This is a genomic window from Paenibacillus sp. SC116 (assembly GCF_024733555.1).
Classification (GTDB): domain Bacteria; phylum Bacillota; class Bacilli; order Paenibacillales; family Paenibacillaceae; genus Paenibacillus_B.
Genome location: NZ_JANIOF010000005.1, coordinates 115,344 through 230,686, shown reverse-complemented (window position 1 = coordinate 230,686; position 115,343 = coordinate 115,344). Strand labels below are relative to the sequence as shown.

The window sequence follows — 115,343 nt, the reverse complement described above, 5'->3', positions numbered from 1 at the left end:
GACAAGAGATTTGTTTGGACTATTCATGCAAGAAGGGCGTTTTCTAGAGAAGCAAGAGATTCACGTGCTTCCGCAAACGATAACGATAGCATCTTGGCCAGCTTCTCCTTACTGGCGCAATATGCATCATCATGATCAAGTAAAATCAATTCATCGCAGAGAATCAACTCAAATGAGTGGTATACGAGAATATGTCCCAGGAGATCGCTTGTCAAGAATTCATTGGAATGCTACCGCTAGAACAGGAGAATTAAAATCAAAGCAGTATGAGTTTGAAGGCATTCCACGTCTTATCATCGCGTTGGATTGTGCTGCTGAGGCTTATGCGTCTGAGGAACAATTCGAATTAGCTGTTTCGGTTGCTGCCTCTCTTGCTGAGTATGGTCGGAAAAATAAACGCCAAGTGAATGTCGTCGGTATTCATTCCGGTTTGACGATATGGTCATCGGATGCCGTGCGTGCAGAAACTCGACCATACCGTAAGTGGCTGGCTTCGGTACATCTTTATTCTACGCAGAGAAATAAGTCTGATGAGTCTGCTTGGATAAGCAGTTGGATGAGCCATTCCGAGCTTCAACGAGGCGGTATTGTAGCTTGGGTAGGTGGGGAAGAAAACCTCCGTCAGCTATCAGCAGCCACGTTGCTTAGTCAATACGGCTTTTTCGGCAACTGCTTTGGAGTAAGCGACCAGACATCTGGTCCAACAACAAATAACCAGGCCCAGTTGGCACGTAAAGGCTTCGATTATATCTTTGTTCCAGAGCTGAATCAGCTCCCGGTTCGATTGGGGGGACAGAAGTAATGGGACTTGCTCGTTCAAAGGAAAGTCGCGAGAGCTACGATCGTTCGCAACAACAGGCACAACAGGAAATGCATAAGATGAAACACGAATTGAATCCTGAGGAAATCCGGAATTACGGGCAGGCGACCGATCATAACGCTGAACGTACAATGAGATGGAGACATGCGTTTTTTGGTCTTCATTGGGAGAAGCGTCTTATTGCCGTATGTGTATACATGATTATGTCTCAATGGACGATAGCTCTTATTCCTTATTGGTATGAAGAGACGATTGCAATGACAAGAAAGATGCTGGACGGGGTTCTCATTCTGACCCTTTTGTTCCCAGCTGTGCCCTGGGTGCGATTATTAGCAGGCATATTCGTTGTAATATGGTCCGTTAGAGCAGGTGGACACGCCTATGAAATATGGGGTTCTGCGGCAAGTTACGAAGGAATCAGGATTTCTTTTAACGACTATCATCCTTATATTTGGCTAGTTGGCCTTATTTGGTGCACCTATGAAATATTTAATCAAACGGTACGCTGGACATGGCATGTCATGATATTGCTCGTTATTCAGTTTATCGTGTTTGGTGCACTCGATTCTTTTACAGCAGACGACTTATGGGATCAGGTTGCGTGGCTGACAGGAGCTTCGTTAGTATGGTTGATTGCCGTTCACTTTAGCTCGATCAGTGCTCGGTTCCCTCATATGTGGCGAGGTTCTGTTCGATATCCGATTCAGATGCTGATCAGTGCTGTTGTATTAATCTCCTTAATTGTTACTTCAGGCGTCAGTATGCCGAGAGTGCAGCCTATATTACAGGATCCTTATACCACTTGGGTAAATGGTGGGTATGGTGCTGGTATTGGAGACGGAACATCACAAGTTAACGCTACTTCCGGGTACAGTCGCACGGATCAAAATCTAGGTGGGGGCTTTAATCTTGATTTCTCTCCTGTCATGGACGTAACTTCAGAGGTGCGTGGCTATTGGCGAGGAGAGGCGAAGTACACATATGAAGACAATGGTTGGACAGATACCGAGTCCCAACTAGAAGAGTTAGGACCGAATGAAAAACTTCCTTCTTCCATGAGTCCAGATGAGCTATTACCAAAACGTAAAATAGAGCAAAAAGTTGAAATGCTGACGGATGAGACGTACCATGTATTGTTCGGTATGGGGACGATATCATCCTATGAAATCATTTCGACTGAACAGGAAGGCACAGTACGATGGGGGCCTAGGGATGCGGAGTTATGGTATGATTCCAATCCAGAATCGTATCCAAAGGCTTATAATGTCGTATCCGAAGTCGTCATTTTAGAGCCTCAATTGGCTATACAAGCTACACAGGATGGCAGAACTCCAGAGTATGGTTTAGATCAATATTGGGACCCTTATTTGCAACTGCCTGATACTTTGCCTGCTAGAGTGAAAAATTTAGCCTATGATCTTACTCGTGATGTAGATAATGATTATGAGCGTGCAGTACTCATCGAGAAGTATTTGCGAGAGGAATTTTACTATACGACGAAGCCGGACTTAAGTAAGAAGATAAGTGAGGATTTCGTCGATTCCTTCCTATTTGAAATGCGGGAAGGATATTGTGATTATTACTCTTCCTCTATGGCGGTTATGCTTCGTTCATTAGGGGTGCCAACACGTTGGGTTAAAGGATATGCCCCTGGCACGAACACGTATATGATGGACGGAGGACGTCCTGATCAGATGAACAGTCCTACTAATGATCTTGACAGTGCAACGTATCGTGTGACCAATGCTGACGCTCATTCTTGGGTAGAAGTGTGGTTGGACGAGTACGGATGGGTTGCATTCGAGCCGACACCAGGGTTCAATTTGCCGATTGTCTCTGAAGATACAGATACGGAGACAGAAAAGGCTCAAGAGCCTGAAATGAAACCAGAGGAAAACAAACCTGTAGAGGAGAAGAAAGAAGAATCCGAGGCGTCATTGCCAGCATGGGTAGAAAAAGCAGCACAAATCATTCTCATGTTAAGCGCAGTAGCAGCACTTGCCTATGTGCTGTTTCGTTGGTCTCAGGTTGGATTCTCCCTGCGCTGGTTCCGTCTACTTAGTAAGAATCTATCAATGCGCGAGCGCATTATTCTTGAAACCGAAATGTGGCTTAGTTATTGCCGTATGAAAGGGTGGCGGCGTGCAGAAGGCGAGACTGTTCGTGAAATGGTCGCGCGTTCATTTACGCAAGATGATGATCGTAAACTTGCTGCGGAGCAGATTGTGGCCGCCTTTGAAGAGGCGAAATACAGCGGACGTGAACTTAAAGAAGAGGATTGGCAACAATTGAAAAATGCGGTTCGCCGATTTAAACACCCTCGTCCGACGGTTTTATGATAAGATGAACAAAGATAGCCGTATTCGGTACGTGAGCTAAGCGACGAATACGGCATTTTTTTGCACGAAAAACGAACAATATGGTATAGTTTTTCGTATGAAAATGAGGTGACAGCGTTGTTAGAGGGGCTTATTCCACGTTTACGTGTAAGTACGGTTTATGATATCGACTTGGACTTGCTTCAAGATAAAGGATATAAGGGCATTATTACAGATTTGGACAATACGCTAGTCGGGGCCAAAGACCCTCTCGCGAACCCAAAGCTGGAAGCTTGGTTGGAAGAAGTGAAACGCAGAGGTTTCAAGTTGGTCATCGTGTCGAACAATAACCAACAGCGCGTGGCGCATTTTGCGACTCCATTGGATATTCAGTATGTGCATGCGGCACGTAAACCAGCGCTAAAGGCGTTTCATAAGGCACTCCGACTTATGGAATTGAAGCCAGAGGAAACGATTGTTGTCGGTGATCAGATGCTGACTGACGTATTAGGCGGCAATCGAATGGGAATGTTTACGATTCTCGTGCAGCCGATTGCGATTCATGATGAAGGCTGGACGACACGGATTAATCGAAGAATAGAACGGATTGTCACTGCTCGCTTACGGAGAACAGGCAAGTGGCATGAGGAGGACTAACATCAATGGGTAACGAAACGATACAGCAGTGCAGCGGCTGTGGGATTAAGCTGCAAACGGACAAGCCAGAGGAGCTCGGCTATTTGCCGCAGCAAGCATTGGAGCGGACACCAGTTATTTGCCAGCGCTGTTTCCGTATCAAAAACTACAATGAAGCAATGAGCGTAACGATTAATAATGATGATTTCCTTCGTATGCTGGGCCGCATTGGGCAAGAGGATGCAGTTGTCATCCATATCGTCGATCTGTTCGATTTCGACGGAAGCTTAATTTCGGGTTTGCAGCGTTTTGTAGGGAACAATCCTGTTTTGCTCGTTGTTAACAAGATTGATTTGTTGCCGAAGTCTACGAACTGGAACCGTTTGACGAACTGGGTACAGCGTCAGGCAAAAGAGCACGGTATTCGCATCGTGGATATCATTTTAGTAAGTGCGAAACGTGATCTAGGTTTCGAACGTTTATTGGACCAGGTAGGAAACTACCGTGGCAATCGCGACGTTTATGTGGTTGGTGCAACGAATGTGGGTAAGTCTACACTTATTAACCGCCTTATTCGTGATTACAGCGATATGGAGCGAGAATTGACCACTTCCCGTTATCCAGGAACGACATTGGATATGGTGAATATCCCATTGGATGATGGCAAGTATATCGTGGATACGCCTGGTATCGTTTATACGAGTCGTTTGACAGAGCTAGTAGCAAGAGAAGACCTTGGAACTTTGCTGCCAGATAAGGAGCTTAAGCCGAAAGTATATCAACTGAATGATGGCCAGACCTTATTCTTCGGTGCTTTTGCTCGTATGGACTTTGTGGAAGGGGAACGCCAATCCTTCACGTGCTATGTATCCAATGCGATGCCAATTCATCGTACAAAGTTGGATCGCGCGGATGAATTGTATGAGCAGCACGCGGGTGACATGCTTGCTCCGCCAACGAAGGAACGACTTGCTGATATTCCGGCATGGACCAAGCATCAGCTTCGTATAAATCGTGGCAGCGCGACAGACGTATTTGTATCTGGCTTAGGCTGGATTCGCTGTAACGGTAAAGAAGGTGCGATTATTAACATTCACGTGCCTAAAGGAGTTAAGGTCATTACAAGACCTGCATTAATCTAAAAATAGTACTCCCGATATCGCAACCAGACACACGATTCAATTCGGGTGAAGGAGTTGGAGATAAAGATGGTAACGCCGACAGTGGTGGACGCTGCTAGCAAATCCCATATATCCAGCAGCACGCAGCTGCTTGCCGTTATAGGAGATCCGATAAGACAGTCCAAATCCCCGCTTATGCACAATGCTGCTTTGCAGGCTTGCCATTTGGATGGTGTATATACCGCTTTTCAAGTGCCTTCGGAGCAATTGGAGCAAGCCATTGCTGGCATGCGTGCTTTGGGAATTAAGGGAATGAACGTTACGATTCCTCACAAAGAGCAAGTGATACACTATCTGGACCAACTGGATGAGAGTGCAAGTGCCAGCGGAGCGGTTAATACGATTGTGAATGACAACGGCACATTAATCGGTTACAATACGGACGGACTTGGATATGTACGCTCCTTAAAGGAAGAGTCTGGCGTCGATGTATCTTCTGCCTCGATCATCATAATCGGTGCAGGAGGCGCGGCCCGCGGAATCGCCTATGCGTTGTTGAGAGAAGGCTGCCGCAAGTTGTATGTTGCAAACCGTACGAAGGAGCGAGCGTTTCAACTTGCTGAGGACTTAAAGGAGTTTGGGGCAGTAATTCCAATTGGCATCGATGAAGGGATTCCAGATTTGAATCCAGACGAAGTAAACGTGCTCATTCAGACAACTTCTGTTGGGATGCATCCACAGGTGGATGATTCCCCCGTTGCGACCGCATGGCTGAGACGACATATGGTTGTGAGTGATATTATTTACAATCCGCTTCGTACAAAGTTGCTTCAATCAGCAGAACAGCTTGGAGCGACGGTTCACGAAGGTTTGGGTATGTTTGTGTATCAGGGGGCTATTGCATTTGAGCTGTGGAATCAGCAACCAGCTCCGACGGTATTGATGAGACAAACCGTCTATGATACGCTGGGCAAATGATTTAACTCGTATCTAAATATGGTTTAAAGATGAAGGTTGTCCCATTCAGGACAGCCTTCTTACGGTGAGTATATGGAATATGGCTTGCTGTTCAGCGTCTTAATCAATAGATAATCACGTACCGAATCTAGGTGCAGTTTATCCTAGTTTGTAGGACAAGAAGTATATTAGGCAGTGACAACAGGAAGGATGAATAACATTCATGTTAACAGGTAAACAAAAACGCTACTTGCGTTCTCTAGCTCATAATCTTCAACCAATTTTCCAAGTGGGTAAAGGCGGCGTAAACGATCAGCTTATTCGCCACATTGAAGAAGCGATTGAAACGCGTGAACTTATTAAAATTTCAATCTTGAACAACTGTTTGGAAGACCGTTATGAGATCGGCGACGAGCTGTCCAAACAATCTGGCGCAGAGCTTGTACAAGTTATCGGCAAGACGATTGTGTTGTACAAGGAATCTAAGGACAAGAAGCAAATTGAATTGCCTAAGTCCAAATAAATAGACGAAACACGTTAATCGTGCGAAATATACTGGGAATGGCTAGGGGGCTCGGCGATGCAGGTTGCCGCAAAGCGTATTGGAATCATGGGAGGAACATTTGATCCGATTCATCTCGGTCATTTGCTGGCAGCGGAAGCAGCCTATGAGGCAGCAGGGCTGGATGAAGTATGGTTTATGCCTACGCATGTTCCTCCTCACAAGACGAGGCAGCCTGAGGCGAGCCAAGAGTATCGCTTGCAGATGGTCGAGCTCGCCGTCGCCCCTGTAGAACATTTTCATGCTAGTAAATGGGAATTAGAACAAGGCGGCGTTTCGTATACATGGGATACGGTGCAAGGGCTGCAGGTCCAATATCCAAATGTGAACTGGTACTGGATTATTGGCGGCGATATGGTATCGTATTTGCCCAACTGGCATGCCATTGAAGAATTGATGAGCACGATTCACTTCATTGGCTTGCAACGTCCTGGATCGTCGTGGACGGTTGAAGCTCTGCCACCAGCTTGGCAGCAGCGAATTATTGAAGTGGCTATGCCGCAGCTTGATATTTCCTCCACGAATATTCGTAAGCGTTGTAAAGAAGGAAGGTCCATTCGCTTCCTCGTACCGGATACGGTGGAGCAATACGTGAAGAGGTGGGAATTGTATGAAACTGACTCGCGATGAGCTAATGGAAGCGGTTCGTTCCCAGATGCCGGCTTCCAGATGGAATCATACAGCTGGAGTTATGACAACCGCTGTACAGCTTGCTGAGCAATACGGAGTAGATCCAGTTAAGGCGGATTTGGCAGCGCTTTTGCATGATGTAGTTAAATACTGGCCGACGTCCAAAATGGAACAGATTATTCGTGAACAGCAGCTGCCGTGCGATCTCCTTCTCCACGATAAAGTGTTGTGGCATGCCCCAGTTGGAGCAGTTGTTGCAGAACGTGATTACGGCGTGAATGATGTGGAAATATTGGATGCGATCCGATACCATACTTCTGGGCGTGTGCAAATGACGATGCTGGACAAAGTAATTTGTCTAGCTGACTACATGGAGCCAGGACGTGATTTCCCAGGTGTGAATCAGATTCGTGAGCTATCGAAGCATAACTTGGAGAAAGCGCTGCTTGCTGGATTGGACAGCACGATTTCGTTCCTAATCGAGAAAGGCGCACGCATTTATCCGCTTACTATAGATGCACGTAATGCCTTGATAGAAGAAATTAAAGCAGGCGCTACCGTGAATGAATGATGCTCGAGGTGTGTAGGCGCAGCGGGTATGCTTAAAAGCGTTTGTACGGAAAATATTAAATGATAGTGACTACCAGGAGGCTAACTAATGAAATTAACAATTGAACAATTGCTTGAGAAAACAGTACATGCTGCAGAAGATAAGAAAGCATCGGATATCGTCGCACTTGATTTGCAAGGTATTTCTTTGATCGCGGATTATTTCGTGATTTGTCATGGTAACTCGGATACGCAAGTACAAGCGATTGCGAACGAAATTCGTAAAACAGCACATGAAGCAGGTGTAGCTGTACGTGGTACAGAAGGACTTAACTCTGCTCGCTGGGTGCTCGTTGACCTTGGGGACATCGTTATACACGTATTCCACCGCGAGGAGCGCGAATTCTACAACTTGGAAAAGTTGTGGTCTGACGCGAAAGTTGTGAACTTGGCATGACATTAACAGCAGGTACGATTCAACGATTGCGAGTGGCACGAGAAGTGTCGCCGTTCGGTTATTTTTTAACGGATGAAGAGCATGACGTTATTTTGCATTATACCGAATTAACACGCGAGATCCATATTGAAGAAGAGCTGGACGTGTTTTTGTTCTTTGATACCGAAGATCGTCTTGCATCAACGATGAAACGCCCTATGTTGACTTTGAACGAAGTTGGCTTAGTGAAAGTGGCTGATCATACTCGCTATGGATATTTCCTTGAAATCGGCATCGGCAGACAATTGTTGCTGCCAAAGTTCGAGCTGCCTGATTTTGAGCCGTTGTATCCAGAGGTGGGCGATTCGGTTTATGTGAAAATGGTTCACGATAAATATGGTCGCTTAATGGCTAAGCTTGCAACAGAGGAAGATCTAGCACCATTGGTGTTCCATGCGCCTACAACATGGATGAATACTTGGCAGGATGCGATTGTGTACCGTGCTTTGAAAATGGGAACATTTTTCGTCATTCAAGGTGGTTTGCTTGGATTCGGTGCGATTGGACTTCTCCATCAATCACAGCGTCCGACAGCGCTTCGAATTGGCGAACGTGTTCGCGTCCGTATTTCTCATGTGCGTGAGGACGGTCGTGTCAATGTAACGTTGGCAGAGCGCAAAGAAGTTGGCATGGATCAAGACGCGGAGAAGTTGTTCAAGCTGATCAAAGAACGCTCGAATGGGGCAATGCCATATTCTGATGAGACACCAGCAGATGTGGTCAAGCAGCGTTTCAATACGAGTAAGTCATCATTCAAGCGCGCAATGGGCCGTTTGATGAAAGCTGGCCTTATCGTACAAGAAGGCAGCTGGACGAAGCTGACAGAGAGCGGAGAAGCTGCAAGCATTGAAGATGCGATGCATATGCTGAGTATGATGCCATCGCAGCCTAAGCGCCCTGATGCTGCGCAAGCTCCTCGTGGCAAGGCTGGTCAAAGCGGCGCTGCACGTAAGCCGTTTGCTTCTGATCGAGGGCAGCAAGGCGAGCGCGGCAACCGTGGAGCGAAGCCGGGCGACAGACAGCATCGTGAAGGCGCTCGGACTGGCTCTGGTTCTGGAACTGGAGCGAAATCTTCCTTTGGTCAACAGCGCTCTGCATCTAGACCTTCTCCATCTACCAATCGTCCGGCATGGTCGGATCAAAATAAGCCTAAGTCTGATCGTTAAGGGCGAGGCTAGGGCTAACCGCTAACGATTGGAGGGAAAGCAGCATGAACGCTTACGAATCATTTGCACTCGTCTATGACAGGCTGATGGCCGATATGCCATATGACGAGTGGCAGCGAATGGCGAAGGAAGCACTTGAGCGCTATCAGATACACCCAGCGCGGATCGTGGATCTCGGATGTGGGACAGGCTCGCTTACCCTGCCGCTTGCTAAGGATGCAGCTGAGGTCATCGGGATCGATCTTTCGGAGACGATGTTAACGATGGCCCGTGAAAAGGCGAATGCGTACGGACGTGTGGGGGATAAGGTTCAATGGGTATGCCAAGATATGCGTTCGTGGTCCATCCCTGATCCTGCTGATGCTGTTTTTTCATTTTGCGACTGCATTAACTATATAACAGAGCTCGACGATGTAAGGGCGGTGTTTGAACACACTGCAAGGAATTTGCGTTCTGGCGGATTGTTCATGTTCGATATGCACCATGCACGTCAATTTGAACAATATGAGCAGGAGCAGCCGTTTACACTCGATGAGCAGGATATTGCTTATATGTGGCACTGTGATTATGACCGAGAGCAGCAGCAGATCGAACATGACTTGGTTATTTTCGTTCAGGACAATGAGAGTGAACGCTATCATCGCATCGATGAGGTTCACGTTCAGCGTGCTTATGAAACGGAGACGGTCATTGAGATGTTGAAGGAAGCGGGTTTCGAGCAAATCGAAGTGTTTGCAGACTTTGCATGGCAATCGGCTGATGAAGAGAGCATGAGGTTGTTCGTTACAGCTGTGCGTCAATAATAGGGTCTATGATGTTGGAGTGCTCAGATGCATCTAACGAGTAATAGATAAAAGCGAAACCATGTCATACATTGACAATGTTCGCTTTTTTTCATATGATAAATTTAATTATCGAACAACGGCTGAACAATGGAATACATGGATGACGGTGAAGAGGAATAGTAGCTAGCTGAGAGTACTTCAGAGAGCCGGCGGAAGGTGCGAGCCGGTGTGCACAGTAGGGAACTCACCTCGGAGTCATGCGACTGATTGATTGACAGTGTTTTGCATGTGCAGAGCTGGCAGCTAGGTCGCAGCGTGATGCTCGCGTTAAGAGCATACAAGTGAGCAGAAGACAAAGCATGTCTGACGCTAACTAGGGTGGTACCGCGGGAATATATAACCTCTCGTCCCTAGCGATTTACGCTAGGGATGGGAGGTTTTTTTGCTGGTCTGAACCATGTTCCAGCCGATTCATTCATGTGAAACCTTACAAGACCGTTGGAGGAGGCAAAGTATCAATGAGTACAGAACAACAGAAGGTTGGCTATCAACCGCAGCAACTTGAGCCGAAGTGGCAGAAATACTGGGACGAGCATAAGACTTTCGCAACATTGGATAACGATGAATTGCCGAAGTTCTATGCACTAGATATGTTCCCTTACCCTTCTGGCTCGGGCCTCCATGTAGGTCACCCAGAAGGCTACACAGCTACAGATATTATTTCCCGCTTTAAGCGTATGCGTGGTTACAATGTCCTTCACCCGATGGGATGGGATGCGTTTGGCCTTCCTGCTGAGCAGCATGCTTTGGACACAGGTGAGCATCCACGTGATATTACAGTAAAGAACATTAACAACTTCCGTCGCCAGATCAAGTCCCTTGGTTTCTCTTACGATTGGGATCGTGAGATCAGCACGACAGATCCGGAATACTACAAGTGGACGCAGTGGATTTTCATCCAGCTGTACAACAAAGGTCTAGCTTACGTAGATGAAGTGGCAGTTAACTGGTGTCCTGCATTAGGCACGGTACTTGCGAATGAGGAAGTCATTGATGGCTTGTCCGAGCGTGGTAATCACCCAGTTGTCCGTAAACCAATGCGTCAATGGGTATTGAAAATTACCGAATATGCAGAGCGTTTGCTTGAAGATTTGGAAGAGTTGGATTGGCCGGAAAGCATCAAGGACATGCAGCGTCACTGGGTAGGCAAGTCAACAGGGGCAGAAGTTCGTTTTGCGATTGAAGGACACCAGGACGAAGCACTTGTTGTGTTTACAACTCGTCCAGATACACTGTTCGGTGCGACATACTGCGTATTGGCTCCTGAACATGCATTGGTGGAGAAGATTACAACAGATGCACAGCGTGAAGCTGTGAAAGCTTATCAAGAACAAGCTGCTCGCAAGAGTGATCTTGAGCGTACAGACTTGGCAAAAGAAAAGTCCGGCGTATTTACAGGAGCTTATGCTATTAACCCTGTAAACGGAGCTCAAGCACCTATTTGGATTGCTGACTATGTATTGGCTGGCTACGGTACAGGAGCGATTATGGCTGTTCCAGGCCACGATGAGCGTGACTGGGAATTTGCGAAGCAGTTCGATTTGCCAATCATCGAAGTTGTATCCGGCGGCGATGTGACGAAGGAAGCATACGCAGGTGATGGAGCGCACGTGAACTCTGATTTCTTGAACGGTCTTGAGAACGAAGCGGCAATCGCACGCATGATCGAATGGCTGCAAGAAAAAGGCGTAGGTCAAAGTAAAGTAACGTACCGTCTGCGTGATTGGTTGTTCAGCCGTCAACGTTATTGGGGAGAGCCAATTCCGATCATTCATTTGGAAGATGGCACAATGAAGACGATTCCTGAATCCGAACTTCCACTTATGCTGCCTGATGTGGATCAAATCCGTCCTTCTGGCACAGGTGAGTCTCCGCTTGCGAATGTAACGGACTGGGTAGAGACGATCGATCCTGAGACAGGTATGAAAGCGCGTCGTGAGACGAATACGATGCCACAATGGGCAGGAAGCTGCTGGTACTACTTGCGCTTTATCGATCCGAAGAACAATGATGAGATTTGTTCCAAAGAAAAACAAAGCAAATGGTTGCCTGTAGACTTGTACATTGGTGGAGCTGAGCATGCGGTACTTCACTTGCTCTATGCTCGCTTCTGGCACAAAGTATTGTACGATATCGGTGTAGTTGATACGAAAGAGCCATTCTACAAGCTCGTTAACCAAGGTATGATTCTTGGTACGAATGGTGAGAAGATGTCTAAGTCTCGCGGCAATGTCATCAATCCTGATGAAATTGTGAACGAATATGGCGCGGATACACTTCGCATGTATGAAATGTTCATGGGTCCTTTGGAAGCAACAAAGCCTTGGAATACAAATGGTGTTGAAGGTATGTACCGCTTCTTGAGCCGCATTTGGCGTTTGTTCATTACAGAGGACAATCAACTGAATCCGAAATTTGTAGATGAGCAAGGTGACGATGCATTCGTTCGCATGTGGCACAAAACAGTTAAAAAAGTAACGGAAGATACAGAGGCGTTGCGTTTCAATACAGCAATTAGCCAAATGATGATCTTCATCAATGATGCATATAAGCAAGAAACATTGCCACGCAAAGCAATGGAAAACTTTATTCAATTGTTGTCTCCTTTGGCGCCGCATATTGCGGAAGAGCTATGGGAGCGTATGGGCTTCAACGGTACGATCTCGTACGTGGCATGGCCAACGTATGATGAGCGTCTAACGGTTGATGCAGAAGTTGAGATCGTTGTGCAAGTGAACGGCAAGATCGTTGAGCGTCTAAAAGTAGCTGCAGACGCGGATGAAGCCGCTACACAAGAAACAGCGATGCAGTCTGCGAATGTCCAAGCCGCAATTGCGGGCAAGGCAGTGCGCAAAGTGATCGCTGTCAAAGGTCGCCTAGTTAATATCGTAGTTGGCTAGTATTAGGTCTCTGACCATAACTTCTTTACTTTTTCCAAGTCTTCTTGGAATTTGCCATGCGTAACATCAATAAGTTGATGGAATACACCATCTAACTTATGCTGTAGCAAGTGCAGTGCTTCGGCGGTTATCCCGCCGGGTACTGCAACTCGCTGCTGCAGCTGCTCAGGCGTCAATTTCCCTTCGGTTAAAAGCTTGCCGGTACCAAGTACCATTTCGCAAGCCAACCTCGTAGCCTCAGAATAATCAATTCCTGTACGTTCTACCGCTGCATCAATCCATTTTTGTACAAATAATGCTAAAAATGCGGGTCCACAACTGCAAATATCACTTGTAATTCGTGTATGCTGCTCCGATATGACAATCGGTTGGCTAATTGATATCATCAATTGCTCCAGCAGCAACCGATCTTCGGTTCCGATACGGGAACCGTACATACATATGGAAGCACCACTCTGTACATAATTTGCAATACTCGGAATAATTTTTGCTACTTTACAAGGCAGACTGTTCTCTAACTGCTCGATAAGAATCGGGCTAGTGATGGAAACAACCAGTTGATCCGGTGTTACGACATGGGCAATCTCGTTCACTACGCGCTTGAATTCAAGCGGCTTCACACAAATGAATACGATATGACTGAGTTTAGTCGTTTCTGCTATAGAGGCAGCGGCATATAAACCAGGATATTTATCAGCTAATCGCTGCGCCTTCACGATTGTGCGATTCGTTACGACAACTTGCTTTGACTCTAATACGCCCGATTGAATAAAGGCTTCGATTAATATAGAGCCCATGCTGCCCGTTCCTATGAATCCGACCTTCACGTGGACGTCCTCCTTTCTTTCGACCGTACACGGGCCGTTATGCAACGCTTTAAATCACTATATGTTCGAAGAGTTGACCAGTATACCGTATCAATAATATTGGGGGAATGTTTATGTTTGCTAATCGCAAGCAGGCTCCGCTTTTATCTTGGATCGTTGTCGTAATGGTTGCTGTTACTGGTATCATTTTATTTGCTGTAATGTGGCTTCGTCCTCGGCTTGGAGATGCGACAGAGGGGTGGAAGCCAATGAATGACCAAGTGTCTCAGCTGCTGGAGACTGAGAGCAGAACTTCGGTTAACAGTGAACCTAACAAAAAGGAACTTGAAGCTCCTACTAGCGATCAGACTAAAGCTGCGCAAGCAAATAAAATCAGCAGCTCTAAAGAAAAAATGAGCGGTGAATCACAACAAGGTGAAAAACAAAAACAGCCAGACTCGAATAATCAACCTAAAGTATCGAGTATGCCAACAACGAACCAACAGCACGATCAGCATGGAGCAAGTAAAAGCCTTAGTAATGAGAATAAAGAAACAATTACAGCAGCCACGAATGGCAATAATGCTCCTTCTAATGCGACTGATATGGCTCAAGGACAGCAGAGCCAGCTTATTTCGTTAAACCATGCAGATGAGCAGCAGCTTGATGAGCTGCCAGGTGTTGGTCCGTCAAAAGCCAAAGCAATTGTCGCTTATCGAGAGAAGCATGGAAAGTTCAGCGCGATTGATGAGGTGATGAAGGTAAAAGGAATTGGTCCTAAAATGTTTAAGAAAATGAAAGACAGGATCACGGTGGACTAAGGGGCATGTATGGGTATGAACGTTAACGTTTCAAATCGATTCCTCGTATATGACGGAAGAGGTTGCATCTCTTAATTGGCCATTTTAAAATAGGATGAAAGATAGAGTGGGTAGAGAGAGGGTAAACATCATGACAGCAACGATACGCAAAGATTGGGATACGTATTTTATGGACATCGCATATATGGTTTCTACAAGATCTCGCTGCCCGCGCAGACATGTTGGCGCTGTGCTCGTTCAAGGCAAGAAGCTGCTTGGGACAGCATATAATGGGGCGCCTATGGGCGTGCCGGATTGCAGTGAAGAAGGGTGTATGATCGTAGAGCAGTATGAGGTTGTGCATCAAGCGGATGGTAGTGAGGAAATGGTGAAGAAGCAGCGCTGTATTCGCACGATCCACGCGGAGCAAAATTTGCTATTGTTTACTGACCGGATCGACCGTGAAGGCTCTACTGTCTATGTAACGGATCAACCATGCTGGACATGTGCAAATATGCTAACCAACAGCGGTGTGACGGAAATTGTGTTCCATCGTCCTTATTTAAAAGATACGGAGAAAGTGACTCGGATGATGGAACAAAGAGGAATTGTATTCCGTCAGCTGCTGAAGTATGATCCTCCGCAGCAAGCGGTTGAGGAAATACAAAAAGAACATATGTAGCTTGGGATAAGGAAGAACCTTGATGCCATTCGTAAATCATTGCATTTACGAGATTGGCAGCAAGGTTTTTTGTTTTTTACTAATTATTTTACCAATCGTGTTGGAGTTGTAATGTATGGAAGGGAGAGATGGCTATCGAAAGGCGACCTATCGTTACAGCAGCTTGCTGTTGGATGTTTGGCATATACTTTGCAATTACGATGGCTTTTGTAGATATTGTATGGAGTTTAATTGGATTAGGTCTGCTGCTGCCGCTCCTGGACCGTTTGAAGTGGTTGTACTGGAAAGTTGGCTGCTTATGTCTTTTGGTTATGTTTGTATCAGCTAGTTATTATTATTGGTACGACAGTAAACAAGTGTCGGAATTTCCGATGCTAGTGGATAGCCTGCAAGATGATACGCAGGAGACGGAAGAAGCATGGAGCGGGAAGATGGAAGGTACAATTGCTTCAGGGGTTGAGAGAGACGGAGATCGTGTACAATTTCGACTTAAGGTAAGCTCCTTTGACCTTAATCACAATCGGATAGAGCCGACTTCAGAGCTTGTGTTCGTGCAAGTAAAGCTTCTAGAAGAAGTAGAATTGCAAAGTGCTGCCCAATGGAAGCGGGGTGCAAATATAAGCTTGGAAGGCGAGCTGAAGCTTCCTTCAGATGCGGACAACTTTGGGGTGTTTGACTATCGGAGTTATTTGAAGCACCAGCATATTTACGGCGTTTTTCAAGTAAAAGGAGCGCAGTCTGTACAAATGCATGGATTAGCAAGTACGCTGGATTGGCAGCGGTGGATGGGGGTTATTGAACAACTGCGACTGCACAGCGCTTCCCAGTTTGACGCATTGTTTCCTGTAGAACAGAGCAGTTATTTGCAAGGGTTAATATTAGGACTACGCAGTGATCTGGACCTAGAGTTGGAGCGTTCATTTTCCCAACTAGGCTTGACTCACGTGCTGGCAATCTCAGGGCTGCATGTCGCTGTATTCGTTGGAGGCTGCTTGTATTTACTTCGCTTGTTTAGACTTTCTAAAGAGTCGGCATTAACGGCGGTCATTGTTCTCGTGCCTCTTTATGTTTTGTTTACAGGAGCTTCTCCATCTATTCTCCGTGCAGGATTCATGTCAATTCTTGTCCTCATTGGACTTCGTCAAGGTTGGCTGCGTGATGGACTTCATATTTTGTCTGCGGTGCTGTTGATGATGCTGCTGTGGAATCCTTATTATGCGGTGGATGTTAGTTTCCAGCTATCCTTTGCTGTAACAGGAGGTCTTATTATCGGTGTACCTTTATTTACGAGGCTTCTTCCTGTTAGTTGGCCACTATGGCTGACCTCTTCTTTAGCTGTGTCCATTGTAGCTCAAGCTGTATCTTTCCCCTTAACTATTTATTATTTCAACCAAGTATCATTTCTGTCGCTAGGAGTGAATTTGCTGTTGGTTCCTTTTATCAGCTTAGTAATTCTTCCGCTTGGCACGATTGTTCTACTGCTGAGTTATTTGTATATGCCGTTAGCTGAGGGGCTTGCAGTAATGGTGCGAATCGGAAATGAATGGACATTTGCGATTGTACATCATTTGGCACAATGGGAGGGGACTAGCGTCATTTGGCCGAAGCTATCTGCAGCTTGGATACTCGGATATTATATTTTATTATTTGTGGTGCTAAAGCTAGTTGCAAGTCTAAGACAAAACCATACATACAGTAACTATCCTGCCCCGAATCGGTTGGTCGAAAATGAAGCTCTAATACCCGACACGATGCCTCTACCTCACTTTGTTGTTCTGCAGCCCATTTCTCGTCGTCCAACCTATGTTGGGCTTGTATGCAGTGTATGTTTGCTCTCCTATTTGCTTTATGCAGGATATCACGCAGGCAGGCCCGAGGAGACCGTTGTATCTTTTTTGAATGTGGGACAAGGGGATAGTATTTTAGTGCGCACAGCTTCTGGTCGCAATATTCTCATTGATGGTGGTGGAGAAATAAAGTTCGGCAAGGCAAAGGAAGCTTGGAAGCAACGGCGTGATCCTTATGAAGTAGGCGAGAAGCGGATTGTCCCTCTGTTGAAGCAGCGAGGAGTTCGGCATTTGGACGCCGTTGTTGTAACACACGGTGATGCTGACCATGCAGGTGGCTTGCGAGCGGTACTCAAGCATATACCGACAGATCGGCTTGTCATGAATGGAACATGGAAATCTTCTTCCGTTATGCGTGAATTGTATAGTATTGCTCTTGACCGTCATATATCTATTATTGGATGGAATACAGGAACAAGCTGGCAAGTTGATCAGAAAACACGTATTGATGTATGGCATCCTTCGTCCTCAACTGCGGCATCCAATCTGCAACTTATGGCTGAAGATGAACAAAATGAATTCTCGCTAGTGCTACTGTTAACGTTAGGGGAAGGGATGAGCAAGAGTACTTTTTTGCTTACTGGTGATATCGGAGCTGATGAAGAGATGATTTTATTAATGAGTGAAAAGGAAAGGGAACAGAAGGGGAATCCATATCCTGATCGAATCGATGTGTTGAAGGTTGCGCATCATGGTAGTCGTTCATCTACAATTCCAGAATGGGTAGACCGATGGAAGCCTAGCGCATCTGTCATATCCGCGGGTAAGAACAATCGATACGGTCATCCTCATCCGCAAGTGTTGCGAGAACTAGCGCGTGTGCACAGTGCTATATTTCGTACGGATCTCAACGGTGAGGTGCAATATAAGTCTACGAATGTAGGTTTGAAGATGAGAATGAAACGTGATAGGATTGCACAGTAGAGACATTCATTTACAATAGAAGCTAGGCGGACTCATACATATTTCAACTGTTATTTTCTGTTTATAAGTGCTGCTTCTATTCAACACCAGTTTTTGGGTGGGGAAAAATAAAATCTAACTGCAACCATTTACGCTTACGCTGCGTCAATGGATATGCAAGAGAGGGGGGGCAAAGTGATAGAGCAAGGTCTCATACGAGCCGCTCAATCCGGTGATCGCGAGGCTCTAATCACCCTTTTGCGAGAAATAGAACCGTATGTGTATCGAACGGCTTATTACTTACTGAATCACAACGAGCAAGATGCCATGGACGCGTCCCAAGAGGCATTGATTCGTATCTACTCCAAGATTAACTCTTATGAAGAGAAAGCTCAATTTAAGACATGGGTACAACGAATTGTAACGAATATTTGTATTGATAAATTCCGACGTGCCCGTCCCACCGTCTCCATTGATGAGCATGATTTGGTGTTTCTCGGGGATCAAAGTGTGGAGAAAGAAGTGTTATCCGCCTATGCGGCTCAAGATATACGTGAGGCCATCGACCGCTTACCTGAGCATCATAGAACAGTCGTCGTTTTGCGGTACCTCCAAGACTTCTCTTACAACGAAATTGCGGATAGTTTAGACATTCCACTGAATACAGTGAAGTCTTATCTATTCCGTGCGCGTCAACAATTGCAAACGATGCTACAAGATTATGAGAAAGGTGGTGTGCGAGGGTGAACTGTACAGAGGTGATGGAATTGATGCAACTAAAGCTGGATGATATGGAATATGACCATAACCTGCTGACAGAACATATGCGCCGTTGTCCCGCCTGTGCCGAGATGTTTGACCGCTTGTCACGTCTACATCAACAATTAGTGGAGCTCCCTAAAGTGCAACCAGCTTATAGCTTGGTTGATGCCATATTGCCTCAACTAGATGAACTTGATCGAGAAAAAGCACCTCAAGCAGAAGAAAATACGATAGTAGCAGCACCTGTGCCCTTGATACAATCGAATTCGCAAGAGGAAACATTAAGCAGGCCTAAGAACATGCAAGGAAGCACAAGTCCATCCGTACGTATGAACAAGTGGTTCAAATGGAAAGCGGTTAGCGGCGTTATAGCAGCAGGGTTAGTAGTAGGATTGTTTGTTATTAATTATCAGCCAGTTTCGCAAGAGAGTGCAGATTTTAGAGAACTTTCTTTCAATAAGAGTGAAGAAAAGGTTGCGAAGTCTACCGATCCTTCCTCGGAGCAACAATCCACAGAGGATGGTGGTAAAGCTGTTGCTAGTGGATCCACTCAAACCGATCCAAATCATAATGGGAATGGAGATAATCCAGGCCAACACGATGCACGAGATGCCGTTGATGCAGAACAGGAGAGCAGTGGATCTAGTCGTAAACAGCCAGCAGCAGAAGAAGATACATCTAAGCCGCTGACAACGAGTAAGATAACTCCTGTTAAGCCGCAAGACAGCGGAAGTGAACAGTCTTCTGGTAAGCGCAGTGGAAATAAAGGGGATGAGCCAAAGTCAAACCCTGAAACGGTAAAACCTGCAAGCCATCAGACGCCGGACACCAAGCCTAAAGGTGATAAAGATAAACAACAACCTCCAGTAGGAGGGCAAGGAATTACAGATGGTGCTGGTGAATCCACAGGAAGGGATAAAAAAGGCATTCTTCCTGATGAAAAAGAAGCGTCTTTGTTTACTGCATCTATTGATTCTCATTCGCCAGACAAAAGTTATACTGTACGTTGGATCAACGGACAGCTTATGCTGTATCGATATGAGAACAACAGTCCCTTAATCGTTCAGATATTAGATTTCTCTGATGCGCCAGAGCAGATAAAGTGGAGTGAGGATAACAAGCAGATCACGGTCATGGTTCGGGCGCAAGGTGGAGATGCTAAAGACTATGTTTATCAGGTGGATAACAAAGGTCTTCACAAAGTTGATGCACCAGCTAAGCCAAGTGATGAGAATGCTAAATCTCCTGCTGTGCCTCCAACGGAATCAGACTCAGAGGCTTCTACTCCTGAGAGTTCTTCACCAGTGAATGGAGGCACTCCAGCGACGGAACCAGGTGGAGATCCGACAGTGAATCCTGCTCCTGATGCAGGTGCGGTTTCCAACCCGTAACTAGCTTCATTCATTTGAATTTATTGCTAAGAAGCAGCCTATCTTATTACAGTAGGCTGCTTTTTTTTAGTAGCCACAAGTAATGGTATTTGATTCATTTGGGGTAGAAACTGAAACGTATATATCGCTGCGCCGTATGAAATGATAAATCAACCGATGAGGGGGCGATAATATGTTAATCGTAACAACCGAGCGTGTTCCGAATTATCAGGTGAAAGAAGTGATTGGTCCTGTGTTCGGGTTAACCGTACGCGCGCGAGGACTCGGTAAAGATATTATGGCGGCGTTTAAGGGGCTTGTTGGCGGCGAGATCACACAATACACAGAAATGTTGGAGGACGCTCGTAAGCAGGCGATGGACCGCATGGTTCGAAACGCACAAGCAATGGGAGCGAATGCAATTATTATGGTTCGTTTTGATTCCGGAGAAGCAGGCAACAATATGACGGAAATTGTGGCTTATGGCACAGCCGTTGTTATCGAGAAAGAAAATGCGTGATGACTAAATTTCTATGGATTTATTTTGGTGCGCAGGCATTACTTCTTATTGTTTTGCTTATTGTTGCACGATTCAAAGATCGCAGATATCGAAACGTATCAGAAACGGATGTGCCCGATGGCTTTGAGCGCACAACTGAAGTAAGTATTGATCCGAGGACAGGGCAACAGGTAAGAGTGTATTATAACCCGCGTACAGGAGAGCGGCGTTATAAACCAGAATAAGTTCATACGGAAAGTTCAAAATAAAATTGCACGGGATGCTGCACACTTGAAGCACGACTAGCGTATAGTATTAGCAGAAAGAAACAACACATAACTAGTAACGGACCCGTCGTCGTGTAACCGTCTGCGAGAAGGACCTAGGCCTTCTCCGAACAGACGTTTATCATAGATGTTGGGGACAAAGGGATTGATCGGGTTGCCGTTCAATCCCTTTGTTTTTCTTCTTAAGTCTGCTATGATCGGTACAGATGTTAAGGAGGAATGGTACGTGGATTTGAAGACGGCTGCGAAGCATATTAAGAAGGGCCAAGCACAACCGTTCTATGTGTTATATGGTTCAGAAAAATATCGAATGGATGAGTTTGTTCAGTTTATGTTGGAGCAGCTCGTACCGGAAGATAATCGCGAACTGGCGATTATGAAGATGGATACATCGGAAATGCCGGTTGAGCTAGTTGTGGAAGAAGCAGAAACACCACCGTTTCTTGTTGAGCGTAAAGTGATTCTTGTGAAGGATCAGTCTATTTTTGGTACTGGCAAGGATGGTAAGATTGAGCATCGTACCGATCGTTTGCTGCAGTATATGACGGAACCGATGGACACCACCATCATTATATTTATGGTACAGGCTGACAAGCTTGACGAGCGCAAGAAGACGACGAAGGCGGCCAAATCAGCTGATGCTGTATTAGCGTTTAATCCATTCAGTGCGGAAGAGCTGGTGCAATGGGTAATCAAGCAGGCTGAGCAGCGCCAGTGCATCATAGAAGAGCAAGCCGTAGATGTGCTTATTAAAAGCGCAGGAACGAAGCTGCAAGCTTTATCGAGTGAAATCGAAAAGTTGTCTCTATTTGTAGGCCAGAGTCAGCGTATCGATGTTAACGCAGTTGAAAGCCTTGTTCCTAAAAATACAGAACAAAATGTGTTTCAACTTGTTGAAGATATTATAGGGAAACGCACGGATCGGGCATTATCAACGCTGCATGAGTTGTTGAAGCAGAAGGAAGAGCCAATTAAGATCGTAGCACTTATCGTTCGTCAACTGCGCATTATGCTGCAAGTGAAGGAACTGACAGGACAGAGCTTTAGTCAGCAGCAGGCAGCATCGCAGCTAGGATTGCATCCTTATGCGGTTAAGATGGCAGCAGAACAGGCGCGTTCACATCCTGCCAGTGCGCTAGCAGCATGGCTCACAGAAGCAGCTGAGTTGGATTATGAAATGAAGAGCGGGCGAGTGGAGAAGACGTTAGGGCTTGAGTTGTTCATTATGAGGCTTAGCAGCGGCGTTCCACGTCATAAGCTAAAATAGATCGATATTTTAATCAATTACAGTTATGAAAAGTAATACATGAAGATTTATGAGCGGATGGAGAGTAAGTCTACTAGAGAAGCTTGCTCCAATCCATAACTTATCGTAGTAATAGGAAATTTCATAGTAAAGCATGCAAATAAAAAAGCTGTCCTGGAGGACAGCTTTTTTTGCGCTTTAAGCTAAGTATGAAAGGCTTTGATTATGCTTGTGCAGTCAAAGCGTTCAATTTTTGTGCTAAGCGAGATTTTTTGCGGGCAGCCGCATTTTTGTGGATCAAACCTTTAGTCACAGCTTTGTCCAATTTCTTGGAAGCCAAAGCTACAGCTGCTTTAGCTGTTTCCACTTCAGTAGTTGTCAAAGAGACATCAGCAGCTTTAACAGCTGTACGAAGTGCGGATTTTTGGGAAGCGTTCAACATACGACGTTTGTCGTTTGTTTTTACGCGTTTAACAGCGGATTTAATGTTTGGCATTGCTTTCACCTCCGTTGCATCGTAGTGCGACAATAGAATCAATTCACAGAAAAAGATCTGAATGAAATGATTCACAACTTAAAGTATTCTATCATGATGTATAGTAAAAAGCAACACACAACCCATACTGGGAGCACCTCCCATTACGTGGAAATCCCGCGATTTGACGCGAGTTTATCGAAGAATTTACGTAAGTATACGCATAATGGAACGAACAACTTGCGCATAATAGCGAGAGCACGCGATGATTTGACGGGAGGAAGACGATGACGGCAGATTTGAACAAGTATTCGGTACGAACGGACTTAGCACTTGAAGCGCGTGAAATGGCGCAGCCTGATATCCATGTGCCGCTGCCTGGTGTGGAGGAGCATGTAGAGAATGCAGCGGGAATTAAAGTAACGAACTTGAACGTATATAATGAAGAAGGTTCCCATGCAATGGGGCGCGTACAAGGGCGATATTTAACACTAGAGGTGCCCGGATTGCGTAAAAAAGACTCAGACCTACAAGATCGGGTAGCGACGAAGTTTGCTCAACTATTTGAAAAATATTTAGTAGAAACAGGAGTAAAGCCAACTGATAAGGTATTGATCGTTGGTTTGGGCAACTTGAATGTAACGCCAGATGCGCTCGGCCCGATGGTCGTAGAAAATATATTGGTAACAAGGCATTATTTTGAACTCGTGCCTGAGCAAGTAAGTCCGGGTTATAGGCAAGTTAGTGCTGTGGCTCCCGGTGTACTGGGAACAACGGGCATCGAATCTAGCGAAATCGTACACGCCATTGTGGAGAAAACACGTCCTGATGTAATTATAGCAATCGATGCGTTGGCGTCCAAGGCTTTGGAAAGAGTCAATACTACGATTCAAGTTGCAGATATCGGTATTCATCCAGGCTCCGGGATTGGAAATAAGCGCAAAGGGTTGACGAAAGAAATACTTGGAATACCTTGTATTGCAATAGGTGTGCCGACCGTATGCTATGCCTCAACGATTGTAAATAATGCGATTGAGTTGATGAAAGAACATTTTAGTCATGAAAATGTAAAGTCACGAGACGTTATAGGTCTATTAGACGAAGTGTCGGAGCAAGAACGATTACAACTTGTTAAAGAAGTGCTGGAACCGCTTGGACATGATGTCATTGTAACGCCTAAAGAGGTCGATGAATTTATTGAAGATATGGCGAACATTATTGCCAGCGGCTTAAATGCTGCTCTTCATGAAGCTGTAGATACGAATAATGTAGCGGCGTATACGCATTAACAACAAAAAAGCCTTTCCTAGCGAGTAGAGAAACATTAGAACTCTCTCACTTACAGGAAAGGCTTTTTCGTGCAGCATTATTTGTTTGTTGAGGATTGTCCTTTCAACGTCTGACCCTGTACAGGGAAAATTCCTTTTTCGTAACGAGGAGGCAACGAACGACCATGTTCAAAGCTTGGTTTGTCGCTTACTTGATAGTGGATGTGTGCCTCGCTTGAATTACCCGAATTGCCGCAGTCTCCCAGATAGTCGCCAGTCTTGATCTTATCACCCTTCTTCACTTTGATAGAATGCTGCTTGAAATGTGCTAGTAAACTATATTCATTGTTGCCATGATCGATAATGACATAGTTGCCAGCTGTCTGTTCTGGGTTCATCTCTCCTGGTACGTTATCTGGAATGTCGGTGACAATTTCAACAACGGTTCCATCCGCAGGCGATAATACTTTTTTGCCAAATGCATAATAGTCTTCGTTATTCTTTCCACTACCCTTAAAGCTTTTCCCTTTCTTCGTCACAACGAGGTCAAGCGCATAGCGCTGTGTTTCATAAGCATAGTGATAATTTTCGATTACATTATGACCGCCCCACCCCACGAACCATTCGCCATCAAATGGAAGTTGGAAAGTCGTTTTTGTTTGATAGGAATCAGTCTCTGGGAATTTTGGAGGAGTCAGCAAGAGTAAATATGAGATTTTGCCGTTCTCAAATTCCGCTAAAATCAGTTTACTTTTATCTTTATTTGTCCAGGATTCAGCAATGATACCATCAGGTGAAAATCGTTGCCCCACATAACGTGGCTGCTCCCCTTTCGTCCAGAAGGCTGCTAACAGCTTCTGGACATCATTTTGGCTTACTTTTTTCTGAAAACTTGCTTCCATTGCTGCGTGTATGGAGCGGCCATCATGTGCTGCTATCCATTTTTCTAAGTGTTTCTTTGATACAACGACTGTCTTCTTCTTCTCCACTTTTACATTCTCCTTGTTTTCTTTCGTTATATGTTTCGGAGCTGCGGCTGCTTCTTTGTCTATGCATCCGCTCAGTAGAAGAGAAGAAAGGAGAAGTGTTGAAACAATAGCAGCTGTTGAACGTGATAGCGTGTTTCTGTTTTTACTTTTTCCATATGTATGGTTGGTGACATCCAAGTTATTTTTCATGACATAGTCTCCTTTGTGGTTGCGTTTGTTATCGCTTCTAATTTGTATAATAAAGGTTCACTTTTAAGTGCAGTGTAACGGAATATAAATAATATATGTAATATTTTGGTTTATAAAAGGATTTGTTAAGGTTCTGTTAAGAAACCGTTAGAGGAAAGGTAAGCCTGCCGTGGTATGGTGTAGCCTACAGCGTGTCTAATTAACAGATTGGGCTGTATGATATGATGATTTATACTTATCTAGAACATGTTAATAATTAGAAAATCTTTTTGATCGCAAAGAGTAGTCATGGAGCAATGGGAGAGAAGCGAATACGATTATATAAGGGGAGATACATATGAATGACTTGCAGCAAGCACATATCCTTATCGTGGAAGATGAAGCAGCTTTGCAGAAGCTCGTCGTAACCGTACTTAATAAGGAAGGTTTTATAAATATACATACGGCTTCGAATGCGGAAGAAGCTCTACAAATGAATGAACAATTTCAACTGGATTGCATCATATTAGATGTGATGCTGCCAGGGAAGAGTGGGTTCGAGATTGCTCCTCTATTACGTCTAAAAACAGAAGCTCCCATTTTATTCGTAACCGCTCGCACGACTGATTTGGATAAGCTAACTGGCTTTGCCCTCGGTGGAGACGATTATATGACGAAGCCGTTTAACCCGCTGGAGTTGGCTGCGAGAGTAAAGGTACAGTTGAAGCGGCACTTATCTTATAAGCAAGCCATTCATCATGCTCAAGGTGAACGAGTTTCGGCTTCCAAACAACAAGAATCGATGCGAACAACTACGAATTATCATTCAAGCTCTTTGACACCTCAATCTAATAGAGGTATTTATGATTTTGGTAGATTCCAAGTCGACGAGCAAGCTGGCGAATTAATTGTAGATGATCAATCTGTTGATTGTCCTGCTATGGTGTTCCAACTGCTGCTTTATTTGTGCAAGCACCCGAATCGAATTTTTTCCAAAGGTGAACTGTACGAACAAGTATGGGGCTTAGATGCTGTCAAAGACGATAATACAGTCATGGTGCATATTCATCGAATTAGGGAGCGTATTGAGGAAACTCCGAGTGAACCAACCTATCTTGTTACGATACGAGGAATGGGTTATAAGCTGCTGTCTCGTCCAAAACGCAAGGAGGGATAAAGGTGAAAGCGACTCGAAGACTGGCGTGGCACTACATACGACAGTGGTTGTTTATTGCGATCGCTTTGCTTATAAGTGTTGTCATCGCATTTACATGGATTGTGGATCGCATGATGGCTTTGGATATGAACCGGAATTTTGCTAATCATGGAATTAATAATTTGGTAGATTCCATATCGATTACAAATGGTCAAATTCAATGGGACGAGCAGTTGATGATGGAAGTGAAGGCTAGCGGGGGTTGGCTTCAAATTGCAGATTCAAATGGACAGGTGTTGCATGAATTTTTTGTTCCGGAAGATGTGCCTAAAAAGTATAAGGTAGGAGAACTTGTCTCTTATATGCATCGAAAGATTCCTTTTCCTTATGACGTATATGCTTATTTGAGAGCTATAGGTGATTATGAAATAATGCTCGTTTATGGTGTGAAGCCAGATGATGAACAGTTTCTGGATGCATGGTTAGAAGATCCTGAACAGGCAAAGCCGATGTTAAAACAAGCCAGCGCTTGGGTGCAACTGCTGAATGCGGAAGGAGATGAATTGGAGAGTTGGAATAAGCCGAAAGGTATAAAAATTAACATAAGTTCGTATGAGTTGGTTCTGCGTGCTACATACGAGGATCAATATGGCGAGCGAGTTGCTTTTCAATACAATTCGCACTCCGGGAATACATGGATTCTTCGTATGCCTTATTCAGCGATAGATGCAGAGCCTTATGTGATGATGGCAGGCTTGCACTTATATAGCGAATCGGAAATATGGATGGTCGGTACCGGGGCTGTGGTGCTTTCTATGCTGATTCTGTTTGTCATCATGGCATGGTGGGAAAGCGATAGAATTGGCCGTCCGCTTGCTCATTTTATGAGATGGGCTGAAGCGATGTCCAATCATGAATACGAGGAGCCGAGGAATATACTTGGAAAGTATCCTTCGCTTAACCGCAAGGGGAAGTTGAAACGCAATTATCGGATATATAGCGACGTCTGGCAGTCTCTACGTACGCTATCTGAGAGACTGCAAGAATCTGAAAGTGAGCGAGAAAAGCATGAACGGCTGCGGGAGCAATGGTTGACTGGCTTAACTCATGATCTCAAGACCCCGTTATCCTCGATTATTGGCTATGCTCATTTGCTGAATGCTAGCGAATATAAGTGGAGCGAAGCAGAGCGGTTGGAATTTACAACGTTTATTCAGCAGAAGGCGGAACGAATGGATGAGCTTATTCAAGATTTGAATTTAACCTATCAATTAAAAAGTAATGCTTTGCCAATGGATCGAGTGGAGACTGAAATGAATGATTGGCTTTCTAGCATTCTACATGAACTGCTGCCTGTACCAGCGGATGCAGAAAATACAGATGCAAAGATCGTTTTCAATCCTCACCCACAACCTATTATGCTGAACATTGATGTTCGATATTTTGTTAGGGCAGTTGAAAATGTGTGTATGAATGCTTGGATTCACAACGAACCAGGAACGACTGTGACAGTATCTATCGAACAAGATGAAACAGGCACGACTATATTATTTAAGGACGATGGTCGGGGAATGGATGAACAGGCGCAGCAAAATTTGTTTCAAAGATATTACCGCGGCACATCTACAGATACGACGGATCAAGGCAGCGGTCTTGGTATGGCTATTACGAAGCAATTAATAGAAGCGCACGAAGGTGAGGCTTCTGTACAGAGCCAGATAGGGACAGGTACGACCATTCGCTTTTATTTCCCGAGAAATTAGTTCTAGTATTTTGTTTGTCCTCATAGAGTCTACTAATAGCAATCTTTCATTTTGAGCATGCTTGCAACCCTATGAAATATTGAGAGATTACGAGAATGCAAATGGTATACGAGACGACGCTCTAACCACTTCGTCCTATATTTCCGTAGTTACTCAACATTTCTGGTTTCTTGCAAGGTTGTCTTGAGTGAATGAAAGACGGTGACAGCAGGCAAGGAGGCGGACAAATCGATGCAATGGAATGACGAGACTAGCAAAAATCGTTGGAATAAACAGGTTGTTAAGAAGTGGGAGCCTGTCCTTTTATCCGGTCGGATGTTTATGCTGATGGCGGTGGCTTCAGCTGCTTTTTTTATCGTAATAGGCATAGGGGTTATGGCAGAGCAGAAATCGCAGTCGACGCCCTTGTCTGGTATGAAAGGGATAGCGGCTCAAATGCCAACACAGCTTTTTATGAACGCGATTGCGATGGAAATGCCAGGCGTACCAGCCTCTGCACAGCAATTGCAATGGAATAGCAAGGATGCAGCAAGACTGTTCGTTCGTCTGATGACAAATATGAATCCGCTTGATCCGAAGACATTGCTGGCAGGAGAATTGCCGCGCGCCAACCGTGAACAGACCGTTCCACTTCGGCTTCCAGAGGGAAATCAGTATGCTAAAGGGCCTGCTGATTATATGCCTTCGCCTGATCAACTGACGAAAGGTGAAGATGACCCTCGTTCATCGCAGAGTGATAAGTTCAAGCCATTGCCGGGCAGCTCGGGAAAAGATGATTCTGGTACGAAACGACCTTCTTCACAGTTGAGCAATAAAGTCGTGTTCATTTATCACTCGCATAATCGGGAATCGTGGAATCCAGTACTGAAAAGTAAAAGTTCCAATCCAAACGATGATGAGTTGAACATTACACTTGTTGGCAAACGACTTCAGGATCAATTAGAGAAGCGAGGAGTAGGGGCTGCGCATTCCGATAAAGATTATGCCTCCAGTGTGGAAGGATACAAGTGGAATCAGTCCTATAAATACTCGCATAGCACGATCAAAGAAGCGATGTCGCAGCATCAAGATTTACAGTTCTTTTTTGATATTCATCGTGATGCGCTTGGTCGTGAAGATTCAACGGTAACGATTAATAATAAATCATATGCCCAAGTATACTTTATTATTGGACATCGCAATCCGAACTGGAAGAAGAACGAGAAATTCGCTTCAGAAATTCATAGTAGGTTGGAAAAAGATTATCCAGGCATATCCCGTGGCATCTGGGGCAAGTCTGCTGCACAGGGGAACGGTGAGTATAATCAATCTATATCTCCAAACAGTGTCATTGTAGAAATAGGCGGTATCGACAATACGTTGGAGGAAAGCTACCGGACCGTAGATTTGCTAGCAGATTTAATTGCTGATATCGTGCATAAGCAGCAAGGAGATAAGCCAGTAACGAAACCAGTGAATGCGGACAGTAACAAAGGCAAGAAGGCGTATTCAGCCTACTTCCCAGAACAATTGCATGGTGATACGAATGCCGCTACCTCTATTGGCTAGGTTAAGACAGAACATTTTGGGAGACACCTTCTATTGTGCTTCGGTACCTATTGAAACGGAGGTTTCGGGATGAAACGTATTGTGCCGCGCATTACGGTTTTGATTCTGTTTACGATTATCGGGGTCATGGTAGGTATGGAATGGACGCGCCTAGGTATCGAAAGGGTGTATGGTCCTATGCCGCAAACTGCTGCCGCTGAGAATTCAGTCAAGCTGCCTGACAGTGGGCAGCAGCCATTAGAGAAGCAGCAATGGAATGCCCAAGTAGATTCTTCGGAATCGGCTTCACGTTGGGAATCGGAGTGGAATCAACGAATGCAGCCTTTGTCTGATGCGAATCATCGTAACGAGGAGCAGGCAACTGAAGAATGGGAGAAGCAAATGCCTGAGCATCTGGGATTGCCTCCAATTGAAGAGCCTCCGGTCAACCAATTAGCGGATAAAACAGCTGGTTTCTTATCTAGATTGTCTGAGGCAGGAATCCAAGCTGTTGTGGGCATATTTGATAGATTGTTCTAAATATTACGGCGCCATTGATGCCGACGGCGTTATTCGGTATAATAAAACAATTGAAACTTGGCACAGTGGTGGGGGTATTAGATCGAATGACGGAATTGCTGTCACGACAGAAGAAAATTCGCAATTTTTGTATTATTGCACATATTGACCACGGAAAGTCCACGCTTGCCGATCGCATTCTGGAGTATACGGGAGCATTGACTTCCCGCGAAATGCAAGCACAGGTGCTTGACCAGATGGATCTGGAGCGTGAACGTGGTATTACAATTAAATTGCAAGCGGTTCGTCTTACTTACAAGGCGGACGATGGTGAAGAATACATTTTGAACCTGATCGATACGCCAGGACATGTCGACTTCACGTATGAAGTTTCCCGTAGTTTGGCAGCTTGTGAAGGGGCATTGCTAGTTGTCGATGCTGCTCAAGGCATCGAGGCACAGACGTTGGCTAATGTATATTTGGCGCTTGATAACAACTTGGAGATTATTCCGGTTATTAACAAGATCGATTTGCCAAGTGCAGATCCAGAGCGAGTGAAGAAAGAAGTAGAAGACGTAATCGGCTTGGATTGCTCGGATGCTGTTCATGCATCTGCGAAGGCAGGTATCGGTATTCGTGAGATCTTGGAGCAAGTCGTTACGAAGATTCCGGCTCCAACTGGTGATCCAGAAGAGCCGTTGAAGGCGCTTATTTTTGATTCCCACTATGACCCGTACAAAGGCGTAATTGTCTATGTTCGTGTTGTGAACGGAGCGATTCGCGCAGGCAGCAAGATCAAAATGATGGCAACAGGCAAGACGTTTGAAGTTATAGAAGTAGGCGCATTCAAGCCGCGTATGACGAGTGTGGATGAGTTGAACGTAGGTGACGTAGGATTCGTTGTTGCTGGTATCAAAAATGTTGGCGACACGCGTGTCGGTGATACGATTACGGATATGAAAAATCCTACAGCAGAAGCATTGCCTGGTTACCGTAGAATTAACCCAATGGTATTCTGTGGATTGTACCCGATCGAGACTACGGACTATAACGATCTGCGTGAGGCTCTGGAGAAGTTGCAGTTGAATGATGCATCTTTGACGTTTGAGCCAGAAACATCTACAGCGCTAGGGTTTGGTTTCCGTTGCGGATTCTTGGGACTATTGCACATGGAAATTATCCAAGAGCGTATCGAGCGTGAGTTCAACATTCCATTGATTACAACAGCACCAAGCGTTATTTATAGTGTTACGCTGACAGATGGAGAAGTACTTCGTATTGATAATCCATCCAATTATCCGGAACAACAAAAGATCGACTTTGTTGAAGAACCATTCGTCAAAGCTTCGATTATTGTTCCTAACGATTATGTTGGAGCTATTATGGAACTTTGCCAAGGCAAGCGTGGTGAGTTCGTTGATATGCAATATCTAGATACGACTCGCGTAACAATTACGTATCACATCCCATTGTCTGAGGTTGTGTACGACTTCTTCGATCAGTTGAAATCCAACACAAGAGGTTATGCATCGTTCGATTATGAGCTATCCGGCTACCGTCGTTCGAACCTCGTGAAGATGGATATTATGCTTAATGGTGAGCAAGTCGATGCCTTGTCCATCATAGTACACAAAGACCGCGCTTATTCACGTGGTAAAGTGGTATGTGAGAAGATGCGCGAATTGATTCCTCGTCAAATGTTCGAGGTACCGATTCAAGCTTCGATCGGGACAAAGGTTATTGCTCGTGAGACGGTTAAAGCGATGCGTAAAAACGTATTGGCTAAATGTTACGGTGGTGACATCTCCCGTAAGCGTAAATTGCTTGAGAAGCAAAAGGAAGGTAAGAAGCGCATGAAGCAGGTCGGTTCCGTAGAGGTTCCGCAAGAAGCATTCATGGCGGTTCTTAAGATTGACGACAGCAAGTAAGCAGAACGCATACTTGTGTAGACATAAGTATGTTGTACAGAGAACCGTGCCTAATAGGGGCACGGTTCTTTTTTGTGTTTGCTCTCAGAAATTTTTTGTATGTGTGGGTGTAAGATGAGATACTGCCTGAGTGTGAAGTGTAAAGATATTTTTGAAATTGATTTGGTTGTCCAAGCCAAACTCCCTGGCAAGCCATATTTTATATAATAAGGGAAGGAGGGAGTACGATGGACGAAGTTGTTCATATCTCACAAGTGGTATATCCGAGGTTGACACTTTATTCCGAGGAAAATTATCGAGGCAGGGCACGTATTCTTAACGGGAATTTAGGATTAACGAACACGGACGAAGTAGAAAGTTTGCGTTTCTTTTCTACGAGCGCGAATGCAACCTTAGTATTGTTTACTCGGATTAATTTCAAAGGAAATTTCCGTATATATAGAGGGAGCCGAAACATTCCTGATCTAGATGACCTGATCGCTGGCAATGATGTTGAATCTCTTATATCATCGAATATTCGATTAACCGAAGCTCAAGTAAGGGAAATTCGCCGAACAGGTACGCTGCCGGCAGGCTTTAGAAAAATATGATTGAGCTGCACAAGAGAGATGCTCTGTATTGGAGTTTAGATATATCAACAAAAGAGTATGTCTCTTATATTTTAATATGACTAATCATTCTTACATAGCACGCAAGGGTTGTATAGCATAGAGGTTTTGGGTTTGTAAAAGCGAGTGAGGATATGCAGGGTTAAGGTCGAAGAAGATTGAGAAGCGTATAGGAGTGTGCTATTCTGTACTAAATAAAAGAAAGCAACGAGGAGGAAGTTATGACGGCTTCAGCGGAGTCATCCATTCAACAGCAAGTACAGGCAAGCCACTCGCCGCGGGCTGTCTATATTCATATACCGTTTTGTACAAATAAGTGCTTTTATTGCGATTTCAACTCTTACGTTCTGAAAGACCAGCCTGTGATGGAGCATTTGCAGGCAATGGATCGTGAGATGGCATATACGGTGCAGCAACAACCTGCTGGAACGATCGATACGATTTTTGTAGGTGGAGGAACGCCTACTGTATTGAATCCAGTAGAGATGGAATTTTTCCTCAAGTCTGTGCGTACTCATTTCCCAAGCTGGAATAACAATATTGAGTTCAGTATGGAGGCTAACCCGGGTACGACGGATGAGGAAAAGCTTCGTGTCATGATGGCTGGCGGTGTGAACCGTATTAGCTTTGGTGTGCAGTCATTTAACAACACATTGCTGAAAGATATCGGACGTATCCATCATACAGATGACGTATACCGCAGTATTGAGGCTGCGAGACGAGTTGGTTATGAGAACATGTCGATCGACTTGATGTTCGGCTTGCCGAATCAGACATTGGAAATGATGTCTCACAGCTTGGATCGTGCGCTTGAGCTAGATCTGCCGCATTTGTCGATTTACAGCTTAAAGGTAGAGGAGAATACGTTGTTCCATACGATGTTCCGCCGCAACGAGCTGCCGCTGCCAAGTGAAGAGGCGGAGTTAGCTATGTATTTGCTTATTATGGAGCGAATGAAAGCTGCGGGATATGTTCAGTATGAGATCAGTAATTTTGCCAAGCCAGGGTATGAAAGTCGACACAATCAGACGTATTGGCGCAATGAAGACTATTACGGTATTGGTGCTGGTGCACACGGGTATGTACAAGGGCAGCGCCATATCAACATAAAGGGTGTTAATCCTTATAATGAGGCTTGCAAGAGCGGTCTGCCTCGTCTAGATTCATTTGAAGTAGATGAGCAGGAAGCGATGGAAGACTTTATGATGGTTGGTCTGCGCATGCATGAAGGAGTCAACCGTGCTCGCTTCCAGACTCAATTTGGCGGACGCGACTTTGATGATATATTTGGAGCTCAATTGAAAAAATTGCTTGCTTCGGAGTTAATAGAGGTTACAGAGATCGGATATCGATTGACAGATCGCGGAGTGCTGTTTGGCAACGATGTGTTTGGTACATTTGTTGGTGCGCTTACTGAGGAATAATTCGTTTCTTGAGAAAGCACCTTATGGCAACAAACATGCAACTTATGATGGGGTTTATACAGCGAAAAGAATTTATCCACATTTGTATATAGAGAGGCGCCATTATGGTGCCTCTTTTTGTTTGTTTCATAGTAGGCTCGGATAAGGCCTTGCGCAGCTTCAAAAAAAAGGCCATAGCTGGATATATTTTTTCCTATACAGGATTGAAATATTATGCATATTGATGTATATTAATTCGTATTCATATTTGCAATCACGATCCAGAGGTGAAGTTGCGATGACCACGACATTGGTTTGCCGCTTGGCGACACAGAGCGATATAGAGGCGCTCTTTCAATTAATACAAGGGTATGCGGTTCAAGGGATTATGCTACCGCGTACACGTGAGATGCTAGCAACTTTGATTCCAGATTTCGTTGTTGTTGAAGCGGAAGGGGAGCTAGTTGGATGCGGATCGTTATGTCAGCTTGGTCAAGATCTCGTTGAAGTTCGATCATTAGGAATATCTCCTGGCTATCAAGGAAAAGGAATTGGCAGTATGATCATGGATACTTTGATGCAGATGGCTAAGGAAAGAAACTTGTCCAAGGTAATGGCATTAACCTATGAAGTTCGCTTTTTCGAGAAAAATGGTTTCTCGGTTGTGGAGAAAGAAATTTTTCCTGAAAAAGTATGGAAGGATTGTATCCATTGCAGCAAACAACATTGTTGTGATGAAATAGCAGTGCTTAAAGTACTGAACTGACTTGACAATCGTCTTGTCCGTTTGGTATTTTTGTTATATCGGTTAGCACTCGACGGTGATGAGTGCTAACGAAGAGGAAGTTCGGATGGGCATAAACCTGCCTATACTTAATATTTGGAGGGATGCGTATGTTGACGGAACGCCAGCGACTTATATTAACAGCGATAGTAGATGATTACATTAGCTCGGCAGAACCGGTCGGTTCGCGCAGCATTTCGAAACGTGGCGACGTTGGATACAGTCCGGCGACGATACGAAACGAGATGGCGGATCTTGAGGAGCTTGGTTTTCTAGAGCAGCCTCATACGTCGGCAGGGCGCATCCCTTCTCACAAAGGGTATCGTTATTATGTCGATCATCTTGTTCGCTTGGACGATTTGTCCAAAGAAGAAGTGCATCGATTGAAATCGATGTTTGCGGAAAAAATAACAGCGATGGAACAAGTTGTTCAGCATACAGCTTCTACATTAGCTCAGCTAACGAACTACACGTCGATTGCACTTGGTCCGGGCATGTTCGATACGACATTAAGACATTTTCAACTGCTGCCCCTGAATGAAGATACGGCAGTTGCGATCATTGTGACGAATACAGGTCATGTTGAAAATAAAACAGTAGCTATTCCACCAGGTATCTCGACATCGGAGTTAGAGAAGGTTGTGAATTTGCTTAATACGAAGTTGACTGGTGTTCCACTCATTACGTTGAGATCGCAGTTGTACAAAGAAATTGGTGATGAGATGAGCAAATATGTATCTCATGCCCAAGAGATGATTTCGATGATAGAGACTGTCCTTAGCGGTGGTGAGGCTCATCGAGAAGTATACTTGAGCGGAACGACGAACATGCTGAACCAACCAGAGTTCCAAGACGTGGATCGGATTAAGACAATCTGGGAGCTGCTGGAGGAAACGCCTGCTTTGATTAAAGTGATTGGCTCGCCAGGTGCAGTGGATCAAGGTTCTGGCATTCAAGTGCGGATTGGTCAGGAAAATTCACATGCCGCTATATCCAATTGCAGTCTAATTACCGCAACATATTCGGTTCACGGTCAGAATCTAGGAACGATTGGACTTCTTGGTCCGACTCGAATGGAATATGCAAAAGTAATTAATCTGATGCAGCAGGTATCTCAACAGTTAGCGGTATTTATGGAACGATATCATAAGTAATGATTAAGAAGTAAGCGTGAGTAATCAGAATGAGGCAGAGAGGAGGGGTTCGATGGCGCAGCATCCATCTTCAAGGCAGGATAGTGATGAGCGTTATGCGACGCTCCTCAACAATGCCCAAGCTGTACGCACCCTGTGCTCAGCGGTAGAAGGAACATTAGGTCCGAAAGGGCTGGATGTCATGCTGGTTGGGGCACAGGGAGACATCATATTAACGAATGATGGAGTAACTATCCTGGATCGAATGGATGTGACTCATCCCGTTGCTAAGCTTGTTATTCAAGTAGCTCGGGCCCAGCAGCAGGAAGTTGGAGACGGAACGACGACAGCGACTGTGCTTGCTGGAGCGTTGGTTGAAGCGGGAGTGCAGCAAGTGATGCGCGGCGTTCCTGCAGCGAAGGTTGTAGCTGGCATTCAGCAGGGGATTGCATATGCTTCGCAGTTATTAGCGGAGCGATCCATTGCTTTGCAAGGTTGGGACGACTCTCTGCTGCGACAGGCTGTATATATAGCGGGACGTGAACAAGAAGACATCGTACAGCTAGTATTGGACGCTGGCAAGCTGATTGGTTGGGACACGCTAAAGAGCAAAACCTTCCGATTGGCGGACACAGTTGAAGCTCATGAGCTGGCTGAAAATGAATGCTTCGAAGGGTTACTGCTAAAACAGAAGCCGCTTCATTATGAATGGCTCTCTGAGCAAAGCGATTGCCGTGTGCTCGTCTTGCAGGACGGGCTCGTGCCAGAGGAGCTCGATGAGCAGTTGCTCTCCACGGAGGCTGGCTTCCAGCAGTATATGCAGCTGCAGCGTGCTTTTATGCTACAGCTGGAGCAGCTGAAGCAGCTTGGGGTAGGCCTCATCGTGCTGGAGCGCAGTATTCACCCAGAGGCCGAGCAGTTCTGCTTCGACCATGAGATTATGGTCGTGCAGCGTGTAAGCCGCGAGCAGGTGAAGCGTGTGGCGCAGCTCACGGGAGCGAAGCCACTCAAGCGAACGGCCTTGAGCAAAGCTGGCAATGAGCTCGAAGCTATGCTCGGGCAAACGCCAGCCGTTCGCTATGACGAACGGCTGGAGCGCGTGCGGCTGTATGCACCGCCACAGCCGACGCCATCCGCATGGTCACCAGCGGCAGGAGCCGCGAAGCAGGTGACCATGCTCGTCGGAGCGAGCACGCGCGAGATTGTCGGCGAGCGGGCACGCATCGCCGCCGACGCAGCCTCCGCGCTGCAGGCCGCCATTCAAGGCGGCATCCTGCCGGGCGGAGGCACCGCCGAATTGGCGGTGTCCTACGCGCTGGAGCGCTATCGCGAGACGGTGCGCGGCATGGAGGCGTTCGGCATTGCCGCAGTCGCTGAAGCGCTGCGCAAGCCAATGGCCCAAGTGGTGCTCAATGCCGGCTACAATCCACTGGAGAAGCTCGAAGAAGCTCGCGCGGCGCAGACGGCCGCAGGCAACGATGCGATTGGCATCGACTGCGATACAGGCGCCTTGCTGCCAGTCATGGAGGCAGGGATCGTCGATCCAGCGCGCGTGAAGCTATACGCATTGCGCGCGGCGGGTGAAGTGGCTGCTGCCGTCCTTCGCATTCATACAGTAATCAAGATGCGCGATGGTGCTTCAAGAGCAGAACAAGAACAATGAGATCAATGACGTAAGTCATGATGATAGAGAAGTTTACTACATAGGGGAGGTGAAGGAGTTGAAACAAGAACAAGATGCGAACCTGCAGCATGATGAGCAGGAGGCAACTGCTTTCGAGCAAGAGCAAACAGAAACTGCTGCTGAGGTTGGTGGCGAAGAGTCAAACGACCTTCAAGGAGCAGTCGAGCAAGCGAAAGCAGAAGCGGAAGAGAACTATCAACGTATGCTGCGCGTACAAGCAGATTACGATAATTTCCGCCGCCGTACGCTGAAGGAGAAGGAAGACTTAGCGAAATACGCATCTTCCAAGCTCGTTACGGACCTCGTTCCGATTTTGGATAACTTTGAGCGCGCACTTTCTACGAATCCATCTAGCGATAGCGATTCGTTCTCGAAAGGTGTCGATATGATATTCCGTCAGTTCCAGCAAGTGTTGGAGCAAGAGGGTGTAACTGCAATTAAAGCGGTAGGCGAGCCGTTCAATCCGGAGTACCATCAAGCGATTATGCAAGTGGAGTCGGATGAATACGAAGAAGGCATCGTCGTAGAAGAGCTGCAAAAAGGCTACATGCTGAAAGATCGCGTTGTGCGTCCGGCAATGGTCAAAGTAAGCTCCTAATCTCGTACAACACAACAAAGTCAGGTTAACTGATATGAAATACAAAACATTCCACGCAGTGGTAGCGAAGCCAATTTGCGAAACTGCAAAACGTTGAAGGAGGACATTTTTCATGAGTAAAGTAATCGGTATTGACTTGGGAACAACAAACTCTTGTGTGGCAGTAATGGAAGGCGGCGAGGCTGTCGTTATTCCAAATCCAGAAGGCGCACGCACGACGCCATCCGTTGTAGGCTTCAAAAAAGACGGTGAGCGCGTTGTTGGTGAAACAGCTAAGCGTCAAGCGATCACAAATCCGGATCGTACAGTAATGTCTATTAAGCGTCATATGGGTACAAACTTCCCAACGAAAATTGACGACAAGAGCTATTCTCCACAAGAAGTTTCTGCAATGATTCTTCAAAAGTTGAAATCAGATGCAGAAGCTTACTTGGGCCAACCTGTAACACAAGCAGTTATTACGGTTCCAGCTTATTTCAACGATTCCCAACGTCAAGCGACGAAGGATGCAGGTAAAATTGCAGGTCTAGAAGTATTGCGTATCGTCAACGAGCCAACAGCGGCTGCATTGGCATACGGTGCAGATAAAGAAAATGATCAAACGATCCTTGTTTATGACTTGGGCGGCGGTACATTTGACGTATCGATCCTTGAGCTTGGTGACGGCTTCTTCGAAGTTAAAGCAACAAGCGGTGACAACAGCTTGGGTGGCGACGACTTCGACCAAGTAATCATCGACCATTTGGTTGCAGAATTCAAGAAAGAGAATGGCATTGACCTAGGTAAGGACAAAGCAGCTGTTCAACGTCTTAAGGATGCTGCTGAGAAAGCGAAAAAGGAATTGTCTGGTGTGATGACGACAACAATCAGCTTGCCGTTCATTACGGTTGCTGATGGCGTTCCTCAGCATTTGGAGCTTAACTTGACTCGTGCGAAGTTCGAAGAGTTGTCTGAGAACTTGGTAGAGCGTACGCTTGCTCCTACGCGTCAAGCGATGCAAGATGCTGGCTTGACTCCAGCTGACATCCACAAGATCGTACTTGTTGGTGGTTCTACTCGTATTCCAGCTGTTCAAGAAGCAATTAAGAAATTGACAGGTAAAGATCCATATAAAGGCGTTAACCCAGACGAAGTTGTTGCACTTGGTGCGGCTGTTCAAGCAGGTGTCTTGACTGGTGACGTTAAAGACGTTGTATTGCTAGATGTAACTCCATTGTCTCTAGGTATCGAGACAGCTGGCGGCGTATTTACGAAGATGATCGAGCGCAACACAACGATTCCTACGCAGAAGGCTCAAGTATACTCCACGTATGCTGACAACCAAACAAGCGTAGAAATCCACGTGCTTCAAGGTGAGCGCTCTATGGCAGGAGATAACAAAACACTTGGTCGCTTCATCTTGTCTGACATTCCACCAGCACCACGTGGCGTTCCACAGATCGAAGTTACCTTCGATATTGATGCGAATGGTATCGTAAAAGTGTCTGCGCAAGATAAAGGTACAGGCAAAATCCAAAACATCACAATCACGTCTTCCAGCGGTTTGTCTGATGATGAAATCGACCGCATGATGAAAGAAGCAGAGCTTCATGCTGAAGAAGACAAGAATCGTAAAGAGATGGTTGAAGTAAGAAACAATGCTGACCAACTCGTTTACTCAACGGAGAAAACAATCAAAGATCTTGGCGACAAAGCAGATCAAGCTGATGTTGACAAGGCTAATGAAGCTAAAGAAAAAGTGAAAAAAGCGCTAGAAGGCGACAACCTGGATGAGATCAAAGCAGCGACAGAAGAACTTACAGAAGTAGTTCAACAGTTGTCTGTGAAGCTTTACGAACAAGCTCAAGCTCAACAGGGAGCTGAAGGCCAAGGCGCTCAAGATAGCGGTGCGGCACAAAGAGACAATGTCGTAGATGCGGATTATGAAGTTGTTGACGAAGACAAGAAGTAATCGTCTTCGACTAGGAAGTCAAAGCTGAGCTGTGCTCGGCTTTGACTTTCCTTTTGTCAGCGGTGATCGACTTGAATGGGAGGACCAACGCTGATAAGATTAAATTTTGTAAGGCAATGGGGGTGGAACAGTGGCAAATAAACGCGATTATTATGAGGTGCTTGGAGTCGACAAAGGCACCGGTGATGATGAGATCAAGAAAGCATACCGCAAGCTGGCACGTCAGTATCACCCTGACGTGAACAAGGCTGCTGATGCAGAAGATAAGTTCAAGGAAGTAAAAGAAGCTTATGACGTGTTAAGCGACACGCAGAAGCGCGCGATGTATGACCAGTATGGTCACGTTGATCCGAACCAAGGTATGGGTGGTGGAGGCTTCTCAGGCGACTTTGGTGGCTTTGGCGATATTTTCGACATGTTCTTCGGTGGCGGAGGCAATCGTCGTGATCCAAACGGACCGCAGCGCGGTGGCGACCTTCAATATACGATGCAAGTGGAATTCAAAGAAGCGGCATTCGGCGTAGAGAAGGAAATTACGATTCCTCGTACCGAGCAATGTGACCCTTGCTTCGGCACAGGTGCGAAGCCAGGTACGAAGCCAGAAAAATGTTCTACTTGTGGTGGAACAGGTCAGCAGGAAGTCGTACAGAACACGCCGTTCGGCCGTATGGTAAACCGTCGTGCTTGTTCCACTTGCCAAGGAAAAGGCAAAGTGATCAAGGAGAAGTGCAACAGCTGTCATGGCAACGGAACGGTGAAGAAGCAGCGTAAGATTAACGTACGCATTCCAGCTGGTGCCTATGACGGAGCACAGCTTCGCATGACTGGTGAAGGTGAGAGCGGTCTTCGCGGCGGTCCGGCAGGCGACTTGTATATCGTTATCCGCGTGAAGCAGCATGAATTCTTCCAACGTGAAGATGATGATGTCTACTGCGAAGTGCCATTGACGTTCGCGCAAGCAGCACTAGGTGACGAGATTGAGATTCCGACGCTTCATGATAAAGTGAAGTTGAAGATTCCTGCAGGTACGCAAACAGGCACGTATTTCCGTTTGCGCGGCAAAGGTGTTCCTCATCTGCGCGGCAACGGCAATGGTGATCAGCATGTGAAAGTTATTGTTGTAACGCCAACGAAGATGAATGACGAGCAGAAAGACTTGCTTCGTCAGCTCGCTTCTATAAGCGGAGAGCATCCTAAGGGCAGTCATGAAGAGACGTTCTTTGACCGTATGAAGCGTGCATTCCGTGGTGAATAACGAATCATACTTACTTTATAAGTATGCAAATGTTTATTGAGTTTAGTCATATGAAAACTAGGCCAATGAAACTGCAAACCTTAGCTGAGTGCTGCTCGGCTAAGGTTTTTTAGTTTATGATTTGATTTTTAAGCGATAGAAACAAACAAATGCAAATAGTAGCGATACGATAGGGATTCCCGCGAGCATAAGTCGTATACCAAATACCGCTAACTCAGGCTGCTGCGCAGCATCGCGTACGTATCCAGTGTGCTCAAGGAGAAAGCTCATAATTAACGCTTGAAGAGAAACACCCCAACGGATAATGAAGCCATTCATGCCAAAGTACATCCCTTCACGTCGAGCCCCACTTTTCACCTCATCTTGATCAATAACTTCCGCAAGCAGTATTTCCAACAGCACCATCAATCCAGCAAGGCTGAATCCGATAAACAGACTGGTCACATAAGTTGCTGCACTTGTTGAAATAAAGAGGAGTGGCAGCAAAGAGGCCATATAGAGTGCAATCGCTCCTAGAATGGATCGCCTTGGACCGTACTTCGTTGTCCAATGTGCCCATACATAAACGCTCGGAATAGCTGTTAGGAAGACGAGGCCCAACATATACGTATTTGCTTGCTCAGGAGCGTTCAGCACATATTTGTTGAAGAAAGGGATAGCAGCAGGTACGAGGGCGAATGTAAATTGAACAAGAAATCCGCCAATGACGTAAATAACAAACATGCGATTGCGCAGCGTGATGCGAAGGGCCTTAGCTAGATGGATTGGTTTGGTTGCGTTTACATTTTTGCGTTCTTTGGCGCCAGCAGCTGTAACGAGAAGAAAGACAGCAGAACAAAGGCCAAACGCTAAGCCCATCGACTCCCAGCCGTATTTACTATAAATAAGTGGAGGAAGCGCAACACCGACGAGCATGCCGACAATGCCGAACATTTGCTTCCAAGATGCCGCAGCCGCACGTTCACGTATCGTAATAAACATTTCAGGAAACAGCGCGGAATAATTCAATATAACGAGCACATACAAAATATCAAACAAAATGACGACACCAAAAAAATAATAGATAATGCTGCTCTGAGGCGCTAGGGGAAACCATACAAGGGTGAACACAGCAGCTAATGGAATGGAGCCGAATGCAATATACGGGATACGTCTTCCCCAACGCGTTCGATATCGATCTGAGACATAACCGAATAAAGGATTAAGAATAGCACCGATAATCCCGTGTACGACCATAACAATGCCGACATGGGACGGTCGAGCGCCTAAAATGTCTACATAGTAGTACACGATATAGGCAGCGAACATTTGCGCCATCACATTAGCTGAAAAGTTGCCGGAAGCATAGAAAATCATTCGTTTCCTTGCTAATGGCTGTTCACCCATTCGTGATCTCCTCCTCCATCAATTTATGGAATAGAGCGGCGTTGAGCATTGCGAACTTCCGACCATTTTATAAGTTGAATACCTTCTTCACGAATGACCTGCTGCACGTCAGGATCACGGAACAGTTCGAATTCCATGCCGCGCCTCTCCCAATGCGGGGTAATGGACTTGAGCTCATCTGTGACGATAGCAGGATGGAGAATCATTTCGGTTAATCCAGCAGTAATACTGCGCAGCAGGGCCGTCATTTGAGCTTTGACCCCGTCATACGTATCTCCAGGCTGGCCTGTGTAAGGAAGCCCTATAAGATCATCTAGAATATAAACCCCTTTAGACAGTCCGAGTTCGGCACGCTGTTGAGCCAAGGGCTGTAAAATAGGCGGGATTGATGTTCCATGCTGCGGCATACGGAAAGGCAACTGGTATTGCGCGCATACGTCGAATACGATATCTAAGAAGTCCTGACCTGATGCCAGTCCGTAGACGCTGCCCATATGGTTATCTAGATGCGAAGGTACAAGACCTGCACGAATGGCCATTTCAATTTGACTGATCATCTCCGCACGCAGCTCTTCTGGATTAGCATGCTCTTCTACGGCTAAGCAATGTTCAGGAAAATGCCCGAGATTATCCACTAATGACAGGGTGGAGCCGTTACGGTTCACAGGCCCCCATTTGTACGACTCCCATTCACTAGTAAAGGTGAGGTGAACACCTACGTCATAGCTTGGATGACTCGCAGCCCAACTCACAGCATCTTTGGACCAGGGGCATGGCATCATCACCGTAGCAGAGCTTATTACTTGCTCCGTTAATAACTGCTTAATGGCTGCGTTAACAGAATGACACATGCCGAAGTCATCAGCATTAATAATAAGCAGTCTGTCATGTGGGGAATATCCTAGTCGTTCAGCACCATTCATGATGCAACCTCCTTTTCTGATGAAATAGCTAACAATGTTATCGCTTACTTTATCGTTACTCTAACATATTCATCTTTTGAATAAATTGAACGTGGAACGCATGCAGCAAACGCATATGTTTCAAACAAATGTCGTTTACATTGGGCAGCACGCACGAATGGATTGGAGTAGTAAAAAAGGGGCCTTCTGTTCGAAGGCCCCCTCCAACTGGATTAGGATTGGCTGGCGCGCAGTAATTGCTCTAGCTGCTTACGCTTTAATTTTTCTAGTTGGCGCCGTTCTCGATCTTCTGCTTTGAGCGCTCGATTCAACGATACGACCATGCCAAGCAGCACGAAGGTAAATGGTAATGCGGTCATAATCGATGCACTTTGCAGTGAATTTAGCCCGCCGCTCATAAGCAGTACGACAGCGATTAATGCGGTAAACATAGCCCACGCTAGTTTGACTGCTTTTCCGGGATTTTGATTGCCGTCCGTGGACATCATCCCGAGTACGAACGTTGCCGAATCTGCGGAAGTGATAAAGAAAGTGACGACTAGCATTATAGCCAATACGGCAAGCAGCGTACCCGCAGGCAAGCTTTCCAACGTGATAAATAACGCCGATGTTAAATCTGTCTTAACTGCCTCGACGATTGGCATGCCTTGGAACATATCAAGGTGCAGTGCTGTTGAGCCGAATGTGGCGAACCAGATAAAGCTAAATCCACTAGGCAGCAGCAGCGTTCCAAGTACAAGCTCTTTAATCGTTCGTCCTTTGGAAACACGTGCAATAAAGGAGCCGACAAATGGTGCCCATGTAATCCACCATGCCCAATAGAACAGGGTCCAGTTCGCAACCCAAGAATCCTCGGTAAATGGCGTTAGACGCAGGCTCATCTGAATAATATTTTGGAAATACGCCCCTAGTGTTGTCGTAAACGTATCAAATATAAAGAAAGTTGGCCCTAACAACAGTGTAATGATCAATAATCCTGCAGCGATGATCAAGTTTGTGTTGCTCAGCAATTTCATCCCCTTATCCAAGCCTGATATGGCAGAAATCGAGACGAGGATGGAGAGAACAATGATAATTATAATTTGCATCAAAACGGAATTCGGGAGTCCAAATACATGGGATAGCCCACCGTTCACTTGCATCGCCCCTAGACCAAGAGAAGTTGCGACACCAAAGGCTGTAGCGATGACAGCTAACACATCAATTGCCTTACCAATAGGCCCGTTAACCCTATCACCAAGTAGCGGGTAAAAGGTCCAACTGATCAGCCCCTTATAACCTTTACGGAACATAAAGTAGGCAAGACCAAGTGCGACCAAGGTATAGATTCCCCAAGGGTGAAGCCCCCAATGGAAGAAGGAGTAACGTAAAGCTGTACGCGCAGCCTCTACCGTCATCGGGTCGCCTTCAGGAGGGACCATATAGTGGCTGATTGGCTCTGCAACACCCCAAAAAACAAGACCTATCCCCATACCAGCACTAAATAGCATCGCAAACCAAGATACATTTGAATACTCAGGCTCATCATCTTCATCCCCAAGTCGGATGTTGGCGTATTTGCTGAAGGCAAGGTACAGCGTGTAAACGAGGATGATGAACGCTGCTATTAAATAGAACCAGCCAAACTTATTCGTGGCAAACGATAGGGCTTGACCCGTGACTGCTCCTAAATGTTCAGGGGCGAACAACCCCCATAATACAAAAAACATAATGATGATAAGAGAAATAACAAAAACCATTGCTTCACTCCTGTTCTAATCTCAGGATTTTGGAAAATTCCACTTCTGACACAGCATTTTTCAACATATACACGAATAGCGTCTCTTTTGAGCGGCGATATGTCCGTGATGATCAACTGTGTGGAATTTTGCAAAATCCTAATTATGATAAATACGACATATTAATTACCCGTGTTGAATGGGATTGAATCAGGTCTAAACCATCCAAAATCATCTAATTATTGAATGATAAGTAAAATACATCACCAACATTCTCCGCTTTTTCTTTTAACATGTACGATTACCTCATCTTCCATCCATCGTATTTTCTTCACGCCATTCAAGTATTTGTTGTAATTGACCTTGTCATGAGGAGCTTGCCATAACGCAATAGCATTTTTTGATAGGGACTTTATGAAGGGGGTGATTTGAACGAGTAGATTCAGGCGCTTAAATATGTAAGCGCCAGCGCTATGAGTAAACAACAATGGAGGAGGTATGAATTGATGGATGTATGGTTGGTAAAGGCTCGTAAGGCCCTTGTATGGGTATGGATTACTGCACTTATCTTCGCTCTCCTGCCAACTGCTACTGTTGCCGCTGAATCTGCGGACAATAATAGCCCTAATGCTTCAACTGTTGCTTCTTTGCCCCTCAATAACAAGTTAATCATTGGCTATTGGCACAACTTTGATAACGGGTCGGGCTATGTAAGGCTGCGAGATGTATCTCCGAAATTTGATGTTATTAACGTTGCATTTGCTGAGCCGACTAACGGCCCGCGCGGTGGAACAATTGGATTTACCCCGTATCAAATTACTCCAGCTGAACTAAAAGCGGATGTGCAATATTTACAGAGCTTAGGCAAAAAAGTAATCATCTCTATCGGCGGTGCAAATGGCCAAGTTCAGTTAGAAACTGCCCAAGCGCGCGATCAGTTTGTCAGTTCCATGAAATCGATTATTACGACCTATGGTTTTGATGGCTTGGACATAGACTTTGAAGGACATTCCTTGTACTTAAATAATGGCGATTCAGACTTCCGCAACCCAACTACTCCGGTCATAACTAACCTCATCTCAGCAATAAGAGAACTCCATACTCACTTCGGTGAATCCTTTATGATTACGATGGCTCCAGAAACTTTCTTTGTCCAGGTTGGTTATAGCTTCTATGGTGGCACAGGCACTGGTGCAGATCCGCGTGCTGGGGCTTATTTGCCAGTTATTCATGCGGTGCGTGATATTCTCGATTGGCTGCAAGTACAGCATTATAATTCAGGGCCTATTACAGCGCTCGATGGCACGTACTATACGATGGGGAATGCAGACTTTCATGTAGCGATGGCGGATATGGTATTGACGGGCTTCCCAGTTGCCAGAAACAATGAGCGATTTTTCGCTCCGCTGCGGCCTGACCAGGTCGTGATCGGATTACCTGCGAATGTGAATGCAGGAGGTGGGTTTACTACTGTAAGTGAGGTACACAAAGCACTGGATTATTTATATAAAGGCCAGACATTTGGCGGTCGATACGTCCTACGCAATCCAGCTGGCTATGCCAATATGCGCGGGCTGATGACATGGTCGATTAACTGGGATCGTTATAATAACTTTGAATTCTCCACGAGGCATCGTGCATATCTTGATGCGTTGAACGTAGTTCCGGACACACAAGCTCCTTCTGTTCCAAGCCAAGTGCGGACAACAGCTGTAGGTACGACCAGCGTTAGTTTAGCATGGCAAGCGTCGATAGATAATGTAGGCGTGGCGGAGTACGATATTTTTGAAGGAATAAATAAAATCGGCAGCACAGCTAGTACAGCATATACGGTTCAAGGGCTTGCTCCTGATACAACCTACTCCTTTACTGTAAAAGCTAAAGATAGAGCGGGTAATGTATCTGCGGCCAGTTCTCCGTTAACGGTCAAGACAGGAGTGATCGTTCCAGATCCAACACCGCCCACCGCTCCATCGAATGTTGTTGTCAGCAGCACAACAGCATCTTCTATTGGTCTGACATGGATGCCTTCCACGGATAATATAGGTGTCACCGGTTATTCCGTTAGCTATGGCACGTCACAAGTGAATGTTACAGCGGCCAGTGTAACGATTAGTGGATTAGCTGCCAATACAACGTATACCTTTACAATCGCCGCTAGGGATGCGGCAGGGAATCAATCGACAGGTACGACGATTCAAGCAACAACGAGCCAAGCACCGAGTGCGAGTGATTGGAAGGCAGGCGTCAGCTATAAAGCAACCGATGAGGTGACCTATGCTGGAAAGGTGTATGTATGTCGTCAACCGCACACTTCGCTGTTAGGCTGGGAGCCTCCGAATGTGCCGGCACTATGGCGCTTAAAATAAAGAGCGCTACAGGACTTGGTACGTACGATGGATGATGAAGGATGGGTCGAAGGAGGATAAATAATGGTGCCTTCAGTCATTTTAAAGAATGAATGATGTCTATTGACCTACTTCATGAGTGGTTTAGTCAATCGTTCTATTTTGTGACTGGAGGGATTACGATGACACAGCATGATGAGAACAAGCAATCGAGCCTTTATGGTCAAGGAGTTCAAAGTGGCAAGCTACCAGTAGCTAAAGCTGAGGATGTTGAATTCTCTGAGGAGCTAGCAGACGAGGCGGATCGCATCGCAGCGGAGCGTGCACGTCAAGCTGATGCGCGCGTAGAACAGTAGCAGGCTTTGGACGCTATCTTCACATCTGTAGTAGTCTTTAGATTCGAGTAAAGTGGCAAATTGGTCAACGCCAAAAACGGAACCCCTTAACGACAGATGCTAGTGGCTTTGCAGCTATTGGCCTGTCATTGTAAGGGGTTCTATTTTTGTGTACAATAGTAAGGATGTAGACCTATTTCTGCATGTAATATGAGAGTTTAAGGGAGGCACCAATACGTGTATTGGCATGAATTAACGATACATACAACGGAAGAGTCGCAGGAGATGATTTCTAATTTCTTGCATGAAGCTGGAGCGGGCGGAGTCGCTATCGAAGAATCCGGTACTTTGAATAAACAACGTGATACGAGCTATGGACAATGGTACGAGCACGATTTGAACGATATTCCTGAAGGTCAAGCCGTTATTCAAGGATACTTTGCTGACGGAACAGATTTGCAAGCTGTTGGAGAAGAAGTGAAGGCTCGCATCGATGAATTGAGCAGCTTTAACATCGATACAGGTGATGTGAAGATGAGCTGGCGACGCGTTCATGAAGACGATTGGGCCAATGCGTGGAAACAATATTTCAAGCCGATTCGTGTTTCGGAACGATTGACGATTAAGCCGACATGGGAAGAGTATACACCTGAATCAGAGAACGAGAAAATTATCGAGCTTGATCCAGGTATGGCATTCGGAACAGGGACACATCCGACAACTTCTCTTTGCTTGCGCACATTGGAAAGCGTTATTCAAGGTGGGGAAGAAGTCATTGATGTCGGGACAGGCTCTGGTATTTTGGCAATCGGCGCTATGAAGCTTGGTGCTCGCCATGTACTGGCGATCGATCTTGATCCCGTAGCGGTAGCGAGTGCGACGGAGAATGTCAGCCTTAACGGATTGTCCGATCAAGTAACGGTACGTGAAGGCGATCTATTAAAAATTATCGATACGCAAAATGGTGACAACAAGGACACTGGATTAGGTGTAACATTACCTGTTCCCGTTGTAGTTGCAAACATTTTGGCAGAGATTATCGTTCTGTTTATCGATGATGTTTACAAGGCGCTTCAACCGAACGGTATTTATATCGCTTCTGGTATTTTCAAGAACAAAGAAGAGCTTGTTGAGCAGGAGCTAATCAAGGGCGGCTTCGTTATTGAAGCGAAGCATCGTGACGAAGATTGGATCGCTATGGTTGCTCGCAAAGTATAGGTTAACGTCATTTCAATTTCAATGATTATCATGTACGTGATGTCTGAACAGAAAGGCGTGGGAGAGAATGGATTGGAATAGTTTTTTTCGAGTGCCTATAGATCATCTGCCATTTGTCGTGCTTGTATTATTGATTGCATTTGCGGTTCATGAATTTGCACATGCTTATGCTGCACACAAGTTCGGTGATCCGACGGCTAAAATGCTTGGTCGTGTTACATTAAATCCGGCCAAGCATATCGACATTTTTGGCTTGCTGCTATTCGTGATTGTAGGGTTCGGGTGGGCGAAGCCTGTACCTGTGAACCGTGCGAATTTTAACAAGCCACGTATGATGAGTATTATCGTGACTGCAGTAGGGCCGTTAAGTAACTTGCTGCTTGCCTTTTTCGGTATGTTTATCTATTATTTGCTTATTTTTAGTCTTGGGGTTGATTTAGGGACAGGCAATCCTCGTGTATCTGAGGCCTTGGAAATATTCTTTATTTATTTCCTGCAGTTCAATATTGTCATGTTCATCTTTAACTTGATTCCACTGCCACCGCTAGATGGTTACCGTATAGTAGAGGAGCTTGCCCCCCTTCCGGTCCGTCGCAAGCTGGCGCAGTTTGAACAGTGGTCTGTCTTTATCTTCTTGTTAATCGTGTTCATTCCGCCGCTTAGAGCTGTCACGATTGAACCTTTATTCAGTCTTGTGGAACCAATGATGATGGGTATCATTCAATTCTGGTTAGGAATCTTTGCATAACTTCTTTGAACCGAAGCACAATTCAACAGCGCTGCTATAATTCAAAGTGCTATAAGACTGAGAATGGTGGAAGTAAGGTGATCTGCAAAGATTATAAGATCAGCCTTTTATAAGTCATCCAGTTCGGTAGCGTTTGAGTGAATAAAGTTGTATGATGAGGAATGTTGATAACAATGCAAAAATATTTTGTAGAACCTGCGCAATTTGGCGACGAAGAAGTCATTATTACCGGACAGGATGCACATCATCTAGTTCGTGTCATGAGATCGAAGCCAGGCGCAAAGTTCATCGTCAGTGATGGAGAAGCTAGAGAAGCTTTGGTAGAGCTTGTAGAAGCAGACAGCGAGCAAGTGAAAGCACGCATCGTCGAGCATCGGGAGACGACGGCTGAAGCGGCATGTCGGGTAACGATTGCGCAAAGCTTGCCAAAGGGCGACAAGATGGAGCTTATTATTCAGAAATGCACGGAGATCGGTGCTGTTTCTTTCATTCCGTTCCAATCGGATCGGACAGTCGTACAATACGACAGCAAGAAAGAAGCGAAGCGGCTGGAGCGCTGGAGCAAAATAGCGAAGGAAGCTGCTGAGCAAAGCCACCGCAACCGTGTTCCTGATATGAAACCAAGTATGAGCGTAAAACAGCTCGTACAGGCAATGGAGCAATACGATCTGGTACTTCTTTGCTATGAAGATGAACGAGGCACTCAAATTCGCGACGTTGTGCAGCCTTATGCAACGAAGGCTGCGAACGAAGCGGACAAGGGTGAAGTTCTTATTATTGTTGGGCCTGAAGGCGGATTTACCGCACAGGAAGTAGAAACATTTGTGAATGCGGGTGCTGTAAGCGTAGGCTTGGGGCGCCGCATATTGCGAGCAGAGACAGCAGGCATGTTGGCATTAACGTGCGTGCTGTACGAAACAGGTGAAATGGGAGGAGTGTGAACAATGCCATCGGTAGCTTTTTACACCTTGGGCTGTAAAGTTAACTTTTACGATACCGAAGCCATCTGGCAGCTGTTCAAACAGGAAGGTTACGACCAAGTCGAATTCGAGGAAACAGCAGACGTCTACCTAATTAATACATGTACGGTGACGAATACGGGAGATAAAAAGAGCCGTCAAATTATTCGCCGTGCCGTGCGTCGCAATCCAGACGCGATTATTGCAGTAACAGGCTGCTACGCGCAAACGTCGCCAGCAGAGATCATGGATATTCCAGGCGTGGACTTGGTTATTGGTACACAAGACCGTGAGAAGCTCATGGACTTTGTTGGTCAAATTCATGCGGAACGCAAGCCTATCAATGCGGTTCGCAACATTATGAAGACGAGAGCATTCGAAGAACTGGACGTACCTGATTTTGCAGAGCGCACACGTGCGTTCCTCAAAATCCAAGAAGGCTGCAACAACTTCTGTACATTCTGTATTATTCCATGGTCACGCGGTTTGTCCCGCAGCCGTGAATCCGAGAGTGTACTGAATCAAGCGCGTCAGCTCGTTGCTGCGGGCTACAAGGAAATCGTCCTGACAGGTATCCATACTGGGGGGTATGGAGATGATCTGGAAAATTACGATTTGACAGATTTGCTGTGGGACTTGGACAAAATTGATGGACTAGAGCGCATTCGCATCAGCTCTATCGAGGCGAGCCAGATTGACGATCGGATGATTGAATTGTTGAAACACTCGAAGAAGATGTGTCGTCACCTTCATATTCCGCTGCAAGCTGGTAATACAGATGTATTGAAGCGTATGCGCCGTAAATATACGACAGAAGAGTTCTCTACGAAACTTGCTCGCATCCGTGAAGCGATGCCAGATGTAGCGATTACGACGGACGTTATCGTTGGTTTTCCTGGTGAAACGGATGAGCAGTTCCGTGAGGGCTACGAGTTTATGAAGCAAGTTGGCTTCTCTGAGATGCACGTATTCCCTTACTCCAAGCGTACGGGAACACCTGCTGCTCGTATGGAAGACCAAGTGGATGAAGAGGTTAAAAATGACCGCGTTCATCAGCTGATTGACTTGTCTGAACAAATGCAGCTGCAATATGCAGAACATTTCGTTGGAGAAGTATTGGACATCATTCCAGAGCGCGACTATAAAGGAGCACCTGGAACAGGCCACGTTATGGGCTACTCCGACAACTACTTGCAAGTTATTTTCGAAGGCGATGAATCTTTGATCGGACAATTGTGCCGTGTTAAAGTGACAGAAGCTGGCGTGAATGAGTGCAAAGGTGTGCTTGTGCGTGTACTTGATGAGAAGGTACTGAATCAAGCTGCGAACATGTAATAACTGTTCGTTATAGAGGTTGAACACACAGGTATAGATGGGAGGATTTTGCTTGCTGCTAAGGCAGAGGTGAAATCCTCCCTCTTTTGGGATAGGATATAGATAACACATAGAAGGAGGAACGGGGATGAAGGAAATTTCGGCAGGTGGAGTTGTATTCCGCAAACGTGAAGGGGAATGGGAAATTCAGCTTATACAAGACCGTTATGGCAAAGTTTCGTTGGCGAAGGGAAAGATGGAGCCTGGAGAAACGATCGAAGAAACGGCACTGCGCGAGGTGTTGGAGGAGACTGGCATTCATGGCCGCATTATTGAGCCGATTGACATGATCAAGTATCAATACAACCATCCTGAGCATGGTCTTGTGGATAAGGAAGTTCATTATTATTTGATTGAGGAAGAAAGCGGAAGCTTGCAAGCGCAAGTTGAAGAAATTCGCGGAGTGAGCTGGTTCACACCTGAGGCTGCATGGCAGCAGCAGAAGCAATCTGGGTATGATAACAATGATATCATTGTAAATAAGGCATTCCAAAAACTTGGTCTACGCATAGGAGGATAATCATCATGACAACCGTGAATCTTGCTTCGTACATCGATCACACGTTTCTTAAGGCTGACACCAATTCCAAACAAATTGAGAAATTATGCAAAGAAGCGCTTGAGCATCAATTCTATAGTGTTTGCGTGAATGGAGTATGGGTTCCTGCTTGTCGTGAATTATTGTCAGGTTCCTCTGTGAACATAGCGGCTGTAGTCGGTTTTCCATTAGGTGCTAATGCGCCATCTGCAAAGGCGTTTGAAGCTGCTCGTGCTGTGGAAGACGGCGCGACAGAAATTGATATGGTACTGCAAATTGGCCAACTAATCGAAGGCAATCATCGTGCGGTTGAGGCAGATATTGCTGCCGTTGTGCGCATGGTCGAGGGGAAAGCAATCGTCAAAGTTATTTTCGAGACCGGGTTGTTAAATGATGAACAGAAAATAACGGCATGCAAATTGTCCGAGCAAGCAGGAGCGCACTTCGTCAAAACGTCCACAGGCTTCGGTGTTGGTGGTGCAAAAGTTGAAGATATCCGCTTGATGCGAGCGAATGTGTCATCTGCTATTGGTGTTAAAGCATCAGGTGCCGTTCGAGATCGTGCGACTGCACTCGCGATGATTGAAGCGGGAGCGAATCGTATTGGTACAAGCTCGGGCATTGCGATCGTTAGCGGAGGCGTTTCCACAGCGGCAAATAGCACAGCGGGAGCGCCAGAAGAGAACTCGCAATATTAAATATCGTTTGCGCGTGAGCAATTTGAGCAGATTCGGTTCCTGAAATCATCGCGGATATATCATGCAGCAGGTGGATGAGTGGATAAAATAGCAATGCTCCGCCTACATTTAAGGCAACATGGCTCCAGGCGACGAATTGTCCGCTGCGGCTTCCGCCAAGTGAAGCGATTAAGGCTGTAAAGCAGGTCCCGACATTGGAACCAATGACAATTGCTATGCCCACTTCAACAGGTAGTGCGCCGGTTGCAGACAGGCCCATTGCCATGGCAATAATCGCTGCGCTGCTATGTACGAGCGCTGTGATAATCATGCCGGCTAGCAGCGCCCATAGAAGGCTATCTTGGGAACGTTCAAGGAACCACGTAAACAAGCCGCGCTGCTGCAAGGGCTCACTAATGGCCTTCATCCATTCGATACCAAATAGAATGAACGAAAATCCAGCCGTTGCAATGGCCGCATATTGCAGCGGTTTCCACCATGTATGTAGACTTGGTAACATATCAGGAAATATATCGTTGGCAATTACGCCCCAGATCCATGCGGTTACAGCGCAGAGCAGTAAGGGTAATGCATAATGATTGATATTTAGACCGATTAACTCTGTCGTCAACGTCGTACCTATATTTGTGCCTAGAATGATGCCCAGAGATCGCTGGAAGGTCATCAGACCGGCGTTAACTAAGCCGATAGAGATAACGGTAATCGCAGTACTGCTCTGCATAATTGCGGTCATAACAGAGCTAAACAGCATTCCGTGAATCGGTGTGCTCGTTGAGCGGTGCAGCAGCCGTTTTAAATGGGGTCCCGCCCATAAGTGGAGGGCGAATTCCATTATTTTCATTCCGAACATAAAAAGTGCGAATCCGCCGATAAGCGGAAAAATAATAGATTGCATCATAGGCCGGCTCCTTTTCGAACCTTTATCAATAAAGGTGCTCATAAGTCTGTCTGCTTGTACTATCATTAGGACATGTGTATGCACGAAAAGGGACAACCATGACTATCATGGATAGACGAACTCTATTCGGGTTTTGGTATTCCGGCTTGAACTTGAAATTAGTTATCAGTAGAGGAGAATAATAATAAACATGCAGCAACAGCGTCCATATGTTCAATTAAAGCGTGCGCGAAAGAAGCGTATCGAACGTTCTCATCCTTGGGTATTCCAATCTGAGGTTGAACTTGTATCAGGGGATCCTACGCCAGGGGCATTAGTCGATGTATGGAATGAAAAGGGGAAATACATCGCGACAGGCTATTACAATCCGGAGTCACAAATTATCGTTCGCATTGTGAGCTATGAACCGATTGACGTGATGGACACGGCTTTCTTTGTTTCTAGATTCGAAGCTTGCTTGACACATCGCGATCGATTCTTGCAAGGGGCTACAGCTTATCGTCTTGTATATGGGGAAGCAGATTTCCTGCCAGGTCTAGTTGTGGACCGTTTTGACGATGTGCTCGTTGTTCAGATTGTGACATTGGGTATGGATCTGTGTCGTGACGCCATTATTGAGGCCTTGGTTCAAGTTATGAAGCCGCAAGGCATTTATGAGCGCAGTGATGTGCCGATCCGTGAAAAAGAAGGATTAGAGCAGCGCACTGGCTTGTTGTACGGAGAATGCCCGCGCCACGTACAAGTGAAGGAGAATGACCTGATTATCGAAGTAGACATCGTAGAAGGTCAAAAGACAGGTTATTTCTTCGATCAACGTGAGAACCGTGCTTCTATCGCACCATTGATGAAAGGCTGGGGCAAGCGCAGTGGAATCACTTTGCAAACGGTTGAAACGGAAGATGGGACTCAGCAGCTTCCAGTCAATGCGAATGGAAACGTAGTTAATTTCCCTTGGTGGGATGGAGCAACGGTTCTAGAGTGTTTCGCTCATACAGGGAGCTTCACGCTGCACGCTTGTAAGTATGGCGCGAAAAAGGTTACTTGCCTCGATATCTCCGATCACGCGATTCAGAGCGCGAAGCGCAATGTTGAGCTGAATGATTTCACAGATCGTGTGGAATTCGTCGTTGCCGATGCATTCGATTATTTGCGTGATCAAGTTCGCGGTCGCGATGAGCGTAGTGAGCGCAATGAAGTGGGCGGCGCTGCTAAAAAAGTAGATACATCGAAGAAGATGACCGCTGGCGGCGGACGTACGTGGGATGTCGTTATTCTTGATCCGCCTGCATTTGCAAAAACACGCCATGCCGTTGAAGGAGCATATCGCGGTTACAAAGATATCAACTTGCAAGGCATGAAGCTGGTGAACGATGGTGGATACCTCGTAACGGCGAGCTGTTCCTTCCATATGAGACCAGATCAGTTTATGCAATCGATTCTTGATGCGGCGCAGGATGCTGGCAAAGTGCTTCGCCTTATTGAATGGCGTGCTGCTGGTAAAGACCATCCGCAAATTGCAGGTGTCGATGAAGGGCATTATTTGAAATTCGCAATCTTTGAAGTGCGCTCCAAATAAAGCTTTTTCATATGGCTCTATCAGATACCGTCTCATCTAACTAACTAACAAACACATAACAAAGTCGGACACTCTTTTATAATAAGAGATGTCCGACTTTTTGTTATTTGACGGGAATAGTAGGGTGTTTGTTCCCTCTGCACCATAATATACAAACGGGTGTTCTAGAAATAGACATGTTATAATCATAATCAAAGTTTGTTAAGAAGAAGGGTATTACCTTTTCAAATAGTGAGTAAGGAAGATATACCAGTTACCAGTCAATAGCTAGATGAAGGTTCCTACATGGGCAAAGGCTTCTTATAAAGCTTAGAGCTGCACACAAGGAACATTGAAATATAAATGAGTCATCATACGATCGGAATAATTAACGACATATACGAGACATAAGGGCGGTGAGAAACGATGGCTTTGACATTTATAATAGGTCGTTCAGGGAGCGGGAAGACGACTCATATATTGGATCGAATTCGTGAGCAGGTAATACAGCAGCCAGAAGGACCTCCTATTATACTGCTCGTTCCGGAACAAGGAACGTTCCAGTTGGAGCATGAGCTGGTTAAGACGGAAGGGCTTCACGGCTTGCTGCGTGCGCAAGTGTTAAGCTTTCGTCGTTTGGCGTATCGAGTTATGCAAGAGACTGGCGGTACGGCATTGACTCCTATCAATGAAGAAGGGAAGAAGATGCTGCTATACCGCATTATGCAGCAGAAGAAGAGCAATCTTTCTCTTTTCTCTGGTACAGCAGAGCAATTTGGTTTTATTGAAAAATTGAATGCTTTGTTCGATGAAATGAAACGTTACCGCATTCAGTCTTCTGATGTTGAGGAGCAGCTTAGCTGGCTGACGGGAGGGTCAGGACATCCGCTGCTGGCTGCCAAACTGCGAGATATTACAGAAGTGATGCGGGAGTTCGAGATCGAATTGTCCCAGCATTATTTAGATGGCGAAGATGTGTTGATGCGTTTGGCAGAAAGTGTGCCGCAATCTTCTTATGTGCGTGATGCTCAAATATGGATCGACGGCTTCCATGGCTTCACGCCGCAGGAATTATCCGTATTAGCTGCACTAATGCTGCAAGCAAAAGATATGCGCATTGCGCTTACTTTGGATCGACCGTATGAGCAAGGACAAACGCCGCATGAGCTTAATCTATTTCACCCTACTGCTACTACGTATATTCAGCTTCGAGAAATTGCCGACACGCTGCAAGTGCCAATAGGAGATATGGTTCAATTGGATGGTCGAGCAACAGGCAGCTTGCTTCGTTTTAAAGAGTCGCCTTTGCTTGCCCATCTTGAGAAGCATTATGAGCGACGTACAGCTTGGCAGGAATCGACAGCTTCACAGAAAGAGCAGCAAGCTGTTACTGTGCATGCAGCTGTCAATCGTCGAGTGGAGGTAGAAGCGACAGCAAGAGATATGTTGGCTCGTGTGCGCAATGGTGAAGCCCGTTGGCGCGATATGGCAATCGTTGTTCGTAATATTGGAGACTACAGCGCCCTTATAGATACGGTGTTTACAGACTTCGATATTCCTTATTTTAAGGACCAGAAGTCAGGCGTGCTTCATCATCCTTTCGTTGAGATGACAAGAGCAGCGCTTGATATTTGGATTGGTTTCTGGAAGCCGGATGCGGTGTTCCGCTTTATTAAAACCGACTTCGTTCTGCCGGATGATGGTACTTTCACGCGATTGGATATGGATCGGTTTGAGAACTATGTATTGGCCGCGGGAATTGAAGGCAGACGTTGGATGAGCAAACGCCCTTGGCCGAAAGTCCCTTCTTTGTCGCTGGATGCAGACAGTTCCTCAGAAGAAGAATCGGGAGCACCAGCTTTCATCGAACAGTGCCGACAAGTCGTTGCTGCACCGCTTATGGCGTTGGAGCGGGGATTGTCTCGTGCAAGCGATGTTCGCGATATGTGCGAAGCTTTGTATCGATTTTGGATGGACTTGGGCGTGCCGTATCGTTTAGAGCGCATGAGTGCCGAGGCGATGCTGAATGGTGATGTACAGCGTTCGCGCGAGCATCGTCAAATATGGGATGCGGTGCTGAACATCCTCGATCAGCTAGTTGAGATGGCTGGAAATGAGAAGATTACACTGGAATTGTTCGCTGGTATGTTGGAGACAGGCTTTGAGAGTGTGAAGCTGGCGCTTGTTCCTCCTGCGCTTGATCAAGTGCTAATCGCATCGATGGATCGGACGAGAACGGGTCAGATTAAACATGCTTATTTGCTAGGTGCGAACGATGGCATTATTCCAGCTCGACCAATCGAGGATGGTGTGCTCACGGAGAATGAGCGTGACGTCTTACTCGACACGGGTATGCAATTAGCCCCTGGTGTTCGTCGTCAGCTATTGGATGAGCGCTTTCTCATCTACAATGCATTGACCTCAGCCAGTCATACATTATCGGTGAGTTATGCGCTTGCTGATGAGGAAGGAAAGTCATTGCTTCCTTCCGAGGTCATTCGGCAAATACGCCAGCTTTTCCCGCATGTAGAAGAGCAGTTGGAAATGGCTGAGCCAAATGAATTCATGGGCGAGCTGGAGCAGCTTCGTTATGTCGCACATCCAGAAATGGCTTTGCGTCATCTTATTTCGCAGCTGCGAGAATGGCGACGTGGAGTGGCAATCTCGCCTGTATGGTGGGATGTGTATCATTGGTTGCGCGCTCAGCCAAGCTGGCAGCATCGATTACGCACCTTAACAGGCTCACTGTTGTATCGCAACCAAGTGCAGCCTTTGGATAAAAATACGAGCCGCAAACTTTACGGCAGTAAACTTCGAACGAGTGTATCGCGGATGGAGCGATTTGTTGCTTGTCCATTTTCTCACTTTGCTTCACACGGACTGAAGTTGAGACAGCGCCAATTGTATCGCTTGGAAGCACCGGACATCGGTCAGCTGTTTCACGCGGCTTTAAGTCAATTTGCGAATGATTTAAAGTCCAATCAACGTTCTTGGGCTGCATTGACAGCTGATGAAAGTCGGGCAGAAGCAGATCGTATTGTCGATTTGCTGTCGCCTCGACTACAAGGTGAAATATTGATGAGCACCAATCGCTATAAGCATATTTCTCGTAAATTGAAGCAAATCGTAGCGAAGGCTGCTGATGTCATCGGGCAGCATGCGCAGCGAGGAGAATTTGAACCGCTGGCGCTGGAGATTGATTTTGGACCAGACAAGCCGCTGCCGCCGCTTCAGTTTACGTTGGACAATGGCTGTACGATGGAGATTATCGGAAGGATTGATCGGGTCGACTGCGCGGATAGCGAACAAGGCATTTTGCTGCGAGTAATTGATTACAAGTCTAGCGCTACTGATTTGAAGCTTCAGGAAGTCTACTATGGCTTATCGCTGCAAATGCTTACTTATTTGGATGTGCTGCTGACTCATGCGGAAGAATGGATCGGGCAAACGGCATTACCGGCTGGTGCGCTTTATTTCCATGTGCATAACCCATTGCTTGCTGCTACGAACGGAATGGCGCCAGATCTGGCGAATGAGCAGTTGATGAAGAAGTTTAAAATGAAAGGTCTTGTATTGGCAGATCGTGAAGTGGTGGCGAAAATGGATGCGCCATTGGAGAAAGGCTACTCTGATATATTGCCTGTTGCTGTGAAGCAAGATGGATCTTTTTATAGCAACGCGAGTGTGGCCACTACTGATCAGTGGGATGTTTTGCGACACAATGTGCGAAATGTCATTCAACGAATAGGCACTCACATTACGGACGGTGAAGTTCAAATTGAGCCTTATCGAATGGGACCTAGCAAAGCTTGTGACTATTGCGACTACAAGCCTGTATGTCAATTCGATGAGCTGTTGGAAGGCAATCAATATCGAATGCTGCCTCGGATGAGTAAAGACGACGTATGGATGCAACTGCAGGAAGGAGGCGAGTCATCTCATGGATCAAACGAATAAGCGAACGAAAGCCAAAGCTGGGCAGCCATCACAGCAAGAAGTAGAGCAGATAGCTATCGATCTGTTTGATTTCGTGGATCAAATCATTGAGGAAGAGCAAGCTGTGCAAGAGTCTGCCGAACAGTCAGAGTCAATACATCAACTGCCTTTCGAACACGAAGAGTTATTGTCAGTTTCAGAACAGGCTGCATTGGAGTCTTTTGTGCCTGCAACAGCACTAGCGCCAAAGCCGCAAGATGCTACTTGGACGGACGAGCAATGGCAAGCAATTGTTGACGGTGGCCGCAACATCCTTGTAGCTGCTGCAGCGGGATCAGGCAAGACGGCAGTACTTGTAGAGCGGATTATTCGCAAGGTTATAGATGAGCACAAGCCCGTTCATGTCGATGAGCTGCTGGTGGCAACGTTCACGAAGGCAGCTGCAGCAGAGATGCGCGAACGTATTCGTCTTGCTCTTGAGACAAAGCTTGCTGAGTCTCCTGATTCAGAGCATATTCATCGTCAGCTGGCCTTGTTGAATCGTGCTTCCATTACGACCTTGCACTCCTTCTGTCTAGAGGTGATTCAACGTTACTTCCAAATGATTGGATTGGACCCCTCTTTCCGCATTGCGAATGAAACAGAGACGCAAGTGATGCGTCAGGATGTGCTGGAAGAGTTGTTCGAGGAGAAGTATGAGCTAGAGGATGAGGGATTCCGCCGCTTTGTTGACTGGTTCAGTGGAGAGCGTAATGATGAAGCTGCGTTCCGGCTTGTACAGCGGTTATATGACTTCTCACGCAGTCATCCTTGGCCAGATGCATGGCTTCAGCACATGGCAGCTTCATTCGGAGCTGGCACGGTAGAGGAACTTTCTGCTTCACCGTGGGCGACAAGTATTATGACTGATACAAGATTGACGTTGAATGCAATCGCAGAGCTGCTGCGGCAAGCGACACAGCTGAGCGGTACGCCTGGTGGGCCTGAGCCTTATCAGACTGTATTAACTGAAGAGTGGCAAATGGCCACTCAATTGCACAATCGATCATTACAGCATCCATGGCATGAAATGGGTGCATTTATGGAGCAGCTTGAATTTGGTAGGCTGCCTGCATGCCGTGGTGACCGTTATGAGAAGTCCTTGCAAGAGCAAGTAAAGAGGCTGAGGGATCAAGCGAAAGCTCGTTTCTCACAGCTGCGAGAAGAGCTGTATAGACGTGCACCAGAACAATTTTTAATCGAAATGAATAATATGGCGCCGCTTATGAACACGCTCGTCCATGTTATTCAGCAGTTTGGTGAACGCTTTGAGCAAGCAAAACGCGGTAAAGGCTGGCTTGATTTCTCGGACTTGGAGCATTATTGCCTTCGTATTTTGCGTGCGCCTAATAGCACGCCAGAACATACGGAACCTTCGGATGCAGCGCTGCAATATCAAGGGCAGTTTGCTGAAATTTTGCTGGATGAATATCAGGATACGAACATGGTGCAAGAGGCCATCGTGAACTTAATTTCACGTCAAGATAAAGGCAATCGCTTTATGGTTGGCGATGTAAAACAGAGCATTTATCGATTCCGCTTGGCAGATCCAACGTTGTTTATGAATAAATACGACCATTATGTACGTTATGATCGCAATGATGACGAGTTGGATATGCATAGTGATCGAGAAAGAATACAAGAAGAAGCGGTATTAGAGAAGAAGCGTTCGAGTGATTTCGTGGATCAGGACGGGAGTGCTCCAAAGGGAGCTCGCATTGATCTGGCACGCAATTTCCGAAGTCGAGTCGAGGTTGTTGATGCAGTTAATATGCTGTTCCGTCAACTTATGAATCGGCATGTGGCAGAACTTAGCTATGATCGGGATGCGGAGCTTGTATGTGGTGCGATGTATTATCCTGAGCTGGATGCTCAAGGGGATACAGCATCTACATCATCTAGTGACTATGACTATAATGTTCAGCCAGAGTTTGTCCTAATTGAAAAAGGTGGAGGCGCGGAGTCTCATACTGGGGATGAAGAAGATGCCCTTGATTCAGAACAGCCGCCGACACAGGAAGTCGATCCATCAGAGCTGGAGACCGCAAGAATTGAAGCGAGAGCAATCGCTGCCCGGATACGAATGATGATGGGTGATGGGCGTGAGCAGCCTGCTCAGGTGTACGACAAGCAATTGAAACGAATGAGGGCAATCAGTTACCGTGATATCGTCATATTGCTGCGTGCGACACAATCATGGGCGCCATTAATGGTTGAGGAGCTGCGCTTGGAAGGTATTCCAGCTTATGCAGAGTTTAATACGGGATACTTTCAGGCGACGGAAGTGGAAATTATCGTTTCGTTGCTGCGGGTCATAGACAATCCTTATCAGGATATTCCGCTCGCGGGTGTGCTTCGTTCCCCAATCGTAGGGCTTTCCGCGGAATCATTGGCGCAAATTCGCCTGTATGCGAAAAATAAGCCGTATTTTGATGCACTAACGCTAGCAGCTGGATCAGCAGGTACGGAACCAATCGAATGGGATGGTGAAGCACTGCTTGCAGAGGAAGATGTACATCGCGTTCAGCATTTTATGTCCTTATGGGAGCGTTGGCGTGAAGAAGCGCGTCAAGGCAGCTTATCAGAGCTTATTTGGCGTATTTATCGTGAGACGGGTTACTACGAATGGGTTGGAGGATTAGCAGGCGGTACACAGCGTCAGGCTAACTTGCGGGCCTTGTACGATCGCGCGCGTCAATACGAGGGCTCTTCTGTTCGGGGGCTATACGCGTTCCTTCGTTTCATTGATAGGATGAAAGAAACGGGTGGAGACTTAGGGACAGCTCGAGCACTGGGAGAGCAGGAAGATGTCGTCCGCCTTATGACCATTCATAAAAGTAAAGGTCTTGAGTTCCCTGTTGTGTTTATTGCAGGTATGGGGAAGATGTTCAATCAGCAAGATTTGAATGCTGCATTCCTTATGCACAAGCAAATGGGCTTCGGACCGAAATATGTAGATGAATCAACACGTGTTACTTATCCAACGCTGGCCAATTTGGCTATTCGCCGTCAGATGAAGCTGGAGTTGTTGGCGGAGGAGCTGCGTGTGCTGTATGTTGCCTTGACCCGACCAAAAGAAAAGATGATTCTTATCGGCACGGTAAACGATGCGACTAAAGTGATTTCGCAGTGGGGAGAAGCTCTTGATGTGGAATCATTGCTGCTGCCTGATTACTTGATAGCCCGTGCCCGCAGTTATATCGATTGGATCGGCCCAGCGTTAATTCGCCATCAAGCCGCGTCTGAATGGCGCACGTTGGCAGGTTTACCGAATCGCAATGGCAGCTGCATGATTGACGAGCCATCAGATTGGAAGCTAACGCTTATTCCTGCCTCGATCCTTGCACTGACTTCCAGCTTGGAGACGGATAATTCCTCTGTAAGCGATAAGCTCGCGTTGTTGGAACGAATTGCTGCCTTGGATGAGCATATCGAGGCGGAACGCTCAGAACATGAGCAGACGATTGCGGAACGCCTTAGTTGGAGAGATCCTTATCGACTCGCAGAAATGCTTCCAGCGAAGACGTCTGTTACAGAGATGAAGCGTCTATTTGCCCAGGATGATTTGCCTTCTTCTACTTGGGTTCATAGCAGTGAAGTGGACGAGGATATTGCGGATGAAGATGGCCTGCCTGTTGAGAAAGAGCTACCCGAGAAAACGGGTTCAGTATCAGGATCGGCAGACGGATCTGACTTAACGTATACACTGCATTTGCGTCGTCCACGCTTTATGGAGCAGAAACGGCTGACTCCAGCAGAACGCGGAACCGCGTATCATTTGCTGATGCAGCATTTGCCGCTTAACGGCAGTATGAGCACGGATATTATTACGCAAACGCTAATCGGCATGCAGGAGCGTCAGATTATGACTGCTACACAAGCAGAGGCGATTGAGGTCGATAGTGTATATGCCTTCTTTGAGAGTGACATTGGGCAACGGTTGTTGCATGCAGATTGGGTGCAGCGGGAGCTTCCGTTCTCCTATGGGCTTACGGCCGCAGAAGCGTACACGATAGAGTTGTCTACATCTGGAGACACTGGCGAAAGACTTCGCTATGTAGCGACTTCCACATTCGCAGCGAAGGATAATTCGAATCTATTGGAAGAGGAAACTGTGCTTGTTCAAGGTGTTATTGATTGTATTTTCCAATCCAATGATGAGCTGATACTGCTTGATTACAAGACAGACCGTGTGCGTAGTCAACAGGGTGGTGTAGAGGGTCTGGCAGAGCATTATCGCTTCCAACTAGATCTATATGCACGTGCGATAGAACAAATTTGGAAGCGTCCTGTCCATAAGCAAGCCTTATATTTCTTCGACGCCAAAGAAGCGAGATTACTATAACCTACAGTAAAGCAATCCTGAGCGCAGACGATGTGTTTAGATGATAGATGATATAACCAAGCAAGTAACATGTAAGGAGAGGAGGATGTACATGCGGGTGTTGCATACGGCGGATTGGCATTTTGGCCGGACGCTTGAGGGACGCAGTCGGATGGGGGAGCAGGAAGCTTTCGTCGATGAGCTCGTACAGATCGTGAATGAAGAAGCGATCGACGTTATTTTATTGGCTGGGGATGTATATGATACCGTCAATCCTCCAGCGGCCGCGGAGCAATTATTCTATGAGGCAATGGAATGTTTGTCTGACCAAGGCAAACGCCCCATTGTTATTATATCGGGGAACCATGATCATCCTGATCGTTTGGCTGCAGCTTCTTCACTGCTGCGCCGTCAAGGAATTACGTTGATAGGTCAGCCCGTTGATGAAGCGGTTCGTATTCAGCTTGCGCGTACGAACGAAGAAGCGATTATCGCAGCGCTTCCTTATCCATCAGAAGCGAGACTGAAGCAATTGCTAACTCTAAATAATGAGGAAGAAGCAATTCGTTCTGCTTATAGCGATAAGGTAGCTCAATTGTTTGCAAGGCAGACAGCAGCTTTTCGTGATGATACGGTTAATTTGATGATGAGCCATCTGTATGTACTTGGTGGCAAAGAAACGGAGTCGGAGCGTCCGATTCAAGTCGGAGGAGCTTATACGGTACATCCAGATGCCTTTTACCCGGTACTTGGGCAGGAATCACTGCATGCTCAATATGTTGCATTAGGGCATCTTCATCGACCACAGATGGTTAAGGGAAAAGGGGTTATCCGCTACAGTGGATCTCCCATAGCCTACAGCTTCTCAGAAGCGGGACAAACGAAGTCTGTCACCGTATTCGATGCTGCTCCAGGTTCAGTAATTACACCTGAAGAAAAGTATTTAACATCGGGGAAAGTGTTGTCTACTTGGCAGGCAAAAGGCGGATATGCAGAGCTGTGTAATTGGCTTGACGAAGGGCGTGATGCTGAAGCGTGGCTAGATGTGAGTGTCCATTTAACCGAAGCATTAACGATGGAACAAATTCAGCATATTCGACGTGCCCATGCTGGTATTGTGCATATTCGTCCTATCTATCCGGAGATGGAAGCAATCGCCGTAGAGGAAGGCCAACGTTCAGCTTTGCCCGTTCATGAGTTGTTCAGACGATTCTATGAACGGCAAACTGGCGGGGCAGCTCCTGATGATACATTAGTCGATCTGTTCCTTGAATTGATTGGCGATGAAGAACCTGTAGAGGAGGAGACTGCTGGATGAAGCCATTAACTTTGAAACTGAGTGGTCTCCAGAGTTATCGGGAGGAGCAGGTTATCGACTTTGAAACGCTGTGCGAAAGCGGATTGTTCGGTATTTTCGGCCCAACTGGCAGTGGTAAATCGACGATTCTAGATGCGATAACGCTTGCGTTGTATGGCAAAGTGGAACGTGCGACGAATGGGACACAAGGCATTATGAACCAAGCTGAGAATCAATTGATGGTTTCTTTTGCGTTCCAATTGAGCAGTGCGGAGGAGACGAAGACTTTCCGAGTGGAGCGCAGATTTAAGCGTTCCAATGAAATTAGCATAAGTAACTCCGTTAGCCGATTTGTTGAAATTACAGCGGAAGGTGATGTAGTTTTAGCAGACAAGCTTGCTGATGTTACCCGACTCGTCGAAGAACATATCGGATTGAAGATGGATGACTTTACCCGTGCGGTTGTACTTCCGCAGGGCAAGTTTGCTGAATTCCTTTCGCTTAAGGGCAGTGAGCGTCGCCAAATGCTGCAACGTTTGTTTTCTTTGGAACGGTATGGTGATGTGTTGGCGGGCAAGCTGTCACGATCACTCAAGGATACAGAAGGTGAAATACGTACCAGCTTGGCGGAGCAGCAAGGGTTGGGAGATGCGTCTGCTATAGCCTTGGAAGCGGCAGAAGCAGTAATGATAGAGACAGCACAGGCTGCAGAGGTAGCCAAGGTTGAACGACAGCAGACAGAGGAGCGCTATCAAGCATGGAATGAGCTCCGTAAAATGCAAGTTGAGCGTGATCAACTAGAGGAACGTCGTAAGCGCGGAGAACAGGAATCCGAGCGGATGCAGCAACAGCAGCAGCGTTTGCAGCGTGCGTTGGAGGCAGAGCAAGTGATGCCTTCTATCCATGAAACGGCGCGAGCGCAACTAGAGCATGATCGTAGTACACAGCTGCTCAGCAGTACTGAAGTGCAGGCTAAGACAGAACAAGCGACACGATTATCAGCAGAACAAGCATGGAACGAAGCTAAGTCGCTACGTGAGCAGCAGGAACCTGAGCTTCATCAACGGATTGATCAGTTGAAACAGGCTGTGCAGGTCAATCAAGAGTTGGAGCAATTGACTGCCGAGCTAGCTGAACATGAGGCAAAGGGTTGTGCATCTACCGATAAGGCTACTCACGCTCAAACGGAAATAACTCGAATCAGTCAACTGCTGCAGCGAGCAGTTGTGCGGCAGGGCGAGTTAAAACAACGTATGCGTGAGCTTGATTGTCCAGCTGCGCTTAGAGAGCGTATGCATGAGGCGCGTCTGGCGAAGACGACGTTAGCAGAAGCAGAGCGTCGCATGGCTGAATTGGATAACCAAATGGACCATACGAAGCAGCATCTTGAACGTTCGAATGCAGTGATGCGTGAGCAAATGGAACTTACTATTGCGTGGAGCGAACAGGTGCCAACATGGCTGACTTCTGTAGGTGAAGTGCAGCGTGAGTTGATGGCAGAGAAGCAGCGGGCTGAACAGTTTGCGGCACAGATACGGATAGAGTTGGATCAGGCACGAATCGAAGCGCGGAATGCTTCTAAGGCTGCGTTGGCCGCTGAGTTGGCGGAGACGCTGCAGGCCGGTGAATCTTGTCCTGTTTGTGGATCGAAGGAACATGTGGTGCTGAATCATAATTATTCAGAACAGCAGGCGATATATCAAAAGGCAGAGGAGCAAGTTGAGAACTTCGAACAATGGCTAGAGGAACTGCGTACCATAGCTGTTTCGGTGGAGAGTGCGCTTGAACGTTGTTATTCGTTGCGAACAGAGCTGCGTGATCGTCTAGCAGACACGAATAAGCGTGCTGCATCTTGGTTGCCGTCATTAAGTGCAGAAACAGAAGGAGCAGCCGCTCAGGCGAAGCTAATGTTTGAGGGAATGGCAGTGAACGAAGAGTTAGAGCCTCTTGTAGTCTCACAGGCCGATACCCAGTCACAGCAAGCTAACAGCACTAGATTAGATGAATTATCTGAAATGAAGCAGCGTGCCGCTCAGGCGGTTTCACGAATTGATCATCTAGTTCAAGAAAAAGACAGCCTACTTCGTTCCATTGATGAACAGTTATGGAGTTTACAGCAGGCGGTTTCGAGTTTGAATAATTCACAGCAAGCGTATCATGAAACAACTGCACAAAACGCTGCGGCCAATCAGGTACTAAAGGACAAGCACCAGTCTTGGCTGGAGCTGTATCCTGAATGGGATCCGCAATCACTAGACGAGCACTGGCAGGTACGTCAAGAAGCAGATCGTGAGCTTGAAGATAGTCGTCAGCGCTATGAGAAAAGTGTAGCGTACATTGAAGAAATGGAAGGCCAGCTTAAGCAGCAGCAGCAATTGCATCGTGAAGCAGAGCTTATGGTCGTACAAAGTGAAACAGCCAAACAAGGCTTATTGCGAATAAAGGCAGAATACGATGCGAGACTTGCTCCTTGGCTGGAGTTTGGTCCAATACCGACTCAACTTCATTCCAGCGAGCAGCAGTTGTTTGCCATTCGTCAACATGAAGAACAAACGCAGCAGCATGCTGAGACGGCAAGACGCCGTGAGGCAGAAGCGGCGCAGCAGCTTGCCTTATCACAGCAGGCTGCGAACAGTGCAGAGGTTCGACTTAGCGATGTGCAGCAGCAGCTTCATCAAAAGCTAGAGCAAGCCAAATTTGCGAATCAAGATGAGGTTGCTGTTTGTCGTTTAGAAGAGGCGGAGCGTCAGCAGATAGCTGAGGAGTATGCGGCCTATGAAGAAGAGCAGCGTACCATTCAAATTCGTATGAATCGAATCGTAGAGCAGCTTCAAGGCCGAGAGATCGGTGATGAAGATTGGTCTGCATGTGTTCAGCAGTGGCAGTCGGCGGCAGAACGTGATGAAGCAGCTTTCGCATTGCGTGTGAAGGCGGAGCGCGATGTGGAACAGCTGCGTGTGAAGCATGCACGGTGGATGGAATTAGAGGAGCAAATGAGCGGCGGTCGTGAACGGCATAGTCGCTTGCAGCAGCTTCAAACAGTATTCCGTGGTAATGCGTTCGTTGAGTTCGTTGCAGAGGAGCAGCTTATGCAAGTCAGCCGTGCTGCATCTGAACGTTTAAAGCTACTAACCAAGCAAAGATACGCGTTAGAAGTTGATTCAGGCGGAGGGTTTGTTATCCGAGATGATGTGAATGGGGGAATTCGAAGACCTGTTTCTACCTTGTCGGGTGGAGAAACATTCCTGACTTCTCTTGCCCTAGCGCTGGCGCTATCTGCACAAATTCAGCTTAGAGGCATGTATCCGTTGCAATTTTTCTTCCTTGATGAAGGCTTCGGTACGCTGGATCCAGAACTATTGGATACGGTTATAACTGCACTTGAGAAACTGCATCATGATAAGCTAGCTGTAGGTGTCATTAGCCACGTGCCTGAACTTCGAGCGCGTTTGCCGCGAAAGCTTGTAGTGACACCAGCTGAACAGGCGGGTAGAGGCTCGCGGATTGGATTAGAGTCGTTGTAATTCAGAGTAATGAGTTATCCCATATGCCATTTTAAAGATGGCGGGATAGCTCTTTTTTTATTTTGAAAATAAAAAAGCCTCTGATTAGAAACATTGTGAAGCAAATCACAGTAACAGTTTCTAACGACTGTTATATTACAGTTACCGACATTTTTACTTTGGATGACACCTCGGTAAACCTGTTGCTTCTACATTACACAAGTACGTTTACTACCGCTTCCATTTGTAGAAACAACATGTTTACAGCGTTTATGCGCAGCCTGCAACTGCAGGATGAGGTGTCTTTTTGTTATGCAATTATTGCAAGTGTACGTGAATTGTATATAAATATTTGCTTGTTGTTTTGGTAATTCGCTCACCACCTTGGGCGTAGGCGAATATCATGGAGCATTACATGATTGTGCTAGTCAATAAGGAGGTTACTATGGATAATAACAGGCAAGGTAGTCAGGCTAAACAACAAGCTGCTCAACAGGAAAAGAGATTTGAAGGAAATAATACTCCTAACTATGGTGCATCTTTTGCGCCTCAAAATACTCAGCCTAATTTTGTTCCTATGCAGACAATGCCGAATGTGCAGTCAGTACCTAATATGCAATCGAATATGCAATCGATGATGCAATCCATGTCGAATGTTCCACCGATGCCAATGCCGAATATGCAGGCTATGATGCATTCCGTACCTAACATACAACCGATGGCAAATGTGCAGCCTATGGTTCAACAGGCCATGTTACCGAATGCACAACCATATCCAGTAACACCGCAAGGAACTGTTGTACAACAGGCGATAGGTGAAAACGCATGGAAGCCAAATGGTGAATTCGGTGGTTTGGCTGCTGATGGTGAAAACATAAAGGATATATGTAAAAAATATATGCACCATCATGTTCAAGTAAAAACAAGTGAGAATCAAGTTTTTCAAGGTGTAATTACTCATGTGGATGATACGCATGTACATTTATCACCTGCATCAATGGGTGGAGAATATGGCCAGTATGGGGAAAGTATGTCTCATCCATACACAATGTCACAGGATTACTCTACTTATTCAACTCCTTATTATTGTGACTCCTGTTATCGCGCTCTCGCAAGACCTCATGGTGGCGGTTTTGGAGGCGGTTATCATGGTGGAGGAGGCTATCATGGTGGCGGCTACGGTTATCATGGCGGATACTATCCCCGGCCACGCCCGCCATTTTACGGCGGAGGCTTCTATCCCTACTACAACCCCTATTTTTATGGATATGGCTACAATCCGATCATTTTGCCTCTTGCTACGCTAGCAGCTTTATCTCTTCTCTAATGTAATACGCGATCTAAGCACCTCTATGCTGCAGCTGTGGGGGTGCTTTCATTTATTTCTCTAAGACGTTATTTATCTCAAAAATAGATGTGATGTGCTAGCATCATAGTTTTAATTAATAGATTAGCAGCAGAAAATAGGGATACATAGAATAACCAAAAGAATGGACTGAAAATTGGACTTGGATTGTATTTTTCGATATGATATCCCTATAGTATGGATTGAATTTTATGGCCCGAGATATTGCTAGTGCAACGTGGGCTGTATGTGTAAATAAACACTTCTAGGAGGAGGATTAGGATGGATTGCATTTTTTGCAAAATAATCGAAGGTACGCTGCCTTCTAAAAAAGTATACGAAACGGAACAAGTGGTTGCTTTTCATGACATCCAACCCAAAGCACCTATACATATCGTAATTATCCCGAAAAAACACATTCCGACAATGAATGATTTGCAAAAAGAAGATTATGCGTTGTTAGGAGATATTCATGAAGCTGCACAACAAATCGCGAAAGAGTTGGGCGTAGCAGAGTCTGGATACCGCTTAGTTAACAACTGTAACAAAGATAGTGGCCAGATTGTTTTCCATATTCACTACCATCTGCTAGGCGGCGAACCGCTAGGAGACATTGTTGGTTCTAGATAGTGATTTCAGTAATTATTTACAGTTCGCAAGAGCAAGGTTGACACTGTATTTCTTCATCACATATAATGTAATTTGATGAACCGTGTTTTGTTCTTGGACGGTCTGGTCGGAGGGAGGGATAACTGGTGTCTGAAACGAAAGTTCGCAAAAACGAGACGATCGATGCTGCACTTCGACGCTTTAAGCGCTCCATCGCAAAAGATGGCGTATTGGCTGAAGTTAAAAAGCGTAAGCACTATGAGAAGCCAAGCGTCAAGCGTAAGAAGAAGTCCGAGGCTGCTCGCAAGAGAAAGTTTTAGGAGGATTAGCACCAATGGATCTAAGCCTACGATTGAGCGAAGATATGAAGCAAGCGATGAAGAGTAAAGACAAGTTCAAACTCTCCACCATCCGCATGGTTCGTTCGGCAATCCAGAATGTTGAGATAGATACGAAACGAACTTTGAATGACGATGAAGTGCTTGAAATTCTAGGTCGTGAAATCAAACAGCGGAAAGATGCCCTCCATGAGTTCGAGAAAGCTAACCGATTCGACCTTGTAGATACCTTGAAAGAAGAGCTTGACATTCTGTTGGAATACCTTCCAGCACAGCTTTCTGAAGAAGAAATTAAAGCCATTGTACGAGAGACCATCCAAGAGACCGGTGCTACTTCGAAAGCAGATATGGGTAAGCTTATGGCTGCCCTAATGCCAAAGGTCAAAGGACGTTCCGACGGTAAACTTGTCAATGCGATTGTTCAACAGCATCTGCAATAAACGAATCTTTATAACTGATCGACAGCCAAAACACTCCTTGTTTCAAGGAGTGTTTTTATTTTGTCTTCCTGTTGCAAGTGAGCATGTGGAGCGATTGAGATAGCCATTATAAACGGTGTATCCTTATGAGCTGATCTGTAGTTGTGCGTTGTCGTGCTTGATGATTTTGTTAGATTATTGAAACGTAATTGATGAAATTACGTATTATCGCATATATGGAATCAAGAAAGTAAGAACAGTTGATATACTAAACAGAGAAGGGGGTAGTGAATTGAATTCACGTTCTGTAACGTTAAAGAGATGGCTTATTTTGACGACGCTTACTGTTTTTGCTCTGACAGGTCTGCTAGGCGTGATCAGCAGTATTGGTGTAAAGCCAGTTTATGCTGAGTCCGTTCCTGGGACTGTGAATGATGGAGTAGTTGCCGTCATAAAGCTAGAAGGTGCTGTAGATCCAATTATGGAGTCGTACGTCCGTCGGGCGATTGAAGAAGCAAAGCAATCGAAAGCGGAGCTTATCGTGTTTGAAATGAACACACCTGGTGGAAGGTTGGACAGTGCTGAAGCATTGGGGCTTCTCATATCGGAGAGCCCAATCCCAACAGTTGTTTATGTAAATGGCAAAGCAGCATCTGCTGGTAGTTATATAGCGCTTAGCGCAGATAAGATTGCGATGACACCTACGAGTATGATCGGATCAGCAGCGATTGTGGATGTGAATGCCGAATTGGTTGACAATCCAAAAGTGGTCGCTGCGTGGTCGAGCTTGATGAAGGGTGCTGCTGAGGCCAATGGCCGCGATGGTACTTATGCAGTTGCGATGGTTGATGTGAAGAATGAATTAAAGCTTCCTAAGCTTGACCGTACGAAGAAGGCGGGAGAAGTGCTTGCCTTGGATACAAAAGAAGCGATCAAAGTTGGTTATGCGGATTTTGAAGCAGCTTCTCTTCAGGAATTGCTCACTCAAATGAAACGCAGCAATCCTCTTATTCTAACGATCGAGGTCGCTGCATCAGAACGGGTAGCTTCGTTTCTGATGAATCCTGTTGTCGCTACTGTGCTTCTGTTCATCGGTATTGCAGGCATTGCAATTGAGCTGATTGTACCAGGGTTCGGTGTGCCAGGTATTTTGGGTGTACTTAGTTTTGGCCTATACTTCTTCGGCGCTTATGTCGCTGGATTAGCAGGGATGGAGGCATTCGTCCTCTTTATTCTAGGTCTTGTACTGCTCGTATTGGAACTGTTTGTACCGAGCTTTGGTATATTGGGAATACTAGGTTCTGCCAGTCTTATTACAAGTGTCGTGCGAGCTGCGTATGACACATCTGATGCGCTGTTGTCCTTGGGGATTGCATTCATCGCCGCTACTGTAGTTGTTGTCATCATTGCACGCATATTTAAGCATCGCGGAGTATGGAATCGATTCATTCTTCGAGAGCAATTGACAACGGAAGATGGTTTTGTGTCCGCACGAAATGCATCCGAGCTCATCGGCGAAATTGGTGTTGCATTAACTACGCTTCGACCATCTGGTACCGCGTCGTTCAACGAACGAAAAGTTGATGTCGTTACCGATGGAGGGTTTATTAGCGCTGGTAAGCGCGTAAAAGTGATTCATGTAGAAGGAGTTCGTGTCGTTGTGCACGAACACGCAGATGACTAGGGGTTGCGGTTTATTGTAAACCTGCCTATATAGAAAAATGAATCGGAGGTTGTGCTGTTATGGATTTGAATATTAGCTTTTTGCTGACGGTCGCGGTTATTATTATCGCGGTGAGTGTATTCCTCAGCTTCTTCCCGGTAATGCTCTGGATTTCTGCTATTGCATCCGGTGTGAAAATTAGTATTATTACGTTGGTAGCGATGCGTCTACGTCGTGTTACCCCAAGTCGTATCGTTAATCCGATGATTAAGGCGACTAAAGCTGGATTGGGGCTATCCATTAATCAGTTGGAAAGTCACTATTTGGCAGGCGGTAATGTAGATCGAGTAGTAAATGCACTAATTGCTGCACAGCGTGCAAACATTAACTTGGAATTTGAGCGTGCAGCTGCTATTGATCTTGCAGGTCGTGATGTATTGCAAGCTGTACAAATGAGTGTTAATCCTCGTGTTATCGAGACGCCTATCGTTGCTGCTATGGCGAAAGACGGCATTGAAGTGAAAGTTCGTGCTCGTGTAACGGTACGTGCGAACATTGAACGTCTCGTTGGTGGTGCAGGTGAAGAAACGATTATTGCCCGTGTCGGTGAAGGTATTGTTACAACAGTAGGTTCTAGTGCTACACATAAAGATGTATTGGAAAACCCAGATTTGATCTCTCGTACGGTTCTAGGCAAGGGATTGGATGCAGGTACAGCGTTTGAAATCTTGTCCATCGATATTGCTGATGTTGATGTTGGTAAAAATATCGGTGCACATCTTCAGACGGAGCAAGCTGAGGCTGATAAGCGTATCGCTCAAGCGAAGGCAGAAGAACGTCGTGCGATGGCAGTTGCACAAGAGCAAGAGATGAAGGCTCGCGTCGTAGAGATGCGCGCACTTGTTGTTGAGTCTGAGTCTCAAGTTCCTTTGGCCATGGCTGAAGCGCTTAAGAGCGGCAAGTTGGGTGTTATGGATTACATGAACCTTCAAAATATTGAGGCGGATACGCAAATGCGCGGCTCGATTGGCAAGAATACGGACGCAGGACGTACCGACCATTCGGAAAGCTAGGCGATAAGCCATGGACAAACTATTTGATTTAATCTTTTCAAATATATTTGTAGTCGTTGCTATTGTGGGCTTCTTAATTTCGCTACTGGGCAATAAAAAGAAGTCGACCAACCGAATGCCAAGCTTTGGCGGCGAAGCGAAAAGTACGGCAACCCAGAGCGAACCTAATCATGAACATGATAAGGGAAGTTATGTTGACGAAGACGATGAGGAGAAGTATGAGCGTCAGCAGCCTCGATTAGAGGATGTGCGTACTACTCCCGTGTTCTCGACTGGATACAGCCGTGATCGTGAAGAGAATGTAGATGGTTATACATCATCAAGACTATCGGATACAACTTATCGTGCTCAAACTGCGGCAGCTAGAGAGGGTTCCTCATCTAGATATTTGCGAAATAGTCATGGAGGGCAACATCAGCATGACAAGGCCGACAAGACCGATTCCAATCAAACCTTAGCTGAACAGGCGCGTCAAGGTATAATATGGGCTGAAATATTGGGTCCTCCTCGAGCGAAACGACCGTTCCGCAATCGATAATATAAAAAGTCCCAGCCATTGTTCCTTTTTAGGAACGGGCCGGGACTTTTTTGTCTTTGTATCCTGCTGCTAATTCTCATATTCATTGCTGTTGGAGCATAAGTTGTAGAGTACAGGAAGGGGGCCTCACACGTATGAGCCGTATCATGCGCAAGTTGAATCAATGGACGGCGCATTTGTTTGATTTGCCGCAGGATATCGTATCTGATGTGCCCCGTGTATCCTTAATAGGCAATCGCAAGCTGTTCGTAGAGAATCATCGTGGAATTGTTCATTTTTCCAATGAAAATATGAGATTATCACTGGCAAAAGGTGAGTTGGAAGTGACGGGAAGTGAGCTAGTCATTCGCGGGATTTGGACGGAGGAAATATGTATCGAAGGCTACATAGCTGAAGTAAAGGTTCACGGAATGGAGGACACAAAGTCATGAAACCACCGTTAATGGGTAAGCTACGTGGATATGTCAAAATTCAAATTAGAGGACAGTATACAGAACAACTGCTTAATCTTCTTTTAGCAAAACGGATAATGATATGGGATGTGAGGCGCACAGAAGAACATCAGGTGAGCCTCTTTATTATAGTACCTGACTTTTTTCGTTTGCGGCCGTATTTAAAGAAGACAGGCTGCCGTGTTCATGTAATGGAGCGTTATGGACTTCCCTTTTCTGTAGGAAAAGTGCGCCGACGTTCTTTTTTTGTAGCTGGCGCATTTTTATTTTTGCTTGGATTGTACATGCTGTCATCCCTTGTGTGGACGATTGAGGTAAAGGGGAACGAGTCGATCTCAACCGATCAAGTGCTGGCGGCTGCGCATCAGGAGGGCATCTATCCGTTTCAGTGGACGTTCCGGCTCAAAGATACGGAGGAACTGTCTAAAGCGCTTCATGCGAAGTTGTCTTCTTCATCCTGGGTTGGAGTGACAAGGCAAGGTACTAAAATAGTCATTCATATCGTGGAGTCTACTGTGCCAAAAGCGAAAAAGCTGAATAACCCGCGTAACATTGTTGCCAATACAGACGCTGTCATTACAAGTATTATAGCCGAGGAAGGCAAAGCAATCGTGAAGCCGAATGATCGAGTGAGAAAGGGTCAGGTCCTTATTAAAGGAAGTCTGGGTTCTCCAGAGTCTCCATTGACCGTAGCCGCAAAAGGTAGTATACGAGGTCTCGTTTGGTATGAATATTCGATACAATCACCGCTTATAAGCAAGCAAAAAGTAATGACCGGTCAAAGTGTAGAGAAGTCTTATGTGCAACTGGGGCAACGACGTTTGCAGGTAAGTGGTTATGGGTCAATTCCTTATCAGCATTATGAAGTGAAGACTGAATTCAACGATGTAAATGTAGGGATGTTAACTTTGCCGCTTAAATGGGTAAAAGAAAAAATAATGGAAGTACAAATCGTTGAAGAGGCACAAGAACAGCAAGAGGCTGTTCAAATCGGATTACGGCATGCAAGATCGGATATTATGGCGAAATATGGACCGAATGCTCGTGTCGTAACGGAAAAGATTTTGCATCAGAAGACGGAGAATGGTAAAGTGAAACTTAAGGTTATGTTTGAAGTAGAGCAATCGATTGTAGAAGAGCAGCCTATTATAGGCGGCACTTCATAAAGACTAAATCATTTGACTAAGGCAAGGAGACTGAGATTTTGTCGCAACAACAAACAGTGAAACTTTCATTAGAGAATGCAGCTGAAGGTCTTGCACTATTTGGACCACAAGACAAGTATTTTAAGCTTATCCAAACCCACACCGAAGTCGAAATATCGTCACGTGAAGCAGAGATTGTCCTGACTGGTGATGCCGAAGAAGTGGAAAAGTTCAAACAGTTGTTTGAGGTGCTGCTCGAGCTTATCCGCAACAATATTGGATTGTCCGAGCGGGATATTATGTATGCCCTTGAGTTGGCAGAACAATGGAAAGTCCACGAGTTGCTGGATTTGTTTAAGGGTGAAGTGGCTCATACATATCGTGGCAAGCCGATTCGCGCTAAGACGATCGGTCAACGTCACTATGTGTCCATGATCAAGAAGCAGGATGTTGTATTCGGGATTGGACCCGCGGGTACAGGTAAGACGTACCTTGCTGTTGTTCTAGCGGTTACTGCTTTGAAGGAAGGATCAGTTAAACGAATCATCTTGACACGTCCTGCTGTGGAGGCGGGAGAGAATCTAGGTTTCTTACCAGGAGATTTGCAAGAGAAGGTAGATCCATACTTGCGTCCATTGTATGATGCTTTGCATGATGTTATGGGTCCTGATCAAGTCGCTAAGGCGCTAGAACGAGGGTTAATCGAAATTGCACCATTGGCATATATGCGGGGACGAACATTAGATGATGCATTCATTATCTTAGACGAAGCACAAAATACGACTCCTGAACAGATGAAAATGTTCCTAACGCGTCTTGGTTTTGGCTCGAAAATGGTCATTACAGGCGATGTTACGCAAATTGATTTGCCTAGAGGCAAAAATTCAGGACTTGTCGAAGCGCATAAAATACTTCGAGATATTGGGGAAATTGGCTTTATGCATTTTGCTGAACAAGATGTCGTTCGTCATTCCTTAGTACAAAAAATTATTATAGCTTACCAGAAGGAAAGCGAAAACCAAGGATAGAGAGGGTTGTTCTCTATGCTACAAGCAGAAGATAACGGCAGCAAGCGAAGAGTACGTCCTGTGAAAATGGGAGGGTGGAAAAATAGTTTAGGCATGCGAATTGTATTGTTCGTTGTGCTAACTCTATTTGTTTACTTTGCTCTAGCACCTAAAGTTCTGCCAGAAAAGTATGACATTCAGATTGGAAACGCGGTAGAGAAAAATATTATCGCTCCGATGCAAATTAAGGATAAGCAGGCAACGTTGAATGCTCAAGAGGAAGCAGCAGAAGGTGTAGCTCCTGTATATCCAATTGTTTCGATCAAAAATGAACGGTTAATTGACAGTATTTTTAATCGTATTGAGCTGTTGAATCAAGATGATCAATTGTCTTTTTCGGAGAAAGTCGATTTGTACCGTCGTGTTACACCACAAATGTTCGATGATTATATTCGATCGTTCATTTTGACAAGTCGCAATGCGAATACATATTCTGCACAGCTGCTGGAAGAAGTAACGAAGCGAATTGAAGAGCAGAAATATCGTGTGCCTGAAGAGACTTACATCAAGATGGCACGTCTTTCAAAAGAAGATATTGCCGAGATGAAGATCGTGGCTCGTGATATTGTCAGCACGCTAATGAGTGATTCGATCGCAGATGCGGCAGTTGCTAGAGCTAAGGTAGCGGAGTATGTGAATACGAGTTCACTGGATAAGCGCACTGAGCGAGAAGTGGTGCAAGAGCTAGTTAGACTGGCCATTACACCGAATAAGTTCTACGACGAGGAAGCCACGAAGCAAGCGAAGGTACAGGCTCGTGAAAATACACCTGAAGTATTTATTAAGCAAGGTGAAATTATCGTTCAAAAGGGCGAGATTATTACAAAAGATATGTACGATCTCCTCAAAGAAAATGGACTGTTGAAGACGGAAGTAAACTTGTGGCCTCAGTTTGGGCTGCTGCTTCTTTCAACGTTATTTACCTTGCTATTAGTTATGTTTATGCGTCAAGGAAGCCATACTCATTTTAAATACAATAACTCACAGTTGTTTATGTTATTGTTGATTTTCGCGATTAATATTATTTTGATGGAAATTGTATCTTTTGCGCAGACGGAAACAACCGCTTATATCGGATACGTTGCTCCAGTAGCGCTTGGCGTTATGCTAATAACGCTGTTGCTTGATGTCTCGCTAGCTTATGTTTCGGCTGTATTGTTCAGTATTATTGCGAGTGTATTGTTAAATACTCATCAAAATATGCTGTTTGATTTCAACTACGGCTTGTTTGCTCTCGTTGTTTCTTACGCATCGATTTTCGCGATACATCGAGCAAGCCAACGATCAACCATACTAAAGGCTGGAATTATGATATGTATCTTCGGTGGATTAACCGTATTGACTGTAGCGATGCTAAATGGTCTGCCGTTGAATAGCAAAGAAACATATTTAGCAGCGGTGTTTGCTTTTAGCAGTGGTCTGGTTACGGCTGTGCTGGTCATCGGACTTATGCCGTTTTTCGAGGTTACATTTGGCATATTGTCAGCACTGAAGTTGGTCGAGCTATCTAATCCTAACCATCCTTTACTGAGGAAGCTATTGACAGAGACGCCTGGAACGTATCATCACAGTGTTATGGTAGGTAATTTAGCTGAGCAGGCTGCAGAGTCGATTGGAGCAAACGGTTTATTGTGCCGGGTCGGCGCATTTTACCATGATATAGGAAAGACAAAGCGTCCAAGCTACTTTATTGAGAATCAGACCAATATCGATAATCCACATGATTATATTGACCCGAAGCTGAGTACCTCGATTATTGTTGCTCATGCTGGTGATGGTGCTGAAATGCTGAAGGAATATAAGCTGCCAAGGCCAATACGAGATATTGCGGAACAGCATCATGGAACAACATTCCTAAAGTATTTTTACCATAAAGCATTGAAGCAGGCTGAGGAACAAGGTGAAGAGCCGGACTTCACAGAAGATGAATTCCGTTACCCTGGACCGAAAGCGCAGTCGAAGGAAGCAGCGGTTGTCGGTATTGCGGATTGTGTTGAGGCAGCGGTTCGTTCGCTTCGTCACCCGACAATGGAGCAGATTGAAAATATGATCCACAAGATCATTAAAGATCGACTTGATGATAACCAGTTCAATGAATGTGACTTAACGATGCGCGAATTGGATATGGTTGCTCATTCTCTTAAAGAAACGGTAATGGGTATTTTCCATTCTCGAATTGAATACCCAGATGCTGTAAAGAAGCAGTCCGAAATAGCTAAAGGCGATATTAAGGCAGATGGACAATCTAGTGCTGATAACTTGCCTGCGCAGGAAGAATCCGCTATAACGAAGAACACACTGAAGCAATGAAAAAAGCAATGGCAAGAAGGAGAGTTTAATTGATGAACATCAAGTTGGAATGGAGCGACGAACAGTCCATTTATCCTATTAGCGAAGCATTGATACAAAAGTTGGAGCGTGTGCTTGTAGAAGCAGCCCAGATGGAAGGGATTGTGGAAGGTGAAGTAGCGCTTACATTCGTCGATGATGAACGCATCCATGAACTCAATCGTGACTATCGCCAAATTGACCGTCCGACAGATGTGCTTTCGTTTGCATTGAATGAGTCTGTTGATGAGGAAATGGATATATTGTACGAGGTGGAAGATGAGCAAGAGTTAGCTTCTTTAGGGGACATGCTTGGAGATATCATTATCTCGACGGAACGTGCTCAAGCTCAAGCTGACGAATATGGTCATTCACTGGAAAGAGAAATTGGCTTTTTGTTCGTGCACGGTTTCCTTCACCTAATTGGCTATGATCATCAAGATGATGAGAGTGAACGTGTGATGATGGACAAGCAGGAAGCTGTTCTATCCAAGATCGGGCTGACACGATAATGGATTGGCGTCATAATTGGCGTCGAACGTTTCAAGCAGCAATAGACGGTATTAAGTATGCTTATGCTACGCAGCGCAATATGCGAGTGCATGTATTTGCTTCATTGATTGTCATACTGCTTGGAATACTGTTAGAGGTTGCTACGAGCGAGTGGCTGTGGCTTTTGCTTTGTATTACCGTTGTGATCGCAGCGGAACTGATGAACACTGCAATTGAAGCTGTAGTAGATATGGTCATGCCGGATCAGCATCCGCTGGCTAAGATAGCGAAAGATACCGCCGCCGGAGCCGTTTTGGTAACGGCGGCGTTCGCCGTTATAACCGGAACTATTATATTTGGCGGACGATTCGTAACTTTGATTGGTACACTGTAAAATATGTTGTAATATGAAGATGTGAGGATTTATACCCAATCCTGAATATAAGGAGTTGACATCATGGATAAACAACAATTGATGGAATTGGCAAAACAAGCGAGGGAGCGTGCTTACACTCCTTATTCGCACTTTAAGGTAGGGGCTGCCTTGTTGGATAGCGAAGGGAACGTTCATATGGGCTGCAATGTGGAGAATGCTGCTTACGGTCCTACCAACTGTGCGGAGCGAACAGCATTATTCCGTGCAATTGCGGATGGCTGCAGCGCCAAGTCTTTCAAAGCTATCGCAGTCATTGGGGATACAACTGCTCCGATAACTCCTTGCGGGGTATGCCGTCAGGTTCTAGTCGAATTATGTGCTCCTGAGATGCCTGTTTATATGGGTAACTTGAATGGAGATTTGGTTGAGACGACGATTGGAGAATTGCTCCCGGGTGCATTTGATGTATCCAGCTTGGACAGTTCAGCGTCTCGCGCGGAAGGTTTGGCAAATAGCTAATTAGGAATAATTTTGATTATGGTTGCAACCGATCTGCCCACCTGCGATTGGCAATACTCTAATTATAATAAAGTAAAGTTATAAAAGAAGATTAGGAGTACAACATGAACAATAAAACATCTTATAAATCAGGATTCGTCGCAATCGTTGGTCGTCCAAATGTGGGGAAATCAACACTCATGAACCATGTTATCGGTCAGAAGATTGCGATTATGTCGGATAAACCACAAACGACACGCAACAAAATTCACGGTGTTTATACAACTGACTCATCGCAAATCGTATTTTTGGATACTCCGGGTATTCATAAACGCACATCAAAGCTTGGCGATTATATGAATCAGGTTGCTCTTAATACGTTAAACGAAGTTGAAGCAGTGCTGTTCTTGGTGGATGTTGCTGCTGGACTAGGCGGGGGCGACCGCTTCGTTATTGAACAACTAAAGCAGGTTAAAACCCCGGTAATTCTTGTCATGAACAAAATTGACCAAGTTCGCCCTGATGAAGTACCTGCTATGATTCAGCAGTACAATGCACTGCATGAGTTTGCGGCTATTGTTCCGATATCTGCTTTGCAAGGAAACAACGTAGATCGATTAGTTCAAGTGCTGCACGGTTATTTGCCAGAAGGACCACAATACTATCCTGATGATCAGATCACGGACCATCCTGAGCAATTTGTTGTTGCAGAGCTTATTCGTGAGAAAATATTGCATGCGACTCGTGAGGAGATTCCGCACTCTATCGCTGTCACAATCGAAGATATGCGTGTGCAGGAGAATGGCGTAGTCTACATTTCAGCTGTTATTTTTGTTGAACGCGACTCGCAAAAAGGAATCATTATCGGTAAGCAAGGTGCGCTGCTTAAACAAGTAGGTAAACAAGCTCGTAGAGATATTGAGACATTGCTCGGATCTCGTACATTTATTGAGCTGTGGGTTAAAGTAAAGAAAGACTGGCGTAACCATGAACGTGTGCTCAAGGATCTAGGTTTCCGTCACGACGTGTAGCAGACAACGAATTACTTATACATCCAACACATGACCATTTTTTGCAAAGGATAATCCCCTTCTGCTAGCGCATGCTAGTCTTGAAGACAACGTCATGTCCGACGAAAGGGGATAACACAATGCGTGATTTCTCATGGAATGTGTTCGCAATGACTGGTGATGTAGATGCATATTTGTTGTATAAGCATATTGCTCAGATTCGAGATACTGTTCCTATGGATGTTGAATCTGTGCAACCGTCAGAGCATGCGGAATAAGTGATCGCTTGTCACATGGGAGGGACAAGGTGTTATATCGCATTGAAGGCATTGTCATCCGCAGCATGGATTATGGGGAAGGCAACAAGATTATAACGCTGTGTACGAAGTCTCACGGCAAAGTAGGAGTACTCGTTCGCGGTGCCAAAAAAGTACGCAGCCGCCATGGTGCAGCCACACAGTTATTTACGTTTGGCGAGTACGTATTCTTTCGCGGCATGGGCGCTATTGGTACTTTGAACGCATGCGAGATTACTGAGCCGAATCATAAGCTACGAGAACAGCTCCATCTGGCGGCATATGCGTCGTACGTGGTGGAGCTTGTTGATCGTGCACTGCAAGATGAAGAATCTGGAGGCGCGATGTTTGATCAATTGCTTGCGTATATGCGAGCGATTCGAGAAGGCAAAGATGCTCAAGTGACAACACATATATTTGAAATGAAACTATGCCAAGCGGTAGGGGTTGCACCGGCTGTTGACAGTTGTGTAGTTTGTGGTCGCACAGATGAATTAACGGGGTTTGGATGGAGGCTTGGAGGAGCGATATGCTCTAAATGCCGCCCTCGTGAACATAGCCGCTACATGTGTTCCGTTAACATATTGAAGCTAATGCAAGTTTTTATTAAGACAGACTTACGAAGACTTGGGGATATTACGCTCAAACAAGAAACGAAGCTTCAACTTCGAGACTGCATGCGTGGTTATATGGATACCCACATCGGAGTTCGTTGCAAATCGTTGCAATTCCTTGAGCAGATGGAGAAGTATGATCTTGCTCCGCTCCCCTCTGAAAAAGAAACAAAGGAACAGGAAGGCAACGGCAGCGATTAGTCTGTCCAAGCTATCATACAGTACGCTGCTTGACGAAAGTTGTGTCATTCGATATGATATAATTTATTAATCAAATTAATAACATGCAGTGATGAAGTAAGTAGTTCGATCCGCAATTCGATAATAGCGATTCAGGGATGGTGAGAGCCTGAACGAATGGACGAATGAACCGGCACTTCGGAGCATGGATAACTTTAAAGTGGATAATTGCGAATTCAAGGAATAGTGATTATCAAGTAGGGTGGAACCGCGGGAGTTTTTTTGTATAGCAATACTCGTGCTCATAACGTCAGAGCTGAACCTATTCGTGTAAGGAGTGGACAGTCGCATGAATTTTCAACAAATCATTTTGACTTTGCAAAATTTCTGGGCAAAGCAAAACTGTATCATCGTGCAGCCGTATGATGTCGAAAAGGGTGCCGGTACGATGAACCCAATGACATTCCTTCGTTCTATTGGACCTGAACCTTGGAATGTTGCTTATGTAGAGCCTTCTCGTCGACCAGGAGACGGTCGTTATGGAGAAAATCCAAACCGTTTGTATCAGCATCATCAGTTCCAAGTGATCATGAAGCCTTCTCCAGACAACATTCAAGAATTGTATTTGGAAAGCTTGAAGCAGTTGGGTATTGATCCTTTGGCACATGATATCCGCTTTGTCGAGGATAACTGGGAGTCACCGACTCTAGGTGCATGGGGACTAGGTTGGGAAGTTTGGCTGGACGGCATGGAGATCACACAGTTCACATACTTCCAGCAAGTAGGCGGAATCGATGCGAATCCAGTCGCGGTAGAAATTACGTACGGGCTAGAGCGTCTAGCATCTTATATTCAAGAAAAAGAAAATGTATTTGATCTAGAGTGGGTTGAAGGAATCACTTATGGTGATGTATTCTTGCAGCCTGAATACGAGCATTCCAAATATACGTTTGAAGTTAGCGACACAGCGATGCTGTTTAATTTGTTCAATACGTATGAGCAGGAAGCGAAGCGCGCAATGGATGAGCATTTGGTATTCCCTGCTTATGATTATGTGCTGAAATGCTCGCATACGTTCAACTTGCTGGACGCACGTGGTGCAATCAGTGTAACAGAGCGTACAGGATTTATTACACGAGTGCGTAACTTGGCTCGCCAAGTAGCAGCTACTTACTATGAAGAGCGCGAGAAGCTTGGCTTCCCGTTGTTGAAGAAGGGAGAGAACCAAGATGCCTAAACATTTGCTCTTAGAACTAGGACTTGAAGAAGTGCCAGCACGTTTCGTGCGTGGTGCTATAGATCAATTGCAAGAGCGTGTAGAGCGTTGGTTGGAGCAATCTCGTATTGCCCATGAAGGCGTAAAAGCATATGCAACGCCGCGTCGTCTTGCTATCGTTGTGCATAATGCGGCTGACAAGCAAACAGACGTTCACGAAGAAGTGAAAGGACCAGCTCGTAAGATCGCTGTAGATGAGCAAGGGCAATGGTCTAAGGCTACACTTGGTTTTGCTCGCTCTCAAGGGGTAGATCCTGAGCAACTGTTCTTCAAAGAATTGAATGGTGTTGAGTACATTTACGCGAATAAGAGCAGTATCGGAACGGATACAGCTGATGTATTGGCAGAAGGCTTGAGCAGCATTGTTCATGCGATGACATTCCCTAAGAACATGAGATGGGGCGGCTATGAAATGCGCTTCGTTCGCCCAATTCGTTGGGTTGTCGCGTTATTCGGTAGTGACATTATTCCAATCGAATTTACAGGCGTTAAAGCAGGTAATGTATCACGCGGACATCGATTCCTAGGCCAAGAGACGGCCATTACTAGTGCTGAACAATATGTAGAACGTCTTCGTGAGCAGCATGTAATCGTTGATGTTGAAGAGCGTAAGGCGCTTATTGTCGGCCAGTTGGAAAAGTTAGCTGCTGAGAAGCAATGGAATATTTCCATCAAAGAAGATTTGTTGGAAGAGGTATTGTTCCTTGTTGAATATCCGACTGCGTTGTTCGGTACATTTGATGAGTCATTCCTTCACATTCCACAAGATGTACTTATTACTTCAATGCGTGAGCACCAGCGTTATTTCCCAGTGCTTGATGCGCAGAATCAATTGCTGCCTTACTTCGTCACGGTACGTAACGGTGATGATAAAGGTCTTGATATTGTTGCAAAAGGTAATGAAAAAGTACTTCGTGCTCGTTTGTCCGATGCGAAATTCTTCTATCAAGAAGATCAGAAGCTTCGCATTGAAGATTGCGTGAAGAAACTAGATTCCATCGTATTCCACGAAGAGTTAGGCACGCTTGGAGATAAAGTGCGTCGTATTCGTGCGATTGCAGATAAATTGGCAGCAGTCGTTAAGGCTGATGAGCAGACAGCTGTACAAGTAAGCCGTGCTTCAGATATTTGTAAATTCGATTTGGTTACGCAAATGGTTTACGAATTCCCAGAGCTGCAAGGTCAAATGGGTGAAGACTATGCGTTGAAATTGAACGAAGATGCTGAAGTTGCACGTGCCATTAACGAGCACTATAAGCCTCGTTTCGCGGGTGATACGGCCCCAGCCTCACTTGTCGGCCAGCTTGTAAGCTTGGCAGATAAAATGGATACGCTGGTAGGCTGCTTTGCTATCGGTATTATTCCGACTGGTTCCCAAGACCCATATGCATTGCGTCGTCAAGCAACAGGTATCGTACAAATGATCGTGGAGAAAAATGTACCGCTTTCATTGTCTCAATTGTTCGATGTTGCACTGGATGTACAAGAACAAGCACAATTATTGAAACGTAACCGTATTGAAATACGTAATGATTTGTATGAATTCTTTGGCCTACGTGTCAAAAATGTATTGTCTGAAGAAGTTCGCTATGACGTTGTAGACGCTGTACTGGCAGCTGGCTACGATGATGTGAAACTTACGATTGCACGCGGTAAGTCATTGATGAATGCGGTTCAGCAGGAAGCATTCAAGACAACTGTAGAATCCTTCAATCGTGTTGCTAACTTAGCAGCTAAGACTGAGCATGCAGATGTAAAAGAAGAGCTTTTCGAGCAAGATCAAGAACGTGAACTGTATGCAAATTGGAAGCTGGCACATGAGCAAATCGAACGTTCGATTCAACAGCCTGAACAAGTTCTAGTCGAGCTTGGCAAGCTAGAGCAATCGATTACTGCATTCTTTGACGATGTTATGGTTATGGCCAAAGATGAGGCAGTGAAAAATAATCGTTTAGCACTGTTGAAGCTAATTGCTAATGATCTTCATCGTTATGCTGATTTCTCTAAACTAGTGTGGGCGTCTGTCTAAAATAAACCTGATTGCGGAATGTGCAGAACAGGCTTAATGTTCAGCTCATTCCGTACTTTTTGTTGCTTGTTCGACAAAATTCTACAAGAATTTATAGAGTTCACTTCTTACAAGCAGGATTTTTCATGTGGGCAGCGTATATAATATAGACGATACTGAAACGTTGTAAATTTGTTTCCCATACAATTTGCAATTATTTGTATCCTAATTATGACTAGCAGGCGGATTAAGCATGGAGAAAAGGATGTCCTTACATCGAATTATTGTCGATGCGGATGCTTGTCCAGTAAAAGTCGAAATCATGACGATTGCTGAGCAGCATCACGTTCACGCTTTATTTATAGCTTCTTACGCCGCATATCAGAGTAACTCACTATCATCCAGCTACGTCCGCAGCATTTATGTGGATCAAGGCTTTCAAGCAGCAGATATGTATATTGCAAACGAAGCGCGGTCAGGTGACATAGTCGTGACGAATGACTATGGATTGGCCGCGCTATGTCTGCCCCGGGGATGCATCGTGTTGACGCCACGAGGAAAAGAATTACATATCGGCAATGTGGATGAACTGCTTGAACAACGCCATTTGTCTGCAAAGGCAAGGCGGGCAGGCCAGCGTACGAAGGGACCAAAAGCAATGACGCTAGAGGATCGAGAGAAATTCCAACATGAACTGACAAAAGTTTTGTTCAGGTAGCAGGAGAACCACTCCCTTTAGCGAATTAGTATTACGTGTTTCTATGAAGGTGATAATATGGTGAATGGAAATGGACCAATCCCTGAGCATTTTATTGATGAAGTGCTCACTCGAAATGATATTGTGGACGTTGTCTCCAAGTACGTTCATCTTTCGAAACATGGAAAATATTTAAAAGGACTTTGTCCTTTTCACTCGGAGAAGACCCCGTCCTTCACCGTTACGCCTGACAGACAGATATACCATTGTTATGGTTGCAATGCTGGCGGCACAGTTATTAAGTTCCTTATGGGGGTCGAAGGGTTTACCTTTCCAGAAGCGGTCAAACAGTTAGCTGAACAAGCAAACTTGGACTTTCAATGGGGGGATATTTCCTTTGAACGCAGCCCGCAAAGCGAGCTGAAGGACAAGATGATTGAAGCTCATGAGCTTGCAGCTAAGCTGTATCATTATATTTTGATGAATACGGCTCATGGTCAAGAAGCCCTAAGTTATTTGCGAGATCGGGGTATCAATGACAAGCTGATTGAGCAATTTCAGATTGGTTATGCACCAACACAATGGGATACGCTCGTACAATTGCTGGAGAAGCGCGGCTTCTCGCTAGAAGCGATGGAGCAGGCGGGACTATTGTCTGCGAAGCATCAGCAACCAGGTTATGTCGATCGCTTCCGGGATCGAGTTATGTTTCCCATATGGGATCGGAATGGGAAGGTAATTGGCTTCGGAGGTCGAATATTGGGAGAGGGACAGCCCAAATATTTAAATTCACCTGAAACGTTGCTATTTAATAAGTCTAAGCTCATATACAATCAGCATTTGGCACGACCGCATATGAAACGTACAGGACAGCTTGTTTTGTTCGAAGGCTATGCGGATGTCATTCAATCATGGGGTGCTGAAGTATTCAATGGTATAGCTACGATGGGAACCGCTCTTACTTCAGAACATGTCAAACTTATGAAACGGATGGTCGAACGTGTTATTGTCTGTTATGACGGAGATAATGCGGGACGAGCAGCTGCAAGCAAAGCAATCCCAATGCTCGAACAAGAGGGATTGGATGTATCTGTAGCGATGCTTCCTAACAGTATGGACCCGGATGATTATATTCGAGCCAATGGAGCAGAGCGATTCAGACACGCCATATTGTCTGCAGCAGTGTCACCTGTTAAGTTTCAGCTACTATCTCTACGCGGTGATCATATACTGCTAGAAGATGATGGTAAGCGCAGATACTTAAAAGAGGCATTGAAGCTGATTGCGCCAATCGAATCACCGACTGAGCGTGAAATGCATCTGGCGGAACTGTCCAAGCAGATTGGTGTTACCATTGAGAGTCTTAAGCAAGAGTGCTTCGAACTAAGGCAGAAGCTGTTGTCAAGAGGCCGAGGGGATAATTCGGACGATTGGTGGAATAATGTTAGGAATGATAAGAGAAGTATGACTCCTCCAGCATTATTGCCAGCCTATGTTTATGCCGAGCGTACCTTACTCGGACTTATGTTTCAAGATGTAGAAGTAGCTGATTATGTTGAACAACATCTTGGTGAAGGATTTAATACGGATGATCATGCGGCTTTAGCCGCTTATCTATATGCTTACTATGCGCAAGGGAAAGAACCGGACTTTAGCCGCTTTCTCGCAGCGCTGCATGACGATCGGTTAGAGCAGGTTGCGGCCTCGATATCATTGTCGGAAGTGCCACTGCGTTATGATCATAGTGTGTTGGATGATTATATTTCCATTATACAAAAGGTTCCTCTCCAACGCGAGATTGAACGTTTACATGAGGAAATGATCCAAGCCGAGCGTGCGGGTGATTGGATGCGTGCTGCACAGATTGGTAAAGAAAAAGTGACCCTAGAGCAACAACTGAAGCGATAGCAACAGGAGAGCGATATCTAGGGAGGAGGGAGTCGGAACATGGCGAAAGATCAACATACTGGACTTGAAGCCGAAGCTGCTTTGGACCAAGTGAAGGATCAGTTGATTGAACTCGGCAAAAAGCGGGGGGCGCTCACATACAAAGAAATTACTGAGAAGTTGGCCAATTTTGATCAAGATTCTGATCAAATGGACGAGTTCTATGAGCAGTTGAGTGACCTTGGAATTGAAATTAATGAGAACGACGATGAAATGGGCGGTCGACCAAGAGGAGAGCGCGAAGATGAGCAGGACGACTTCCAATATGAAGATGACTTGTCTCTTCCTCCAGGAATAAAGATTAACGACCCTGTTCGTATGTATCTCAAAGAAATTGGCCGTGTTCCTCTTCTCTCTGCTGAAGATGAGATTGACTTGGCGAAACGCATTGATCAAGGTGACGAGGAAGCTAAGAAGCGCCTTGCGGAGGCGAACTTGCGTCTCGTTGTCAGCATTGCGAAACGCTATGTCGGCCGTGGTATGTTATTCTTGGATCTTATTCAAGAAGGCAACATGGGTCTTATTAAAGCAGTTGAGAAATTCGATCACGATAAAGGCTTCAAATTCAGTACGTATGCGACATGGTGGATTCGTCAAGCGATAACGCGGGCGATCGCAGACCAAGCGCGTACAATCCGAATTCCGGTTCACATGGTAGAGACGATCAATAAGCTGATCCGTGTCTCCCGTCAACTCTTGCAAGAGCTAGGGCGTGAACCGACACCAGAAGAAATTGCTGCTGAGATGGAACTCAGTGTGGAAAAAGTACGTGAGATCATGAAGATTGCACAGGAACCTGTATCGTTGGAGACACCTATCGGGGAAGAAGACGATTCACACTTGGGCGACTTCATTGAGGATCAAGAAGCGTTGGCACCAGCAGATGCAGCAGCATATGAATTATTGAAGGAGCAGTTAGAAGATGTTCTCGATACGTTAACAGAACGTGAAGAGAATGTACTTCGATTGCGTTTTGGACTCGATGATGGCCGTACGCGTACACTTGAGGAAGTCGGTAAAGTATTCGGCGTTACTCGTGAGCGTATTCGTCAGATCGAAGCGAAAGCATTGCGCAAGCTTCGTCACCCAAGCCGCAGCAAGCGCTTGAAAGATTTCTTAGAATAGACACAGGATGCATAGACCTTCTGTTGCGCTCTGCAGCGCGCAGTAAGGTCTTTTCTTCCATATTGGCTATGTTCAATTCAATCCTAAAGCGCAAAAGATTGTAACTTCGCATAGGTAGAAGAGGCTAGATCTGATATCTATTGCTAGCACTTACATTAACATAGAAACTAACTTTATTTTTCAAATCTTCCTTCATTTATGCTGATGGGGATTATTTTACCTTTTTTAATTCTCAAATGCAAATGTGCGGTAAGATAACTTCGACATCATTATTAATACAGTGGGTGAAATAAACACGTGATCATAAAGTTATCGAAAAGACTTCAGCAAATTGCTGATTGGGTTCCAATGAATAGTCGTCTTGCTGATATAGGCTCTGATCATGCATTGCTGCCAACCTATTTGGCCAAAGAGAAACGTATTGTTAAGGCTATTGCTGGAGAAGTGAATCCAGGTCCTTTTGATGCGGCAGTACGGCAAGTTAAAGGTTCGCGTCTAGAGTCAATGATAGAAGTACGTCGAGGTGACGGGCTTGCCGTTGTTCAGGCAGGCGAAGTGGACTGTATTACGATTGCAGGAATGGGTGGAGGATTAATCGTCTCCATTCTGCAAGCAGGCGTAGATAAGCTGTCAGGCGTTCAGAGGCTTGTGCTGCAGCCGAATGTCGGTGAAGACCTTGTCAGACAATGGCTGCGAGATGAGCAATGGCTGCTTAAAGCAGAACATATTCTTGAAGAAGACGGCAAAATTTATGAGGTGCTGCTGGCAGAAAGACCGGTTGATGGTTGGAATGCTGATGAATTCGTGCAAGCAGACAAAGCTATGTATGCATCGAGACAATTGGCTTGCGGTTTCGTTCTTGATGAGCAGTGGCTGCTTAAGCTAGGGCCATATTTGTCTGAAGAAGTAGTAAGCGATGTCTTCATTGCAAAGTGGCAGCACGAAGTGAATAAGCAAGAGCGAATTCTGAGTACGATGGCAAAATCTGATGCGGAAGAAACAGCTGAACGCAGAGAACAGTTTGTTGCCTACAAATCAGAATTGGAGGAGTTGATCGCATGTTGGCAAAAGGGCAAACAATAGCACAGTGGATCGAGCAGCTTGCTCCGAAATCTCTCGCTGTTCCTGATGATCGCATTGGTTTGCAATTAGGAACGCTGCGAAAAGAAGTAGAGAACGTGCTTATTTCCCTAGATGTGACAGAAGCAGTCGTTGATGAAGCGATACGATTGAATGCCGGGCTCATTATTGCTCACCATGCGATTATTTTCCGACCTCTCAAAGATTTACAAACGGATACACCTGCTGGACGCTTGTATGAAAAGCTAATCAAACATGATATCGCGGTGTACATCAGTCATACGAACTATGATATTGTTGAAGGCGGCATGAATGATCTGATGGCACAGGCGCTTGAGCTGGATCAGCTTAAAGTGTTGGAGAAGGTGCATGAGGATCGTTTAGAGAAACTCGTTGTATTTATTCCAAAAACGCATTTGGAATCGGTTAGACAAGCCATTCTTGACGTCGGTGCTGGCTGGATAGGGGAGTACAGTCATTGCAGCTTCTACAGCGAGGGAACAGGCTCATTTAAGCCTTTGGAAGGTACGAATCCATATATCGGATCTACAGGTAAAATGGAAGAAGTAGAGGAAGTACGATTGGAAACCGTTGTGCCTCGCTCCATAAAGAGCCGTGTCCTGCGTACGATGCTGAAGGCTCATCCGTATGAAGAGGTGGCATACGATATATATCCATTGCAATTGGAAGGAAAGCCATCCGGTCTTGGACGTGTAGGGAAATTAAAGGAGTCGATGAGCCTGTCTGCTTTGGCAGAACAGGTTAAATTACGCTTTAACGTTCCATTTGTACGTGTTGTAGGACCAATGGAACGTGAAGTTCGCAAAGTAGCTGTACTTGGCGGTTCGGGATCCAGATATGTGAAGCACGCGCTTTTCCATGGTGCAGATGTGCTCGTTACCGGGGATGTAGATTTCCATACAGCACAAGATGCGCTTGCTGCAGGTCTATGTATAATCGACCCTGGGCATCATGCGGAGAAGATGTTTATTCCTGATGTAACAGCGCGTTTGCAGCAGCTCGCAGAGCAGAATGGTTCGAAGACGAATTTCCATGCTTCGGAAATTCATACCGAACCTTTTCATTTTATGTAAAAGTTGAGTGTTGAGTTTCTTGTGAGAAGCTAGTATACTTACGAATGTTGTCGGAAAGTTTGACAGACAATCGCTGGTGGTGCAAACCACGAGAGGAAAGTCCGGGCTCCACAAGGCAGGATGCTGGATAACGTCCAGTCAGCGCAAGTTGAAGGATAGTGCCACAGAAATGGACCGCCGATGGCCGCTTATGCGGCACAGGTAAGGGTGGAACCGTGGTGTAAGAGACCACGAGGAACGCTGGTGACTTCGTTCCTGGTAAACCCCATCTGGAGCAAGACCTAATGGGACGCAAGCCCTGCAAAGGGCTAACCTTAGCCTGAGGTGCGTCTAGGTTGGTCGCTGGAGCTGCCTAGTAATAGGCAGCCTAGATAGATGATTGTCACTCCGTAGTGGGAGGGTTGTTCCCGTAATACCACGATGAGTACAGAACCCGGCTTATGGCAAGCTTTCCATCGCACAACACACTTATGATGAAACTAAATCATATGAAACACATAACAGCCCGTATCGATTTACTCGATACGGGCTGCTTGTATATTAAGAAGTTTATTAACTATTAACGATCAAACTCAACAGCAGTTCGTTTCAGTTCACGTTGAACATTTTGTGGGTATAGCGACAAAGAGTGAGTACTTTGCGTTGCAAGATGAAGTGCACGCTCTACATCAATTTGTCCATATCCGTAATAACTGTCCTTTCCTTTTGTACCCAAGTCATTCACTGTTTGGCGCATAATATCATAGACTTCGGTATTTTTCAGGCCAGGATTAACCGAACGTATCAAGGCAGCCAGTGCAGATACATGAGGGCTGGCCATTGACGTTCCCGACAAAGCAGCATATTGATTATTCGTATAGGAGCTGGCGATAGATGTGCCCGGTGCTACGACATCGACATAATTGCCATAGTTGGAATACGATGCTTTGGCAGTATTCGAATCGGTAGCAGATACCGCGAACACTTCAGGATACGCAGCAGGATAGCCTGGCTGACTTGTATTGTCATTGCCCGTCGCTGCGATAAGGACAACATCTCTTTCATGGGCGTAGCGCACTGCATCATGGAGCAAAGCTCCATCTACATAATTGCCAAGACTAAGGTTGATTACTTTAGCCCCATTATCCGTTGCCCAGATAATTCCCTCAGCTACCGAGTACGATGTGCCAGAACCTGAACTATCAAGTACTTTGACAGGCAATATTTTATTGTACCAAGTCATACCGGCGATTCCTTCCTCATTATTAACAGAGGCACCAATAATACCTGCTACATGAGTGCCGTGCCCGACATCATCTTGCGGCTTCGCATTGCGATCGATCGCATTATAGCCAGGCAGCAGCTTGTCTTTCAAATCACTGTGTTTAAGGTCCACACCAGTATCGACTACAGCAACAATAACATCTTCGCGTCCTTTTGTTAGGGACCAGCCATTGTTTGTCTTAATTAATGGCAAATTCCACTGATAAGGCTTGTACAGCACGTCATTCGGGTCGGCTTCTGCCGTGTTATTTGCTCTAGGTGCTCGGTTATCTCTTCCAAAACGATCGCGTAATGGCGTTGCATGTAGGCTTGTCGGTGTCCCATCACTTCGTTTTAGATCGTTCGTCAAATATAAGTAATGGGGTTCCACATAGAGCGGGTTATAAGAAGCAAAGTATTGCTGCAGTCGCTCTGTTTCCATCCATTTGGATTGAAATACGTAGGCATTACCTACTTTTTTCACTGCTGTAGCACGTATATCATCACGCATGCGATTTAGTTGCTGCTCAGTAGGCTGCTGTCTAAAGCGTACGACGATTTCATCTGTGTAATAGTGACTTGTACCCTGATTGTCCTCACCATCTGCGACTTTCACATCTTTTTTCGTATTGGTATCTACGGATTTGACCCGATATTTGTGTTCAGGAGGATAAGGGACTACTCGCAGATTGCGCTGTTGATGATTATGCACTTGATAAATAACATGTTGGCTGACGACGGTGACAATGCCACCATTTGTTGCAGGACTCGGATAGCCTTGCACAACATATTGCTTGCCATTGAGCACAACTTCTGGTGATCGATAAGACTGTTTTTTTGTAACAGCATTTTCCGCTTTGTGCACGTAACCTGCAAGTTGTTCTTTCGTCGCTTGTTTGTCATGTTGGCTTGCATCAGGTATAGAACCACTGCGCACATGAGCTCCAGCCGATTGATTCACCCAACTCGTGTATACGAAGTGCGGATATTTTTCTCGGAAACGGTCCATTTTCAGTTTTATATGATTTTGATCTTTGGACGGCCATTGGCTAAGTGCGCGATGCATGGCTTGTTTCGTATCCGTTGACAGCAATCGCTCTGTTACCTTCATGTCTTGATGTACGGTGTTGAGTTTGTAGTGTTTCTCTTGAGAAGCAGATTGTACTCGGGCTGGCTGCTGATTGCTAGACATACTGTTCCAAAGTAAAGGAACGACGACAATGGTTGCTCCTAATAAAGACAAGCCAATCGCTGTACCACGACGCATGGTAATCCCTCCATAAATCATTCAAGTTGTCCGTTGACGTTGTTACATCTGTCATAGCTTGAGAGTTCTTGGGTCTTTTTATTCTTCTTGCCTAAATAGGTGGAAAGGAGTACCTTTTTCTCTTGGAATGTGGTAGGATGTGGGTAGTTTGGTTTCATTATAAATAGTACCTAACAATCGTCTAAGTGATAGGGCCAAGTTAAGGGGGAGCATTCCATGCCAGCTAATGTTAAGCAGCTGTGTGAAGCGTCTAGAGAGAAGCTGAAGTCCGTTATCGATCAAGTAGAGCCATTTTTAAATACGTACAGTTTGCAGGAGCTGGTAGGCAGCGAGCAAGATGAAGAAATCGTTAGTTTCTACAGAGGATTTTTGTCTGATCTACGCCACTTGCTCGTATTCTCAGAAGTAAGCTATGAGAAGTTGGGTGTTACTCTTCGTCGAGCGAATTTTGATACGAACTTTGCAGAACGGTCTTTGTATGAGGTATATCATCATGTCGTGAACGCATTCTTTTATCCGAAAAATGAATGCTATTCCGAAGATGGTCGTTATGCGTACACAGGGCAAGAAGCGATTCGTTTCCGTAAGAAGCCTATTCGTGTAGCAAGTGATATTATATTGAATATTACGAAAATGTTCGAAGAATTGCGCGATGAGCTAGCTTATTATGAAAATGATTATTTAACACAACGTAAAATGCAAAGCAATAAATAATATAGATGTAATCAAGAACGTCCGAACTTTTTGTCTCGGCACGTTCTTTTTTTATGCACGATAACAACTACCAGCTCGTTATGCGAGTATGCCTCCCCAGCGACGGACAACCTGTTAGTGGAGGTGAAGTTATATGTCCGTTCAACCAACGGTTAGATGTACGGTAGCTAACTGTACGTTCTGGGGTGATGGTAATATGTGTAATGCTGATTCCATTCAGATTGATATTGATGCGCATAGTCACAAAAGCTCCAAAGAAGAGTACGCAGATGAATTAGGTGTTTTGCATCAAGATCACGCCTCAGAGTCTTCTGTGACTTGCTGCTTGACGTTCAAGCCGAAAACTTCCTAATTGAAAAGGGGAGCTAACTATGTCTCATAAAAAGCATGATCGTCGTTTGAAGCGGAATCGAAATCGTAATCAGAATTCTATGCAAGATCAGCGGGAGTACCACATTGAGAGCGCTTATGAGCTTATGGGAAATGAAGCTCAAGATTTCAGGGTTGCTGATGAGAAGCGGGAAGCTGATGTACCAAGTGGACTTGGATACACAGCGATTGGCTTTGCGATAGCTTCGCTCTTTATGTTTCCATACATTCTAGGCTTGACCAGCATAGCACTCGGTTTTATGTCCATTTATCAAGGAAGTCGCTCAGCAGGGGCAACTGCAATGATTATTGGCGCAGCGGCAATTTTGATCCATTTCATATTTTTTACCTGATATAACTTAATGTATGGAGCAACAGTGCTGGAGGAGCAGGCAGGAGTGTACTGCTGCTCCTTTTGTCATTGGCATAGGGGATAAAAAGATGGTGAAATAACGTGAATACGTGTACAATAAATACTGTTCCAAGGAACATATTAGGCTGGGATCAACAACGGTAGTCGAATAAGCCGTTTTGATCTTTTTTGTTGTGAAAAGGAGGAGTCAGGAGGATATGAAAGCAAACGACATCATTTATGCGGATTATAGCGCATCAACCCCTCCTCATCCTGAGGTCATTCGTACGATGACAGAAGTGATGGAGCGTATTTATGCGAATCCATCTTCTATACATGAGTTAGGCGGACAAGCTGATCAATTAGTACTGCGTGCACGCAGTATCGTTGCACAGGTTCTACATGTTCAGCCACAAGAAGTAATATTCACCTCAGGGGCGACGGAGAGCAATAATATGGCTATTTTCGGTGTCGTTCGTGAGGCAATGCGATTAGCAGCAGCTGGCAATCCTGTTCATGCGATTGTATCTGCGGTAGAACATCCGTCCGTATATGCTTGTTATGAGCAGTTGAAGCTCGAAGGTGTAGAAGTTAGTATCGCACCTGTTGATAAAAATGGGCGTGTCGATTTGAAGCAGCTAGAACAGTTGATTAAACCTCATACGGTGCTGCTCAGTGTTATGCATGTAAATAACGAAACTGGAGCCGTGCAGCCCTTGCGCGAAATTGGCCAGCTGGTTGCTCGCTATCCTAAGCTTGTATTTCATGTGGATGGGGTACAAGGGCTAGGAAAGCTGTCTGTAGAACTCGCAGATTGGAATGCCCATCTATACAGCTTGTCAGGACATAAAATCCACGGTCCTAAAGGGATGGGGATACTTGTTAAGCGTGGCAGCTTGAAGCTTACACCGCTTATTCATGGGGGCGTGCAAGAGTTTGGCTTGCGTGCGGGTACTTCTAATGTGCCTGGCATATTGGCTATGTCCAAAGCGGTACGTATGGCGGTAGAAGCACAAGCTAAAGATGAAGAGAAGCTGCTGATACTAAATGAACGTATGTTGAAGCACATTCGTGAAATACCTGAGCTGGTGCTTAACAGCCCTGCATATCCGCTTGGTGCTCCACATATTATTAATGCCTCTTTTCCGGGGATGAAGGCAGAAGTAGCCGTTCATGCGATGGAGGAGCAGGGAATTGTGTTGTCAACGCAGTCAGCTTGTTCATCTAAGCTTCATAAGCCAAGCCGAGTGCTGTTGGCACAGACACATAATGAGCGCGTCGCTGCGAGCGGCCTGCGGATTAGTATGGATGCATCTATGACAATAGAGCAGATTGATCGGATAGGTAGTGCGTTAAAGGAAACAGTTGAGCGGTTAAAGCCGCTTGTACAGCGGGAAAGGTAGGTATAAGTAATGATTTATGATATGTTATTGCTGCGTTTCGGAGAAATTACGATTAAGGGACGCAATCGAAATAAGTTTGAAAAGGCAGCCTATCGGCATGTAAAAGAAGTGCTGAAGCCATTTGCGAATACTAAGCTAATTAAAGAATATGGCAGACTATACGTTGAGCTGAATGGAGAGGAAGTTGAGCCTCTCATCGCGGTATTGCGTCATGTATTTGGTATCGTATCCATTAGTCCGGTGAAGGTGGCGCCATCTGTCCTTGAGCCAATTATCGAGACGGCCTTAGCGATGATGCATGAGTATGATCCGCAGCCGGGAACGAAATTCAAAGTGGTCGGTCGTCGAGCTTGGAAGGGATTCCCTCATTCTTCTCAAGAGTTGAATCATTTAGTTGGAGCACCCTTGCTGCGTGAATTCGAGCAGTTATCGGTAGATGTCCGTAATCCAGAACTTAAGGTAACCGTTGAAGTGCGTGAAGAGAATACGTATATCTTTTCAGAAGTATTTCCGGCAGTTGGCGGATTCCCATATGGTACGAATGGTAAAGGTATGCTGTTGCTGTCTGGCGGTATCGACAGCCCTGTAGCAGGATATCAGGCAATGCGCAGAGGACTGGAGATTGAAGCTGTTCACTTCCACAGCTACCCGTTCACAAGCGAGCGTGCCCAGCAAAAGGTGCTTGATTTGGCACAAGTATTGGCTAACTACTCGGGCAGAGTAAAGGTACATATGGTGCCTTTTACAGAAATTCAAACACGCTTGCATCAAGCGAATGCTGAAAATGTTCTAATTACGTTGATGCGTCGTGCGTTCTTGCGTATTACGACAAAGCTGGCTGATAAACATAAAGCGCTTGCTATCGTGTCAGGTGATAGCTTAGGTCAAGTCGCAAGCCAAACGTTAGGAAGTATGAACGTTATCGGAAGAGCGACTGATTTGCCGCTGCTTCGTCCGCTCGTTACGATGGATAAAGAAGAAATTGTGCGTATTGCACAAGCGATCGGCACATTCGAGTTATCTATTTTGCCATATGAGGATTGCTGTACGCTCTTCGTTCCTAAGTCTCCAGCCACAAATCCAAACCTAAAAGTGTTGGAGCGAGTTGAGGCGTCGATACCAGAATTGGACGAGTTGATTGATAAAGCTGTGGAAGAGACAGATACAGTAGTACTGCGCGCTAACCGCGGTGGTATGGCACCACAGACAACTCCTGAGAACGATGGGGAAAATGAACTTGAAGCTTCATCTATACCTGCTGAATTGAACGTTAATAAGAATACAAATGATCAATCGATTGGAGATTGGTTCTAATAATCGTCATACCTCCTGCTTGTACAACATACAACTGTACAACAAGGGAGGGGACCACATTGGATTCATTATGGATTCTAATCGAGATCTTATTAATTAATATGGTACTTAGTGGAGATAATGCAGTAGTCATCGCGATGTCGACGCAGCATCTCCCTGAGGCACAGCGCAAAGTAGCGATCTGGTGGGGGGCTGCCGGAGCAGTCATCCTCCGAATTGTATTGACAGTGGTCGCTCTTTGGTTAATGGACATTCCTTTGTTGCAAGCGGTAGGAGGAATTTTGTTATTCGTCATTGCTATTCAATTGCTTGGGGATGGAAATAGTCATGCTATTTCTGAACGAAATACAACTAGCTTAAGGAGTGCCGTTGGCACCATCTTAACAGCAGATGTAATTATGAGTCTGGATAATGTGCTCGCGATTGCGGCTATATCGGAGGGGCATTTTCCATATCTAGTCATCGGGATCGCATTAAGCATTCCAATCGTCGTATGGGGGAGTACGCTTGTCAGCCGTTGGTTGGAGAAGTTTCCAGCTCTCGTTTATGCAGGTGCAGGAATATTAGGCTATACAGCTGGTAAAATGATGGCATCTGACGAAAAACTGCTGCTGTGGCTGCCGACCTGGGATGGGATTAAAGAAACGCTTCCGTGGGCGCTGGCGTTATTAGTCTTAGTACTTGGGATTTGGTTCCGATCTCGTCCGAAACCATCGATGTAACAGGAGAAGGCGGCTGCATCCTGAATATATAAGAAATGCTGCTTCCTCCAGACCATCTAAGCATTTTAGATGATGGAGGAAGTTTTTTTATGAGGTAAGGTAGTATTTTTGGTACGTTTCATATAAACTAGTAAGGATAAATGGGCGCGAATATCGTCGTACCGTGTCCGCCATCCTAAAGATGGTTGATTAATGGTCGTCAGAGGTGAATGGTATGTCCAGAAAAGAACCCGTTATCGGTATTTTCATACTAGCTGCGGGATTGTTCATCCTGCTTGGCAAATGGGGCTTTTTTAATTTTGTAGGCGGGACGATGTGGCCGTTATTTTTATTCTTGGTGGGAGCAGGCCTTGTCTGGCTCATTAGGAGTAGAATACTTCCTCCAATAGCATTTGTGCCTGGTGGAACATTGCTCGTATACGGGCTGTTGTTCATGGTTTGCCATTGGATTTCATGGGAATTGTTCCGTTACTTATGGCCGTTTATCCTAATTGGATTAGCTCTAGGGCTATACGGCTATAGCAGACTGGAATCTTACCCATCACCAAGGGCATGGCAGGCCGCTGTTGTGTTGGGAGGAGCAGGTATATTGCTGCTAGTGCTTACGCTAATTGTGAATATTAGCGTATACTTGATCGCATTCGGGCTAATCGTTGTGGGGGCATTGCTCATCTTCGGCGGTATGTCAAAGATACGTCGATAAAGGCAGCAAGCCAGCAGCACTTCGTTCTGAACGATTTAATTCACATGAACGGCGCCGGTTGACGGCGCCTTCTTCACGCAATTATTGTGATAACGGACTGAGTGGACTGTACAGAGCCAACCGATAAGACGACCCATTTTATAAATGTGCTACTATAGAAAGGAAAGATCGAACGTATGCAAGAGCGCAATAAGATCAGAAATATCGCAATTATCGCACACGTTGACCACGGTAAAACAACGTTGGTTGACAAGCTGCTACAACAATCCGGAACTTTCCGGAACAATGAAGTGGTGCACGAGCGCGCCATGGACTCGAATGACTTGGAACGAGAGCGCGGTATTACGATTCTAGCGAAAAATACGGCGATTACGTATAAAGATCATTTGATCAACATTGTAGATACGCCAGGTCACGCTGACTTCGGTGGTGAAGTTGAGCGTATTATGAAAATGGTTGACGGCGTACTTCTTGTCGTTGATGCTTTTGAAGGCTGTATGCCGCAAACGAAATTCGTATTGCGCAAAGCATTGGCTCACAACTTGACGCCAATCGTTGTTGTTAACAAAATTGACCGTCCAAATGCTCGTCCAAGTGAAGTTATTGACGAAGTATTGGATCTGTTTATTGAGTTGGAAGCGAACGATGAACAGCTTGAGTTCCCTGTCGTATATGCATCTGCATTAAACGGTACAGCGAGCTTGAATCCTGAGCAGCAAGACGATCACATGGAAGCTTTGTTCGAGACAGTAATCGAACATATTCCATCCCCGCAAGAGAATCCAGAGGAGCCGTTGCAGTTCCTTGTAACGTTGCTTGACTATAACGAATACTTGGGCCGTATCGCTATCGGTCGTGTGAACCGTGGTACGATTCGTGCAGGTCAACCGGTTGCGGTTATTAACCGTGAAGGTCAAGTGAAGCAAGCACGCATCGAGAAGTTGTTTGGTTTCCAAGGCTTGAAGCGTATTGAGCGCGAAGAAGCAGCAGCGGGAGATATCGTTGCAATTGCTGGTATTCGTGAAATCAACATCGGTGAAACGATCGCAGATATGGCGAACCCTGAAGCACTTCCAGTATTGCACATTGATGAGCCAACATTGCAAATGACATTCCTAGTTAACAACAGTCCTTTCGCTGGCCGTGAAGGAAAATGGGTAACGTCCCGTAAGCTTCGTGAGCGTTTGATGAAAGAGTTGGAGACAGACGTTTCCCTTCGTGTAGAGGAAACAGAAAGCCCAGACGCATTTATTGTTGCTGGTCGTGGTGAGCTACACCTAGGTATTCTTATTGAGAATATGCGTCGTGAAGGCTACGAACTTCAAGTATCCAAGCCTGAAGTAATCATTAAGGAAATCGATGGACAGAAGATGGAGCCAATGGAGCGTCTCCTTATCGACATCCCAGAAGATTCGATGGGTGCTGTTATGGAGAGCCTTGGAACACGTAAAGCTGAAATGGTCAACATGATCAACCATGGTAATGGACAAGTACGCTTGGAGTTCATCATTCCTGCACGCGGTCTTATCGGTTACCGTACTTCTTATCTGACGCTAACTCGCGGTTACGGTATTATGAACCATGCGTTCGATCATTACGGTCCTTATGCAGGCAGCCATGTAGGCGGTCGTCACCAAGGCGTATTGGTATCTATGGAGAACGGTACATCAACAATGTACGGTATGTTGTCTGTAGAAGACCGTGGTATTTTGTTCCTTAACCCAGGTACAGAAGTATACGAAGGTATGATTGTCGGTGAACATACTCGTGACAATGATATCGTTGTTAACATCTGTAAAGAAAAAGCACTTTCTAACGTGCGTTCTTCTGGTAAAGATGACACAGTTAGATTGAAAACACCTCGTGCTTACTCTTTGGAGCAGGCGCTTGAATACTTGAACGATGATGAGTATTGTGAAATTACGCCAGAGTCGATTCGCTTGCGTAAAAAAATACTCAACAAAAACGAACGTGAGCGTGCGGAGAAGCAACGTAAAGTTCAGTCATAGTAGACCTTAAACGGGGAATTCGTATTTTTCGTTGATGAGCAGAGCTTGTGTAAAGACAAATCTTATCTTTGCTGAAAGGATGGAGTCGTTATGCAGCAATGGTTTGCCGATCATATGTTAATTAGCTACTTGCTTATATTTGCCTTTGTAGCTTTTATATTTAACCAAGTGTTTCGGGTCCAGAAGCTACCCCTTCTAAAGGAGATTATTATTCATATTGTGATGGCGCTAGGTTGTCTCATTCTGCTAGTACTGCAGATTGACAAGCTGCCTATTATACAGTGTTTGTTTGTAGCTGTAGTGCTTATGTTTATGGTTCGTATTCGCTATTTCGTAGAGGGACGCCAGAAGAAGAAGCATCAAAATATGTCGTAATTGTATCCTCATCGACTGGAGGGGTTAATTTGAAGTTGCATGACGCTCTGTTCAATTGGCTGCAAATGGTCATTGTCGTTCGGCATCGTCCGAACGACGATGCAGCCAAGCAGACGCTTGATTTCTTCGCTCAAATCCTGCATGAAGATCACATGTTGACCAGCGTAGCCGATCAAGTCAATGAAAATACGTATACCGTCACTTATGAGCGTGAAGGACAAATCAATCAAGCTGAGTTCGACAGAAACTTATGTGAGCAGCTGTGGCATGATATTGAATCCAACCCGAAATACAATGAATAAGTGAGGTCAGTTATGAAAGTGAACACACCTTTACCGCCAAGACAGTCACAACAATCTAAATCAAGACCCAACTCAAGTACAAAATCTAATCCAAGATCTCGTTCTAAATCTACGAAAAAGAAAATGCCCACATGGTTGAAAGCCATGCTGACGGGCATTATTCTGCTTGTTCTTACGGGTATAGGATTAGCAACCTATTTTGTTCTGTATGCCAATAATAAGCTGCCGACCATATCAACCTTGGAAAAAGGTGGAGTGGGTAATCAAGTGGTTGTACCTACGCTAGCGCCTCAAACCGAGCCATTTTCCTTTGTGCTAATGGGAGTTGACTACCGCAAAGAACTGCCGGGTATGCGTACGGACGTTGTCATGGTGGGGGCTATGCATCCTGAAACGAAGGAGGCTGTGCTCGTATCATTACCGCGTGATACGCACTTTGCGATTCCAGGATACGGTCCTGATAAGCTCAATCATTTCTATCCTAACTTCCATAGCCTGCACAAAAAAGGCCAGTTGGATAGTCCTACACCGATGGAAGAAATGAAGGTTATGCTTGGTAAGTATATGGATCTAGATATCGATCATGCGATGGAAATCAACTTCCAGGGCTTCGTGCAAGTCGTTGATGCACTTGGTGGTGTAAGTATGAACGTGGATCAAGATATGTGCTATCGAGATCGAGCTGACGGAACAAATATCAAACTAAAAGCAGGGCAGCAAGACCTTAGTGGTCAAGAGGCGCTGGATTTGGTACGTTACCGGAAGTCTAACTGTAGTCCGAGAACACCGGAGACAACCGATGAAGACCGTAACGTTCGTCAAAATGCGGTATTGCAGGAGCTTGTAGGCAACATGCAATCTCTAGGCGGATTCTCCAAAGTCACGGATATTATCGACGCTCTGGCTGATAATTTTAAGATTGATATGACAAGTACCCAGATTCGCGATTCCTTTACTACATATATTGATATTAATCGCAACAATATTCACTATGTTTCAGTCGGCGGGGATTGGAAAAGTCCTTATATCTACATTAATGAAGAGAAGCTCGCACTGGCTAAACAATTGCTTAAAGATGTAATGGATGGCAAATCGATTACACCTGAACAAGCAGCTGGTGAAAATGTTGCGAATAGTAGTGAGTCAACACCAAGTTCAGCTCCATCACGCTAATTAGCAGAGAATTCGATTTCGACGAAGTAAAGCTCGGTCAAAAGCATAAGCAAGTTCTGCCTTCCACGCTAATACAATGTATAGAAACGGTGTATTGACTAGGAGGTTTGAATATGTCCGATTATACAAGGGTTGAGATCGATAATATGTACTTATATACAAAAAGCCTAGCGGTTAACCGTTAGGCTTTTTGTGCTTAGCGGAAGGATGTCCGCATATTACTTGTTAAGAGCCGGTGAACGCTGCTCTACGGTTTGCTTCATTTGTTTCACGCTTTTTGGCATCTGTGGGACGATGCGACCTACAATGTCCGCTAATTCATTGCTAAAACCGTGGATGGGGTATCCATTCCGAATATCATTCCCGATTTCTCGAAGACGCTGATTCATATCAACGTCAGCAGTTACAACGCTTTGCGCACCGTATTTATCTTTGCTCAATGCTTCAGCCACGGAATACTTGATTGTGCCTACACGTGACCGATCCAAATTAGCATCTACATCAATTCCGACGATAGCAGTGTTTCCGAATACAACGCAGTTCACGTTTTGTACGCCAGGTACTCGTTTGGCGATAGTTGTTAAGTGAGTGCGTAGTGCCTCTCTATCCATAGGTGCTCCTGGCTGAGTAGGAGAAGCAGCATGATATTGAGCTTGCTGTTGCGGGGAAGGAGCCGCCTGCTGCTTCGGACCGCAGCCTCCCAATATGCTGATGAGAATGACAGCCAAAATAAGTTTCCGCATCCTGATCTTCCTTTCGTCTGTATCATCTATGTTGCATGAAGTGGTAACAGGTAATCGCTCTTAATAGTGTGAGCGGCGGTGCAATGAATTATGTATATAGACATCTTGCCCTCATACTGGATAAAGCGCTGAACAAACCAATCGGAGGGGATTTTATGACCAAAATATTTGTATTGGATACGAATGTTCTATTGCATGACCCGAATGCTTTATTTGCATTCGAGCAGCATGAGGTTGTTATCCCAGCTACTGTCCTTGAAGAAATCGATTCTAAAAAACGCCTCGCCGACGAGATTGGACGTAATGCCAGAACAGTTTCACGACTTCTTGATGGGTTGAGGGAGTCTGGAAGCCTGCATAAAGGTGTCCCGCTGCCGAATGGAGGGTCACTTATCGTAGAGCTTAATCATCGGAGCTTCGTTAAAGTGCAGGAGTTGTTTGGTGAAATGACGAATGATAATCGCATCCTGGCAGTAGCCTTGAATTACAGTCTGGAACAGCAGCAGCTAGAACAGCCAAAAAGTGTCGTGCTCGTTAGTAAAGACGTGCTTGTACGTGTAAAAGGCGATGTGCTCGGTTTGCAGACAGAGGACTATTTGTCAGACCGAAGTGTGTCTTCGAACGACGAGCTATACACAGGGCATCGAGTCCTGCATGTTCATCCATCTGTAATCGATCAATTTTACAGCTATCGCTTCTTACCTGTGAATAGTTTGAATGTTGTGCTAAAGCTTCATCCGCATGAGTTTGTTATTTTGAAAGACGAGATGGGAACGAGCAAGTCAGCAATATTAAAGGTGAATGTTGATTGTACACGGTTAGAGCCGCTATATCTCAGCAATGACCCAGTGTGGGGGATTACGGTGCGTAATGCGCAGCAGCGTATGGCAATCGAGCTGTTGCTTAATGACGATATACCATTAGTAACATTGGCAGGGAAAGCAGGTACAGGGAAGACGCTGCTTGTACTCGCGGCAGGATTGATGAAGGTAGAAGATGAGCGCAAATATAAGAAGCTGCTTATTGGTCGTCCTGTTGTGCCTATGGGCAAAGATATCGGTTTTTTACCAGGAGAAAAAGAGGAGAAACTACGTCCATGGATGCAGCCTATATACGATAATTTAGAGTTTTTATTTGATACGAAAAAGGCTGGCGACATCGATAAAATTTTAGTTGGCTTAAGCAATATTCAAGTTGAAGCGCTGACGTATATTCGAGGCAGATCGATCCCAGGACAATTTATAATTATTGATGAAGCGCAAAACTTATCTAAGCATGAAGTAAAGACGATTGTTTCTCGTGTAGGCGAAGGGAGTAAAATTGTACTGGTAGGGGACCCTGCCCAAATCGATCACCCCTATCTAGACTCCGCAAGCAACGGTTTAACCTATTTAATAGAGCGATTTAAATTGGAGGGCTTAAGCGGCCATGTTACTTTAGAAAAGGGAGAGCGTTCGCAGCTGGCCCAAATTGCAGCAGATTTACTTTAAATAACATAAAACTAAAAATGATCATAAATAAACGGGGTGTCCTGAGTCGTTGAGACTTTTGGACACCTATTTTTTATGAGTCATTGGAGATGACAAGGAATGCTCATATTACATTTGTTAGCATTAAATATAGAGGGATTAACAAGCAAGGACATCTTAAAGGATGTCTCTTTAGGTTAAATCTTACATTCAACAATGTGAAAAAATGGTACAATAGACATGCGCTTTGAACGATAGGGTGCAAGCATTATAAAGAATGCGAGATTGTTAGTAATGTTTTATCGGTAATTCGTCATATCGTCATATGACACCCAGAAGGGAGAATAGAATGCCGAAGTCGAAAAGAACGATTATTATAGGTATCATGACGCTTATTTTATTGGTATTGCTTACTCAATTCGGAAGCGGACTGAAGCAGTTGATGAACCAACCGCGGCCTGAAGAAGACGAAGGGGAGTATAATGAGCCTGTATCAGCAATAGACAAGGCAGGGCTTTCTCTCGAAATAGATGTCAGTTTGTCACAAGAAGTATTTAAAGAGTTAATGAAACTAAGTGGGCAGTTCGAGCGGCAGCATGGTATTGTCGTTGATTTGCGCAACAGGACGGAACAGGAGATAAACGAAGATTTGGAGCAGTCATTAGCCCTTCAAGAAAGTGCTGATGTGATTATGATTCGAAGTGAACGAGTCAAACGATATGCTCTAACTGGAAAACTTCTGCCCCAAGAACCGGCTGTGGAAACGTGGGCTTATTCTCCAGAATGGTTGAAAGAGGTTCTAAGCTGGAATGGTTATGTATGGGGAACACCTTATTATATGGATCCTTATGTGCTGGTATGGAACCCTGTAGCTTTAAAACCGCAAATAGGAATAGAAAAACCACCAATTTCCTCGAGGGAATGGCATGCTGCTATGCGTGGTCCACAAGAGCACATGTTTGGCCAAATGCAGTCCATTCGTCCTCAGTTGAGTTCAACATTATCCATGATGGAACAGTCTATCAAGAACGATGAGAGGCAGGTATCATTGCCATGGTTTGCATGGGAGGAGCAGGATCCGTATGCTCTTCTTGCGTTGATGTGGCGCCTAGGTATCATCACGATGCCCTCAGACAGTGATGACAAGCAGAATGAATTGCCAGACGATGCGGTAATTAAGCAGCGGGATAATCAATCTCTAGGCAAATCAGCTGCGCATCCATGGCAGGAAACGTTGAAGGAATGGGAAAATTATCGGGCGCTATTTGAACCTGTATCACCTAAAAATGAGAAAAGTATTTGGGAAATGATTAATCAAGGGGATGTGCGATTTGCTATAGTACCTTATTCGGAGGCTGCTCCTCGGCTAGGTGAGATGCTCGCTGTTGAAATGCCGCGTGACATAGCTCCGCCGTATGGAACTTGGGTGAAAAGTATGAGTTACATAGTGCCTGCCCATACCGAAATGGAGGAGGAGGCAAAGCTCTGGATCCAATTCGTAACGGATGCAAAACAGCAGCAAGTTGTGTTAGAGAATTCGTCGTTCTTATTGCCTGCAAGTCGTACTTCGCAAATTGAAATATGGGACCTGTGGAATCGTTATTTGCCAGCTGTGTATATTCATTCAGATATGCGTCTCAAAGAGGCGTTGCGTCACGCTTCTGAGTTGGAGCGATGGCATATTAACGTACGGGAGTGGATGAAGGGAAAAGTAAACGCTGACATATTAGTGAAGGAATACAAAGCCTTGTGGAAGCTGAGGCCAGCTTCATGAACGATTTCAAAGCATAAGGCCCCAATGTCTATCGTTGATTGACGGACTTTGGGGCCTTAGCCTAGTTATGCTGTATAGGTGTTAAATAAATAATGAATTATAGCGACACTTTTAAGACGACGACCATTTCATTTTTGTCGATTGTAATCTCTGTTGCTTGGATGAATGAGACAAGTTGTTGTGGATAGAAGCTAAGGTCAAACTGCTCCGCCAGTTGTTTGCGTGTCGAGTCAGGAAGCTCAAGTCCATTGAATTGAAGATGATCGACATGGAATCTTAGTGCATTTTCTGGCTCCTGCTCTAGCGTATAACTTCCTTGAACGACTACACGAAGCCCTTCTCGGTCACCGATAGCTGTGACGATACCTTTATCGAACACAAATTCAAAATCATCAAACATCGAATCTTGTTGGCGCAGAAACTCATTCAGCTCGCTGTCTTTGATGCGGAGCGTATACTGGAGTCCATTAGACTTCATATTTCCATTTTCTTTTATGAAATCAGGCAGCTTCTGCATTGCATCAGCCATCGCTCTGAAGTAATGCCGAACTTCAAATAGCCCTACACTTTGCCAATACTTCGTAAATTCTTCAACTAGTTTCTTCATAGCTTCTGGATCCGAACTAGAAGTGATTTGCGTATCAAGTTTATCTTGAAGTTCAATAACGCGTTTTCGCTGAGCTTCAAGGTTGATACGAACTTGCGAGAGTTCCTTCTCTAATAGGGCTTGCTCATTCCGAAGCTGATCAATACGTTGTACGTTAGCTTGATAACCCGATAAAATACGATGATCAGACTCCATTAAGTAGGAATAGTAATTCAGCAGTAGAAATAGATCAGAGATCTCACCAGATGATAATATAGCTTCCAAAATAAGATCACGTTCACCAACATAATAGGAACGCAGCACACGTCCTGCGTCTTTTTGCTTTAGTAGAAGCTGTTCTTGCTGAATTTGCAAATCTTCTTCTAGCTGTTGCCTTTGTTTACTCGCCTCTTGCTCTCTCGCCGTTACACGTGCAATCTCTGCATCCAGCTCTTGAATCGATAAGCTTTGTTGTAAAATATGCTTCATTTCGGATGATTCATTAGCAGTGTCCCATGGAATCGGCTTGGTCGGCTGTGCATGAGAAGAGAAGGGAATTGCTGAAGCAATGAGAACAAGGATAAGTATTCGTAAACAAGCGCTCGTTGCGCGTTTCCCTAGTCGCATTGAGGGCCCCCTTATGTACACCGTGCATCTGTATCGCTAGTCGACCTAGTTAGGAATCTACTGCTCCAAACAAGGACAAATACGAAAGGATGAACAGTAATGTTGTCGTCAAGTCAATCGTCTAGTCTTATTCATCGAATTCAACAAAGATTGTCACAATTTCCCGACTATCGTATGCCCTTTTCTATATATATGTCAAGCTGCATATATGATCAGGAGGGAGGGTATTATACGAAATCCAGTGAAAAAGTAGGTCCTGCTGGTGATTTCTATACGAGTGTATATGTCGGAGATGCAATGGCTCTTATTATTGAACGTTATATTCAATTACGGTGTTCGATACGAGAATGGAAGGATAAATCTTATCGAATTGTTGAATGGGGAGCAGGAACCGGAAAGCTAGCAGAGCAGTTGCTGGATATCCTACAGCATTCCGATTGCCGCCCGATGGAGTATGTTATTGTCGAATCTAGTCCCTATCATCGCAGTGTGATCAAGGAGCGATTAGCCAACAATGCATGTCCTATTCCAGTAGTATGCTGGGACGAGCAAAATTATTTCGAGCAAACGGAAGAAATGCCTATTTTCTTCATTGCTAACGAGCTATTGGATGCTTTTCCTGTGGAACGCATACGTCGGAGGAACAGTAAGTTGGAACAGGCTTACGTGATTTGGAACCGTGAGAAGTCAATGTTCGAATATGAGTGGGCTGAAGCTGAGGCTTATGTTTCCCAGTGGGCTGTGCTGCATGATATAAGTTTACACGAGGGACAGATTTATGATGCAGGCATAGCTGCTTCGGAGTGGCTTGATCGTGTGTTACAAGCTTCCGTTGATTGTGAAGGGTTATTTATTGATTATGGGGACGGCACAAGACAGCTTACGGCGGCGCATCGCATGAATGGAAGTTTGCTTTGCTATCGTAATCATCAGGCATATGATGATCCTTTCGCTGCTCCTGGCGATCAGGATATGACGGCTGATGTTGATTTCGATATAGTTGAACGCATTGCCTCTTTGTCAGGCTGCGAGGTTCTGCCTCGTATGGATCAAAAGCAATTTCTTGTAGAGAATGGTGTGCTCGATCTCCTGCAAAATCATTCAGATGCTGATCCTTTCAGTGAAAAGGCAAGAAGCAACCGTAAAATTAGACAGCTTCTTCTGTCAGACCAGATGAGTGAACGGTTTAAAGTGATGGCAATTAGTAAGGGATAAACTAAAATCTGCTGAAATAGCAACAAGCCCGGAGCGGGTAGCTCCGGGCTTGTTGCTGTCATTCCTAGTCATGATAGTAATGAGGCTGAGTTAGAATGGGTTGCTCATTTCGAATATTGTCCAGTATGAGAAGCCCGTAAAGCTAACTAACATATACCCCCAGAATGACAAGATGTATGTACGTTCAGTGAGTTTTAAATAGCCAAGCAATACAAAGAAGGCGGTCTGTAGGAAGAATAACAACGCCATTTCAACCATGTGGCCTGCGTAGGCCATTAGACCAATAATAAGTGTCCAAAATCCAAGTACGCGAAACATTCGTGCCACGATTTATCCCCCTCTCCATACAAAAGCTGCCAACTTTTCTATTGACATTATATCGTTCGACGCAATTGGTGTAAACTGCCAAGTGTGATGAATTGAAGATTTTTTCATATTCTTTGGCTTTATGTGTATTAGCGTGTACATTTCACGTATGTTTCCTAGAAAAAGTGGATATACATTTTAGTATCCGATAGATTCTATGAACTCTACCATGTGCATAGAGATGAAATGAAGCGGTGCTTACTATGAGCAATAATGATGTGTTGTTAGGAGGTTGTGGCATGACAGCCATTAGACAAGATGCATGGACAGCGGATGATGATTTGATTTTGGCAGAGGTAACGTTAAGGCATATACGAGAAGGAAGTACACAATTAGCTGCTTTTGAAGAAGTAGGAGAACGTATTGGCAGAACGTCTGCAGCCTGTGGATTCAGATGGAACAGTTTTGTGCGTAAAAAATATGAGACTGCTATTCAACTGGCTAAATCTCAGCGCCAAAAGCGTAATTATGTTAAGAAACATCCAATCGGGGTACAGGTTGCTTCCATTGCATTGGAAGATGCAGATTTGTTAGCTGGGAAAAATGAAACTTTCACAGAAGAGTCATTGTCCATTGATTCGGTAATACGCTTTTTGCGTCAGTGGCGCAGCAACTACCAAGATCTTGCTCGTCAAGTGAAACACTTAGAGCGCGAATTGTATGACAAAGAAGAGAAACTTGCAAAGATCAGTAAGGAAAAAGAGTACTTGTCTAAGCAAGTAAACGAGGTTCAGACGGATTATCGTACAGTGAATGATGACTATAAAGCTCTTATTCAAATTATGGATCGAGCGCGTCGTCTAGCGATTTTGTCCGATGATGATGATGACAACAAGACAAGATTTCGCATGGATGCAAATGGTAATTTAGAACGTATAGAATAGAATGGTTACGAATAGCTAGCACGCTAGAAGAAGTGGATGACTTCCAACGATTAGGTTGGATGATATTCACTTCTTTTGTGTTTTGGAAACAGGTCTGTTATAACTAACATATGAAATAGGCTGAAAGTTGTAGGTGGTAGAAAATGAAATGGGATCTTATTGGCGGTGGGGCGCTCGGTTTAATGTTCACGGCTCGCTTGCTGCAAGATGGCCAACAAGTACGATTATGGACACGTACGTCAGAACAGGCAGAGCAGCTGCGTCAAGAGGGTTTATTTCTGGTAGATAGAGAGGGGGTTCGGCAGCATTTTACGGGCATTCATGCTTATGCCTTTCATGAAGCTGAGCACGTGATGAAACGGTCGGAAGAACCTATTAAGCGGCTTGGGCTGTTCATTAAGCAAACAAGCTTTAACGATACATTTATGACGCAGCTGGCGGCAATGCCAGTCGATACCGTTAGAAGCGTACTTTGCTTCCAAAATGGGATTGGGCATGGTGAGAAGCTCAAGCAGATATTTTCGGAAAAAGTGCTTGCCATGGCTGTGACGACCGAGGCTGCGAAACGGATCTCACATCATGAAGTTATCCATACCGGCGAAGGTGAGACTTGGCTCGGTAACCCGACTGATCCTAACGATCATGAAGTGCTTGAATGGTGTAATTTGTTTCAAGAGGCAGGATTTCAGGCATTTGTGTCGAACAACATCGAAGATAACATTTATCGAAAATTGATAATCAATGCAGTGATCAATCCTTTGACGGCGCTGCTCCGACTGCGTAATGGTGAGCTGCTTCATAGTGAAAAGCGTCTTCAGTTTATGCGAGAAGTGTTTGAGGAAGTAATCGCTATTTATCGCTTGCAAGGCATTCCTGTACATGCAGATGAAGCGTGGGACAACCTCATTCGTGTATGCCGCGCTACTGCTAGCAATACATCATCGATGCTTGCAGATGTATTGGCTGAACGCACGACTGAAATCGATGCGATTACAGGTCAGTTGCTGCGGATTGCAGATGCGCACCAATACAATTCCCCGGCACAAAGATATCTTTACCGAAGTATTCAGGCATTAGATCCGGCATTCTTATCGTAGGAAAGGAGTGAATCTTGTCCAAGATGTGGAATTGGATCTCTCAATCATTCATATCATTGACCATACTTCCGTTTATTCCATTTGTGGCAATATGGTTCATTTCAGCATTTTGGCTAAAGAACAAGAAGAAATCGTTCCTTCTAGCTGTAGACATCACGAATGTATTTCTGATCGCTTCTGTAGCAGGATTATTTAATGTTGTGTTTCAATCTAGTACAGGCCTATATGGAATTATACTCATTATGCTCTTGGCTGCTGGATTGTTAGGTGGGGCCATGCACCGCAAACGTGGAACGGTTAACGTGAAGCGACTTGTGAGGGCAATATGGCGCATTTCATTTATAGTGCTTGCTATTTTTTATTTCTTCTTGTTCTTTATGGGGATGTTCGTATATTTGAAGGCTGTGTAGTAATGAAATGATAAAGGCGAGGACAAAACAACAATAATATTTTTATTCCATACATAATACAACTGAAATAATCACATATATCATATGTAAATCTTTATAAGTTGCTGCGCATGTTGCTCTACTTAAGTGAGTCTAGGAATTAGATGGATCTGGCATGTTTTGTTTTGACGGGTCAAGCAGCGATGTGTAAAATCAAGGTTGTAGAGGAGGCGGCTTATAATGACAACTTGGGATACTTTGCCGGTTCCCGTATCACAACAATTAGCGAAACTTTACATAGAGCGAGATAAGGTTGTTGTGGAGCAGTTTTATGAATATCATCCCGATGAGGATTGGCATAAGCGCGTCTCATGGGTTGATGAAGCTGCACATATGCGAGCAGACCGTTTAGAACTAGTAGAGGTCCTTAAACAGTATCAACAGAAGGTGAATAATCACCCAGAAGCGATACGTTCTCTGGAACGTCTTCAAGATAGTCAGGCACTTGTTGTTGTAGGTGGACAGCAAGGAGGGCTGCTTGCTGGTCCGCTGCTGGTTGTATACAAGGCTATATCGATTATCCGAATGGCACAGGAGGCGGAGCGTCGCTTAGTGCGTCCGGTTATTCCTGTATTTTGGCTTGCAGGTGAGGATCACGACTTTGATGAAGTGAATCATACCTATATGCTTTCCTCTCAATCTGGCATTCAGCGCATTCGTTTGGAGCATTCACCTTCAGGTAGGCAGCCGGTCAGTCACTACCAAGTAAATGAAAGTGACTGGGAAGCAGTTGTGGGGCAGTTGGAAGAACTTCTTCCTGCTACTGAGTTCAAGGCGCCTATGTTGGAGCGTTATCGGATGGTAATGCAGGAGAGTTCATCGCTGACTGAGGCGTGCGCAAGGCTGCTTGGTTATATGTTTGGTGAAATGGGACTTGTCTTGCTTGATTCTGCTGATGAGAATATGCGGGCTCTAGAAGGTCCGATGTTCCAATCTATCGTGCAACAGCAGGATGCTCTTCAGAAAGCTTATGTACAAAGCGAGCAGAGCATGAAAGCAGCTGGACATCCTGTTCAGGCCGAACATGCTGAAGAAAGTGCCAATCTGTTTGTACTAGAGCAAGGTGAACGTGTTTTGCTCATGCATCATAACGGTGTATTTGCAGATAGAAAGCAAACCATTCAATATTCGCAAGCTCAATTGGAGCAGCTTGCAGAGCAGCATCCAGAGCGATTCTGCAATAATGTGCTGACAAGACCGCTCATGCAGGAATATTTATTCCCAGTGCTCGCTACTGTACTAGGTGCGGGGGAGATTGCGTATTGGGCACAAACGAAGGATGCGTTCCATGCACTTGGTATGAAGATGCC

Annotated in this window: 99 protein-coding genes, 1 other RNA gene, 1 pseudogene and 1 other annotated feature (2 of these 102 cut by a window edge); of the genes and pseudogenes, 90 read left to right on the top strand and 11 right to left on the bottom strand. The window is 45.4% G+C overall.

What is annotated here, in order from left to right:
• The 12 genes and pseudogenes from NQ117_RS19265 to leuS all read left to right on the top strand — a co-directional run.
• Positions 1-802, top strand: the 3' portion of a protein-coding gene (locus tag NQ117_RS19265; RefSeq protein WP_258279642.1) for a DUF58 domain-containing protein. Its footprint begins 455 nt before the window's first position; 802 of the gene's 1,257 nt are visible here — the last part of the coding sequence; its start codon lies off the left edge, out of view; the stop codon is at positions 800-802.
• On the top strand, positions 802-3,159 hold the full coding sequence (locus NQ117_RS19260) for a DUF4129 domain-containing transglutaminase family protein (protein ID WP_258279641.1): 2,358 nt from the start codon (positions 802-804) through the stop codon (positions 3,157-3,159). The genes NQ117_RS19265 and NQ117_RS19260 overlap by 1 nt, the downstream gene beginning before the upstream one ends.
• A gap of 117 nt (positions 3,160-3,276) precedes the next feature.
• Positions 3,277-3,795, top strand: a complete 519-nt coding sequence (locus tag NQ117_RS19255) for a YqeG family HAD IIIA-type phosphatase (protein WP_258279640.1) — start codon at positions 3,277-3,279, stop codon at positions 3,793-3,795.
• 5 nt (positions 3,796-3,800) lie between these two features.
• A complete protein-coding gene (gene yqeH / locus NQ117_RS19250) occupies positions 3,801-4,916 on the top strand; it encodes a ribosome biogenesis GTPase YqeH (RefSeq protein ID WP_258279639.1) in 1,116 nt (371 codons plus the stop codon).
• 66 nt (positions 4,917-4,982) lie between these two features.
• Positions 4,983-5,873: a shikimate dehydrogenase gene (gene aroE / locus NQ117_RS19245; protein WP_258279638.1), complete on the top strand. Its 891-nt coding sequence runs from the start codon at positions 4,983-4,985 to the stop codon at positions 5,871-5,873.
• 202 nt (positions 5,874-6,075) lie between these two features.
• Positions 6,076-6,375: a ribosome assembly RNA-binding protein YhbY gene (gene yhbY, locus NQ117_RS19240; RefSeq protein ID WP_258279637.1), complete on the top strand. Its 300-nt coding sequence runs from the start codon at positions 6,076-6,078 to the stop codon at positions 6,373-6,375.
• A gap of 57 nt (positions 6,376-6,432) precedes the next feature.
• Positions 6,433-7,044: a nicotinate-nucleotide adenylyltransferase gene (locus tag NQ117_RS19235; protein WP_258279636.1), complete on the top strand. Its 612-nt coding sequence runs from the start codon at positions 6,433-6,435 to the stop codon at positions 7,042-7,044.
• Entirely contained in the window at positions 7,025-7,615 is a 591-nt protein-coding gene (gene yqeK / locus NQ117_RS19230) for a bis(5'-nucleosyl)-tetraphosphatase (symmetrical) YqeK (RefSeq protein ID WP_258279635.1), read from the top strand. Before NQ117_RS19235 ends, yqeK begins: the two co-directional genes overlap by 20 nt.
• A gap of 87 nt (positions 7,616-7,702) precedes the next feature.
• Positions 7,703-8,050: a ribosome silencing factor gene (gene rsfS / locus NQ117_RS19225; RefSeq protein ID WP_258279634.1), complete on the top strand. Its 348-nt coding sequence runs from the start codon at positions 7,703-7,705 to the stop codon at positions 8,048-8,050.
• Positions 8,047-8,916 (top strand): annotated as a pseudogene (locus NQ117_RS19220) (CvfB family protein); the annotation flags it as partial. The gene rsfS and the pseudogene NQ117_RS19220, both read left to right, overlap by 4 nt.
• Positions 8,917-9,299: 383 nt before the next feature.
• A complete protein-coding gene (locus NQ117_RS19215) occupies positions 9,300-10,058 on the top strand; it encodes a class I SAM-dependent DNA methyltransferase (RefSeq protein ID WP_258279633.1) in 759 nt (252 codons plus the stop codon).
• Between the two features lie 139 nt (positions 10,059-10,197).
• Positions 10,198-10,455: a binding site (T-box leader), on the top strand.
• Between the two features lie 103 nt (positions 10,456-10,558).
• Positions 10,559-13,000, top strand: coding sequence for a leucine--tRNA ligase (gene leuS, locus NQ117_RS19210; RefSeq protein ID WP_258279632.1), 2,442 nt, complete (start codon positions 10,559-10,561; stop codon positions 12,998-13,000).
• A gap of 2 nt (positions 13,001-13,002) precedes the next feature.
• Here the strand turns inward: leuS and comER are convergent, their stop codons facing one another.
• The gene (comER, locus tag NQ117_RS19205) at positions 13,003-13,827 is read right to left on the bottom strand and encodes a late competence protein ComER (RefSeq protein ID WP_258279631.1); all 825 of its coding nucleotides are present in this window, start codon (positions 13,825-13,827) and stop codon (positions 13,003-13,005) included.
• 113 nt (positions 13,828-13,940) lie between these two features.
• Here comER and NQ117_RS19200 point away from each other — a divergent pair, with 113 nt between their 5' ends.
• From NQ117_RS19200 to holA, 8 genes are all read left to right on the top strand, one after another.
• Positions 13,941-14,627 carry a ComEA family DNA-binding protein gene (locus NQ117_RS19200; RefSeq protein WP_258279630.1) on the top strand — a complete coding sequence of 229 codons (687 nt, stop codon included), beginning with the start codon at positions 13,941-13,943 and terminating at the stop codon, positions 14,625-14,627.
• A 130-nt stretch (positions 14,628-14,757) separates the two neighbouring features.
• A complete protein-coding gene (locus NQ117_RS19195; RefSeq protein WP_258279629.1) occupies positions 14,758-15,288 on the top strand; it encodes a deoxycytidylate deaminase in 531 nt (176 codons plus the stop codon).
• A 128-nt stretch (positions 15,289-15,416) separates the two neighbouring features.
• On the top strand, positions 15,417-18,059 hold the full coding sequence (locus NQ117_RS19190) for a DNA internalization-related competence protein ComEC/Rec2 (protein ID WP_258279628.1): 2,643 nt from the start codon (positions 15,417-15,419) through the stop codon (positions 18,057-18,059).
• Between the two features lie 174 nt (positions 18,060-18,233).
• Positions 18,234-18,785 (top strand): RNA polymerase sigma factor, encoded by a 552-nt coding sequence (locus tag NQ117_RS19185; protein WP_258279627.1) that lies wholly within the window; start codon positions 18,234-18,236, stop codon positions 18,783-18,785.
• Positions 18,782-20,191 (top strand): hypothetical protein, encoded by a 1,410-nt coding sequence (locus NQ117_RS19180; protein WP_258279626.1) that lies wholly within the window; start codon positions 18,782-18,784, stop codon positions 20,189-20,191. Before NQ117_RS19185 ends, NQ117_RS19180 begins: the two co-directional genes overlap by 4 nt.
• 172 nt (positions 20,192-20,363) lie before the next feature.
• Entirely contained in the window at positions 20,364-20,690 is a 327-nt protein-coding gene (locus NQ117_RS19175; RefSeq protein WP_258279625.1) for a YbjQ family protein, read from the top strand.
• Entirely contained in the window at positions 20,690-20,914 is a 225-nt protein-coding gene (locus NQ117_RS19170; RefSeq protein WP_258279624.1) for a hypothetical protein, read from the top strand. The genes NQ117_RS19175 and NQ117_RS19170 overlap by 1 nt, the downstream gene beginning before the upstream one ends.
• Positions 20,915-21,182: 268 nt before the next feature.
• Positions 21,183-22,223 (top strand): DNA polymerase III subunit delta, encoded by a 1,041-nt coding sequence (gene holA / locus NQ117_RS19165; protein WP_258279623.1) that lies wholly within the window; start codon positions 21,183-21,185, stop codon positions 22,221-22,223.
• Positions 22,224-22,425: 202 nt separating this feature from the next.
• Here holA and rpsT read toward each other — a convergent pair whose 3' ends face one another.
• Positions 22,426-22,698, bottom strand: coding sequence for a 30S ribosomal protein S20 (gene rpsT / locus NQ117_RS19160; RefSeq protein WP_192025402.1), 273 nt, complete (start codon positions 22,696-22,698; stop codon positions 22,426-22,428).
• A 266-nt stretch (positions 22,699-22,964) separates the two neighbouring features.
• On the opposite strand from rpsT, the gene gpr reads away from it, so the two are divergent.
• Positions 22,965-23,966 carry a GPR endopeptidase gene (gene gpr, locus NQ117_RS19155; protein ID WP_258279622.1) on the top strand — a complete coding sequence of 334 codons (1,002 nt, stop codon included), beginning with the start codon at positions 22,965-22,967 and terminating at the stop codon, positions 23,964-23,966.
• Positions 23,967-24,043: 77 nt separating this feature from the next.
• Here the strand turns inward: gpr and NQ117_RS19150 are convergent, their stop codons facing one another.
• Positions 24,044-25,123, bottom strand: a complete 1,080-nt coding sequence (locus NQ117_RS19150; protein ID WP_258279621.1) for a M23 family metallopeptidase — start codon at positions 25,121-25,123, stop codon at positions 24,044-24,046.
• A gap of 337 nt (positions 25,124-25,460) precedes the next feature.
• Here NQ117_RS19150 and NQ117_RS19145 point away from each other — a divergent pair, with 337 nt between their 5' ends.
• From NQ117_RS19145 to dnaJ, 13 genes are all read left to right on the top strand, one after another.
• Positions 25,461-26,279, top strand: coding sequence for a response regulator transcription factor (locus tag NQ117_RS19145; RefSeq protein ID WP_309137893.1), 819 nt, complete (start codon positions 25,461-25,463; stop codon positions 26,277-26,279).
• Positions 26,280-26,281: 2 nt separating this feature from the next.
• Positions 26,282-28,021 (top strand): sensor histidine kinase, encoded by a 1,740-nt coding sequence (locus tag NQ117_RS19140; protein WP_258279620.1) that lies wholly within the window; start codon positions 26,282-26,284, stop codon positions 28,019-28,021.
• Positions 28,022-28,252: 231 nt separating this feature from the next.
• Positions 28,253-29,569, top strand: coding sequence for a stage II sporulation protein P (locus NQ117_RS19135; protein ID WP_258279619.1), 1,317 nt, complete (start codon positions 28,253-28,255; stop codon positions 29,567-29,569).
• A 69-nt stretch (positions 29,570-29,638) separates the two neighbouring features.
• Positions 29,639-30,088: a hypothetical protein gene (locus NQ117_RS19130; RefSeq protein WP_258279618.1), complete on the top strand. Its 450-nt coding sequence runs from the start codon at positions 29,639-29,641 to the stop codon at positions 30,086-30,088.
• A gap of 86 nt (positions 30,089-30,174) precedes the next feature.
• Entirely contained in the window at positions 30,175-31,995 is a 1,821-nt protein-coding gene (gene lepA / locus NQ117_RS19125; protein WP_258279617.1) for a translation elongation factor 4, read from the top strand.
• Positions 31,996-32,222: 227 nt separating this feature from the next.
• A complete protein-coding gene (locus NQ117_RS19120) occupies positions 32,223-32,585 on the top strand; it encodes a hypothetical protein (RefSeq protein WP_258279616.1) in 363 nt (120 codons plus the stop codon).
• Between the two features lie 239 nt (positions 32,586-32,824).
• Positions 32,825-34,027 (top strand): radical SAM family heme chaperone HemW, encoded by a 1,203-nt coding sequence (hemW, locus tag NQ117_RS19115; RefSeq protein ID WP_258279615.1) that lies wholly within the window; start codon positions 32,825-32,827, stop codon positions 34,025-34,027.
• A gap of 277 nt (positions 34,028-34,304) precedes the next feature.
• Entirely contained in the window at positions 34,305-34,772 is a 468-nt protein-coding gene (locus NQ117_RS19110; RefSeq protein ID WP_258279614.1) for an N-acetyltransferase, read from the top strand.
• A 128-nt stretch (positions 34,773-34,900) separates the two neighbouring features.
• Positions 34,901-35,944 (top strand): heat-inducible transcriptional repressor HrcA, encoded by a 1,044-nt coding sequence (hrcA, locus tag NQ117_RS19105; RefSeq protein WP_258279613.1) that lies wholly within the window; start codon positions 34,901-34,903, stop codon positions 35,942-35,944.
• Between the two features lie 52 nt (positions 35,945-35,996).
• Positions 35,997-37,586 (top strand): TCP-1/cpn60 chaperonin family protein, encoded by a 1,590-nt coding sequence (locus tag NQ117_RS19100; protein WP_258279612.1) that lies wholly within the window; start codon positions 35,997-35,999, stop codon positions 37,584-37,586.
• 58 nt (positions 37,587-37,644) lie between these two features.
• Entirely contained in the window at positions 37,645-38,205 is a 561-nt protein-coding gene (gene grpE, locus NQ117_RS19095; protein WP_375163098.1) for a nucleotide exchange factor GrpE, read from the top strand.
• A gap of 112 nt (positions 38,206-38,317) precedes the next feature.
• Positions 38,318-40,156: a molecular chaperone DnaK gene (gene dnaK / locus NQ117_RS19090; protein ID WP_258279610.1), complete on the top strand. Its 1,839-nt coding sequence runs from the start codon at positions 38,318-38,320 to the stop codon at positions 40,154-40,156.
• A gap of 130 nt (positions 40,157-40,286) precedes the next feature.
• Positions 40,287-41,411: a molecular chaperone DnaJ gene (dnaJ, locus tag NQ117_RS19085; protein ID WP_258279609.1), complete on the top strand. Its 1,125-nt coding sequence runs from the start codon at positions 40,287-40,289 to the stop codon at positions 41,409-41,411.
• Between the two features lie 114 nt (positions 41,412-41,525).
• Here the strand turns inward: dnaJ and NQ117_RS19080 are convergent, their stop codons facing one another.
• The 3 genes from NQ117_RS19080 to NQ117_RS19070 form a co-directional block, all read right to left on the bottom strand.
• Positions 41,526-42,797 carry an MFS transporter gene (locus NQ117_RS19080; protein ID WP_258279608.1) on the bottom strand — a complete coding sequence of 424 codons (1,272 nt, stop codon included), beginning with the start codon at positions 42,795-42,797 and terminating at the stop codon, positions 41,526-41,528.
• Positions 42,798-42,820: 23 nt separating this feature from the next.
• Positions 42,821-43,720 carry a polysaccharide deacetylase family protein gene (locus tag NQ117_RS19075; protein ID WP_258279607.1) on the bottom strand — a complete coding sequence of 300 codons (900 nt, stop codon included), beginning with the start codon at positions 43,718-43,720 and terminating at the stop codon, positions 42,821-42,823.
• A gap of 212 nt (positions 43,721-43,932) precedes the next feature.
• The gene (locus tag NQ117_RS19070; RefSeq protein ID WP_258279606.1) at positions 43,933-45,459 is read right to left on the bottom strand and encodes a glycine betaine uptake BCCT transporter; all 1,527 of its coding nucleotides are present in this window, start codon (positions 45,457-45,459) and stop codon (positions 43,933-43,935) included.
• A 485-nt stretch (positions 45,460-45,944) separates the two neighbouring features.
• Between NQ117_RS19070 and NQ117_RS19065 the strand changes: the two genes are divergently transcribed.
• The 8 genes from NQ117_RS19065 (at position 45,945) to deoC (ending at position 53,656) form a co-directional block, all read left to right on the top strand.
• On the top strand, positions 45,945-47,807 hold the full coding sequence (locus NQ117_RS19065; RefSeq protein ID WP_258279605.1) for a fibronectin type III domain-containing protein: 1,863 nt from the start codon (positions 45,945-45,947) through the stop codon (positions 47,805-47,807).
• 161 nt (positions 47,808-47,968) lie between these two features.
• A complete protein-coding gene (locus NQ117_RS19060; RefSeq protein WP_258279604.1) occupies positions 47,969-48,142 on the top strand; it encodes a YfhD family protein in 174 nt (57 codons plus the stop codon).
• 216 nt (positions 48,143-48,358) lie between these two features.
• Positions 48,359-49,339 (top strand): 50S ribosomal protein L11 methyltransferase, encoded by a 981-nt coding sequence (gene prmA / locus NQ117_RS19055; protein ID WP_258279603.1) that lies wholly within the window; start codon positions 48,359-48,361, stop codon positions 49,337-49,339.
• A gap of 67 nt (positions 49,340-49,406) precedes the next feature.
• Positions 49,407-50,087: a site-2 protease family protein gene (locus tag NQ117_RS19050; protein WP_258279602.1), complete on the top strand. Its 681-nt coding sequence runs from the start codon at positions 49,407-49,409 to the stop codon at positions 50,085-50,087.
• Between the two features lie 173 nt (positions 50,088-50,260).
• Positions 50,261-51,028 (top strand): 16S rRNA (uracil(1498)-N(3))-methyltransferase, encoded by a 768-nt coding sequence (locus tag NQ117_RS19045; protein WP_258279601.1) that lies wholly within the window; start codon positions 50,261-50,263, stop codon positions 51,026-51,028.
• A gap of 3 nt (positions 51,029-51,031) precedes the next feature.
• Positions 51,032-52,381: a tRNA (N(6)-L-threonylcarbamoyladenosine(37)-C(2))-methylthiotransferase MtaB gene (gene mtaB, locus NQ117_RS19040; RefSeq protein WP_258279600.1), complete on the top strand. Its 1,350-nt coding sequence runs from the start codon at positions 51,032-51,034 to the stop codon at positions 52,379-52,381.
• A 127-nt stretch (positions 52,382-52,508) separates the two neighbouring features.
• Positions 52,509-52,940 (top strand): NUDIX hydrolase, encoded by a 432-nt coding sequence (locus NQ117_RS19035; RefSeq protein WP_258279599.1) that lies wholly within the window; start codon positions 52,509-52,511, stop codon positions 52,938-52,940.
• 5 nt (positions 52,941-52,945) lie between these two features.
• The gene (gene deoC, locus NQ117_RS19030) at positions 52,946-53,656 is read left to right on the top strand and encodes a deoxyribose-phosphate aldolase (protein WP_258279598.1); all 711 of its coding nucleotides are present in this window, start codon (positions 52,946-52,948) and stop codon (positions 53,654-53,656) included.
• On the opposite strand, the gene NQ117_RS19025 is transcribed toward deoC, so the two are convergent.
• On the bottom strand, positions 53,589-54,554 hold the full coding sequence (locus NQ117_RS19025) for a Na/Pi cotransporter family protein (RefSeq protein WP_258279597.1): 966 nt from the start codon (positions 54,552-54,554) through the stop codon (positions 53,589-53,591). The genes deoC and NQ117_RS19025 overlap by 68 nt on opposite strands.
• A gap of 190 nt (positions 54,555-54,744) precedes the next feature.
• On the opposite strand from NQ117_RS19025, the gene NQ117_RS19020 reads away from it, so the two are divergent.
• The 30 genes from NQ117_RS19020 (at position 54,745) to rnpB (ending at position 93,334) form a co-directional block, all read left to right on the top strand.
• Positions 54,745-56,130, top strand: a complete 1,386-nt coding sequence (locus NQ117_RS19020) for a class I SAM-dependent rRNA methyltransferase (RefSeq protein WP_258279596.1) — start codon at positions 54,745-54,747, stop codon at positions 56,128-56,130.
• Between the two features lie 405 nt (positions 56,131-56,535).
• Positions 56,536-60,066, top strand: a complete 3,531-nt coding sequence (gene addB, locus NQ117_RS19015) for a helicase-exonuclease AddAB subunit AddB (protein ID WP_258279595.1) — start codon at positions 56,536-56,538, stop codon at positions 60,064-60,066.
• Positions 60,050-64,429 carry a helicase-exonuclease AddAB subunit AddA gene (addA, locus tag NQ117_RS19010; protein ID WP_258279594.1) on the top strand — a complete coding sequence of 1,460 codons (4,380 nt, stop codon included), beginning with the start codon at positions 60,050-60,052 and terminating at the stop codon, positions 64,427-64,429. Before addB ends, addA begins: the two co-directional genes overlap by 17 nt.
• Positions 64,430-64,520: 91 nt before the next feature.
• On the top strand, positions 64,521-65,726 hold the full coding sequence (locus tag NQ117_RS19005) for an exonuclease SbcCD subunit D (protein ID WP_258279593.1): 1,206 nt from the start codon (positions 64,521-64,523) through the stop codon (positions 65,724-65,726).
• Positions 65,723-69,229, top strand: coding sequence for an SbcC/MukB-like Walker B domain-containing protein (locus tag NQ117_RS19000; RefSeq protein ID WP_258279592.1), 3,507 nt, complete (start codon positions 65,723-65,725; stop codon positions 69,227-69,229). Before NQ117_RS19005 ends, NQ117_RS19000 begins: the two co-directional genes overlap by 4 nt.
• A gap of 424 nt (positions 69,230-69,653) precedes the next feature.
• Positions 69,654-70,535 carry a hypothetical protein gene (locus NQ117_RS18995; RefSeq protein WP_258279591.1) on the top strand — a complete coding sequence of 294 codons (882 nt, stop codon included), beginning with the start codon at positions 69,654-69,656 and terminating at the stop codon, positions 70,533-70,535.
• A 300-nt stretch (positions 70,536-70,835) separates the two neighbouring features.
• Entirely contained in the window at positions 70,836-71,183 is a 348-nt protein-coding gene (locus NQ117_RS18990; protein WP_258279590.1) for a histidine triad nucleotide-binding protein, read from the top strand.
• 125 nt (positions 71,184-71,308) lie between these two features.
• Entirely contained in the window at positions 71,309-71,482 is a 174-nt protein-coding gene (gene rpsU / locus NQ117_RS18985) for a 30S ribosomal protein S21 (RefSeq protein ID WP_005547957.1), read from the top strand.
• Positions 71,483-71,496: 14 nt separating this feature from the next.
• Positions 71,497-71,940, top strand: coding sequence for a GatB/YqeY domain-containing protein (locus NQ117_RS18980; RefSeq protein WP_258279589.1), 444 nt, complete (start codon positions 71,497-71,499; stop codon positions 71,938-71,940).
• A gap of 307 nt (positions 71,941-72,247) precedes the next feature.
• Positions 72,248-73,603, top strand: a complete 1,356-nt coding sequence (locus tag NQ117_RS18975) for an NfeD family protein (protein ID WP_483874619.1) — start codon at positions 72,248-72,250, stop codon at positions 73,601-73,603.
• Between the two features lie 59 nt (positions 73,604-73,662).
• The gene (floA, locus tag NQ117_RS18970; RefSeq protein WP_258279587.1) at positions 73,663-74,655 is read left to right on the top strand and encodes a flotillin-like protein FloA; all 993 of its coding nucleotides are present in this window, start codon (positions 73,663-73,665) and stop codon (positions 74,653-74,655) included.
• Between the two features lie 10 nt (positions 74,656-74,665).
• Positions 74,666-75,193: a hypothetical protein gene (locus NQ117_RS18965; protein WP_258279586.1), complete on the top strand. Its 528-nt coding sequence runs from the start codon at positions 74,666-74,668 to the stop codon at positions 75,191-75,193.
• Positions 75,194-75,327: 134 nt separating this feature from the next.
• Positions 75,328-75,624, top strand: a complete 297-nt coding sequence (gene yqfC / locus NQ117_RS18960) for a sporulation protein YqfC (protein WP_258279585.1) — start codon at positions 75,328-75,330, stop codon at positions 75,622-75,624.
• Positions 75,621-76,811 (top strand): sporulation protein YqfD, encoded by a 1,191-nt coding sequence (yqfD, locus tag NQ117_RS18955; protein WP_258279584.1) that lies wholly within the window; start codon positions 75,621-75,623, stop codon positions 76,809-76,811. Before yqfC ends, yqfD begins: the two co-directional genes overlap by 4 nt.
• 38 nt (positions 76,812-76,849) lie before the next feature.
• Positions 76,850-77,818 (top strand): PhoH family protein, encoded by a 969-nt coding sequence (locus NQ117_RS18950; protein WP_375163097.1) that lies wholly within the window; start codon positions 76,850-76,852, stop codon positions 77,816-77,818.
• A 15-nt stretch (positions 77,819-77,833) separates the two neighbouring features.
• Complete coding sequence (locus NQ117_RS18945; protein WP_258279583.1) at positions 77,834-80,167, top strand: HD family phosphohydrolase; 2,334 nt, start codon at positions 77,834-77,836, stop codon at positions 80,165-80,167.
• 32 nt (positions 80,168-80,199) lie between these two features.
• Positions 80,200-80,697: an rRNA maturation RNase YbeY gene (gene ybeY, locus NQ117_RS18940; protein ID WP_258279582.1), complete on the top strand. Its 498-nt coding sequence runs from the start codon at positions 80,200-80,202 to the stop codon at positions 80,695-80,697.
• Complete coding sequence (locus NQ117_RS18935; protein WP_258279581.1) at positions 80,697-81,071, top strand: diacylglycerol kinase family protein; 375 nt, start codon at positions 80,697-80,699, stop codon at positions 81,069-81,071. Before ybeY ends, NQ117_RS18935 begins: the two co-directional genes overlap by 1 nt.
• 63 nt (positions 81,072-81,134) lie before the next feature.
• Positions 81,135-81,572, top strand: a complete 438-nt coding sequence (locus tag NQ117_RS18930) for a cytidine deaminase (RefSeq protein ID WP_258279580.1) — start codon at positions 81,135-81,137, stop codon at positions 81,570-81,572.
• A gap of 104 nt (positions 81,573-81,676) precedes the next feature.
• Positions 81,677-82,582 (top strand): GTPase Era, encoded by a 906-nt coding sequence (gene era, locus NQ117_RS18925; protein ID WP_258279579.1) that lies wholly within the window; start codon positions 81,677-81,679, stop codon positions 82,580-82,582.
• A gap of 119 nt (positions 82,583-82,701) precedes the next feature.
• Complete coding sequence (locus tag NQ117_RS18920; protein WP_258279578.1) at positions 82,702-82,839, top strand: YqzL family protein; 138 nt, start codon at positions 82,702-82,704, stop codon at positions 82,837-82,839.
• Between the two features lie 29 nt (positions 82,840-82,868).
• Positions 82,869-83,672: a DNA repair protein RecO gene (gene recO / locus NQ117_RS18915; RefSeq protein ID WP_258279577.1), complete on the top strand. Its 804-nt coding sequence runs from the start codon at positions 82,869-82,871 to the stop codon at positions 83,670-83,672.
• Positions 83,673-84,000: 328 nt separating this feature from the next.
• Positions 84,001-84,888 (top strand): glycine--tRNA ligase subunit alpha, encoded by an 888-nt coding sequence (gene glyQ, locus NQ117_RS18910; RefSeq protein ID WP_258279576.1) that lies wholly within the window; start codon positions 84,001-84,003, stop codon positions 84,886-84,888.
• Positions 84,881-86,956 carry a glycine--tRNA ligase subunit beta gene (gene glyS / locus NQ117_RS18905; protein ID WP_258279575.1) on the top strand — a complete coding sequence of 692 codons (2,076 nt, stop codon included), beginning with the start codon at positions 84,881-84,883 and terminating at the stop codon, positions 86,954-86,956. The genes glyQ and glyS overlap by 8 nt, the downstream gene beginning before the upstream one ends.
• A gap of 232 nt (positions 86,957-87,188) precedes the next feature.
• Positions 87,189-87,653, top strand: coding sequence for a YaiI/YqxD family protein (locus NQ117_RS18900; protein ID WP_258279574.1), 465 nt, complete (start codon positions 87,189-87,191; stop codon positions 87,651-87,653).
• A gap of 57 nt (positions 87,654-87,710) precedes the next feature.
• Positions 87,711-89,540 carry a DNA primase gene (dnaG, locus tag NQ117_RS18895; protein ID WP_258279573.1) on the top strand — a complete coding sequence of 610 codons (1,830 nt, stop codon included), beginning with the start codon at positions 87,711-87,713 and terminating at the stop codon, positions 89,538-89,540.
• 39 nt (positions 89,541-89,579) lie between these two features.
• Positions 89,580-90,704 (top strand): RNA polymerase sigma factor RpoD, encoded by a 1,125-nt coding sequence (gene rpoD / locus NQ117_RS18890; RefSeq protein WP_258279572.1) that lies wholly within the window; start codon positions 89,580-89,582, stop codon positions 90,702-90,704.
• Between the two features lie 297 nt (positions 90,705-91,001).
• Positions 91,002-91,787 (top strand): tRNA (adenine(22)-N(1))-methyltransferase, encoded by a 786-nt coding sequence (locus NQ117_RS18885; RefSeq protein ID WP_258279571.1) that lies wholly within the window; start codon positions 91,002-91,004, stop codon positions 91,785-91,787.
• Complete coding sequence (locus tag NQ117_RS18880; RefSeq protein ID WP_258279570.1) at positions 91,763-92,878, top strand: Nif3-like dinuclear metal center hexameric protein; 1,116 nt, start codon at positions 91,763-91,765, stop codon at positions 92,876-92,878. The genes NQ117_RS18885 and NQ117_RS18880 overlap by 25 nt, the downstream gene beginning before the upstream one ends.
• A gap of 54 nt (positions 92,879-92,932) precedes the next feature.
• Positions 92,933-93,334: RNase P RNA component class A (rnpB, locus tag NQ117_RS18875), an RNA gene on the top strand.
• A gap of 103 nt (positions 93,335-93,437) precedes the next feature.
• Here the strand turns inward: rnpB and NQ117_RS18870 are convergent.
• Complete coding sequence (locus NQ117_RS18870) at positions 93,438-95,387, bottom strand: S8 family peptidase (protein ID WP_258279569.1); 1,950 nt, start codon at positions 95,385-95,387, stop codon at positions 93,438-93,440.
• Between the two features lie 216 nt (positions 95,388-95,603).
• Between NQ117_RS18870 and NQ117_RS18865 the strand changes: the two genes are divergently transcribed.
• The 11 genes from NQ117_RS18865 to NQ117_RS18815 all read left to right on the top strand — a co-directional run bounded on the left by NQ117_RS18865 (position 95,604) and on the right by NQ117_RS18815 (position 104,823).
• Complete coding sequence (locus NQ117_RS18865) at positions 95,604-96,101, top strand: YpuI family protein (RefSeq protein WP_258279568.1); 498 nt, start codon at positions 95,604-95,606, stop codon at positions 96,099-96,101.
• A gap of 133 nt (positions 96,102-96,234) precedes the next feature.
• Positions 96,235-96,453 (top strand): DUF1540 domain-containing protein, encoded by a 219-nt coding sequence (locus tag NQ117_RS18860; RefSeq protein ID WP_258279567.1) that lies wholly within the window; start codon positions 96,235-96,237, stop codon positions 96,451-96,453.
• Positions 96,454-96,472: 19 nt separating this feature from the next.
• Positions 96,473-96,823 (top strand): hypothetical protein, encoded by a 351-nt coding sequence (locus NQ117_RS18855; protein ID WP_258279566.1) that lies wholly within the window; start codon positions 96,473-96,475, stop codon positions 96,821-96,823.
• A 217-nt stretch (positions 96,824-97,040) separates the two neighbouring features.
• Positions 97,041-98,225: a cysteine desulfurase family protein gene (locus tag NQ117_RS18850; protein ID WP_258279565.1), complete on the top strand. Its 1,185-nt coding sequence runs from the start codon at positions 97,041-97,043 to the stop codon at positions 98,223-98,225.
• 9 nt (positions 98,226-98,234) lie between these two features.
• On the top strand, positions 98,235-99,539 hold the full coding sequence (gene thiI / locus NQ117_RS18845) for a tRNA uracil 4-sulfurtransferase ThiI (protein WP_258279564.1): 1,305 nt from the start codon (positions 98,235-98,237) through the stop codon (positions 99,537-99,539).
• Between the two features lie 59 nt (positions 99,540-99,598).
• A complete protein-coding gene (locus tag NQ117_RS18840) occupies positions 99,599-100,261 on the top strand; it encodes a TerC family protein (protein ID WP_258279563.1) in 663 nt (220 codons plus the stop codon).
• A gap of 214 nt (positions 100,262-100,475) precedes the next feature.
• The gene (locus NQ117_RS18835; protein ID WP_258279562.1) at positions 100,476-100,964 is read left to right on the top strand and encodes a glutamate synthase; all 489 of its coding nucleotides are present in this window, start codon (positions 100,476-100,478) and stop codon (positions 100,962-100,964) included.
• 176 nt (positions 100,965-101,140) lie between these two features.
• On the top strand, positions 101,141-102,973 hold the full coding sequence (typA, locus tag NQ117_RS18830; protein ID WP_258279561.1) for a translational GTPase TypA: 1,833 nt from the start codon (positions 101,141-101,143) through the stop codon (positions 102,971-102,973).
• A gap of 90 nt (positions 102,974-103,063) precedes the next feature.
• A complete protein-coding gene (locus NQ117_RS18825) occupies positions 103,064-103,348 on the top strand; it encodes a YlaH-like family protein (RefSeq protein WP_028595843.1) in 285 nt (94 codons plus the stop codon).
• A gap of 29 nt (positions 103,349-103,377) precedes the next feature.
• Positions 103,378-103,650 (top strand): hypothetical protein, encoded by a 273-nt coding sequence (locus NQ117_RS18820; RefSeq protein ID WP_258279560.1) that lies wholly within the window; start codon positions 103,378-103,380, stop codon positions 103,648-103,650.
• A 12-nt stretch (positions 103,651-103,662) separates the two neighbouring features.
• Positions 103,663-104,823, top strand: a complete 1,161-nt coding sequence (locus tag NQ117_RS18815) for an LCP family protein (RefSeq protein ID WP_258279559.1) — start codon at positions 103,663-103,665, stop codon at positions 104,821-104,823.
• Positions 104,824-105,041: 218 nt separating this feature from the next.
• Here NQ117_RS18815 and NQ117_RS18810 read toward each other — a convergent pair whose 3' ends face one another.
• Positions 105,042-105,566, bottom strand: coding sequence for a YhcN/YlaJ family sporulation lipoprotein (locus tag NQ117_RS18810; protein WP_258279558.1), 525 nt, complete (start codon positions 105,564-105,566; stop codon positions 105,042-105,044).
• A gap of 155 nt (positions 105,567-105,721) precedes the next feature.
• Here NQ117_RS18810 and NQ117_RS18805 point away from each other — a divergent pair, with 155 nt between their 5' ends.
• Together NQ117_RS18805 and NQ117_RS18800 are read left to right on the top strand one after the other, a co-directional pair.
• Positions 105,722-107,056, top strand: a complete 1,335-nt coding sequence (locus tag NQ117_RS18805) for a PhoH family protein (protein WP_258279557.1) — start codon at positions 105,722-105,724, stop codon at positions 107,054-107,056.
• A gap of 328 nt (positions 107,057-107,384) precedes the next feature.
• On the top strand, positions 107,385-108,809 hold the full coding sequence (locus NQ117_RS18800; protein ID WP_258279556.1) for a type 2 periplasmic-binding domain-containing protein: 1,425 nt from the start codon (positions 107,385-107,387) through the stop codon (positions 108,807-108,809).
• Positions 108,810-108,906: 97 nt separating this feature from the next.
• Here the strand turns inward: NQ117_RS18800 and NQ117_RS18795 are convergent, their stop codons facing one another.
• Positions 108,907-110,022 (bottom strand): hypothetical protein, encoded by a 1,116-nt coding sequence (locus tag NQ117_RS18795; protein ID WP_258279555.1) that lies wholly within the window; start codon positions 110,020-110,022, stop codon positions 108,907-108,909.
• A gap of 99 nt (positions 110,023-110,121) precedes the next feature.
• On the opposite strand from NQ117_RS18795, the gene NQ117_RS18790 reads away from it, so the two are divergent.
• A complete protein-coding gene (locus NQ117_RS18790; RefSeq protein WP_258279554.1) occupies positions 110,122-111,237 on the top strand; it encodes an SAM-dependent methyltransferase in 1,116 nt (371 codons plus the stop codon).
• A 90-nt stretch (positions 111,238-111,327) separates the two neighbouring features.
• Here the strand turns inward: NQ117_RS18790 and NQ117_RS18785 are convergent, their stop codons facing one another.
• A complete protein-coding gene (locus NQ117_RS18785; RefSeq protein ID WP_258279553.1) occupies positions 111,328-111,564 on the bottom strand; it encodes a DUF2626 domain-containing protein in 237 nt (78 codons plus the stop codon).
• 278 nt (positions 111,565-111,842) lie between these two features.
• Here NQ117_RS18785 and NQ117_RS18780 point away from each other — a divergent pair, with 278 nt between their 5' ends.
• From NQ117_RS18780 to bshC, 4 genes are all read left to right on the top strand, one after another.
• Positions 111,843-112,487: an RsfA family transcriptional regulator gene (locus tag NQ117_RS18780; RefSeq protein WP_258279552.1), complete on the top strand. Its 645-nt coding sequence runs from the start codon at positions 111,843-111,845 to the stop codon at positions 112,485-112,487.
• A gap of 143 nt (positions 112,488-112,630) precedes the next feature.
• The gene (locus NQ117_RS18775; RefSeq protein WP_258279551.1) at positions 112,631-113,584 is read left to right on the top strand and encodes a ketopantoate reductase family protein; all 954 of its coding nucleotides are present in this window, start codon (positions 112,631-112,633) and stop codon (positions 113,582-113,584) included.
• A gap of 23 nt (positions 113,585-113,607) precedes the next feature.
• Entirely contained in the window at positions 113,608-113,994 is a 387-nt protein-coding gene (locus tag NQ117_RS18770) for a DUF3397 domain-containing protein (RefSeq protein WP_258279788.1), read from the top strand.
• Positions 113,995-114,213: 219 nt separating this feature from the next.
• On the top strand, positions 114,214-115,343 hold the 5' portion of the coding sequence (gene bshC, locus NQ117_RS18765) for a bacillithiol biosynthesis cysteine-adding enzyme BshC (RefSeq protein WP_258279550.1). The gene runs 502 nt beyond the window's last position; the window shows 1,130 of its 1,632 coding nt (coding positions 1-1,130); the start codon lies at positions 114,214-114,216; its stop codon lies beyond the right edge, outside the window.

What these genes read in the sequence shown, in the direction of transcription:
- NQ117_RS19130 (WP_258279618.1), top strand. Translation starts at nt 29,639, where the DNA reads ATGAAACGTATTGTGCCGCGCATTACGGTTTTGATTCTGTTTACGATT.
- NQ117_RS19005 (WP_258279593.1), top strand. Translation starts at nt 64,521, where the DNA reads ATGCGGGTGTTGCATACGGCGGATTGGCATTTTGGCCGGACGCTTGAG.
- addB (WP_258279595.1), top strand. Translation starts at nt 56,536, where the DNA reads ATGGCTTTGACATTTATAATAGGTCGTTCAGGGAGCGGGAAGACGACT.
- NQ117_RS19120 (WP_258279616.1), top strand. Translation starts at nt 32,223, where the DNA reads ATGGACGAAGTTGTTCATATCTCACAAGTGGTATATCCGAGGTTGACA.
- leuS (WP_258279632.1), top strand. Translation starts at nt 10,559, where the DNA reads ATGAGTACAGAACAACAGAAGGTTGGCTATCAACCGCAGCAACTTGAG.
- NQ117_RS18855 (WP_258279566.1), top strand. Translation starts at nt 96,473, where the DNA reads ATGTCTCATAAAAAGCATGATCGTCGTTTGAAGCGGAATCGAAATCGT.
- NQ117_RS18920 (WP_258279578.1), top strand. Translation starts at nt 82,702, where the DNA reads ATGCGTGATTTCTCATGGAATGTGTTCGCAATGACTGGTGATGTAGAT.
- NQ117_RS18865 (WP_258279568.1), top strand. Translation starts at nt 95,604, where the DNA reads ATGCCAGCTAATGTTAAGCAGCTGTGTGAAGCGTCTAGAGAGAAGCTG.
- NQ117_RS18775 (WP_258279551.1), top strand. Translation starts at nt 112,631, where the DNA reads ATGAAATGGGATCTTATTGGCGGTGGGGCGCTCGGTTTAATGTTCACG.
- NQ117_RS19190 (WP_258279628.1), top strand. Translation starts at nt 15,417, where the DNA reads ATGGCTATCGAAAGGCGACCTATCGTTACAGCAGCTTGCTGTTGGATG.
- NQ117_RS19020 (WP_258279596.1), top strand. Translation starts at nt 54,745, where the DNA reads ATGCAGCAACAGCGTCCATATGTTCAATTAAAGCGTGCGCGAAAGAAG.
- NQ117_RS19135 (WP_258279619.1), top strand. Translation starts at nt 28,253, where the DNA reads ATGCAATGGAATGACGAGACTAGCAAAAATCGTTGGAATAAACAGGTT.
- NQ117_RS18790 (WP_258279554.1), top strand. Translation starts at nt 110,122, where the DNA reads ATGTTGTCGTCAAGTCAATCGTCTAGTCTTATTCATCGAATTCAACAA.
- mtaB (WP_258279600.1), top strand. Translation starts at nt 51,032, where the DNA reads ATGCCATCGGTAGCTTTTTACACCTTGGGCTGTAAAGTTAACTTTTAC.
- era (WP_258279579.1), top strand. Translation starts at nt 81,677, where the DNA reads ATGAACAATAAAACATCTTATAAATCAGGATTCGTCGCAATCGTTGGT.
- NQ117_RS18810 (WP_258279558.1), bottom strand. Translation starts at nt 105,566, where the DNA reads ATGCGGAAACTTATTTTGGCTGTCATTCTCATCAGCATATTGGGAGGC.
- yhbY (WP_258279637.1), top strand. Translation starts at nt 6,076, where the DNA reads ATGTTAACAGGTAAACAAAAACGCTACTTGCGTTCTCTAGCTCATAAT.
- NQ117_RS19065 (WP_258279605.1), top strand. Translation starts at nt 45,945, where the DNA reads ATGGATGTATGGTTGGTAAAGGCTCGTAAGGCCCTTGTATGGGTATGG.
- NQ117_RS18935 (WP_258279581.1), top strand. Translation starts at nt 80,697, where the DNA reads ATGGATTGGCGTCATAATTGGCGTCGAACGTTTCAAGCAGCAATAGAC.
- floA (WP_258279587.1), top strand. Translation starts at nt 73,663, where the DNA reads ATGGATTTGAATATTAGCTTTTTGCTGACGGTCGCGGTTATTATTATC.
- NQ117_RS19215 (WP_258279633.1), top strand. Translation starts at nt 9,300, where the DNA reads ATGAACGCTTACGAATCATTTGCACTCGTCTATGACAGGCTGATGGCC.
- yqeK (WP_258279635.1), top strand. Translation starts at nt 7,025, where the DNA reads ATGAAACTGACTCGCGATGAGCTAATGGAAGCGGTTCGTTCCCAGATG.
- NQ117_RS18995 (WP_258279591.1), top strand. Translation starts at nt 69,654, where the DNA reads ATGGATAATAACAGGCAAGGTAGTCAGGCTAAACAACAAGCTGCTCAA.
- NQ117_RS19080 (WP_258279608.1), bottom strand. Translation starts at nt 42,797, where the DNA reads ATGGGTGAACAGCCATTAGCAAGGAAACGAATGATTTTCTATGCTTCC.
- addA (WP_258279594.1), top strand. Translation starts at nt 60,050, where the DNA reads ATGGATCAAACGAATAAGCGAACGAAAGCCAAAGCTGGGCAGCCATCA.
- NQ117_RS19200 (WP_258279630.1), top strand. Translation starts at nt 13,941, where the DNA reads ATGTTTGCTAATCGCAAGCAGGCTCCGCTTTTATCTTGGATCGTTGTC.
- deoC (WP_258279598.1), top strand. Translation starts at nt 52,946, where the DNA reads ATGACAACCGTGAATCTTGCTTCGTACATCGATCACACGTTTCTTAAG.
- NQ117_RS19035 (WP_258279599.1), top strand. Translation starts at nt 52,509, where the DNA reads ATGAAGGAAATTTCGGCAGGTGGAGTTGTATTCCGCAAACGTGAAGGG.
- NQ117_RS19175 (WP_258279625.1), top strand. Translation starts at nt 20,364, where the DNA reads ATGTTAATCGTAACAACCGAGCGTGTTCCGAATTATCAGGTGAAAGAA.
- NQ117_RS19260 (WP_258279641.1), top strand. Translation starts at nt 802, where the DNA reads ATGGGACTTGCTCGTTCAAAGGAAAGTCGCGAGAGCTACGATCGTTCG.
- NQ117_RS18980 (WP_258279589.1), top strand. Translation starts at nt 71,497, where the DNA reads ATGGATCTAAGCCTACGATTGAGCGAAGATATGAAGCAAGCGATGAAG.
- NQ117_RS18800 (WP_258279556.1), top strand. Translation starts at nt 107,385, where the DNA reads ATGCCGAAGTCGAAAAGAACGATTATTATAGGTATCATGACGCTTATT.
- hrcA (WP_258279613.1), top strand. Translation starts at nt 34,901, where the DNA reads ATGTTGACGGAACGCCAGCGACTTATATTAACAGCGATAGTAGATGAT.
- NQ117_RS18835 (WP_258279562.1), top strand. Translation starts at nt 100,476, where the DNA reads ATGTCCAGAAAAGAACCCGTTATCGGTATTTTCATACTAGCTGCGGGA.
- NQ117_RS19025 (WP_258279597.1), bottom strand. Translation starts at nt 54,554, where the DNA reads ATGATGCAATCTATTATTTTTCCGCTTATCGGCGGATTCGCACTTTTT.
- NQ117_RS18860 (WP_258279567.1), top strand. Translation starts at nt 96,235, where the DNA reads ATGTCCGTTCAACCAACGGTTAGATGTACGGTAGCTAACTGTACGTTC.
- dnaG (WP_258279573.1), top strand. Translation starts at nt 87,711, where the DNA reads ATGGTGAATGGAAATGGACCAATCCCTGAGCATTTTATTGATGAAGTG.
- glyQ (WP_258279576.1), top strand. Translation starts at nt 84,001, where the DNA reads ATGAATTTTCAACAAATCATTTTGACTTTGCAAAATTTCTGGGCAAAG.
- NQ117_RS18780 (WP_258279552.1), top strand. Translation starts at nt 111,843, where the DNA reads ATGACAGCCATTAGACAAGATGCATGGACAGCGGATGATGATTTGATT.
- yqeH (WP_258279639.1), top strand. Translation starts at nt 3,801, where the DNA reads ATGGGTAACGAAACGATACAGCAGTGCAGCGGCTGTGGGATTAAGCTG.
- NQ117_RS18805 (WP_258279557.1), top strand. Translation starts at nt 105,722, where the DNA reads ATGACCAAAATATTTGTATTGGATACGAATGTTCTATTGCATGACCCG.
- NQ117_RS19235 (WP_258279636.1), top strand. Translation starts at nt 6,433, where the DNA reads ATGCAGGTTGCCGCAAAGCGTATTGGAATCATGGGAGGAACATTTGAT.
- NQ117_RS19145 (WP_309137893.1), top strand. Translation starts at nt 25,461, where the DNA reads ATGAATGACTTGCAGCAAGCACATATCCTTATCGTGGAAGATGAAGCA.
- NQ117_RS19110 (WP_258279614.1), top strand. Translation starts at nt 34,305, where the DNA reads ATGACCACGACATTGGTTTGCCGCTTGGCGACACAGAGCGATATAGAG.
- NQ117_RS19045 (WP_258279601.1), top strand. Translation starts at nt 50,261, where the DNA reads ATGCAAAAATATTTTGTAGAACCTGCGCAATTTGGCGACGAAGAAGTC.
- NQ117_RS18795 (WP_258279555.1), bottom strand. Translation starts at nt 110,022, where the DNA reads ATGCGACTAGGGAAACGCGCAACGAGCGCTTGTTTACGAATACTTATC.
- NQ117_RS18770 (WP_258279788.1), top strand. Translation starts at nt 113,608, where the DNA reads ATGTGGAATTGGATCTCTCAATCATTCATATCATTGACCATACTTCCG.
- NQ117_RS18870 (WP_258279569.1), bottom strand. Translation starts at nt 95,387, where the DNA reads ATGCGTCGTGGTACAGCGATTGGCTTGTCTTTATTAGGAGCAACCATT.
- NQ117_RS18825 (WP_028595843.1), top strand. Translation starts at nt 103,064, where the DNA reads ATGCAGCAATGGTTTGCCGATCATATGTTAATTAGCTACTTGCTTATA.
- NQ117_RS19195 (WP_258279629.1), top strand. Translation starts at nt 14,758, where the DNA reads ATGACAGCAACGATACGCAAAGATTGGGATACGTATTTTATGGACATC.
- rpoD (WP_258279572.1), top strand. Translation starts at nt 89,580, where the DNA reads ATGGCGAAAGATCAACATACTGGACTTGAAGCCGAAGCTGCTTTGGAC.
- rpsT (WP_192025402.1), bottom strand. Translation starts at nt 22,698, where the DNA reads ATGCCAAACATTAAATCCGCTGTTAAACGCGTAAAAACAAACGACAAA.
- NQ117_RS19150 (WP_258279621.1), bottom strand. Translation starts at nt 25,123, where the DNA reads ATGAAAAATAACTTGGATGTCACCAACCATACATATGGAAAAAGTAAA.
- NQ117_RS18815 (WP_258279559.1), top strand. Translation starts at nt 103,663, where the DNA reads ATGAAAGTGAACACACCTTTACCGCCAAGACAGTCACAACAATCTAAA.
- NQ117_RS18930 (WP_258279580.1), top strand. Translation starts at nt 81,135, where the DNA reads ATGGATAAACAACAATTGATGGAATTGGCAAAACAAGCGAGGGAGCGT.
- yqfD (WP_258279584.1), top strand. Translation starts at nt 75,621, where the DNA reads ATGAAACCACCGTTAATGGGTAAGCTACGTGGATATGTCAAAATTCAA.
- NQ117_RS19000 (WP_258279592.1), top strand. Translation starts at nt 65,723, where the DNA reads ATGAAGCCATTAACTTTGAAACTGAGTGGTCTCCAGAGTTATCGGGAG.
- dnaK (WP_258279610.1), top strand. Translation starts at nt 38,318, where the DNA reads ATGAGTAAAGTAATCGGTATTGACTTGGGAACAACAAACTCTTGTGTG.
- NQ117_RS19100 (WP_258279612.1), top strand. Translation starts at nt 35,997, where the DNA reads ATGGCGCAGCATCCATCTTCAAGGCAGGATAGTGATGAGCGTTATGCG.
- NQ117_RS19070 (WP_258279606.1), bottom strand. Translation starts at nt 45,459, where the DNA reads ATGGTTTTTGTTATTTCTCTTATCATCATTATGTTTTTTGTATTATGG.
- hemW (WP_258279615.1), top strand. Translation starts at nt 32,825, where the DNA reads ATGACGGCTTCAGCGGAGTCATCCATTCAACAGCAAGTACAGGCAAGC.
- lepA (WP_258279617.1), top strand. Translation starts at nt 30,175, where the DNA reads ATGACGGAATTGCTGTCACGACAGAAGAAAATTCGCAATTTTTGTATT.
- NQ117_RS18990 (WP_258279590.1), top strand. Translation starts at nt 70,836, where the DNA reads ATGGATTGCATTTTTTGCAAAATAATCGAAGGTACGCTGCCTTCTAAA.
- ybeY (WP_258279582.1), top strand. Translation starts at nt 80,200, where the DNA reads ATGAACATCAAGTTGGAATGGAGCGACGAACAGTCCATTTATCCTATT.
- NQ117_RS18850 (WP_258279565.1), top strand. Translation starts at nt 97,041, where the DNA reads ATGAAAGCAAACGACATCATTTATGCGGATTATAGCGCATCAACCCCT.
- gpr (WP_258279622.1), top strand. Translation starts at nt 22,965, where the DNA reads ATGACGGCAGATTTGAACAAGTATTCGGTACGAACGGACTTAGCACTT.
- NQ117_RS19060 (WP_258279604.1), top strand. Translation starts at nt 47,969, where the DNA reads ATGACACAGCATGATGAGAACAAGCAATCGAGCCTTTATGGTCAAGGA.
- yqfC (WP_258279585.1), top strand. Translation starts at nt 75,328, where the DNA reads ATGAGCCGTATCATGCGCAAGTTGAATCAATGGACGGCGCATTTGTTT.
- glyS (WP_258279575.1), top strand. Translation starts at nt 84,881, where the DNA reads ATGCCTAAACATTTGCTCTTAGAACTAGGACTTGAAGAAGTGCCAGCA.
- NQ117_RS19050 (WP_258279602.1), top strand. Translation starts at nt 49,407, where the DNA reads ATGGATTGGAATAGTTTTTTTCGAGTGCCTATAGATCATCTGCCATTT.
- thiI (WP_258279564.1), top strand. Translation starts at nt 98,235, where the DNA reads ATGATTTATGATATGTTATTGCTGCGTTTCGGAGAAATTACGATTAAG.
- aroE (WP_258279638.1), top strand. Translation starts at nt 4,983, where the DNA reads ATGGTAACGCCGACAGTGGTGGACGCTGCTAGCAAATCCCATATATCC.
- NQ117_RS18945 (WP_258279583.1), top strand. Translation starts at nt 77,834, where the DNA reads ATGCTACAAGCAGAAGATAACGGCAGCAAGCGAAGAGTACGTCCTGTG.
- rsfS (WP_258279634.1), top strand. Translation starts at nt 7,703, where the DNA reads ATGAAATTAACAATTGAACAATTGCTTGAGAAAACAGTACATGCTGCA.
- typA (WP_258279561.1), top strand. Translation starts at nt 101,141, where the DNA reads ATGCAAGAGCGCAATAAGATCAGAAATATCGCAATTATCGCACACGTT.
- NQ117_RS18900 (WP_258279574.1), top strand. Translation starts at nt 87,189, where the DNA reads ATGGAGAAAAGGATGTCCTTACATCGAATTATTGTCGATGCGGATGCT.
- NQ117_RS18880 (WP_258279570.1), top strand. Translation starts at nt 91,763, where the DNA reads ATGTTGGCAAAAGGGCAAACAATAGCACAGTGGATCGAGCAGCTTGCT.
- NQ117_RS18965 (WP_258279586.1), top strand. Translation starts at nt 74,666, where the DNA reads ATGGACAAACTATTTGATTTAATCTTTTCAAATATATTTGTAGTCGTT.
- NQ117_RS19075 (WP_258279607.1), bottom strand. Translation starts at nt 43,720, where the DNA reads ATGAATGGTGCTGAACGACTAGGATATTCCCCACATGACAGACTGCTT.
- NQ117_RS19170 (WP_258279624.1), top strand. Translation starts at nt 20,690, where the DNA reads ATGACTAAATTTCTATGGATTTATTTTGGTGCGCAGGCATTACTTCTT.